Here is a 115,343-nt window from a genome sequence, read left to right on the forward strand (position 1 = left end):
CCGCAGTTGCAAAAGCGCCTGTCCGAGCTGGGCCGTGATTCCGCCGACAGCAGCACCTTCCTGTCGGAGACCGATCCCAATGCCGCCGCGGCGAGTCTGATGCAGCGCGTCGTCGACGATGCCGCCGCGCATGCGCAGGAAGGCAGCTGCGAAGTCAGCCAGAAGATGCCGGTGGCCAATCCCGCCGTGACGCCGGGCGATCCGTACAAGAAAGTCGTGGTGAGCATCAGCCTGCACTGCGACATGCAACCGCTGATCGGATTGTTGTACACGCTCGAAAAAGGCAAGCCGTATCTCTTCGTGCAGGACTTCAGCGTGTACCGCAATCCGCTGGTGGCCGCGCAGAAGAGCGGCGCCGCACCGCTCGAAGTGCAGTTCACGCTTGGCGGTTATGTGCATGCGCCGGCCGGTACCGGTTCCTCGGCGGACGACAATCGGGCGTCGTCGGGAGGCGATCAACTATGAACGCTGCCGCGCAACGCCGACTTACGCCTTCACTGGCCGCCATCGTGGCGATCTTCGGCATGTTGCTGTTGTCGCTTCTGTTTGGCATGGGCCGCGGCGTGACTTGGAATCCACCGCGCGTCACGCCGCCCTTGCCGGCGGTGCATAACGTCGCCTTGCCGGCGCCACCGGCGCTGGATAGCTACGCGCAGGTCTGGCTACACCCGCTGTTCAGCAGCGACCGCAAGCCGATCGTCACCACCGGCGGCAGCGAAGGCGTCAGCCTGGGTGATCTGCAGCTGACGGGCGTCATCATTACGCCGAAGCTGCACATCGCCCTGCTGGGCCCTGCGCACGACAACAAGGGCGACGACAGCGGCGAGGTGCGCGTGCGCGAGGGCGCCATGCTGCCCGACGGCACCTGGAAGCTGATCAAGGTGCTGCCGCGCTCGGCGATTTTTGCTTCCCCGAGCGGGCGCACGGAACTGAAGCTGCCCGCGGGCGCTCCCATCGATCAAGCCGCCTCAAGCGCAACGGCAGGCGCCATTCCGATGAACGGCCCGCCGGGTCCGGGCGGAGCGATGCCGGCTCGCCCGATGCCACCGCCGCCGCCTGGCGCGGGGCCACCGCCGAACGATGCACAGTCACAACGATTGCAAAGACTCAGGGCCGCCATTCAAAAGCAGCGTTCCGGGTTGACCCCAAACGCTCAGGGAGACCACTAATCCATGTCACACACGCGCATGCAACGTTGCCGACGAAACGGCCTGCAGGTCGGCGCCATCGCGCTGGCCATCTTCCTGAGCGGTTGCGCCTCCAACAAGCCGTTGGTGAAGCCCGATCTCACGCTGGAGCGCGAAGCCGTTGCCGGTACGGAGAAACCGGCGCCGCAGCCGCAGTCGCTCAATAACAAGCTCAGCAACGGTACGCCGGCGCCGGCGGTGGCCAGCATCAGCACCGGCAGCGGCCAGTTCGTACACCCGACGGAGCTGTCGACGCCACGCCCGGGTGCTGCGGGCAGCGGCGCGGTCACCTTCAACTTCGAAAACCAGCCGGTACAGGCGGTGGTGAAGGCGATCCTGGGCGATCTGCTGCAGCAGAACTACACCATCGTGCCGGGCGTGCAGGGCAATATTTCCTTTTCCACCTCCGAGCCGGTGGACAGCAGCCAGGCCATCCCGATCCTGGAGACGCTGCTGTCCTGGACGCATAACGCGCTGATCAAGACCAATGGCCGCTATGTGGTGATGCCGGACAAGGATGCCGTGCAAGGCAATGTCGCGCCGAGCCTGGGTGCTGTCGCGCCGACGGGTGGTCTGCAGGCGCGCCTGTTCCCGCTGCACTACATCGCCGCCGACCAGATGCAGAAGCTGTTGAAACCTTTCGCACGGCCGGATTCGATCCTGCTGGTCGACAATTCGCGCAACGTCATCGTGGTGGCCGGCACGCCTGACGAACTGGCCAACTACGACCGCACCGTGCGCACCTTCGATGTGGACTGGCTGCGCGGCATGTCGGTCGGCGTGTTCAATCTGCAGCACGCCACCGTCGATGACCTGATGCCACAGCTCGATGGCATGTTTGGCACCAAGGGCGATACGCCGCTGGCCGGCATGCTGCGCTTTATCCCGATCAAGCGCACCAACGCCCTGGTGGTGATCAGTACGCAGCCGAACTATCTCACCGAAGTCGGCAACTGGATCGCCAAGATCGACCTGGGCGGCGGTAACGAACCGCAGTTGTACGTTTACGACGTGCGCAACATCAGTGCTTCGGATCTGGCGCATTACCTCGCGCAGATCTACACCGACAATGCTGGCGGCGGCAGCAACGACCGCGGCGGCGGCGTGGCGCCGGGAGCAGGCGGCGCCACCACGCTTGGCATCGGCAACAATGCCGGTGGCTCGGCGAGCGGCATGGGCAGCACGGCCGGGAGTTTCGGCAGCTCCACCACGGGTGGCCTTTCCAGTGGAATCGGCGGTACGTCCGGATCCAGCTCCTATCCGTCGAGCTCGACCACGGGCGGTGGATTCGGTAGCACGTCGACAGGTGGCATTGGCGGCAGCACGGGCGTCAGCGGTGTGGGCACGAACGGCGGGCTGGCGAACAATAGCAGTCAGGAGCAAGGTTACAGCTCGAAGGACGGCAGCATCCGCATCAGCTCCGTGGACGCCAACAATCAGCTATTGGTGCGCGCGCGCGCGGCGCAATGGCAGGAGATCCTTGGCGCCATCAAGCAACTCGACGTAACGCCGATGCAAGTGCAGATCGAGACCCGTGTGTTCGAGGTGGATCTGGTAGGTGATCTCCAGTACGGCGTGCAATGGTATCTGCAAGGATTGGCTGGCGGCTCGGAGAATTCCAACGGCGGTTTCACGCCGGGCAACCCGTACTCGCACCGCATGATTGGCCTGGGTGGCGGCATCGGTGGCCAGTCAACCTCAACCAACTCGTACGGCGGGCAGCCATTCTTCTACTCCTTCCTGAGTTCGAACGGAAAATTCCAGGTGGCCATCAACGCCCTGGAAAGCAGCCAGAACACCAAGACGCTGTCGGCACCGTCGCTGGTCGTGCTCAACAACCAGGTGGCGCATATCGAGGTAGGCAATCAGATTCCGATCAACCAGACCTATTACACCGGACTGGGTACCACCTCCACGGCGACCACGGTGGGTCAGGTGCAATACCTTCCCACCGGCATCATTCTGGATGTGCAGCCGCGCGTGAATCCGGGTGGGCTGGTCTATCTCAATATCGATCAGCAAGTCAGCGCCACCACGGGTGCGGCCAACAGCCAGGGCAACTACACGATTCAGCAGCGCCAGATCGCAACCCAGCTTGGCGTGCAGAATGGTCAGACCGTGCTGCTCGGCGGCTTGATCCAGCAGCAGAACTCGGACAATGGTCAGGGTGTTCCGTGGTTGAGCGATATTCCCATACTGGGCAAGCTGTTCGGCTCAACGGGCAAGACCAAGAGTCGCACCGAGCTGATCGTGCTGATCACGCCGCGCGTGATTACCGACAGTGACGACGCCAAGCAAATTACGGACGACTACCAGAACGGCTTCGAATCACTGGCGCCGTTGCGTGGACAACCCGCGCCCGCCGCTGCACACGCCCCGGCATCGACAACGCCGCTTCGGCAGTAAGCGTTGCGTTCATGCATGCCTCCTTGCGAGGCATGCATGACGCAAGTGCGGTAACAACCTCGGCGCCATTATCATCGCGCGCATGAATGCGCCGATGTTTCCGATCACCCCCATACTGCAGGACATCCGCACCTCGCTGGCTTCACGGCCTCGCCTGGTGCTGGAAGCGCCGCCCGGTGCCGGCAAGACCACCCAGGTGCCGCTGGCGTTGCTCGACGAGCCGTGGCTGGGAGGCAAAAAGATCGTGATGCTGGAGCCGCGTCGTATCGCGGCGCGCGCGGCGGCACAGTTCATGGCGCAGCAACGGGGCGAGCCGCTTGGGCAGACGGTCGGCTATCGCATTCGCTTCGAGTCGAAAATCAGCGCGGCCACGCGCATCGAGGTCGTCACCGAGGGCATTCTCACCCGCTTGATCCAGGACGATCCAGAGCTCACCGGCATCGGCGCCATCCTGTTCGACGAATTCCACGAGCGACATCTTGCCGGCGATCTCGGTGCGGCGCTTGCGTTGGATATCCAAAGCACCTTGCGTCCCGATCTGCGCATCGTGGTGATGTCCGCCACGCTGGACGGCGAACGCATTGCGCAATGGCTGGACGCGCCGCGCATCAGCAGTCCGGGGCGCAGTTTTCCGGTGCGTATCGATTATCCGCCGGCACGCACGCAGGAAAGCGTGGAACACCATTTGGCGCGCATCGCGCGTCAGGCTCTCGATGAAAATTCCGGCGACGTATTGGCATTTCTGCCGGGACGCAGGGAGATCGCTCGCGTACAAGCGGTGTTGTCGCAGAGCCTGCAGCATGACGACGTGGAAATCGTGCCTCTGCATGGCGAACTGTCGTTGGCCGAGCAACAACTCGCCTTGTCGCCAGCGGAGAAAGGCATGCGACGCATCGTGCTCGCCACGAACGTCGCCGAATCCAGCGTTACGCTGCCGGGCATCCGCGCGGTGATCGACACGGGCCTGGCGCGCGAGCCGCGCTTCGATCCCAATTCCGGTTTCACGCGCCTGGAAACGGTGACGATTTCCCAGGCGTCGGCCGATCAACGTGCCGGTCGTGCAGGTCGCGTCGCCGAAGGTGCGGCGTACCGGCTGTGGGCGCAGAGCCGCCGCCTGGATCCGTCGCGTACGGCGGAGATCGCACAAGCGGAATTGTCGGGCCTTGCCTTGGAACTCGCCGCTTGGGGCAGCGCAGAACTGCCATGGCTCGATCCGCCGCCCACCGGCGCCCTGGCGCAGGCGCGTGACTTGCTGGCGCGCCTGGGTGCGCTCGATGCGCAGCAGCGCATCACGCCGCTCTCACGCCGCATGCTCGAGCTGGGCGCCACGCCGCGCCTCGGTGCTGCCGCGTTGCGCGCGCCGGAGAACTTGCTCGCCCTGGTTGCCGATCTGCTGGCCTTGATGGAAGCGCGCTCGCCGATGCGCGGCGAACTCTCGCGCAGCGATGATTTCCGTATTCGCGTTGCCGCCTTGCACGCCTGGCGCGATCGCCGCAGCGCGACCGGGCACGGTGGCGGCGCGGATGCAGGGGCACTCGCGGCGATCGAACAGGCGAGCAAAGGATGGCGTCGTCGTCTGGACGTGCGCACTGCGGCGAGCGGCGTGCCGCACAGTCACGCCGTCGGCGATCTCCTGCTGCACGCGTTTCCCGATCGCCTGGCGCGCCAGGACGAAAACAATCCGCTGCGCTACACCCTGGCCAACGGACGCGGCACGCGTCTGCACGAACAGACCGCGCTGATGGGCGAACCATGGCTGGTTGTGCTGGATCTGCGCCACGAAGCGCGCGACAGCCTGATTCTTTCCGCCGCACCCTTCGATCCGCGCGTGTTGGAAAGCGACTATCCGGATCAATTCCAGCGTGTGCGTAGCGTGCGCTGGAACGACGATCGGGCGGCGGTGGAAGCCTTCGAGGAGCGCCGCTTCGCGGCCATCGTGCTGGAGCGCCGCAGCGTTCCCGTGCAGGAAGAAGACGCCGTGCCCGCACTGCTCGCGGCTATCCGCCATCGCGGACTGGATGCACTGCCGTGGAGCGAATCGGCGCGACGCTTGCGCCTGCGCATGCAGTCTCTCGGTACGTGGATGCCCGAGCTTGGCTTGCCCGACGTTTCCGATGCACGTTTGCTCGACACACTCGAAGACTGGCTGGCGCCGTATCTGCAGGGCAAGCGCAAACTCGATGCGCTCTCCGCAGACGATCTCTCGCAGGCGCTCGCCACGCAATTCGACTATGAGCAACGCAAGCAACTGGATGCGCAGGTTCCCGACAGCCTGACGGTGCCCAGCGGACAGGCGCGGCGGCTTGAATACAGCCCAGGCGAGCCGCCGGTGTTGGCAGTAAAGCTGCAGGAATTGTTCGGCCTCGCCGATACGCCGCGCGTTGCCGGCGGCAAGGTGCCCGTCACCTTGCACCTGCTATCGCCGGCGGGACGTCCCATCCAGGTGACGCAGGATTTGAAAGGCTTCTGGGAGCGCACCTATCCCGAAGTCAAAAAGGAACTGAAGGGGCGCTATCCCAAGCACCCCTGGCCGGACGATCCTTGGACAGCGACGCCCACGCACCGCGCCAAGCCGCGCGGTACGTGATGCACGACTCACACGGCGGCTGTCGCGGACCGGCTCGCTGACGGGAGACAACCGATGCCTTTGAGCGTGGTGTGCACGGCTTCATCGATCGGCGTGTACGGTTTGCCGCCGAGGAACGCGACGAGCTTGCTGTCGTCCAACTGCACCGGGCCTTTCCACAGGTAGCGCATCTTGCGCAACTCGCGCAGCGTTTCCATGAACGGTGCGAGCAACGCCGTCAGCCACCACGGGAAATGACGCAAAGCCATGCGCGGATTGTCGGCGGCGCGGCGCACGACCTCGGCCATGGCGTGACCATCCAGCCAATAGCCGCCGAAGTGGAACACGTCGAAGTCCGCCAGTTCGTGTTCCCGATCGAGCAGCTTCGCGATGGTTTCGCCCACGTCCGGCAGATACGCCCATGCGTGGCCGATGCTGTACTGGCCGGGATAGCGCATGACATTCACCGGCTTGTTCGGCTGCAGCAGTCCCTGCGCAAACCAGGTGCTGCCCGCGTGCGGGCCGATGAAATCGCCGCAACGCAGGACAAGCGTGCGCACGCCGATGCGCGCCGCCGCGGCGAGTCTGCGTTCCATCTCCACACGGATTTCGCCCTTGCGCGTGGTGGGATGTTGCGGCGATTCCTCGCGCAGCAGCGGAAAGGCATCCGGTCCGTAGTTGTAAACCGTACCGGGCAACACGATGCGCGCGCCCGCGGCTTTGGCGGCTTCGATGGTGTTGTCCAGCATGGGCAACACCACCTTGTCCCAGCCGCGATAACCGGGCGGATTCACCGCGTGCACGATCAAGCTCGCGCCCTTGGCCGCTTCGAGTACATCGGCGGCATGCATCGCGTCGCCCTTGATCCAGCTGATGCCCATGGCATTGCGGTCCGCCGGCGGTGTGCGCACCAGGGCGCGCACCTGCCAGCCATGCCGCTTCAGGGCCAGGCAGGATTCGCGGCCGATGCCGCCGTTGGCGCCGATCACCAGTGCCGTCTTCGAGGTGTTCATGTCGTCGCTCTCCGTTTGGGATGGACAAAGTCTGGGCCGGGAGAGGGCCAAAGAAAATTGCCTAATGATGTAGATCTGCTATACAAATATGCATGGCAAAGACCGAACCCGGCTGGGAGCTCTATCGATCCTTTCTCGCCGTCATGCGCGAGGGGAGCCTTTCCGGCGCGGCGCGTTCGCTGGGCATGACGCAACCCAGCCTCGGACGCCACATGCGGGAGCTGGAGGAGGCGCTGGGCGTGCCGCTGTTCGCACGCTCGCCGCAAGGATTGGCGCCCACCGATCTCGCGCACGAACTGGTGCCGCATGCGCAAGCCATGGCCTCATCATCGGCGGCGCTGCGTCGTGCCGCATCCACACGGCAGGATGCGATCTCCGGCGTGGTGCGCATTACCGCCAGCGAAGTGATCGGTGCCGAAGTGCTGCCGCCCATCCTCGCCGCATTCCGGCAGCAGCATCCGGGCATCGTGATCGAGTTGTCGCTTTCCAACCAGGCGGAAGATCTGCTACGCCGCGATGCCGACATCGCCATCCGCATGGTCCGGCCTACGCAAGCTGCGCTGGTGGCGCGACAGGTGGGCAAGATCGCGTTGGGCATCTTTGCGCACAAGCGCTACCTCGAGGCGAACGGAAAGCCGCGCACTATCGCGGATCTCGCTGCGCATGCCCTGATCGGCTTCGATCGCGAAACCGCATATATCCGCAGCATGCGCCCGGCGGGCATGCCTTACGCGCGGGAAAACTTTGCGCTGCGCACCGACAACGACCTGGCCGCGCTGGCTGCGATTCGCGCAGGCTACGGCATCGGCGTTTGCCAGACCGGCCTGGCGCGCCGCGATCCCATGCTCGTGCATCTATTCGCCGACAGTTTCGCGCTGCACATGGATACGTGGGTTGTCATGCATGAAGATCTGCGTCGCAGTGCGCGCACGCGAGCCTTGTTCGATCATCTTGCCGCAGCGTTGAGCGACTACACGCAACAGCCCGCACGACGAGCTGCCGCGCGAAAGCGCTGAGTGCGAGATCGGCTTGCGCCAGGCAACGTTTCGTCGTGCGACGAAGCGTTCCCGGCGCTCGACGGTTAGACTGCACGCATGACCGAAGCCAGTCCGCTCAGCCGCTACCAACTTGCCGAGCTCGGTGCGCTGCTTGCCGAGCCCGCGCGGGCGGCGATCCTGCTTGCACTGATGGATGGCACGATGCGTCCCGCCGGCGAGCTGGCGAAGATCGCCGGCGTCAGCGCCGCAACCGCGAGTGCGCATCTGAAGCGATTGCTCGACGGAGGTCTGCTGAGTTTGCACGAGCAGGGCAGGCATCGCTATTTCCGGCTGGCCAACGATGATGTCGCTGCGTGGCTCGAAGCGATGGCATTGCCGCATGCCTCGCGCGCCGTACCCGTCGCCGCGATCCGCGACACGGCGTTGTGTCGTGCTCGTACGTGCTATCGACATCTCGCCGGACAACTGGGCGTAGCACTCTGCGAGGCGTGGCTGGAGCGAGGTTGGCTGCTAACGCAAAGTGAAGGCATATGCCTGCTTCCGCACGCGGCCGATGCCCTGGTGCAAGCGGGTTTGCAGGCAACCCCGGCGCTACAGCTCCTGCATTTGCGGGGACGCGGCTGTCTGGATTGGACCGAGCGTCGCTTGCATCTGGGCGGACCGCTGGGTGTCGCGATTACTGGCGCCATGATCGATGCGGGATGGTTGCGGCGCGCCCATCGCAATCGCGCCTTGCTGCCGACACCGGATGGTTTGCGTCGTCTTGCCGAGCTCGGTGTGCACATCCAAACCTGATGGGTCGAGCGGCACGTCAGCATCCGTTCATGCTTTTTGACGCGATGCGCGGGGTTGTGCGAGCGAACGTATGAAAGTTTGGATCGTGCGAATGCGAAGTCATCGTGCAGTCTTGATGACCTTTCGTGCGATGGTTGCTTGCGCAAACCTTGCTATGCGGACTCCTGATCGCTTGCGTCAACGACTTGACGGTCATCGTGCGAAAAATGCCGTGTGATTCACCTCTTCACATTCACATCGCCTCGATATGGAAGTTGCAGATAAATAAGCGTTTCACAATGTCGTGACGAAACACAAAAAGCTGCGCATCGCATTGCTATCGATATCACTTAGCAAGTTTATGAGAACCTGTCGCGCGTTTATTTTTGTGAAGAAAAAGCGCTTGTTTTTGGCTATTTTGTGATGGCGCGTTTTTGCCAATAGGTTCTTGTTTTTCAACTTGACGAAGGTTTGTTCGACAGATAGTTTCGATTGCATTCGTCGTGGGAGCATGCGGCGAATGATTCCGTAACGACGTCACCTTTCCTGGTATATCGCGCGTCGTTTGAGTGTTGCGTCGGCACTGCCTGCAATGGGAACGCAGGGGGAGCAGCAGCAGCCGGGACTCGGGAGTCGCTGGGCAATCTGGTGAAACAAACGGCGTCGCGCGCGAGCGCGACTTTACTGTTATGGGGTACGCGCGACCTCATGAGGGTCGTTCGTCCCCAAATTCCTGGGGAATGGAAATGCCAAGCAATTTACGCATGAAAACGCTGATTGCCGCGTTTGGTCTAGTCGCGATGAACTCCGTGTACGTCGTGGCGAAACCAGTGGCGGACAATACAGCTGCTGTATCCGCACCTAGCTCTGCGATGGTGAGCCTGCATCCCGCGGTCGCCTTGCGAAACGGCGATCAGGTGGTGGGGCCGTTGGCTTTCTCGCAGCCTATGCATGTAGTCGTCACGCTGAAGTTGCGTAACGAGCAACAACTCGACAGTTACCTGGCCAAGCCCGGCTTCAAGCCACTGACTTCGGACCAGTTCAACGCGCAATACGCACCGACGGCGGAGCAGGCACAGGCCGTGGCCGATTATCTGACCAAGGCCGGCTTCACCAACGTACAGATCGCGCCCGATCACGAGCTGGTGCAAGCCGATGGCCACGCCGATACGGCGCAGGCCGCGTTCAATACGAGCTTCGTGCACGTGAAGACGCACGACGGCCGCGACGCCTATGCCAACAACAGTGCGATACAAATTCCTGCCAGCCTGCAGGGATCGGTCAACGCGGTGCTCGGCATGCAGAACGTGCATACCGCGCATGTTTTCGCCAAGCGGCTGAATCCCCATGTGGCGCATGCCAACACGCCGCATCCCTTTGCGAGTGGCTCGGCAGTGGGACATCAACCGTCCGATTTCGTGTCGATCTATGGTGCGAGCGGATTGCCGAACGTCACCTCGGTGCCGGTGGGGTCGGTCTCCGAAGGCGATATGAGCAATGTGCAAAGCGACGTCGCGTCGGTCGATCCGGGCGTCACGCTTACGCTCAAGGGCAGCACGGGCGGCAGTGACACCAGCGGCGACGCCGAATGGGATCTGGACAGCCAGGACATCATCGCGTTCACCGGCGTGAGCCAGTATTACTTCTACGTCGCCGCCTCGCTGACGGATGCCGACTTGCAGACCGATTACGCGCAAGTGGTGTCGGACAACATCATCAAGGCGATCGACGTCTCGCTTGGCGAATGCGAAACCGATGCGCAATCGAGCGGCGCGGCCGCATCGAACGACACCACCTTCAAGCAGGCTATTGCGCAGGGCCAGACCTTCTTCGTTTCCGCCGGCGACTCGGGTGCGGACGAATGCGGTAACGGCACGCTCACGCCGAGCTGGCCGGCCAGTTCGCAATACGTGACGTCCGTGGGCGGCACCGAGGTGTACACCAGCGGTACCACGACCTGGTCGAGCGAAACGGTGTGGAACAACAACAGCGAAGGCGAAGGTGCGACCGGCGGCAGCCCCAGCACGTTCGAGCCGATTCCCAGTTGGCAGAAGGGCGTGGTGGGCGTCACCAACCAGACCTATCGCGGCGTGCCGGATATCGCGTATGACGCGAGCCCGGACAGCGGCGCACTGGTCACGGTGGACGGCCAGGCCGATCAGCAGATCGGCGGAACCAGCCTTGCCGCTCCGCTCGCTGTGGGCATGTGGGCGCACGTGCTGCAGGCCAACGGCACCAGCCTCGGTTTTGCGGCGCCGGTGATCTACAAGGTGGCGCAATCGTCGGTCGCCAATTACGCGGCGTCGTTCCACGACATCACGTCCGGCAATAACGATAGTTCCGGCGAAAGCACCGGCGAGAACGCAGCCACGGGTTGGGATTACACCACCGGTTGGGGTACCGCCATCGTGAGCCAGCTGTCGAGCCTTGCTGGCAGTGGCAGTTCGCCCGGCAATCCAGTGGCCAACTTTACCGATACCGTCAGCGGACTGACGGTGAGCTTCACCAACACCTCCACGGATAGCGGCGGCACCATCACCTCGTATGCGTGGAATTTCGGTGACGGCAGCACCTCCACTGCGGCGAGTCCGAGCCACACGTACACCGCCGCCGGCACGTACACGGTGTCGCTGGAAGTGACCGACAACACCGGTGCCACCAACACCAAGACAGGTTCCGTGACGGTATCTTCCGGTTCGGGCGGCCACCCGGTTGCAAGCTTCACCGACAGCGTGAGCGGGCTGACCGTGGCGTTCACCAACACCTCGACGGATACCGGCGGCACGATTACGTCGTACTCGTGGAACTTCGGCGATGGCGGCACTTCCACCTCGGCCAGTCCCTCGCATACCTACACGGCGGCCGGTACCTACACCGTCTCGCTGTCGGTGACCGATAACACCGGTGCCACCAACAGCTCAAGCCAGTCGGTGACGGTGAGCGGCAGCACGCCGGTGCAGGTCATCAAGAACCCGACCTTCACCAACGGCACATCGTGGACGGAGACCTCGGGCGTGCTCTGCAGCAACCAGAGCAGCAGCGCGTATTACTGCCAGGGCGAGAACCCGTACACGGGCAACTGGTTCATGTGGCTGGATGGCTACACCGTGTCGCATACCGATACGGTGTCGCAGTCGGTGACGATTCCGTCGGGTCACGCCACGGCGACGCTGCAGTACGAGCTGCATATCGATACGACCGAGACATCGTCCAGCGCCATCGACACGCTGACCGTGCAGGCCATCAACAGCAGCGGCGTGGCGACCACGCTGGCAACCTATTCCAACCTCAATGCCTCATCGGGCTATGTGGCCGAATCGGTGAATGTGAGCTCGTTGATCGGCCAGACCTTCACCCTGAAGTTCACGGGCAAGGAGCGTCCGCGCAATGGTGCGGAAACCTCGTTCGTGCTGGGTCAGGTTCAATTGAACGCGCAATGAGCATTTGACGTTGTCACTTGCAAAAGCCCCGGCCGATATCGGTCGGGGCTTTTTTGCGAACGATAGCGAGGCGCGATCGAATTACTTGCAGGGTGTAATGCCGTGCGAGATCAAGGCGACTGCATGGCGGGCGATATCCGCGGCGCTCAATGTCATGCCGGGAACATCCTTGCCCCACGACTTGGTAGCAACGAGCGGCACAACCGTCAGGCCGAAAATCGACATGAACAACAGCGAAGGTTCGATATCGGGATTGATGCGACCCTCGGCCTGCCATTGTGTGAGGCAATCGATAGTGGCTTGGTGATGCAGCCTGCCGTAGCGCTTCACCATGCGCTGGCGCAGCAAACCGTTGTCGCTGAATACCTCGCGCATCCATAGTCCGGGAAACCATGGGTGTTCGGTGGCGGTCTGCATCAACCGCTCCGCGAGTCGTGTGATCACCGTGACCGGATCGCCCGCGTGCACGTCGAACGTCTTGCCGATCTCTGCGCGACGCGGCTGGATGCGCTCGTCGATCAGCACGTCCAGCAGCTGATCGCGCGTCTTGAAGTAGTAGTGCAGCATCGCCGGCGTGACGCCGGCTTCGCGCGCGATCGCCGACAGCGGCGTGTCGGCGATGCCATATCGTGCGAACAAGTTCAGTGCCGTATCGAGCAGGCGATTGCGTTGTTCCGGGCCAGCGGCGGAGCCGGAAGGCCGGCCAGGACGGCGCGGCCCGGACGAACGCCGCGACGCAGCTTTCGGCTTGGGTGCGGGAAGTTTCTTGGCAGTGGGTGCCGCCATGGTCATCCGGTCCATTGACTGAACTGTACGGTGCACTATATATTAATCAAGCAATTAATTAATTTCAACGGGCCCCGATCATGAGCGCCGATACGCCAATGCACGCGGAACATTCCCGGACGGCTGTGGAGCAGCCGCGTGCGCACGCGCACGAGCATCCGCCGATCAGGCTGCTGTTCTCGGCATTGTTGCTGGTCATGCTGCTGGCGGCGCTGGATCAGACCATCGTGTCGACCGCGCTGCCGACCATCGTGGGCGAGCTGGGCGGCCTGGAGAATCTCTCGTGGGTCGTCACCGCGTATCTGCTCACCTCGACGATCGTGGTGCCGCTCTACGGCAAATTCGGCGATCTGTTCGGCCGGAAGATTGTTCTACAGGCCGCCATCCTGCTGTTTCTGGGCGGCTCGATACTGTGCGGCCTCGCGCAGGACATGACGCAGCTGATCCTCATGCGCGCGCTGCAAGGCCTGGGCGGCGGCGGTCTGCTGGTTGTGACGATGGCGGCGATCGGCGACGTGATTCCGCCGGCCGAGCGTGGCCGCTATCAAGGCATGTTCGGCGGCGTTTTCGGTCTGGCGACAGTCATCGGTCCGCTGATCGGCGGTTTCCTGGTGGAACATCTTTCCTGGCGCTGGATTTTCTACATCAACCTTCCGCTCGGCATCGTGGCGCTGTTGGTGATCGGTGCCGTCTTCAAGCCGCACACCGCGCACGTGAAGCACGAGATCGACTACATGGGCGCCGGCTTTCTGGCCACGGCGCTGACCTGCATCATCCTTTTCACATCGCAGGGCGGTGTCGTGCTGCCGTGGGATTCGGCGCAGTTGTGGTTCACCCTGATATTCGGCCTCATCGCGCTGGGCGGGTTCATCTATGAAGAGAGCAACGCGTCCGAACCGATCATTCCGTTGCACTTGTTCAAGGAGCGCACGTTTTTGTTGTGCTGCCTGATCGGCTTCATCATCGGCACGTCGCTGTTCGGTTCGATGACCTTTCTTCCGTTGTATCTGCAGGTAGTGAAGAACTCCACACCATCCGAAGCGGGCATGCAGTTGCTGCCGATGATGTGCGGCCTGATGCTGACATCGATCGTGAGCGGGCGGCTCATCAGCAAGATCGGCAAATACCGGATATTTCCGATCACAGGCACACTGATCGCATGCCTGGCCATGGGGCTGCTCGCGACGCTCGACAACGACACATCGGTCACCTTGCTCTATCTGTATATTTGCCTGCTCGGCATGGGGCTGGGCATGGTGATGCAGGTGTTGATATTGGCCGTGCAGAACACCGTGGAATTCAAGCATATGGGCGTAGCGACGTCGGGGGCGACGCTGTTCCGTTCCATCGGCGGCTCGATCGGCGTGGCGGCCTTCGGCGCCTTGTTTACCAACCGCTTGCACACCCAGTTGGCCGACACCATTCCGCGCAATGCTGTGCTACCGCATTCGATGGGACCGCAAGGCGTGCATCACTTGCCGGACGCAGTACGCCACATTTATCTCGATGCTTTCGGCGGCGCGTTGCACATGGTGTATCTGGTTGCCGCGTGCGTAATCATGCTGGCGTTCGCGTGTGCGTGGCTGCTCGAGGACGTGCCGCTGCGCAAGCGGCATTGATCTCACCACTGTGTGCGGTGCGGTAGCAGACCTTTCAGCTCGGCATCGGTGAGGTTGCGCCACTGGCCCGGTTTCAGATGGCCGAGTTTGACGTTGATGATGCGCACGCGGCGCAATTGCGTCACGCGATAACCGAACTCCGCGGCCATCAGGCGGATCTGCCGGTTCAATCCCTGCGTCAGCACGATGCCGAAGCCGAACTTGGCGATCTTGCGCGTGCGGCAGGGCTTGGTCATCTGTCCACGGATGCGAACGCCGCGCGCCATGCCGGCGAGGAATTCATCGGTAACGGGCTTGTTGACCGCGACCAGGTATTCCTTCTCGTGATGATTCTCGGCGCGCAGGATCTCGTTGACGATATCGCCATTGCTGGTGAGCAGGATCAGCCCTTCGGAATCCTTGTCCAGCCGCCCGATCGGGAAGATGCGTTCCTGATGGTCGACGAAGTCGATGACGTTGCCGTCAACGCTCTGATCGGTGGTGCAGGTAATGCCCACCGGCTTGTTCAGCGCGATGTAGACGGCACGCTTGGCCGAAGGCGTGCTGGCGAGGATGCGCGCACGCACGATTTCACCGTCGACGCGAACCTCGTCGCCTTCGAGCGCCTTGGCGCCCGTGCTTACGACTTCGCCGTTGATGGTGACGCGCCCGGCAAGCAACAGCTCGTCCGCCTCGCGGCGGGAGCAGATGCCTGCCTCGCTGATGTATTTATTGACGCGCATGGTTCAGAACCTTGGCAGGCCGCTACCGCCGCGGGCCGTCGGCATGTCGGAGAAGGTCACGAACGCAGACCGACGCCGCGCTTGAGCAGATTCAGCGCGACGATCGACAGCCCGATCACGAACCCCAGCATCACCACGAACGCGATGCCCACCTGTACGTCGCTGATCCCGAGCACGCCGTAGCGGAATGCATTGACCATGTACAGGATCGGATTGATGCGCGAGATGGCCTGCCACGGTTCGCCCAGCATGCTGATCGAGTAGAACACGCCACCCAGATAGGTCAGCGGAGTAAGCACGAAGGTCGGCACCAGTGCGATGTCGTCGAACTTCTTCGCGTAAATCGCATTCACGAAGCCGGCCAGCGAAAAGATCGTGGCGCCGAACAGCACCGACAGGAAGGTGATCAGCGGATGCGCCACCTGCAACTTGGTGAAGAACAGGGCGATCAGCAGAACCAGGGCGCCGACGACAAGGCCGCGCGCCACGGCGCCGGTCACGTAGCCGAGCAGGATCACCCAGTTCGGCATCGGCGACACCAACATCTCCTCCACGGAGCGCTGGAATTTCGCGCCGAAGAACGAGCTGGAGATATTGCCGTAGCTGTTGGTGATGATGCTCATCATCACCAGCCCCGGCACGATGTATTGCATGTAGCTGAAGCCGCCCTGGATGGTGCCGATGCGGCTGCCGATCAGCTTGCCGAAGATCACGAAATACAACGTCATCGTAATCGCCGGAGGAATCAGCGTCTGCGTCCAGATGCGCATGATGCGCACGATTTCGCGACGTACGATCGTATGCAGGGCGACAAGGTTGCCGGACATATTGCTCACGCTACTTTCTCCTTGCTCAGCTCTTGCCGGCCGTTTTCGACGAGTCGCACGAACAGCTCTTCCAGGCGATTGGTCTTGTTGCGCATCGACGTGACGGTGATGCCATGCGTGCCGAAGGCATCGAACAAGGTGTTCATGGGCTGCGTGCGCGGCATCTCAGCTTCCAGCGTGTGCTCGTCGACACAGCGAAAGCTGATGCCGGGCAGGGAAGGCAGTGTGTTCGGCAGGTCGGTGACATCGAACACGAAGGTTTCCACGTCCAGCTTGGACAACAGGTTCTTCATCGTGGTGTTCTCCACGATGCTACCGTGATCGATGATCGCGATGTTGCGGCAAAGCTGCTCGGCTTCTTCCAGATAATGCGTGGTGAGGATCACCGTGGTGCCGGCGGCATTGATGCCGCTGATGAATTGCCACATCGAACGGCGTATCTCGATATCCACGCCCGCGGTGGGCTCGTCGAGAATCAGCAGGCGCGGCTCGTTCATCATCGCGCGCGCGATCATCAGTCGGCGCTTCATGCCGCCGGAGAGCATGCGTGCCTGATCCTGCGCCTTGTCCCACAAGCGCAGCTCTTTCAGGTATTTCTCGGCGCGCTCGGCGGCGATCTTGCGCGGAATGCCGTAGAAGCCGGCTTCGTTCACGCAGATGTCGAACGGTTTCTCGAACTGGTTGAAGTTGATCTCCTGCGGTACCAGGCCGATCAGCTTCATCGCTTCATTGCGCTGCTTGTTGACGGACACGCCGAAGATCCGCGCATCGCCTTCGGTGGAGTTCACCAGCGAGGAGAGGATGCCGATCAGCGTGGATTTGCCGGCGCCGTTGGGGCCCAGCAGCGCAAAGAAATCGCCAGGCTGCACCGTCAGGCTGATGCCTTTGAGTGCCTGGACGCCGTTGCCGTAGGTTTTGCGCAGATTTTCGACGACAAGCGCGGGGGAGGGGGACATGAGCTGCACCGTGGGGGCTAGCCCTTTATTATAGCGGGCCTTGTCCAGCCGACCGGTTCATCCCGGCGCACTCACTGTTTCTCCGGGAAATCCGCATGGCCGAACACTTCACCCTACGCCTCGTCGACAGCCGCATGCTGGCCTCCACCGTGCGGCACCTGGTGTTCGAGCGCGTCGACGGGCAGCCCCTGGCCTTCATTCCCGGGCAGTTCCTGCAGATCCACTTTCATTACGACGACGGCACCGCCACCAAGCGCAGCTACTCGGTCGCCAGCGTGGGCGATGGAGGCTCGCCGGTTCAGCGCATCGAGATCGCGGTGAGTTATGTGGACGGCGGCGCGGCCACCAAGCTGCTGAGCGGCCTGGAGATCGGCGGCACGATCGAGGCGAGTGGCCCCTACGGGCGCTTCTGCCTGCAGGACTCCGATACGCACCCGCGTTATTTGCTGCTGGCGACCGGCACCGGCGTCACGCCCTATCGCGCGATGCTTCCTCAGTTCGAGAAGCTGCTGGCGCACGGCCAGCGCGAGGTCGTGCTTCTGTATGGCGCACGCAATGAAACGGAACTGCTTTACGGCGAGGAATTCGAAGCGTTTGCGCAGGCAAACCCAGGCTTCACGTTTCATGGTTGCCTGAGTCGGCAGCCGCGTGCCGTGCCGCGTCCCCATGATCGTCAGGGGCACGTGCAGAGCGTGCTGGCTGAATTGGCGCCTGCCGCTCAGCGTGACATCGCTTATCTGTGCGGCAATCCCAACATGGTCGATGCCGCTTTCAATGCGCTGAAGGAATTCGGTCTGCCGATTCCGCAGATTCGCCGCGAGAAGTACATCTCGTCCCGCTGAGCATGGGCGTGAAAGTTCTTCATCGGGCCTAAAGCGCGTCGAAATTTTGCCGATAAGGGAAGTGCGGGACATGACAGTCCTGCGCAAACGTCATCGTCATGACGCGTTGGAGCTAAAAACGTTGTCTCGCGACGGTTCAACTGCCCTTGAGCCGTGGTGAAGTGCGGTCGGATGTCGATGTTTACCGCGACGGTTTGCCAACGCATCTTTCAGTGGCAAGAAGTTGCCGATAACCAATTGTTTCACAAGGAATTCACGCCACCAACACAATTGCCGGCATTGCCCTCGCGCGCAAATCTTCTGACGGCCAAATCACACGAAGAGTGTGATGCATTTCTCAATTTCATCACTGGAGTCGGCGGAGCCTCTTAAGGCCGGTGCGCCGCGGCCGATGGTGCCTATACAGGTACCCGCGATACGCGTGGGCGCCGGTGGAGGGCAGCATTATGCGTGGGCCGCACTGGTTTGTTTTGGCAAGTTGTTCAGTCGCGATGATGTTCGCGTCATCTGCCGCGAAGGCAAGCGGTGGCGGAACGATCGAAGGCGGAACAATCACCTTCGTCGGCGCTGTGGTAGAGCCGACGTGCAGTGTTGCGGGCATGCATGACGACGTGAGTCTGGTCGTCAGCGCTGCGCAGACGCATCCGTCGCTTCAGCGAAGCTGTTCTGAACCAACGACTACGGGTGCAGTAGCGAATGCGTCCCGGCCCTACGACGTCGACGTCGTGCATCTGTCCGGTTCGGAATCCGACCGGGTGCTCAAGTACTTCGCCAATTATGTTCGCGCCGCCCAGCCCAGCTCGGCGGATCCGGTGTTGCTAACGCAGACCTATGAGTGATGCTTGGGATTTATCGGTACGCGGTGAGGAAAACTTGAGCCTTAGTTGTGCGCTCAGCATGCCGCCGATCATTCCGCATGCCGACTATTACTGATAAGACATAGTAAACGTGGCAGTGCCACAGACTTGACCTGCGCTGATTGGCGAGCCGGTTGCGTAGTATTGCGCGTAGTAGGGGAGCGTAAGCTCGCCATTGGGCGAGTTGCCGACCGATTGCGCAGTATTGAATTGCACGGCCTGCTGATTGCTTTGCAGCAGTTGAATGCCGACATTCGTCGCTGGTGTGCCCGCCGAGCAGGAAGCAGATGGCAGGATCACGCCGGTTGCCGTTCCAGGATTGGCCGTACTCATTGTCATGTAGAGCGACCAGCCTGACGGGCAGGTGTACTGGATGTTGAAAGACGTCTTGCCCGCCACGGAGCCGGTTGTCGGCAATGCGTTGCTGACTATCGTTGGCAATGCGACGCTGAGATTGCTTGAGCCTGCGACGACACTGCAGGTGCTCATGGATACGGTGATAGCGTTCAACGTCACCGTGGCGAAGGAAACGGAGGCGCTGCTGTACGTCGTTGTCGGGCCATCTTTCGGGGGGTTGGCGGGGACACTATCGGAATCGAAAAGCTGCAGCAGCTGGATGCTGCTTATGGTGCCTGGACTCACCGGGCCGGTTTTGACCAGCTGAGCGGTAAATTTGGCTGCAACAGGGTTCGGGCTGCAACTTCCGGGATTGTTGTTGGTTCCACCTGCTGAAGTGCAATTGCTGGTTTGTACGGCCCATCCGGTGGTGCCATTGGGTCCATTGCTGCCGCTGCTCGCCTGGGCAGGCGTCGCGGTGAGCAACACATCGATGCCCGGCACGCTGGTCTGGAACATGATGCCGCTTCCACTGGGAGAGGCATTTGTCGAGTCGATGGTTGCCAGTTGGCCGGCCAGTACCGTGAAGTCATCGTAATAGTTCGGCGTCAACAAAAAGGCCGTATAGCAATCGACGTCTACCGTTACGGACGCCGCACTGCCAATCAGTCCGTTGGCCGTGCCCGGCGCAATGCTGATGGTAGACGGCAAGGTAATGGCAGCACTGGTCGGTGTTGCGCTGCACGCGGGGGCTTGGCCGCCCGCGACCTGGGCGGCCAAGACGTGAGCATGTCCGGTTTTGCCGCCCGATGAGGTATTGATGACAAACGCAGAGCAGATCGTGGGCGACAACAGGCCAACGGCTAGCACTAGTGCGGTGACTCGTCTTGCGAGAGGCGAGGCAAATGTGGCGTATTTCATGTGCCGTCCCTCAAAACAAGTGCGTCGGCGCCAGGGTTCGTGCATGTGACGCTCATCTGTTCGTAGCCCACCGTCGTTTGTTTGTGCTTGGCTTTGGGCGCGAGCCGATAATCGAACGAACACGACTGTGCCGCTCCATTATCGTCCTGCCAGCGCGCGGTCAGTCGGCCAGCCTGATCGACACCGCGCAGCAGAATCTGTCCAGCCTGGCCCACGACACCCAGCGAGAAACCCTTCTCGTTGAACACTTCGGCACCGAATGGCAACGCCTCGCCGTCCTTGAGGCGCGCACGCACAATGAGCGTGCGACCGTTTTCGGTCTTGAATTTCAGCATCACCACTGCGCCAGCATAGGGTACGACCTGCGCGCTGCTGGCATCGAGTTGCACGTCCAGCGGCAATCCTTTGGGATCGATCTGGATGGTATTTAGCTGGTAAGGCGTCAGGTACGGCACCACCGCATAGCCGAAGCGATCCACGCGTGCGCCGGGGGCATTGGCCAGGCGTGCGCCGGCGGCGTCTGGCAAATACACGATACCCACGGTGTCGCCGAGCGGCTGGCCGAACGTGACACCGCCGGGGTGCGCAATCACCGAACCACTCGCGTTTACCGATGCCTGCGAGTAGCCGCTGCCATCGCCATAGCTGGCATTGAACACCGCATACGGACTGCGGTAGCCCACGTTCACCGAGCCGGCATTGCCGCCGCCATCGCTGCTGTGCGTCGCCGCGGCGCTGTAGTTGAACTGGCTATCGCTGCCGAGCGTGCCGTTGAGCATCGCCTGATCCTGCGAGCCACCTTGTTGATCATGACTGACGTTGAGCGTAAAGGTCGGGGAGTGCGTGTTGCGACCCAGCGGCAACGAGACGCTCACGAAGTACTCGTTGTCGTAGTGGCCCAGCGGGTCCACCGAGCGTGTCGCGGACAGGCTGTAGGTGAGCTGGTGGAAGTGGTTGTTGTAGCCGACCTGAAATTGCGTGTCGTTGCCGCGGCGATTCCAGTAGTCGCTGGCGGACACGTTGGCGTAGAACGAGCCGCCGTTGTGCCCCAAGGACTGGTTGAGCGAGAGCGTGAAATTGCTGCGCTGCCGTTCCACTCCGGTGGCGGAGAGGATCGGGTTGGTGGTGAACGCGCTTCCCGTGAGGGCGGCCTGCTGGGCGGGCGTCAATACGCTCTGCGCCGGCACGCCATCGATCGTCGGCACGATCTGCTGTGGCACGACATCGAAGGCATTGATGCCCTGGCGCGCGTAATCGCGAGCTTGTTCGGCCTGGGTCAGGCTGAGAAAGCCGCCGGTGGAATAGCGATAGGTGGCAACCGACAGGGTCGTTCCTGTCGACGGGATGATCTTGCTGTAGGTCAAACGCACACTCTGGCCCGACTGCGTCGAGTAACCCGGGATATGGGCGTCGGCCTGGGTGATGTCCATTGCCAATGCGCCATAGCGCGTATTGATCGCGGCGCCCGCCAGCAGCGCGCCATAGCCTTGTGAGCCTGCGATGCCGGCATATCCCGTCAGCAGGTTGTTGAAACCGTGCTGCACGGTGGCCTGCACCACGGCCGGCTTGTCCTGGATCGTCGCATCACGCAGCTGGCCGACGGCGATGTCGAAGCGGGTGATGCCGGGGCGCAACAGTTGCGCCACCGAGGCGTAAGGTACGGCGAAGGTGCTCACACGACCGTCTGCCTCCGTCACCGTAACCTGCAGGCTACCGCCGTAACCGGTGGGATAAAGGTCGCTGAGCGTGAACGGACCGGGTGACACGGTGGTCTCGTAGATCACCACGCCGTTCTGCCGCACGGTGATCTTGGCATTGGTCTGGGCCACGCCATGCACTACTGGAGCGTAGCCCTGCAGCGACTGCGGCAGCATGCGATCGTCGGTACCGAGTTGTATGCCGCGGATACCGTAACTGTCGAAGACGGCGCCATCCGTAAAGCTGTCGCCGATCGTCAGCTGCGCGCGCAGTGAAGACAGGTCACGCTGTACGTAGGTGTTGATGTTTTGCCACTGACTGCGCGCCGGCGCACCGGCGGCCCCCGATTCCCAGTTGGCGGTGGCGTCTTCGCGGAAATGCCAGGGGCCGAGATTCAGGCCGCTGTTTAGCCCCAGATACGACGTGGTCTGCGTCTGGCCCTGGCTGCGGCTGCGGTAGCTGTTGAAGTTGTAGTTCAGCAGGGCTGCCGGCACGCCGGCGTCCCAGTATTCCGGATTGACGTAGCCACGCGCCACCTGGCCCAGGTAAGCCTGCGGCACGCTGACATCGACACGCAGCTGCGTCATGTCGAATGCCATGGTCGCCCCCTGGATCAGGCTGCCCATGCTCACGCAGGTCTTCGGGTCGCTCAGGCTGGCAACGGTCTCGGCAGACAGCTTCGCCGGGTGCAGACCCAATTGGTCGAGCAACCGCCGGTCGATGCACGGCATGGCGCTGGCATTCGCGGACGTGGCGGCGAAACGTACGTCGCTGCGGCCAACCCAGACGTTATTGAGATAGACGTCCGCGTTGTAGCTGCCTGGAAGCACGGGGTTGCCGTGCTCGAAGCGGGAAAGGTCCGTGGTGTTCTGTCCGGCACCAGCGAGCAGGCTGCGATCGAAATCGGCAAAGCCGCTGCTGGCGCTGGCATCCGCACCGTTGGCGGCTGCAGCCGCGGATGCGTCGGGTGATGCGGCAGCGGGAGCAGCAAAAGCGCTCGTCCAGCTGCTTAGTGCGGCAGCAATGCCCACGCAAAGCAAAATCTGGCGACACACACCATGTTTAGGCGCTGGACCCGCCCCATGAAATGTGTGCCGGCGATGCGTCACGGCGAAACGGTGCCCTTGAACGAGGCGGTCGCGCCGTAGTCATTGACGATGTCATAGGCGACGGAAGTACCCGCTGCCGGCGCCGCCGTCAGTCCCTTTACTTTCAGGTGCAGCATGCCGAGCGGATCGACCATGCCAGTGTCGGCGCTGTACGACTTGCCGCCGACATCCAGCGACAATTTGACGATAGTGACGTGGTATGGCGTGGGGTTGCGCACTTCCAGTGCGTAGCCTTGGCCATCGGCAACGGCCTTCCAGGTCACCTGTTCGGGTGCTTTCTGCGCGTCGCCGGGCAGATGCGCAGGACGGTAGAAAAGTTTGAGGCGCGAGCGGATCGCGAACTGCAACAGGTTTTTGCCGGCTGCTTCTTCTCCGCTGGGCTTGGGAGGTATTTCAAGCACGTTGAGCCAGAACAGCGACTCGCGGTCACTGGGCAGCTGTGCGGGCGTGGAAATGATGCGCAGGCTCTGATCCTTGTGCGCCTCCATACGAAACAAGGGAGGCGTGATCAGAAACGGCACATTGACCTTGTCCGGCGTGGACTTGGGATCGCCATTGTCGATCCATGCCTCCACCAGTGCCGGATGAGCGTTGTCATTGGTCAGCCGCACGGTGACTTCGCCATCCTGGGCCGGAAACACGACACGCGTCCCTGCGATCAGCACGCTGGCATTCGCAGCGCCGGCGACGAGGCACATGGACATCAGGCCCGCGCGGACAGCGCGGATGAGGGTATTCATGGAAGGACTCTCGAAGGTCAACGAATGACGGAGCGTGTCCGAACTACGCTGCGGCAGAAATTGCCCTGCCGCAGCGCGCTCGTTCCGCGACTTACTGATACTGGGTCGTGTACGTCACGGTCGTGTTCACCAGGCCCGCGGTAGCGGCGGCAGTGGCGTAGTACTGAGCCTGATAGCTCAACGTGACGCCGCCACTCGAGAGCGTTCCCACTGGCGAGTTGGCATTGGTGTTGAGATTGATGACCGCGCTGGTGCCGCTGAGCAACTGCACTTCGACATTGCTAGCGACGGTCTGCGGAGAAGTAGCGGTAGCGATGTTCTTGAGGTTGCCGTCGGCAGCATTGATGTTGGAACCGCCGAACTGTTCCTGCACGCTGGTGAGGTTCGGATCGCAACCGCTCACCTTGATGGTGAAGGGCGTGTTACCGGCAACGTTGCCGGCTGCATTCAGGGCCGTCGTGAACACCACCGGCAACTGAACCGTGTTGGAGGCGCTGCCGCCAGCCACGCTGAACGTGCAGGTATTGGCGACAACCTTGCCGGTGATCGTGATGGTGCCGTCGGGAGCGGGAGCGGCAGCCCCGGCGATGCGCGGAGCCATTGCGATAACGCCAAAGCTGGCGACCAGCGCTGCGGCGAGTAGGGTTTTCTTCATTGCGGAGTTTCCTTGTTTATCGTCTAGGTAAGGTTGCAGCGTTCGGTAAAGCGCGTGCGGTGGGCCGGGCGTTTCCCCGCCCCCTCACGGGCAGGCCCACGCCTTGCACCGGACTTGAGCAACAATCGGGCCAAAGCGTGATTTGGATCACATTCCCCCCTGAAGGCCCGCCAATTTCCAGCGTAGGCCTTACATTTTTTTCAGGGAACGTTGACATTTAATCAGAAAATTCTGTGATGCGTGTCACGAAAGTTCCCGGGTGGGCCGTCAAAAAGTGACGCGATTGGTCCAGGGATACCCCTCGTTACGGCCGATAACTCCCACTTTGTAAAGCATGCTTGACATGCCTGGGCATCAGGCCTAGTCTTCGTGTCAAGTACGCTTTACATGACCTGGGAGGGGATTCATGACGCGCTTTTCACAAAAGCAATACGAATGGCGGGTGCTGGCTGCGATGGCGGTCTACTCCGCCTTCCTGCTGTACGTCTGGCCGATGGTCCGGACCACGGACAGTTATCCATTCAAGGTGCTGCTGGGCGTGGCGCCGGCGCTGCCGGTTATCTATGTGCTCGCTCAGCTGGCGCGGCGCATTCGCGCCAGCGACGAACTGGAACAGCGCACGCACCTGATTGCGCTGGGCGTTGCGATGGGTGTCGTGGGGGCACTGAGCCTGGTGGGCGGGTTTCTCAGCATCGCGGGCGTCCTCAGGATCGACGGCTCGATTCTGATCTGGGTGTTCCCCGTGATGATGCTCACCTATGGCGCTACGCGCTGGTGGGTGCTGCGGGGCTATGGCGGGGTCATGTCGTGTGACGATGGCACGAATGTCTGGCTGTGGTTGCGCTTTGTGCTGATTGGTGCCGTCGTGCTCGTGATGGCGTTGATGCACCCGCCGGGGCTGGACGGTTTCGGCCTGGGTTTCATTTATGGCACCGGGATAGGCCTGCTCGCGCTGGGGCTGGTGGTTGCCCTGAGGCAATGGTTCAAACGCCGGCTGCGCCACCACTGAACATGCGCCCCACTGCCCAAAGCATCGAACGACATGAATAACCTTGTGCGTGAATTGCGCGCTGAGCGCGGCTGGTCGCAAGCCGACCTCGCGCAAAAGCTGGATGTATCGCGGCAAACCGTCAATGCCATCGAGACCGGGAAATACGATCCGAGTCTGCCGCTGGCGTTCAAGATCGCACGCCTGTTCGGCATGACGATCGAAATGATCTTCGTACCCGGAGAGGAGTAAGGACTACATGGCCATGCGGGGAAGAACTGTTTTTCGCATCGTCGCCGCCGTTGCGGCGATCGGCGTGCTGGCATATCAGCATTGGCATCATGGCGAGCCGTCGTCGGAGAAGGACGGTGCTGAGTCGAATGCCGTTTCGGCAACCACGCAGAGCGCGCCAGCGCCGGTGCGCACATGGCAGCGAGGTTCGCTGACATTCAAGTCGTGCGAATTGGGTCGTCCGGGCAGTGGTGCCACCGCGGAAGCTTGGTGCACGACATTCGAGGTGCCGGAGAATCGCGACGATCCGCACAGTCGTCGCATTGGCCTGAAGCTCGCCATCGCGCGCAGCGACGCGCAGGTGCCGGAACCGGACATGGCCGTGCTGCTGGCGGGCGGTCCCGGCGAGGCCGCCACGGAATCATGGGTGGTGGAAGCGACGGCTTTTGCGGAAGTGCGCAAGCATCACGATGTGTTGTTGCTGGATCAGCGAGGCACCGGCGGTTCCAATCCGCTGAGCTGCAAGAATGCCGAAGACAAGTCCAACGACAACGCCCTGACCGTCGATCTGAACAAGATGCGCAAGGACGTGGCCGCCTGCCTCGATGAGGTCAGGCAGAAGGCCGATCCGCGCTACTACACCACCACCGTTGCCGCGCAGGATCTGGAGGACGTGCGCAAGGCGTTGGGATCGCCCCAGTTGGACCTGGTTGGCGTGTCCTACGGCACGCGGATGGCTCAGCAATATCTCAAGCACTATCCCGATGGCGTGCGCAGCGTCGTGCTCGACTCGGCGGTGCCGAACCAGGTCATCCTCGGCGAGGATTTCGCCGCCAACCTGGATGATGCCCTCAAGAGAGATTTCGCCGGTTGCATGGCCGTTCCCGCCTGCAAGCAGCGCTTCGGCGATTCCATGCAGACGCTGTATCAATTGCGCGACGCTCTGCGCGCCAATCCACACACAGTGAGCTTCCGCGATCCGCAGACCTATGAAACGGTGGAGCGGCCCCTGAGCGAATTTTCGCTGGCGAGCGTCGTGCGCATGTTTGCCTATCAACCCGAAACGGCGGCGCTGCTGCCGCTTTCGATCAATGCCGCCGCGCACGGCGACGTGGGGCCGTTGCTCGGTCAGGCCAAGCTGCTCAATGGCGATCTGAGCGGCGACATGAACAGCGGCATGTCGATGAGCGTGATCTGCAGCGAAGACGCGGATCTGCTGCAGCCAAACCCGCAGGACCAGAACACCATCCTTGGCAATCACCTGGTCGATGGGCTCAAGGCGCAGTGCGACGTATGGTCGCACGGTACGCGTCCCGCGGATTTTCATGCGCCGCTGAAAAGCGACAAGCCGATCCTGATCCTGTCCGGCGAATTCGATCCGGTGACGCCTCCCCGCTACGGCGAGGAAATCCTGCCGGGGCTGACGGATGGGCGACAGCTGGTTTTCAAGGGCCAGGGCCACTCGCTGCTCGGTCGCGGCTGCATGCCGCAACTGCTGAGCAAGTTCATCGACAAGCCCGATCCGAAACACCTCGACGCTAGCTGCCTGGACAAGCTCGGCGACACGCCGGCGTTCATCGACTTCAACGGAGCGTTGCCATGATCGAAGTAAGGGATCTCTACAAACACTTCGGCGACGTCAAAGCCGTGGATGGCGTGAGCTTTGTCGCGCGCGACGGTGAAATCACCGGACTGCTCGGCCCCAACGGCGCAGGCAAGACCACGACGCTGCGCATGCTCTATACCTTGATGAATCCCGACCGGGGCCAGGTTCTGGTCGACGGCATCGACGCGGCGCGCGATGCGCAGGCCGTGCGTCGCCAACTTGGCGTGCTGCCCGACGCACGCGGGCTGTACAAACGCCTGACCGCACGCGAAAACATCGAGTATTTCGCGCGATTGCAAGGCATGGAGCATGCACTGATCCAGGCGCGACGCGAACAGCTTATCAAGGCGTTGGAGATGGAAGATATCGCCGATCGTCGCACGGAAGGCTTCTCCCAAGGCCAGCGCGTGAAGACCGCCATCGCGCGTGCGCTCGTGCACGATCCGAAGAACGTGATTCTGGATGAGCCGACCAACGGTCTTGACGTGATGGCCACGCGCAGCCTGCGCCAGTTCATGCGTCGATTGAAAGGTGAAGGGCGATGCGTACTGTTTTCCAGCCACATCATGCAGGAGGTCGCTGCGTTGTGCGATCGCATCGTGGTCATTGCGCACGGTCGCGTGGTGGCGGACGAAACGCCCGATGCGCTACGCGCGCAGACCGGGCAGCTCAATCTGGAGGATGCCTTCGTGAAGATCATCGGTAGCGACGAGGGGCTGGCCGCATGAACACGATGCTGATTGTCTTCCTCAAGGAGGTGCGCGAAAACCTCCGCGACCGGCGCACGCTCGGCAGTGCGTTGCTGTTCGGTCCGCTGATCGGACCTTTCATCTTCGCGTTGATGATGAACACGGTGATCACGCGCGAATTGAACAAGGCCGACCAGCCGCTGAGGATTCCGGTCATCGGTGCGCAGTACGCGCCGAATCTGATCGACGCGCTGAAGCAGGAAGGCTTGATTCCGCGACCGCCCGTAGCGAATCCCGAAGCCGCCGTTCGCGATCAAGATGCCGATGTGGTGCTGCGCATACCGAGCGATTTCGATAAGTCCTGGCGCAAGGGCGAGGCATCCCAGGTGGAAATGATCTACGACTCGTCCCAGCGTGAAACTGGCGGTTCGATCGATCGCCTTCGCCACATGCTCGAAACCTACAGTCGCCGCCAGGGAGCGATGCGGCTGGTGGCGCGCGGTCTTTCGCCCACGATGATGGCGCCGGTGTCGGTGGACGATCGCGACCAATCCACACCGCAATCGCGGGCGGGCCAGCTGTTTTCGATCCTGCCGTACTTTTTCGTGCTCGCCGTTTTCATGGGCGGCATGTACCTGGCCATCGACCTGACGGCCGGCGAACGGGAGCGTCAATCGCTGGAACCGTTATTTGCCAATCCGGTGCCGCGCTGGAAAGTGCTGCTCGGCAAACTGGGCGCGATCTGCGTGTTTTCGCTGGCGAGCCTGACCATCAGCGTGGTGGGCTTCGGTGTGTGCGGCAGGATCATCCCGGCGGAAAAGCTGGGCATGACCTTGAATCTGGGGCCGGCTTTCGCCTTGCAGGTCGTGCTGATCATGCTGCCGCTGGTGATCTTGCTGGCGTCGCTGCAGACGCTCGTGGCGGCGTTCGCCAAGAGCTATCGCGAAGCGCAGACGTATTTGTCCCTGCTCATGATGGTGCCGGCCCTGCCGTCGGTTTTGCTGAGCGTGTTGCCAATCAAAGTGGCGCCGTGGATGTTCACGGTGCCGCTGCTGGGGCAGCAGGTCGGCATTACCCAGTTGCTTCGCGGCGGAGAGCTCACGTCGATGCAGATTTCCACCTGCGTGACGTGCGGCTTGGTCGTGGCGGTGCTTGCGACCCTGGTGACGGCCGCTGTCTATCGCTCGGAGAGGTTGGCGATTTCGGCGTAGGCCATCGATGGCTGCGCGGCGTTCACGACCATGCGCCGTGCAGCCAGTCCGCGACCGGCTGCGGATGTTCGAGGTGCAAATGGTGACAGCCGTCCATGTGCGCGACATGAATGCTCTGCACGTGCGCTGCGCGCGCCTGCATCAGCGCGGAAGGCAGATAAGGCGTCATCGGGTGGGACAGCAGTAGCGATGTCGGCGCTTCGATGCCGGCGAGCAGCGCGTCGACCTGGCTTTCCGCCATGCGCATCGCGCTGGGGCGGGTGAGGCGCGGATCGCTGCGCCAGCGCCAGCCGTCTTCGGTTTCCAGAAGGCCGCGTTCGACGATCGGTCGCGCAAGGTCCGCGCGCAGTCCGCTGGCCAGCGTGCGCGCGCTGATCGCCTGATCGATATCGCGGAACATGCGCAGCGATTTGCCGCTGCCCGTGGTCGCGGCGAACGCATCGCGAAAGCGTTGCAAGGTATGCGAGCCGTCGTCGCCGAGCGGGCCAAGGCCCTCGATCAGGCATAAGCGCTCGATGTACTGAGGCGCCGCCGCGGCAACCAGCGACGCGATGCCCGCACCAAGCGAGTGACCCAGCAAGGTGAAACGTTCAAGTTGCAGAACGCCGATCGCGGCGAGTACCGCGCCCACGTAATCCAGATAGTGATAGCTCGCGCCGGGCGGCAGGTGTCCGGAATGGCCATGACCGGGCAATTCCAGCGCGATCACGCGCCAGCGTTGCGCCAGGATCGGCGCCAGATACGCGTAGCTGCCCGCGTTGTCCAAACAGCCGTGCAACGCGAGCAACGGCGGTGCATCCGCCTCGCCCCACACCAGGGCGGTCAACGACAGATGCGGAGAGAGTTCGACACACTGCTCGATCGGTGCGGTCACGCGGACGTCCTGTGCATGTTCGTCATGGTCGCGTGGTGTCTGCGGCAAATTCCGGCCAACCCTGCGTATGGCGCAGCACCAGCGCCGCAAGGCTGGCGATCTGTTCCGGGTTGTCGTTGAGCGCCGGGATGTAGTGCAGCATGTGGCCACCCGCGGACGTGAAGAAGTCCCGGTTCTGCATGGCGACTTCCTCGAGCGTTTCCAGGCAGTCGACGGCAAAGCCAGGGCATGCGACATCCAGCCGTTTGACACCTTCGGCGGCCAGGCGTTTCACGGTGATGTCGGTGTACGGCTGCAACCACGGTTCGCGACCGACGCGCGACTGAAAACCTACGACGAGCTGCGATTCGTCCAGGCCAAGCCGCGCACGCAGCCGCTGCGCCGTCGCATGGCACTGGTGGAAGTAAGGATCGCCGGCGTCGACGTAACGCTGCGGAATGCCATGGAACGACAGCAGCAGCTTCTCGCCGCGCCTGTGTTCGGCCCACCAGCGTTCGATGGACAGCGCCAGCGCCTCGATGTGACCGTGATCGTCGTGATAGTCGTTCACGATGCGCAGCTCCGGCGGCCAGCGCATCTGTTTGATCGCATCGGCCACGGCGTCGATGACCGAGCCGGTGGATGTCGCGGAATATTGCGGGTAGAGCGGCAGTATCAATAATCGACGCACGCCTTCGCGCTGCATCTGTTCCATTTGCTCACGCACGGAGGGCTTGCCGTAACGCATGGCCAGCGCGACGCGAATCGGTCCTGATCGCGCGTGCTCCAGTTGGTTCTGCAAAGCGACGGCGAGCTTTTCGGAGCCGACACGCAAGGGCGATCCTTCGGGCGTCCAGATGCGCGCATAGGCATGCGCGGAACGTGCGGGCCGGATGCGCAGGATCACCCCGTGCAGGATCAGCCACCACAGCCAGCGCGGGTATTCGATGACGCGCGGGTCGCCCAGGAATTCAGATAGATACGGCCGCAAGGCGCTGGCCGTGGGAGCTTCCGGTGTGCCAAGGTTCACGAGCAATACGCCAGCCTGTGCAGGCTGGTCGTACGATTGGCCGGTATAGTTGCTGCGTGGCATCGTGGCGGGGATGGCTGGGTAGCGGACAGAGTCTGCCACAAGCGCTCCGCACTGCGCGGCACCGTGTCGCCGCCGACCGCGATCGAAACCCATTTACTACCGGAGCTGCCCATGTTCAAAGCATCGCTGCGTCGCATTTCGTTCCTGGCCCTGGCGCTGTTGTTGCCCACCGCTGCCGTGCATGCCGACGACGATTCCCCGCAGGCGCGCGCGCAGAATGCCGTGCGCGTGCTCAACGAAATCGAGCAGGCGCCGGACAAATCCATCCCGGGCGACCTGCTCAAGGACGCCAAGGCGATCGCGGTGATTCCGGATGTGCTGAAAGTGGGCTTCGTTTTCGGCGGTCGCCGCGGCGAGGGCCTCATTTCCGTGAAAAACCCGGACGGCACCTGGTCCAATCCCAGCTTCATTTCCTTCGGCGGCGGTAGCGTCGGCTTCCAGATCGGCGTGTCCAAGACGGACGTGATCCTGGTGTTCCGCACGGAGCGTGGCGTGGATTCCATCGTCAACGGCAAATTCACCATCGGCGCGGACGCTTCGGCCGCAGCGGGCCCGGTGGGTCGTACGGCGTCGGCCGCCACGGACCAGCAGCTGAAGGCCGAGATTTACTCCTATTCGCGCGCACGCGGCCTGTTTGCGGGCGTGGCACTGGATGGCTCGGTGTTGAAGATCGATTATGACGCCAATGCTGCGGTTTATGGGCAGGGCATCACCCCGCGGCGCATTTTCGAGGGTGGCGTGAGCAATGTTCCGGGCTCGGTCGTGCAGTTCCGCGACGCCCTGGAGGAGTACACTGCACGCTGATACGGAACGCCGGAGCTGCCCCCGCAGTTCCCTGACGGCGCAGACTCCGCAACGAGGTACTCATGGGTTTGGACAGCATTTGGCATTGGGCGATCCTGCTCGTCATCATTTTGCTGGTGTTCGGCACGGGCAAGCTGACCCGCGTCGGTTCTGATCTGGGCAACGCCGTGCGTGGCTTCAAGAAAGCCATGCAGGGCGACGAGGAAGAAGAAAAGCGCAAGGCGCAGGAAAAACTGCAGGCCGATCCGGCGCAGGGCGCCGGCAGCACGCAGGCCAACCAGAATCAGCGCGATTCCAACGAATCGAAGTAAGCCACCCAAGGAACAGCTACCGTGATCGAGATCAGCCTCGGCAAGCTGGTGTTGCTGGCGTTGGTCGCCCTGATCGTGCTCGGCCCGGAAAAACTTCCCCAGGCGGCGCGCACCGCCGGTGCGCTGATGCGTCGCCTCCGTTCCGGCTGGGACAGCGTGCGTGCCGAAGTCGAGCGCGAGCTGGAGATCGAAGAACTCAAGCGCACCGCGCGCGAAGCGGCGGCACGCGCGGAAGCTGCGCAGAGCGAGATGAATAACGTCATGCGCAGCACGCGCGAACAGGTGGCGACCACCTCCGCCGAGGTTCGCGACGAGATCGCGCAAGTCCATAAGGACATCACCGAGACCGATGCCGCGTCGAAGGAATCCACGCATGGCAACGCCTGAGCCCGAACTGGACGTGCAGCAGGGGTTGTTCTCGCATCTGCTTGAACTGCGTACGCGTTTGATCAAGGCGATCCTCGCCTTGGTGGTGGTGCTGGTTGCGCTGGTGCCGTTCGCCAACCGTCTCTATTCATGGCTCGCCGCGCCGCTGGTGTCGCGCCTGCCGCAAGGCGCGCACCTGATCGCGACCGAAGTTGCCAGTCCCTTCGTCACACCCTTGAAGCTGGCGTTCTACACCGCGTTGTTCATCAGCATGCCGGTCATCCTGTATCAGCTGTGGGCATTCGTAAGTCCGGGCTTGTACAAGCATGAAAAGCGTCTCGCGCGTCCGTTGCTGGTCGCGGCGCTGATCCTGTTCTACATCGGCTGCGCGTTTGCGTATTTCCTGGTGTTGCCGGCGGCGTTCCGCTTCCTGACCGCCGTGACGCCGCAAGGTGTGGAGATGATGACCGACATCACCCATTACCTCGACTTCGTCATGCTGATGTTCTTCGCTTTCGGCCTGTGCTTCGAAGTGCCGGTGGCGGTGGTGATTCTGGCCGCGGTCGGCATCGTCGACCTGGACAAGCTGCGCAAGGGTCGTCGTTACGCGATGGTCGGCGCATTTGCCATCGCCGCGGTGGTGACGCCGCCGGACATCACCTCGATGATCATGCTGGCCATTCCGATGTGCCTGCTTTACGAAATCGGCGTGCTCGCGGTGCGCTGGCTGCTCAAGCCGTCCGCCGCGCAAGCCACAACCTGACCCATGAATCCATCCAAGACTTCCCGCCTGCCCGAGCCTGCCGCGGACGAGCTGGCCCATTCCGACCGCTTGCTGCAACACCTGCGCGAACAAATCGCCGCTCGTGGTCCGATGCCGTTTTCGCAATACATGGAACGGTGCCTGTACGCGCCGGGGTTGGGTTACTACAGCGCGGGCAAAACCAAGTTCGGCGAGGCGGGCGACTTTGTCACCGCGCCGGAGCTTGGCGATCTCTTTGCAGGTTGTGTGGTGCGTGTCGTGCAACCGGTGCTTGCCTTGCTGGGCGAGCAGGCCGATTTCCTCGAACTTGGCGGTGGCAGCGGCGCATTCGCCGAAGCGGCCTTGCTGGCCTTTGCACGCCAGGGTGCAATGCCGCGCCGTTATTTGATCCTCGAACCCAGTGCCGATCTGCGCGATCGCCAGCGCGAACGGCTCTCCGTGGCGTTGCCGCCCGATGCGTTCGCGCGTGTCGCGTGGATCGATCGTCCGCCGGAAGACGCATGGCGAGGCGTGTTGTTCGCCAATGAAGTGATCGATGCGTTGCCCACCACACGCTTCCTCGTTCGTCATGGCGACATCTACGAAGAACATGTCGCACTGGATGGTGAAGGACGCTTGCTGCGCGTGGACCGTCCTGCGGATGTGCTTGTCGCGGGAGCGGTGAGGCACGTGGAGCGCGATCTGGGCCGCGATTTCGACGATGGCTATCGCTCGGAAATCCTGCCGCAGTTGCCGTACTGGATTCAGGCCATTGCCGGAACGCTCGAGGCCGGCGTGATGCTCTTCATCGACTACGGCTACGTGCGTCGCGAGTACTATCTGCCGGAGCGGCAGGACGGCACGCTGATGGCGCACTATCGTCATCGCGCGCACAACGATCCGCTCTACCTGCCCGGGCTCAACGATCTCACCGCATCCGTCGACTTCACTGCGTTGGCGGAAGCAGGAAACAGCGCCGGATTTGCCGTTGCCACATACATGCCGCAAGCGCAGTTCCTGATCGCGGCAGGCTTGCAGGAAGTGTTCGAGCAGGCCTACGAAAACGCGACCGATGAAGCCGCGCGTTACCGGCTTGCCCAGCAGGTCAAGAAGCTCACGCTGCCCGATCAGATGGGCGAGCGCTTTCAGGCGATGCTTCTTGCACGCGGACTTCCCGTGTTGCCGGTGCCCGAAGAGCTATTGGCGTCCGATCACGGTGATCGTCTGTAATCGTCTCATCAGCGGTTGGTCGCGCTGCACTTGCTGAAGTCGACTTCGCCGAGAGCGCTAGGTACTACGAAGCTTCACATCGGCGATCGCCCGGATTCTGGCCTTTTCCATGGCCGCACCCACCGCCGGACCTTGCAGGCCATCGGCCACAAACGGACCCGATGTGATCGATGCTGCCGCATCCCGCGCGGCCCGCAGCCATGCGGCTTGCGGATAGTCGTCGTGCTCGTGACCCAGCCGGCCGCGTTTGTCGGCCATGCATGCGGTCAGGAAGGTGGTTAGCCGTTCGGGTCTGCGCAGCGCATCCAGCGACACCAGCAGCTTGAGTACCGTGGATGGCTTCAAATCCAGTGCTCGGTGCGCGTTGAGATGTTCGCGGCAGACCAGCTCCGCCAAGGTCGCGTATTCCGTCGGCACGCGCAGGCGCGCGGCCAACTCGCGCAGCGGCTTCACGCCGCGCTGTTCGTGGCCGACGTGGCGAGGCAGTTCGTCGGCAGGCGTGAGCGCCTTGCCGAGATCGTGCGCCAGCGCGCAGAAGCCGACCAGGTCGTCGCCGGGCGCCAGTCGCGCGGCGGCATCCAGCACCATTTCCAGATGCACGCCGGTGTCGATTTCCGGATGAAACTCGGCGCGTTGCGGCACGCCGTACAGCGCATCGATTTCCGGAAACAGCACCGCCAGTGCGCCGGCCTCGCGCAGCACGCGCAGGAAGGCCGACGGCTGCGCTTCGCCCAGCGCCTTGCGCGTTTCCGCCCATACGCGTTCGGGCACCAGATGATCGATTTCGCCATCGCGCACCATCTGTTGCAGCAGCGACATCGTTTCGTCGGAGACCGTAAAACCGAGCGGCGCGAAGCGTGCGGCAAAACGTGCCACACGCAGCAGTCGCACAGGATCTTCCACGAAAGCTGGCGATACGTGTCGCAACAGGCGTCGCTCAATGTCCCGTGCGCCGCCGTAAGGATCGACCAGCGCACCGTGTTCGTCTTGCGCGATGGCGTTGATGGTGAGATCCCGCCGCGCGAGATCCTGTTCCAGTGTCACGTTCGGATCGGCGTGGAAGGCAAAGCCGTGATAGCCGCGACCGGTCTTGCGCTCGGTGCGCGCCAAGGCGTATTCCTCGCCGGACTTCGGGTGCAGAAACACCGGAAAATCCTTGCCGACCGGCTTGTAGCCCAGCGCCAGCATGTCATCCGGTTGCGCACCGACCACCACGTAGTCGCGATCGACCACGGGACGTCCCAGCAAGCTGTCGCGGACGGCGCCGCCAACCAAATAAGTGCGCATGCACGCATTCTGCCATGCCGGGCGCACCAAGCTTCGTCATGTCGCGCTCAGCGGTGGCGGAACGCCTGCCTCGATGCATCCAATCGGTGCTGGCGTGGCGAGCCCTGCACCAGTCGAGGCAGCCAGGGTGTGAAAGGCTGGGGCACGATGCCCAGAGCCGCGTAACCGTCCACCTCGCCAACGGAATCCGTATGCAGCGAGAGGAAGTTGTCGACGGAGAATGGTTTGCCGGGCATCCATCCGGCCACCTGGGCCTGCAGGCGACCAAGACCATCGTTCAGCGGAACGATGCGGGTGTGCAGGCCGGCTGCATCGCGGATAGCGCGAACGATCTCGCCCAGGCTCAGCACCTGCGGACCGTAGAGCTCGAAACGGCGGCGTCGCGACAGCTTGTCGTCGGCAACGCAGCGCGCGATGGCTTCGGCCACGTCGCCCGCGTAAGTGGGCGCCATCAGAGATCCGGCGCGTGCCAGCGGAAGCACGGGCATTTTGCGCAGCAATGCGACGAAGCGTGTGACCAGACCATCGCCGTCGCCGAAGATCACGCTGGGCTCGTAGATCGTCCAATCCAGTGGCGATGCCTTCACCAGCGTTTCCGCTTCGCCACGTGTCTTGAGGTATTGCGAAAGACCCTGGCCCGCCTTGAGCGAACTCATCTGATGCAGGCGCTTGACGCCCACGGCGAGGCAGGTTTCGATCAGCCGCCGCGCCAAGTCCACGTAGACGCGTTGGAAGGTATGGCGGCCTTGCGGGTTGAGGATGCCGATCAGGTTGATCACGGCATCCGCTCCCTCCAGGTGCTGGCGCAGGACCGCATCGTCGTAGACATCCGCGCTGCGGATGTCTACGTTCGGCAGCACCGCCATCGAACGACGCAGTTCGCGATTGCGCGAAAGCAGCGTGATGTGGTGACCGTCGGCGGCAAGCCTGGGTACGAGATAACTGCCAACGAAACCGGTTCCGCCAAGTAGAACGAGGCGCTGGGTTGTCATGGCTGGAGTCCTCGAGTCAGTGCACTTTGTCCTTGGTGGGTACGCCGGGCGTCGATGGAACAGTGGTCGGAGGCGTCGGGGCCGGGCTTGCGGGTGCCGCTTCCGGCGGCGCCGTGCAGCTTATGTCCTTGCGCGGATCCTGCGCGTTCGGACGGCTATACGGCTTTCCGATCAGCGGCATGCGACTCGATATCGGGCTGACCGTGCCGTGCAGACGCCAATCATAGATCACGCTGTAGTACATGACACGCGCCACGTATTCGCGCGTTTCCTTGAACGGCATGGTGGCGACGAACACGTCGGGCGGAAGGCTGCCGCGCGCATCCAGCCATTGGTTCACGCGGGCGGCGCCGGCGTTGTAGGCGGCGCTCGCCAGCCACGGCGAATCGTCGAAACGGGCCGCCATGGCGGCGAGATAACGCGTGCCGAGCGCGATGTTCACCGCAGGGTCGAACAGGCTGTTGCCCCCATTCCACGGAAGGCCGTTTTTACGCGCCACGTCGGCTCCGGTGCTGGGCAGCAGCTGCATTAAGCCGCGCGCATCGGCACCCGACTGGGCATCGCTCATCCAGGCGCTTTCCTGGCGCAGGATGCCGTAGGCCCAGGACGGATCGATGCCGGCCTCCTGTGCCTGCTGCACGACGCCGTCCTGGCTGGCAAGCGGGAAACGCAGGGTGTAGTAACCCAGCGCTTCTCCTTTGTTGAAGGTGAACACGGCGCGGTCGTACCAGCCGCGCTGGTCGGCGAGGTTGACCGCCTGCCTGAGGGTTTCCGTATCGGCATCGGCCAGCGTCGCCGTCCACTCGCGCCGTGCCGCCCTGAGCATCCCGACGGCGAACAGCTCGAAAGCGCGCTGCATGCCGGGCATGGCCAGCACGGCCTGTTCGCCTTCCGGGCTGACCGCAGGTTTCAGAACGCAGAGCGCATACGAGGCGTTCTGGTGATCGGCGGCGAGGTAGCCGAAGTAGCTCGACTGCACGGCAGCCGTCGCGTATGCGCGTTGAGCGTCCCCGGTGCGTCCCAGTTGGCTGAGCGCGCGGGCGCGGAAATACAGCCATTCGTCGTTCTGCTGCTGGGCCGGTGTCAGCGCGTCGATCGCCGCGAGGACGGCATTCCAGTCCTGCATCGCCAGCGCCGCGCGCACGCGCCATTCGCGGCTGGTGTCGGTCTGCGCCGCGGCCGGCAGACTCACCAGGCGCGCCAGCGCATCAGGGTCGTAATCGGTGGCGTGGAACACGGCCAGCGCGTTGAGCACGTTGTTGCGCTGGCTGGGCGTCAGCTGGAACCGGCTTTGCAGGTCCTGCCATGCGGTATCCGCCGTCGTGGATTGGCGCCGCGCCAGGCGCACCAGCGCCAGCGTGACGGCCTGTCGCGAGTGGCTTGTATCCGGCCAGTCCTTGGCGGCGGCCACGGCGGCGGCCGGGTCGGTCAGTGCAAGGACAATCCGCTGCGCCGCCTTGGCATCGTCGTCGGGCAGCCACTGGGTCATGTCCGAAATGCTGTCGCTTTTGCCGGCATCCATGGCCGTGTCGATGCGCGTCCACAGCCGTTCCTTGGTGAGCAGGCCCTGATCGTGCGCCGCCTGCAACACGGGATCGCACGCGGACGGCAGCGACGGTTCGGCCCATAGCTCCGCGAGATCCTTGTTGAAATCGAGTGTCGTGCCGCCTTCCAGTCGCGCCTGCAAGGCATCGCATGTCAGCGCGTCGCCGAGGCCGGGTTGGTACATCGCCTGAAAATTGCTCCAATCCTGGCGACGCGCCAGTTCCATCAGAAAATTGCGGCGCAGATCGCCGGTGGGGATCAGATCCGGATATTGCTTCAGGTAGGCCTCGACGGTGGGTCGATCGATGAGCTGGATGTCATGCTCCAGCGACGCGGCCTGCAGATAGGGGTAGAGCGGGTAATGCTGGAGATTGTTCGCCATTGCGCGCCAGCTGTCGCCGCCCTGGCTGGCGGCCGCGTAGACTTGCTTGAAACTGGCGCGCTGCGCCTCGATCGTGGCGGTATCCGTTTGCGCGGCTGCAGCGCCGACCAGCATCCAGCTGGCGAGCACGATCAACAGACGGCCAAGGCGCGGCGGTGTGGCTTGCGGGGCCATGGGAACTCCAATTCCTGCGGGCAATCGGGACGAAGTGTAATGGATGGTTTCTGAGCGCCCTGAACGAGTCGTAAGCTTTGCGATCACGATGTCGACGCCCGGTGATCGTTCGTCCGATCCCGGCTTGATGCAGGCTGCTAAGCTTGCGCGCTTGAGCGTGCCGCACCTACAGGACCCGCATGTCGTCACCTTCCAACAGCGTCGTTTCCTACGCATTCGCCTGGTTTTTGCTGGTGCTGACCGCGCTGACCGGCGGCTTCTGGTGGTGGAACGTGGGACGGCCGGTGGATCTGCCCGATGCGCCGTCGGCGCGCATCGCCTGTGTGTCGTACGCGCCGTTCCGCAAGCCCGGCGAAACGCCGTACAACGCGAAGTTCGTCATCACGCCGGAACGTATCGATGAAGATTTGCGCTCGTTGTCGCAACGCTTCGATTGCGTGCGCACGTATTCGCAGGGCAACGGCCTCAGCGCCGTGCCGGCGATTGCCGCGCGCTATCACATGCAGGTGTTGATGGGCATCTGGATCGGTGGCATCAGCAAGGAAAACGACAAGGAAGTGGCGATGGGTATCGCCACCGCCAATGCCAATCCGAAAACCATTCGCGGCATCGTGGTCGGCAATGAAGTGCTGCTGCGCGGCGAAGTGTCGCCCAAGCGCCTGGCCGAATACATCCGCACCGTGCGTGCCGCGACGCCGGCATCGATACCGATTACCTATGCCGACGTGTGGGAGCGCTGGTTGCGTTATCCGCAGTTGGCGAGCTCGGTGGATTTCATCACCATCCACATCCTGCCGTATTGGGAAGACAATCCGGTCAACACCATCGATGCCATACATCATGTCGAGGATGTGTACGCGCGCGTGCAGCACACGTTTCCCGGCAAGCAGCTGATGATCGGCGAAACCGGCTGGCCCAGCGCAGGACGTCTGCGTCGCACGGCGGAGCCCAGCGTGGTGAACGAGGCGCGTTACCTGCGCGAGTTCCTTCGTTACGCGGCACAGATGCACATGCCGTACAACGTGATCGAAGCGTTCGATCAACCGTGGAAGCGCGCGCAGGAAGGCACGGTCGGGGGCTACTGGGGCATCTTCGATTCCGATGCGCGTCCGAAGTTCTCGATGCTTGGCCCCGTCACGGAAGAGCCGTTCTGGTGGTGGGGCTGGATTGCCGGTGCGATCGGCGTTGCCGTGTTCACCGTCGTGGGTTTCTGGCCGCATCGATGGCACGGCGTGCGCGGCTGGCTTGCGCTGATACTTTCGGGTTTTGCCGCCGGTACCGCTGTGGCGTGGCAGGTTCGAAAGATGATGTACGCCTGCGGTCCGTTATGGGAATGGGTATTGTCGTCCGTGACGCTGGCGCTGGCGATCGTCGTGGCGGCTGCATTGGCCCGACGCATCGCGGCACATTTCGCCGATCGCTTCGACGACACGGAGCCTGCGCCGTGGTGGCGTTTCGGCTCGCTGTTCGCCATGGTGCTTTACGACATCCTGATGGCGTTCGACGGGCGCTATCTCGATTTCCCGATGGGCCTGTTCGCGTTGCCGTGCATCGGCTATGCCGTGTTCGGATTGCTGACACGCGAACACGTCATGCCGTCGGTCGAGCAGCGTTTTCTTGCCTGCGCCGGTCCCGTGCTTGCGGTCGTGCCGGTGGTCCAGGAGGTGGGCATGAACAAGGTGGCCTGGTTATGGCTTGGCCTGAACCTGGTGATTGCCTTGCCCATCTACATCAACTGGCATCGCCATGCCGTTGGCCTGCAGACGCACAAGGCGTAGACAGCCGACCAGCAATGCGACCGCGCCGGCGTAATAGCAATACATGATCAAGGCGAACAGGCCGAGCGCTGCCCCCAGCCACGCGATGGCCGGTTTCTTCGAGAACAGTGCCACCAGCATCGCGATGAGCGCGGCGATGCCGAAGCCGTAAGTGTTGAATCCCATGACGACGGCGGCGCGAAAGCTGCACGATGCAGGCACGTTGGCATTGCCCTCGTCGCAAAGATGCGCGAGTGCGGGCGGCTCGATGAAGTCGAAGCGCAGCCATGCCGCGGACAGGCCCACCACGGCGAGCAGAAGCCACGGCAGGAGAACGGGGATCAATCGTCGGGTTGTCATCGGGATAATTTGATGGAGTGCGAGGGCAACTGGATTTCCGCAGCCAGCGCGAGGTGATCGGAAAAGGCTTGCGGCAACGTCCATACTTTTTCGATTTTGATATCCGGCGAGACCAGGATGTGATCGAGCGCGCGGCGCGGCTTCCAGCTTGGAAAGGTCGGCACGGGGTGCACCGGTGGCTGCAGGTTGCAACGTGTGAATAGATGCCGCATTTCGCTGCTGTGCGCATCGGTGTTGAGGTCGCCCATCAACACCGCATGCGGATAATCCTGCAGAACTTCCGCGATGAAGCCGAGCTGTTTCCCGCGTGCCTGCGCGCTTAAGGAAAGGTGCGCGATCATCACGGCCAATCCATTGGCGTCATCGCCGAAACGCGCCAGCAACGCACCACGGCCTGGAATGCGACTGGGGAGCGGGTAGTCGATCACCACTTGCGGTTCGAGCCGGCAGATCAGGCCGTTGGCCGTATGGGAAATCTGCGCGACCGGACGGTTGGGTTGGTGACTCCAGAACGGCATGCCGGAAGTTTCGGCAAGGTAACGCGTCTGGTTGAGAAACCCCGAGCGCAGACTGCCCGCGTCGGCTTCCTGCAGGCCGATCACGTCGAACTGCGGAAGCAATGCCGCGAGTTGATCGAGGTTATCCAGCTTGCTGCGTCCGGGCAGCATCGCATTGATGCTGCGCGTGACGTATTGCCGGTAATGCTGCACGCTGGCGCCGGCCAGAATGTTACAGCTCAACAGGCGCAGCCGATGCTTGGTGGAGGATCCGGCGCGGGTCATTGGGACTAAGTTACATGCTGGCGGTGCGGCAGATGTGAAAAAGCCGCACCGCCCGATATTAATGGCCCTTGGCGTTCAGTTCCTGCTGGACCAGCCACTTGGTGAGGGCGACCAACTGCGGGAAGTCCTTGATGTTGTAGCTGCGGTATTTGCCATCGACAACGATGGTCGGCGTACCGTCCACGCCCCAGGTCTGGATCAGCTGAAGATCTTTCTTGATCTGCGCGTCCACTTCAGGCGAATTGGCAATGGTCAGGAACTGGCCCTTGTTCGCACCGTGGATGGCGTAGAAGTTGGCGATCTCTTCCATCGAATTGATGGGGTATTGTTGCTTGAACTTGGCGTCGAAGAGCGCGTCGTGCGTCTGATCGACGATGCCGAGTTTCTTGGCCGCGTAGTAAGCGCGTGCGAACGGCACCCAGCTGTCGTTGAATGGCGCCGGCACCAGCTTGAACTCCACACCCTTGGGCAGCGATTTGCGCAGTTCGTCGACGTACGGCGAGAACTCGGCGCAGTGAATGCATGCGTACGAGAACACTTCCACCACTTCGATCTTGCCGCTGTCGCTCGCGCGGTGGTAAGGCGCGGGCAGCGAGACGTACTCGACGCCATCTGTAAAGGATGCCGGAGCCGCGGCATCGGAGGGAGATGCGCTGCATGCACTCGTCACGGCGAGGCCGCAGAGCAGGGCGAGCAAACGGAAGCGGGCGGTCTTGAACATGGTTTTTCCTGCGCGATGACGACACCTGTGTCGCCGTCAATACGTCAAATAAAAAGCGCCCGGCGAACCGGGCGCTGGGTCATCGGTATTACTTGCCGGCGGCTTCTTTGGCGACGAGCCATTTGGCCAGCTCGATCGACTGTCCATAGCCGCCCGCGTCGCCGGGCGTGAAGCGGTATTTGCCGTTGACGATGATCGTGGGCGTGGCGTCCACGCCGTACGCCTTCACCATGTCATCGGCGCGCTTCATCTGCGTGTTGATGCTGAAGGAGTTGGCGACAGCGACGAATTCCTTGGGATCGACGCCGTGCTTGGCATAGAACTTCGCGACATCATCGATGGTGGGCCATGCGGACTGCGGCTTCGGTCGGCCGGTATTGAGGTCGTCCGACGCCAGCTCGCCGCTCTTCCAAATCGCATCGAACATCGCGTCATACGTCTTGTCGGCCACGCCCAGCGCTTTCGCGGCGAAATACGCGCGCTGGAACAGCGGGAAGTTTTCGTCGGGGCGGAACGAAACCGGCAGATAGGTCATCACCGCATTCGAAGGCAGGTTCTGCGCCAGCTGATCGGCCGTGGTGTGGAACGCATTGCAGGCCGGGCAGGCGTAGGAGAACGCCTCGGTCACCACGATCCTGTCCGGAATGCCGGTGGGCTGCGCGGGTTCGATGGTGAAGTAGTTCTTGCCCTCGACCCACTTGCCGTTGTCGACGAACGGCTCAGCCGGCGTAGAGGTGGTGGCTTTCTGAGCGGTCGTGCTGGCTGCTGGCGGCGTCGCAGTGCTGCTGGCGGCTGCGGCGGCGGTCGAGGCTGCAGCGGGTGCGGGCGTGGTGGCAGCCGGTGCCGGCTTCGCTGCCGATGCCGGCGCAGCCGGCGCCGAGGATTGCGCAGGGGCCGGCTGAGGCGAAGCAGTGTTGTCAGAACCGTTGTGACTGCAGGCGGCGAGCGCGATCAGCGCGACGCCAAGGAAAGACAAACGCTTCAACATGATCAGCCTCGGGGTGGGGAATACGGAAAAACCTTGGACAACATCGACGGCCTGAAGTTACGGCGAGGCCGTCGCGGGGGCACTGCCGTCGGTTGCATGCAGGCCTTCGATGTAGCTGGCGACGGCGGCGATGTCCTGCGGGTCGAGTTTCTTGGCGATGGTCGGCATGATCTGCGCATGCGGCTCGTTGCCCCAGATGACGCCGTCGTGGAAGTCTTTCAGCTTGGCTTCGATGTACTGCGCGTGCTGGCTGGTGAGCTGCGGATACATCGCGCCCGGATTGCCTCGGCCATCGATGCTGTGGCAGGCCATGCAGGCAGGAATGCCGCGCGCGGTGTCGCCTTCGCGATAGAGTTTTTCGCCCTGCGCCACCACCGTCTGGTCGGCCACGCCGGGCAACGAGCGCTTGCTGGCGAAGTACGCGCCGATATCGTGCATGTCCTGATTGGACAACGGCGTGGCCATGCCCATCATGATCGCGTTCTGGCGCGAGCCGGACTTGAAGTTGTGCAGCTGGTGCGCGATGTACATCTCGTGCTGGCCGGCGAGCTTGGGATACTGCGGATCGGTGGAGTTGCCGTCCACGCCGTGGCACGCGCCGCAGGCTGCGGCCTTGCCCTGGCCGACGGTGGCATCGCCCGGCTTGGCGGCAGCCATGCTGTCGGCGTCGCTTGCAGGCGCGGCGGCGGCAGGTGCGCTGCTGGCGGCGGGTTTTGCAGCGGTGGAGGCGGCGGCCGGAGCCGGGGGAGTTTTCTGGGCCGCCTGGCCCTTGGCATTCTGCGCAAAGACGACGCCGGCAGACAAAGCGAAGACCAGGGCTACTGCATTCACGACAGCGGGCCGAAAACCGGCGAGCCGAAAACTCATACACTTGCCTCCAGGAAATGCTGCTATGGACGTATGGGGCGAACCCTCTGCGTACCGCGACTGGCAGAACCTCGAAATTATCCCCACGCCATCTTAGCCGGTCAAATCGCCTATATGTCTGCCAATCCGCTGCAGGGTGCACAATTCGTGCTCGCCGCCCATCGCATTCATCAACTACCTGCCGACGAAGGCGCGGAGGTTGCGTTCGCCGGACGTTCCAATGCCGGAAAGTCCAGCGCATTGAATGCATTGACGGGACAAAAAGCGCTTGCGCGCACCTCCAAGACGCCCGGTCGCACCCAGCAGATGGTGGCCTTTTCCTTGCCGGTGACCGTGCATGACGAAATGTCGCAGGCAGCCCCGGTACGCCTGATCGACCTTCCCGGCTACGGCTACGCCAAGGTTCCCGAGGCCCTGCGCGAACACTGGCGGCATGAGATCGATGCCTATCTGCACCAGCGCCGCAGCCTGCGCGGCGTGGTGCTGATAGCGGATATCCGCCATCCCATGAAAGAGTTCGACAGGATGATGCTGGAATTCTGCTTCGGGACCCTTCTGCCCTGTCACGTGTTGCTGACCAAGGCGGACAAGCTTTCTCGCAACCAGGCCCAGCAGGCGCTGGCTGCGGTGCGCAAGCAATTGGATGCGAGCACGCCGGTGACGGCGCAGATCTTTTCCTCGTCCGAGGGGACAGGTGTGGAAGAAGCGCGCGATGCGGTGATGCGCATGCTGCACGGCGAAGGCCGCGGCGACGCGTGAGCGCTGCGCTTCACCGGTCGCACATGAAATGGAACGTCAGCGCGAAGCGGCCACTGCTTCCATGAACACCTTGCACAGCGCTTCCATGCCGGCGCGATCGTCGTCGTCGAAGCGGGCGATCGAGGGGCTGTCCACGTCCCACACGCCGAGCAGGCTGCCATCGGCGTTGACCAGCGGCACCACGATTTCCGATTGCGAGGCGGCATCGCAGGCGATGTGACCGTCGAAGCTGTTCACATCGCGCACCACCTGCGTCTGGCGCGTCTGCGCCGCGGTGCCGCATACGCCTCGCCCGAGCGCGATGCGGATGCATGCCGGCTTGCCCTGAAACGGTCCCACCACCAGTTCCGTGCCGTCATAGAGGTAGAACCCGGCCCAGTTAAGATCGGGCAGGCTGTTAAAGACCAGCGCCGAAAAATTGGCCGCATTGGCGACCAGGCTGGGTTCCCCGGCCAGCATGCCCCGGGCCTGTTCGGCCAGGTCGGCGTAGTGCCCGGATTTGTTTGCCGCGTGGCCGTTCTTGATCTCAAACATGACGGGATGGCTCGATTGCTTCAGACTGATATAGCAAGATGGGACGTCTTGTGTCTCGGCACAAGGGGAGCACGCACAATGAACGACCAGCAGCACGATTCGCATGTCGGGCGCGTGGAGGCACATCGGCTGGACGGCTTCATCGATGCCGCCTTCGCCTTTGCGGTAAGCGTGCTGGCCATCGCCGGCGCCGAGGTGCCGCATAGCCTCCATGATCTGATGTCGGCACTGGACCGGATTCCGGCCTTCGCGTGCAGTTTCGCCACGCTGATGATCTTCTGGCACCGGCACGTACGCTGGCGTGACCGCTTCCGCCTGCACGATACGACCAGCATGATGCTCAGCCTGATGCTGGTGTTCTTTGCGTTGATCTTCGTCTATCCGCTCAACATGTTGTTCCAGGCGATGTTCAGCAGCCTCTACGAAGCTCTCGCGCATCAGGAGCTGTCGGGTTCGCCGACAATCACCAGCGTGCACGACGTGAAGGCGCTCTATCTTTGCTATGCCTTGGCGTATGCGTGCATGGCCGGATGTCTGGTTTGTCTTTATCGCCACAGTCTGCGCAAAGTGCATCTGCAACATCCGGAGCGGATCGAGGCGCGTGAGGTGATGTATACGCAGTCGGGCTCCCTGTGCGTGGCATTGCTTTCGTTGTGCGCGACGTTGCTGATTCCCGAAACACCTGCGTGGGCACCGCTGCCCGGATTCATCTACATGCTGATCTCGCCGATGTACTGGATCGCGGGGAGATGGGCACGGCGCGCCAAGGAAAGCGTTGCATGAGTCGTTCGCTATTCGTCGCCGGCACCGACACCGGCATCGGCAAAACGCACACAGCCTGCACGCTGCTGCATGCCTTGCGCGCAACGGGGCGAAGCGTGTGCGGCATGAAGCCGGTGGCGAGCGGTTGTGTGGAAACGCCGCAAGGTCTGCGCAACGAGGATGCATTGGCGTTGCTGGCGGCCGGCAGCGCACCTGCGCCTTCCTACGAGGAGATCAATCCCGTCGCCCTGCACGAACCGTTGTCGCCCCATCTTGCGGCCAAGCATGAAGGCGTGACCATCGCGTTGCCGGTAGTGCATGCGGCGTTTCATCATCTGGCCGATCGTTACGACACGGTGGTGGTCGAAGGAGTGGGCGGCTGGCGCGTACCCTTGGCACCGAACCTGTTCGCGTCGGATATCGCCAGGTCATTGTCGCTGCCGGTGGTGCTGGTGGTCGGACTGCGACTGGGTTGCCTCAGCCACGCGCTGCTCACCGCCGAAGCGATCGTGGCGGACGGATGTCGCCTGGTCGGCTGGATCGGCAACCGCATCGATACCCACATGGATGCCGTCGAGGAAAATATCGATACGCTTCGCGCACTGTTGCCGGCGCCCTGTCTGGGTATCCTTCCTCACGGACTGGCGCCGGAGCGTGCTTCCAGTTTGCTGGAGCCGGGCGCGATCGATTTTTGAAAGGAAGGATGCGCCGGCATATCGGCGCCTCGCACATACGGTCAGCTAACAAAGGGAGGGGATATGGCCAGCCGCTGTCACTACTACATTCAGATCGCCGATCTTGCGCATGCCCGCGGTGCGCAATCCGAATTGAGCTATGCCGGCGCCGGTCCCAACGACTTCGCGGCGGCTCTGCACGAAGCCTTGTACAGCCCGATGCTGTTTCAGCGCTGGCGCGCGATGCAGCCCGACCCGGATGAGGTGGATGAGCGTCTGGGCATCACCGATCAGCTCGCCAAGGTCACCGCGAAAGCGGTGGATCTTCACACCGAAGTGGATGTGATTACCGATCTGCCCATGAGCATTCTGCGCCGACGCCTCAACTGGCTGATCGGCGCGCACTGGCAGTTGCACGATGTGCGTCCGGCCTGAGCGATCTCAGGTTCTAAGAGGCTCAGTGATTGCGCTGTTGAATGAAATCGGCGAGCCACGCCAGCGGTTCGGCATCGCTTGAAATGCTGCGTGCCGCGTCGCGTGCTTCGTCAAACAAAGCGTTCGCGCGATGCTGCGCCTGTTCAAGGCCGAGCAGCGAGGGGAAGGTGGATTTGTGCTGCGCCAGATCCTTGCCCGCGGTCTTGCCGAGCGTGGCGGTGTCGGCGATCTGATCCAGTACGTCGTCCTGAATCTGGAACGCGAGGCCGATGCACTTGCCGTAACGATCCAGCGTGTGGCGAACCGCATCCGATGCATGCGCGGCAATGCCGGCGAGCTGGCAGGTGACGAGAATCAATGCGCCCGTCTTGCGCGCGTGCAGCGATTCCAGTTGTGCCAGCGTCAGAGTGAGATTTTCCGACGCCATGTCCACGGCCTGGCCGCCGACCATGCCCAGCGAACCGGATGCATGAGCGAGCGCCGTGATCATCTGCACTTTCTGTTCGGCGTCGAGCGCGTTGTTTTTGGCCAGCGCCTCGAAGGCGAGCGTCTGCAAGGCGTCGCCGACCAAAATCGCAGTAGCGACGTCGTAAGCCTTGTGCACCGTCGGGCGACCGCGACGCAGATCGTCGTTGTCCATGCCGGGCATGTCGTCGTGCACCAGCGAATAGGCGTGGATGAGTTCCACCGCGCAAGCGGCTGCGTCGAGTTTTTCGGCAGCCATACCCAGCGTTTCGCCGCAGGCATACACCATCAGCGCGCGCAGGTGCTTGCCACCTTCGCAGGCGTAGCGCATCGCTTCGTGCAGACGGGCGGGATCGGTGCCGGCGGACGGCAGCAGGGCGTCCATCGCGCGCTCCAGCCGCTGCAGGTAGGCGGGCACGCGGGCGTCGAAAGAGGAAACCGTGGGGGAAGTCAGGCTCATGCGGAGTCCGGGCAGGGAGCGGGGCAATGACGATCTTGGTTCGCCCGCGACCGGAAAAGCTCGCGGCGTGATCCCCCAACTTTAACATTCCGACCCTGCTTTGGCCGAGCGATTCGCCGCAAAAGCAGGTATTCCGCGCGAAATCCTCCCCTGCTCGCAGGGGAGGAAACCGTTTTCACGCTTCGCGATACCAGAGCAGGATCACGCCGACCAGCATGAAACAGATCGGCCAGGCCCAGCCGGCGATCCGTCCGCCGCGTCCGGGCAGGCGCAGTTCCAGCCAGCGCGCCCAACCCGCGGACACTCCAGCCAACGCCAGCGGCGTGTGCGTGAGCTCGATCAGCAGCTGATCCTTTACGTTGGAAATCTGATGGCTGTGCGTGAGCAACATCGCGCCGCCCACCGACACCAGCAGCGGAAACACCAGCGCTGCCTTGGGGCTGCGCAGGCGTCCCGTGCGCACGGCCCATTCGAAGACGCCGAACAGGACGATGAGCAGCACGAAGAAGCGATGCTGCGCGACCTCCACGTCGCGCCAGGCGATCCAGAAGCCCTCGCTGCCCATTGGCCACACTTCCGGGTCCGAACGCACCAGCAGGAAGCCCGCCATCAGCAGGAACAACAGCGGCCAGTGCTTGAGCCATCCCACGCCTGCACGATTGAGCAACGCCAGCAAACCGATCAGCAGGACGAAGATGCCGGCCCAGTGATGGTTGTATTCCGACCACGCGATGTCGTCGGCGTTGCGCGGCGGCAGCACGCCCGAACCCGGCACGTTGGCCTGCGCGGCGGCTTGGCCGCGCTGCGCTGCTTCCTGATTGAGCTGCGACTGCATTTCCGAAATCGCCAGCTGATCGTGATCGGGCGACGTGAAGCGCGGCCATACCGGTGCATTGCGCACGGCGATTTCGTGCAGCGTGACGCGATCGGTGGTGAGGTCGACGGCAGGCGGCACCGAGGTCAACGAGGCGGCCGCGAAGAAGATGGTGAAGCCGATGCCGATCTCCACTTCGGCGAAGCGACGCAGGCGAACCACCGAGGTCTCTTCATTCCTGCGCAACCGTTCGGTCACCAGCAGATTGCCCAGGCCGAACAGCAACAGCGCGAGGAACATCGCGATCTTGGCACCCACCATCACGCCATACGCCGTGCCATAGAAGCCGGGCACGCTGCCGATGTAGAACACCGACATGATGGCGCCCGAAATCACGATGCTCGCCACGCCGATCATCGACATGCGAGAAAAGCCCGGGCCGATCAGGCGCCAGCTCTGTGCGTCGTGCAATTTGCTCAGTGCGAGGACGAAGCACGGAATCGCGCCGATCCAGATCGCCGCACCGAATTGATGCAGGCCTTCCACGAACAGCAGCAGCACATTGTTGTCCAGCCGTGCATAGGCATGCGTGGTGAACGTGGCTGCGGTCAGTTCGATCGCGCCGATCAGCAACGGCAACACCGCGGCGAGCGGACCGCTGGACATGCGCCTGCCCAGACACGGAATCAGCGCCAGCGCGCAGATCACCTTGATGGTGCCGCAGAGGGCGAACGGCGCCTGCATCACGTCGAAGAAAGACAGGTCGACGGTAGACATCAGCACGGCCACTTGCAGCCCGGTGCCGGCGGTTTCCGTGATAGCGAGGCCGATCGCGCTGAAAATGGTGAGCCGTGCGATGCGCCGCTCCAGGTCGGCACCCTGCGGAAGCACCTTCATCAATGGGCGCAGCAGGAAAACCAGGAACAGCACACCGCCCAGCGTCATCGACTGCGCGACGATGACGAGGCCGTGCAGGATGATGCTGAGGTAGCCGAAGATGTCGACGAGTAGTTCCACGAGGAATCGCTCAGGCAGTTGCGGTTATGAATGCGTCATTCCAGCGCAGGCCGGAATGACGCGTGTAGGACTGGATCATTGAAGTGTTCCAGGTCCTGCAGGGCACTTATGGCTTGGCCGTCACGGTAAACGGCAGATCGCCGCGCGTGAGGTGGCCGTCCAGCGCCAGCGCCTGCCAGCGCAGCGTATACGAGCCCGGCGCGAGATCGGTGCTCGTATCCAGTTCGTTGCTCTTGCCGTGCGTGTCGATGGTCAGCACGCTCTGGCTCTGGTCGGGCTTGACCAGCGTAAGCAGCGAACGGTGCTGGTCGATCTTGCTGTTGTACTTGAGCACAAACTGCACATGGCCGGCCGGCACGGTGCCGTTCGCCTTGGGCGTGCTGTCGACCAGGATCGCGTGCGCGGATGCGGCCACGCTCACGAGGGCACAGGTCGCAGCGACCAGGAACGTTCCAATACGACGACGCAGGGACATCAGCAGGTTCTCCTATGGGGCATCGCCGCGGTGGCGATATAAAAAATCATGACGAAGACCAGCCCAGCGCCGGCCCCGTCGCCTTGGCGGCGGCGCGCAGCGCGAGCGTGGCGCGTTGCATGCGTGAGTATAGTCGGGGCAGCTCGGCCAGCAGCGCCGGATGACGGCATAGCGCCGCGATCAGCCCCAAGGCGCGTGGGCGGCCCCAGGCATCGACGCTATGGTTCAACGCCGTGGGGATCGTGTCGCCCACTTCGTCGACGATCGCGCGCAGGACGACGAACGGAAGGTTGCGTTCGTTGGCGACAGCCGCCACAGCCGCGCTCTCCATATCCACCGCCAGTGCTTCATGCTGCCGATGGGCGGCCGTTTTTGCCGAGGTCGTCAGCAAGGGCTCGTGCACGGTAAGCAATGATCCGCTCATGTACAGAGGCCGTGGCATTGTCGCCAGCCGCTGCTGCAGGCTGGTGCGCCAGGATGGACTTGCGGCGTAGTCGTGACCGCGACCATCGAGAACATGGTCAGGGCAAAACAGGCTGCCGTTGCGCAAACGCGCATCCAGTGCGCCTGCGACACCGAACACCGCCAACGCCTTGGCGCCGGCATCGGCGAGACGATGCGCTGCACGCTGCGCGGCGTCGGGACCCATGCCGCTGAGATACAACGCGGCGCCAGCAGAAAGCGGTGTAAGACGTTCGGGGCGAACGGTATGTGTCGTCAGCGCACGTGCTTCGGACGCAAGCGCCACGACGATGCCGGTGGCGCCCGGTGCCATCGTATCGCTCAAGCGGCGGCCGACTGCGAAAGCTGTCGGTAGCGGGCCATGGCCCACAGCGGGAAATACGCGGTGTACCCGTGGTACTTGAGGTAATACACGCGCGGGAAGCCCGGTGCGTTATGCGAAGGGTGATACCAGAGGCCAGTCGCCTGCTGATTCGCCATCAGATAGGCGATGCCGCGCCGTACCGAATCCGAGTGCGTTTCGCCCATCGCCAGCTGCGCCAGCAAGGCCCACGCCGTGGTCTGTGGCGTACTCACGCCGTGATTGCTGCCGCGCAGTGCCGGATCGATGTAGCTGTCGTTGGTTTCGCCCCAGCCGCCGTCGGCGTGCTGGCGTGAGCGCAGCCACTCGATCGACTTGCGGATGTACGGCTGGCGCGAGTCCTCGCCGGCCAGGGCGAGGCCTGCGAGCACGCTCCACGTACCGTAGATGTAGTTGCTGCCCCAGCGCCCCCACCAGCTGCCGTCGCCGAGCTGGGTGGAGCGCAGGTAATCGATGCAACGACGCAGGCTTTCGGCATCCTGCGGACGCGCAAGCACGCCCAGGCATGCGGCCACGCGGCCGGAAACGTCTTCGGTCGGCGGATCGAGCAGCGCACCGTGGTCGGCGAACGGAATCGCGTTGAGGTAGTAGTACGTGTTGTCCGCGTCGAAAGCGGCGAAGCCGCCGTTCTTCGACTGCAGGCCGATCATCCAGTCGGCAGCGCGATCCGTGTTGATGCGATGACGGCCCGACTCGCCGCGGCGACGATCCTGGATATGCAACAGCGCCGCCGCCACGGCGGTGTCGTCGATATCGGGGTAATACGCATTGTTGTACTGGAATGCCCAGCCGCCCGGAACGGCATCCGGTTTGCGCGCAGCCCAGTCGCCCTTCAATTCCATTTCCTGCTTCGACCGCAACCAGTCGACCGACTTTACGACGGCCGACTGCGTGGCATCGTCGTCGCTGGTGTTCATCAGGGTCAGCGCGCTCCACACGGTGTCCCACACCGGCGACACGCACGGCTGGCAATACGCCGAGCCATCGTCGCGATGCACGACCAGTTTCTGGATCGAACGCAGGCAGGTCTGGCGCGCGGGGTGATCTTTCGGATAACCGAGCAGTTCCATCGCTTCGTAGCTGTTGACCATCGGCGGGAAAATCGCGCCGATGCCGTCTTCGCCGTTCATGCGCGGCAGGAACCATGCCTCTGCCTTGCGCACCGCGCGTTGACGCACTGCCTTGGGCATGAAGCGGTCGGCGAAGCGGCCGATCTTGTCCAGCACCAGGAAGGTGCGGTTCAACAGGCCGCCGCGAACGAAGTAGTGATGCTCCTGTTCCGGCGGCGTGACAAACAATTCGCGAATATTGATCTTGCGCGGATTCTTCGCCTTCGCCTTGAGCGAACAAAGAACCGTCAGCGGCACCAGCGTGGTGCGCGCCCAGTACGAGATCTTGTCGATGTGAAACGGAAACCAGCGCGGCAGCAGCATGATTTCCACCGGCACGTAAGGCGTTGCGCGCCATGGCACCTGTTCAAACAACGCAAGCAGGATACGCGTGAACACGTTGGCTTTCGCCGCGCCGCCCCGTGCGAGGATGGCGTCGCGCGCAATGCGCATATGTTCGGCGGCGGGATCGTCGCCCGCAGCCTTGAGCGCGTAATAGCCTTTGATGGTGCACGACAGATCGATCGCGCCACCGTAATACTGCGGCCAGCCGCCGTGCCCGTCCTTCACCTGCGTGGCGCGCAGGTAGCGTGCCATCTTTTCCTGCAGCACGTCGTCGATTTCATCCATGTAATGCATCATCAGGATGTATTCGGCGGTGATGGTGCAGTCCGACTCCAGCTCGAAGCACCAATGGCCGTCCTTATGCTGGTGCGCAAGCAACGCTGCGCGACCGCGCTCGATGGCCTCGTCGAGGCTCGTCGTGGCGGAGGGCTGCAGCCGTTCTTCCGCGACAGCGGACTCGGCAATCGGCGTAAACGAATTCATTGCGGGTGTACTTCGTGCGCGTCGACCGGCTCGCGCCAGTTGACGTCGGCGATATGCGGGATGGAGCGCTTGGGCCACGTGCGCCCAGGCATCGAGGGCTCGCTCCATTCGGCGGTCAGCGGGGTCAGCGGCAAGCCGCGCGCGGTGGAGGCAAACAGCCAGCGCAGCGCGGCGTTGGACTTGCCGAACAGGCGCGTGAACAGAATCGTGCGTGCCACCGCCTTGCGCGAGATCTTGATCTGCGTGCCGGCCGAAAAATCGAGATTGTTCTGCAGATTGCGCAGCGTGAGCACGGCCATGCCGATCGCCCACAGGCAGAAGCGACGCACGCCGGCGTGCTTGGCGGGGAACATCAGCGTGTAGTCGAGCGCATTGCGCAGATGCGCGTGCGCGATGCCGACCAGCTCGGACATGGTGGCGGCGTAATCGGCGCTCTGCTGGCCGGGCTTGAGATCGATCAGCTTCACGCCGTGGCGCGCGAACATGTCCTGCGGCAACCAGCAGGCGCCGCGCGCGCGGTCTTCCCACTGGTCCTTGAGGATGTTCGTCATCTGCAGACCCTGTCCGAACGAGACGGCAAGGCGAAGCATGGTGTTGCGATGGGGAACCAGCGCTGGCTCGAAATCGACGAACATCTCCGTCAGCATTTCGCCGACGACGCCGGCGACGCAGTAGCAGTAGCGATCCAGATCGTGCAGGGTCTTGAGACCGTGCAATCCGGCGTTGCGCTGAAATTCGTGCATGCCGTGCGACATGATCTTCAGGCACTTCACGATGGAAGCCTGTTGCGTGCGCGAAAGGCTGCGCGTCACTTCCAGCACCGTCGGAAGACGGCGCATCAGATCGCGTTCGGCATCAAGCGTGGCGTTCGACAGCAGCGGCGCGACTTCGTCGGCGACATGCCGCGGATCGGCTTCGCCGGTCACCGCCGCGACAAACGCATTTTCGAACCGGCGCTTCTGTTCGGCCGACAGCGCGGGCTCGTCCTCGATGGTGTCCGCGGCACGGCAAAGCAGGTAAGCGTTGGCCACCGCACAGCGCAGCTCCGGCGGGAGCTGGGGGATGGTCAGCGCAAAGGTCCTGGACACCTTCGGCAGGATCTCGTCCTGGTAGGTGATGGCCTCGTCGCTCACGAAAGGGACGGTGGCATTGTGTAATTGGGTCATTGGCATGCCTCGGCCGCTCTAATTATGCCACACCGCCCAGTGCAGGAATTTGGAATGCTGGCACTGCGGGAAGTTCCCACGTCGCAAAGCCGCCACTGTGATACGGGATGTACACCGCAGAATGACTGGACGCAAAACGGGAGGGGTGGGGCAGGTATCGCTATTATGCTGAAGTAGCGCGCGATTTTCGTCCATAATCTCGCGATGACAGTCCCAACTTTCTTCAATGGGCGGCCCATCGCTGCATGCGCGCCGCTGGTTTCGGCCTGGACGGCATCGCCGTGAGGGCGCTGGTAACCGGGGCCACCGGCTTCGTCGGCTCGGCGGTGGCGCGTCGTTTGCTGCGCGATGGACATCGTGTCCGCGTGCTGGCCCGTGCAGGGTCCGACCGCCGCAATCTGCAAGGGCTCGACGTGGAAGTGGTCGAGGGCGACCTCACCAAGCCTGCTTCCTTGCTCCCAGCTTGCGACGGCTGCGATGCGCTCTTCCACGTTGCGGCCGATTACCGTCTGTGGGCCCCCGATCCGAGCGATTTGTACCGTGCCAACGTCGATGGCACGCGGGCGATCCTGCAGGCCGCCAAAGAGGTCGGCGTGCCGCGCATCGTCTACACGAGCAGCGTCGCCGTGCTGGGTATCCCCAAGGACGGCACGCCCGGCAACGAGACGACGCCGGTGACGGTGGACGACATGATCGGACACTACAAGCGCTCCAAGTTTCTTGCCGAAGAAGTCGCGCACGAATTCGCCGCGGGCGGCTTGCCGGTGGTGATCGTCAACCCCTCCACGCCGATCGGGCCGCACGACATCAAGCCCACGCCGACGGGACGCGTGGTGCGCGACGCGATGCTGGGCCGCGTGCCCGCCTACGTGGACACCGGACTCAACATCGTGCATGTGGATGATGTTGCCGAAGGGCATTGGCTGGCCTTTGAGCGCGGCGTCGCAGGTGAGCGCTACGTGCTTGGCGGATACAACATGAGTCTGCGCGATGTCTTGACGGAAATTGCCGACATCGTTGGACGATCCCCGCCGAAGGTCCGCCTGCCTCATGGAGTGGTGATGCCGATTGCGTATGCGTCCGAAGCGTGGGCGCGACTCACCGGCATGAATCCGATCGCCACCGTGGAAGAAGTGCGCATGTCCAAGAAACGGATGTTCTTCACCAGCGCGAAGGCGGAGCGCGAGCTTGGCTACGCGGCGCGTCCCGCGCGCAAGGCGCTGGAAGATGCCGTGCGGTGGTTTCAATCGTTGCAACATCGGACTTCGTAACGCGGCAGACTCATTCCCTCCCATGCGTGCAGGGGAGGGAGGAGGGTGTGATGCCATTTTCAATGCTCGCTACTTGGCGAGCTTATTTGCGCTTGCGGCGCTCAAAAAACCTCAACACCGGCAGCGCACACTTCACCAGGAAAGGCATGGTGGTAGGGCGCAGCAGGCGCTTGTCGTAGCCGGCGAATCGGCGATCGTTTTCGCGCAGGCACGTTGCCATCAATTCCACCACGCTCAAATCCTTCTCCGTCACGGACTGCGCGCCGTTAACGGTGAAATTGTTGTCCTGCGTATGTTCGTTGCCGTCGGCGTCCAGGCTCTTGGCCAGGTCCATGCGCTCCAAGCCGAGGAACCACCAAACGCGGAACACCTTGAGCTCGAATGCAATGCGTTTGAACAAGTTGAGATTGGCGCGATGCCATGCAACCCAATTGGCGAACAGCAGGATGTGCCGGCATTCCTCCTGCATCACTGGTTCGAACGTGTCGATCAGTTCGGGCGGGAACAGTCCCGAATCATGCGCCACCTTGAACAGGCCAAACGCAAAGAAGCTGTCGATGCATTCGCTGTAGCCCGTCACCAGATAGGCCCACTCCGGATCCTGCGGATATTCGTAAGGCGGCTCCGGCACCAGCGGAATGCCGTAGTGCTGGACCATCTTCGAGAGCACTTCCTTGTGGCGGTTTTCTTCCCACGCGTTCTGCGCAAGGGTGTTGCGCATGTCCGGATCGGCGACCGTGCGCGCGTAAGCCGCCATGCGCAGGCGTGCCTTGCCTTCGGTCTGCACGGCAATGTCCCAGATCGGCAGCGAGGTGATGCGATGCAGCGCCGCATCATCCAGCGCCGGCCACTTGAGCACCGATGGACGATACGGATTGAAGGTCTCGGCGAACATCTTGCACATCATCTGCTTGTGCGCGTCCGAGCCGTACTTGATGCGCTCCTGCCCGTTGCTCGACCACTGCCGCGTGCGTGTCTCGGAAGCAGCGATGGTGGCCGCGTCCGGTTCACCGGTCGGCAGGACCGGTTCGTGATAGCCGGGTACCAGGGTTTGGGTATCGAAGGCGTCGTGTTGCAACGTCATGACTCGGATTCTCTTGAAACAGAAGGCTGGCCGGCGTTCGCATAGAGTCGACGCGCTTCGGCCCATTGCCAGGAAATCAGCGCAGGTACGCCAAAGCCCACTTCGCGCATGCGCTTGACGATGGACAGCGCGACGCTGGCTTCGGGCGGCAGGCCGATCATGTTGCCGAACAGCACCAGGCCGCCTTCCTGCACGCCCAGGCCCGCTGGCACGACGAAGATGATGTGGCGCAGCGCCTGCGTCACCGCTTCGATGGCGATCGCGTCCCAGATGCTGATCGGATAACCGAGCAACCGCAGCGCCAGCCAGGTTTCGAAGCTGCCGACGACGTAGCCGAGGAACTGCCAGCCCAACGCCACGATCAGGCGCAGCGGGCGCGAATACTGCGAGCGGATTTCCAGATCAAGGCCCGCGCCATCGATCAGCTCCGTCAGCTTCGAGCGGCCGCCCAGCATCTTTTCCGCGAACCCTTCCAGGCGCGAAAACACCTTGCCATGGCGCAGCACGATGATCAGGAAAATCGGCAACGGCAGGCTGGCCGCGAGTGCGGAAATCACCGTGCTGAACGCGCCGATGCTCTGCGTCAGCTCGATCAGCAGGATGATGCCCAGCGCGGTGAACAGATATTGGTTCACCAGCGTGAGCAGCACTTCCATGATGATGCTCGCGGCTGCTGCGGCGCCGCCGATGCCACGCCACTTCACCAGGCGAATGCCGATGATTTCGCCGCCGATGTTCGCCACGGGCAGCAATCGGTTGCTGGCTTCACGGATCGAGGCGATCCAGAACAGGTAGGGAATCGTGGCCTTGCGATGCGGGTCGCGCGGTGCGATCAGTACGCGCCAGCCGATCACATCCAGCAGCAATGGCAGCACGTGGAATGGGAGCAGCCAAAGCAGCGGCCAACCGGCGCGATCGATCGCGTGGATGATCTCGCCCCAGCCCTGATGCGCTACCAGCGCGATGGCGACGGCCAGGCCCAGCAAGCCGGCGATGTAACTGAGACGCTTCATGTTCATGCCGCAGTCGCCGCCGGGTCGGAAAAGCCATCGCACAGCAAGTAACGCGCAGCGATGGCATCGCGCACGCGCGGCGACAGCAGCGCGGCCAGTTCGTCGGCATGCCGGTAGTCGACCATGCTTTCGGTGATATGGCCGTGCGAGGCGGGATGCAGATAGACCTCCGAAAGACCTTCAGGCAACTTCTGCAGAATGTCGAGCATCACGGCTTCGTCCATCGCGCCGCTGTGGCGTAAACCGAAGACGTGATCGTTGTAAGCAATGCCTGCGTTCTTCATGCGCCAGCGCATCAGTGCAAGCCAGGGGCGAAGCCACGGGCCCATGCCCGGCTCGGAGGGCAGGCGGATCGCGTGCAAACCGTGTTCGCGTCCGATCGTCAGCATCAACGAAAGAATCGTGGGGTGCAGGTGGAAGTGCTTGTGCGCATTGACGTGATCGAGACGCAAGCCCGTCGCCGCGAAGGCTTCGAACTGCGCACGGATTTCATCGGCCAACTGGCGACGCACATGCGGCAGGAAGAAAAAGCGGAAGCCGTTGCGCACCATGTCCGAATTGAACATGCCCTGCGCATCGACCAGATCGGGAATGCGCGATGGCGGCAGCATGGCGCGGCCGTCGGCAAGCACCAGATGCAAACCGACTGCCAGTCCTGGCGTGCGTTTTGCGCGAGCGACGGCATCGGCCGCAGCGGGCGCGGCGACCATCAGGCTGGCCGCGCGCAACACGCCCTCGCGAAAGCCGCGTTCGACAGCGTCGTTGACGGCCTCATGCAAACCGAAATCGTCAGCGGTGACGATGAGGCGTGGTCGCGTAGTTGGCGTGACGGAGGTTGGCACGGTTCTAAAAAGTTTCCCGCTTAAAACGTTAATCCGGCGCAGGCCGGAATCCAGTATCGAGAATGCGCAAACGTCGCGTTCCGTGACTGGATTCCGGTCTGCGCCGGATTGACGGGTGGATCAGGCTTCGTGCGCGCGCAGGAAGCGGAAGAACTCCACGCCTTCGCGCAGACGGCGCTTCATCATGTCCCAGCTGGTCAGCATTTCCTTGACGATTTCCCAGATCTTCGACGGACGGAAGTAGAAGGCCCGGTAGAACTTTTCGACGCCGTGGAAGATATCCTGCTTGGACAGGTGCGGATATTCGATCAACGCGAGCTGCACGCCCTTGTCGTTGACGAGATTGACCGCGTCGTTTTCCTTCAACCAGCCGCTATCGATCGCCTGCTTGTACAGCGCGGTGCCCGGATACGGTGCAGCCAGCGACACCTGGATGGTGTGCGGATTGATTTCCTTGGCGAACTGGATCGTCTTTTCGATCGTTTCCTTCGTCTCGCCGGGCAGGCCGAGAATGAAGGTGCCGTGGATCGTGATGCCCAGCTTGCGGCAGTCTTCGGTAAAGCGGCGCGCGATGTCGGTGCGCAGGCCCTTCTTGATGTTGTGCAGGATCTGGTCGTCGCCCGACTCGTAACCGACGAGCAGCAGGCGCAGGCCGTTTTCCTTCATGATCTTCAGCGATTCGAACGGCACGTTCGCCTTCGCATTGCACGACCACGTCCAGCCCATCGCGCCAAGGCCGCGCGCGATCTCATGCACGCGCTCCATGTTGGAGCTGTCGGTAAAGGTGTCGTCGTCGAACATCAGCTCCTTCACTTCGGGCATGTTCTCCTTGATCCACTTCGCTTCGGCCAACACGTTGGCGGCCGAGCGCGTGCGATAGCGGTGACCGCCGACGGTCTGCGGCCACAGGCAGAAGGTGCACTTGGAACGGCAGCCGCGGCCCGTGTAGATCGACACGTACGGATAGTTGAGATAGCCGATGAAATAGTTGCTGATCGTCAGGTCGCGCTTGTAGATCGGCGCGACGAACGGCAGATCGTCCATGTTCTCGATCATCGCGCGCGGCGGATTGTGCTGCACGGTGCCGTCGGCCAGCTTGTAGCTGATGCCGGTGATGCTTTCGAACGGACGACCTTCGGCCACTTCCTTGCAGGTGTAGTCGAATTCTTCGCGCGCGACGAAATCGATGGCGGGCGATGCGGTGAGCGAACCGCTCGGATCGACCGCGACCTTCGCGCCGACCAAGCCGACGATCACCTTCGGATTGCGCTCCTTCAGCAACTCCGCGAACTTGGCATCGGTCGGGAACGACGGCGTGCTGGTGTGAATGATCACCAGCTCGTATTCCGCGGCGATCTTCAGACTGTCTTCGACCGAGATCTCGTCGGCCGGTGCGTCGAGCACGCGCGAATCGGGAATCATCGCGGCCGGCTGGGCCAGCCACGTCGGATACCAGAAGCTCTTGATCTCACGCTTGGCCTGGTAGCGCGAACCGGCGCCGCCATCGAAGCCGTCAAACGAGGGAGCTTGCAGAAAAAGCGTTTTCATTACGAGTAACTCCTGCGGGGGCAGTCGATCTGCCCAGGGACAGCAGACAGTTCAGGAATAAAGCCGAACAAAAATAAATCTAAGGCGCTGAACCGTCGCCTCGAGCATGCAATACCTGACCGCGCCATCTTACCTGCCAACCGGCTAGGGCAATTGCCCATTCCATCAGCAATAAGGCATCGCGGAGGGGAATCAACAGGACTTCATGCCAGGCGAAGGCTTCATCACTGGTGCGCCGCTGTAAAAAGTGTAGCAAAACCCGCGCGCCGCTACCGAGCAGGGCGAGGGCCAGCGTGATCGCACCGGGCGCGAGACACAGGCCCAGCAACAGCAAAGGAGCGGTGAAACACACGAAAGTCATCGCAAAACCCCATGGCGCGAGGGAGCGGATGGTTCGCAGCCAACGCACTTCATGGTCCCACAAAGCTTTCAATTGGCTTTCAGAGACGTCCGTGCCGACGACGACATCGGACAGCACCGTGCGCAGCCCGGCGCGACGTGTCAGCTCGCCCAGCCAGAAATCGTCGGCCAGCGTGTTGCTCAGGGCCTCGAAGCCGCCGATGGTTTGCAGGGCATCGCGGCGCAGGCAGATGGTCGAGCCGAAGGCGAAGCGTGTCGAGCCGAAGGCGTGCGACAGACGTACCGAAGGCGCAAACCAGTCGTCGATGAATAGACGGCCAAGCCGCGACCAGAACGAAGGACCGGATACGCCGCGATAGAGGCAGGTGACGATGCCGACGCCCGCGTCGGCCAGTGGCGCCGTGACGCGTATCAAGTAATCGGGGGCAACGCTGATATCGGCATCCGCGAGCACCAGCCAGTCGTGCTTGGCGTGCGGAAACATGTTCAACAGATTGCTGACTTTCAGGTTTGCGCCATGCACGCGCGGATCGACCGCCAAGGCGATATCGCGTCCTGGAAATTCCGCGCGAAGTTTTTCCACCACGGCGATGGCCTGATCGTCCGGATCTCGCACGCCGAATACCAGCTGATAGGTCGCATGGTTCTGAAGGCAGAAGCTGCGCAGGTTTTCATGCAGTCGAGGCTCGGCGCCATGCAGTGGCTTGAGTACGGTCACCGGGCGCAGCGTGTTGCTATCGATGCCATTCAGTGCCGACGTGCGCGGCACGCGCAATACGGCCCACAGTGCGACACACGCGTAGCCTGCGGCAGCGAAGGCGAGTGCGATGCCGAGTCCATGGATAACGGCGATGAAGATCCAGGTTGATGACATGGACGGTTATGCTACAGGCTGCCATTTGGGGAATCGGCGGACATGGGGTCCAACCGTCCATCATGCAAGGAGGGCGCGATGATTTTCGCGGGTCTCGGACGCCCATCGCGTCTCGTTTCGCTGCTCGTGCTTGTCTTTGTCCTGTTCGCGGGACTGGTCGGGCCATGTGCGGCCGACGACAGTGTGGCCGATTTGCCCGCGGCGGCCGGCATCGTGGGCGACTGGCTGGTGGAGAGCAAGGACGCCGTCATCCGGATCGAGCGCGTCGGCGACGAATACCAGGGCTACATCCTCTGGCAGCTGCACGACACCTACGGTCCGGAGGATGGGCCAGAGCTCAACGGCAAGATCGTCACCGACCGGAACGACCCCGATCCGACGCTCCGCAGCCGGCCACTGACGGGCCTTCGTTTGCTGAAGGGGTTGCGCTACGACATGGCCGATAACAAGTGGATCGGCGGGCGCGTTTATAATTCGGAGAACGGAAAGACCTACAATTGCGTGGTGCGGCTGCCCAATCCGAGCCGGCTGGTGTTGCGCGGCTATATCGGCATCCCGCTGTTAGGCGGAAACACGACCTGGACCCGGGTCACGATGAAAAGCCCAGGTCAGGGCGGCTTACCCTATGTAATTGATAAATAAAAATATTTCCTGTTTTTTTGCTGCCCCTCCCCAGCGGAACAATATGAATCGTGAACTTCGCGCCGATGCATCCGGCGAATTCCATGCTGCCTCGCAGGCCCAGCCCAACATCGCATTGGTCAAATACTGGGGCAAGCGCGATGCCGCGCTGAATCTGCCGGCGGTGGGGTCTATTTCGATCACGCTGGACAGCCTCTGGACGCGTACCGACGTGCGCTTCGTGCCGGGGCAGAAGGGTGACCGGGTCAGTCTCAATGGCCGCAGCGATGAAGCCGAGTCCAGGCGCATCACGGCTTGCCTGGACCTGCTGCGCCAGCGCGCCGCGGTCGACTGGGGCGCGGACGTGGCCAGCCGCAACAACTTTCCCACCGCCGCGGGCCTGGCTTCGTCGGCCTCCGGTTTTGCCGCGCTGGTGCATGCGGGCGCGAGGGCGCTGGGCTTGCAGCTGAGCGATGCGGAGCAATCGGTACTGGCGCGACGCTGCTCCGGTTCGGCGGCGCGTTCCATTTTCGGCGGCTATGTCGAATGGGCGCACGGTCGATTGGCCGATGGCACCGACTCGGTCGCACAACCGCTGCTTGCGGCGGAGTCGTGGCCGTTGCGTGTCGCGGTGGCGATTACCTCCAAAGCCGCCAAGCAAGTCGGTTCCAGCGAAGGCATGCGCCGCACGGCGCAGACGTCGCCGTATCAGTCTGCGTGGGTCGACACGCAAGAAGCGGATCTGACGACCGCACGCAACGCGATCCTCGCGCGCGATTTCGAAGCGCTCGCGCTGATATCCGAATACAGCTGCCTGAAGATGCATGCGCTCGCCATGGCTGCGCAGCCGGGATTGCTCTATTGGAACGGCGCCACGATGGAATGCATGCATCGCGTGCGCGCGCTGCGCCAGCAGGGACTGCCCGTGTTCTTCACCGTGGACGCTGGCCCGCAGTTGAAAGCCGTGTGCGAGCCCTCCGCGATCGAGGAAGTGAAAGCTGCCCTGCGCGACGTTCCCGGCGTGCTCGACGTGCTCGATACCGGTCTTGGCGCAGGTGCCCGGGCCATTTCGCCCGACGCCGTGGAGGCATGATGGAAATCATCGCGAGCGCACCCGGCAAGCAGGTGTTGCTGGGCGATTACGCCGTACTGGAAGGCGCGCCCGCGCTGGTGCTGGCGGTGAATCGCCGCGCTCAGGCGCGTGTCGTCCTGCGCGATGATGGTGAGTGCAATGTGGTTGCGCCCGATCTCGATATCAGCGATGCGGCATGGACGATCGATCGCGATGGCGCGCTTCGATGGCAGTGCGATGAGGCTGCGGCCGCCAAGCTCGCGCTGGTCGACCACGTGTGGGATGGTTTGCTGCGCGAGGGTCTGGCGCCGCGCGTTGAACAAGGCTTGAGCATCCATCTGGATACATCGGGCTTCTTTCATGGCGAAGGTGCCGCGCGCGTCAAGCTTGGTCTGGGTTCCAGTGCTGCGTTGACGGTTGCGCTCGCGTCCGCACTGGCGACCTGTGCAGGTCACGAAGATGCGCTGGCCGATCGCGTGCAATGGGTGCGCCGCCTGTTCCATATGCATGGCGGCTGGCAAGGCGGCCGCGGCAGCGGTGTCGATGTTGCTGCGGGCGTGGCGGGCGGATTGATCAGCTATCAGCTGATGGGCGAGGAGCGCACGCCGCACTTCATGCACGAGGCATGGCCCGTGCAAGGGCTGCATTGGCTATTCGTGTGGTCGGGCCAGTCCGTATCCACGGCCAATTCGCTCAAGCACCTGGCTCAATGGCGCGCAACGCACGGCGCCGACTATGCGGCGCACATGGGCAGGCTCGGGGCCATTTCCACATCGGCCGTGCAGGCACTGCGTCAGCGCGAGACGCAATCTTTCATTGGCCTGACAAAAGACTATGCGACGGCGCTGCAGAATTTCGGCGACGCATGTGGCCTGGAAATCTATTCTCCCGCACAAAAACAGCTAGCCAGTATGGCGGCCGAGGCCAATGTCAGCTATAAGCCCTGCGGCGCTGGCGGCGACTTCGGCGTGGTTTTTGCCGAGGATTCAGAAAGGTTGGCGACATTTGAACGCGCCATTGTGCGCGCGGATATGCATGTGATCCCCCTCCCACTTGATTCCGATGGGGTCAGCTGCCATATGCGTCAGGTTGCAAGCTCGCCGCTTATGGATCTCTGACGTGATCGCCAGTGCTTTTAAACGTCATGGTCGGCGTACGACATCCAACGTCCGCGTGACGAAGTGCATCCATCTTGAACTATCCGGAGTAGCCAAGGCATGAGTGCCGAATCATCGAGTGCCGAACGTTCCCGATTCCCGGCGTTCTACAAACTCTCTGTTTCCGATCGCGTGCGCATCATCCACGAGCGTGGCTGGGTGTCGGCAGAGGATTACCAAGCGCTGGTGTCCGGCGAGCACACGCTGAAGATCCACAAAGCCGACAAGATGATCGAGAACGTCGTCGGCGTGATGGGTCTGCCGGTGGGCCTGGGATTGAACTTCCTGGTCAACGGCCGCGACTACATCGTGCCGCTGGTGGTGGAAGAGCCTTCGATCGTGGCGGCGCTTTCGTCGGCCGCGAAAGTCGTGCGCGGCACGGGCGGCTTCACCGTGGAGAGTACCGAACCGGTGCTGATCGGCCAGGTGCAGGTGGTCGATGTGCCGCATCTTTCGCACGCCAAGGCCACGCTGCTCCAGCGCAAGGATGAAATCCTCAACCTCGCCAACAGCCTGCATCCGCAGATGGTGGCGCGCGGCGGCGGCGCGCAGGATCTCGAAGTGCACGTGCATGCGCGCGCCGAAGGCGGCGACATGCTGGTCGTGCACCTGCTGGTCGACACGCGCGACGCGATGGGCGCCAACCTCGTCAACACCATGTGCGAAGGCGTCGCCTCGCTGGTGGAAACGATGACGGGCGGCCGCGTCTTCCTGCGCATTCTTTCCAACCTCACCGATCGTTCGATGGTGCGCGCGCGCTGCGTGATTCCGATCGAACATCTCACCGGCAAAGGCTTCACGGGCGAAGAAGTGCGCGATGGCATCGTGCTCGCGAACGAGTTCGCCAGCATCGATCCGTACCGCGCCGCTACGCATAACAAAGGCATCATGAACGGTGTCGATGCCGTTGCGCTTGCGACGGGCAACGATTGGCGCGCCATCGAAGCGGCTGCGCACGCCTACGCTGCGCGCGGCGGTCGCTATACCTCGCTCACGCGCTGGTACAAAGGCGAGAAGGGCGAGCTGATCGGCGAGCTCGATATTCCGATGAAGGTCGGTATCGTCGGCGGCCCGCTGCAGTCCAACGCCACGGTTGCGCTTGATCTGCGCCTGCTCGGCGTGAAGACGGCGCGCGAGCTGGCCGAAGTGATGGGTGCGGTCGGTCTCGCGCAGAACTTCTCGGCACTGCGCGCCCTGGTGACCGAGGGCATCCAGCAAGGACACATGACGCTGCATGCACGCAGCGTTGCCGTCGCCGCAGGCGCCACGGCGGAAATCTTTGACACCGTCGTGGAGCGCCTTGTGGAAAGTGGCGAGATCAAGATCTGGAAGGCGCAGGAGATCGTCGATCAGGTCCGCAAGGAGTCGCGTGGCGCGATCGAAGCGACCGAACAGCCGGCGATCGATCATCGCGCGTGCGGCCACGGCAAGATCATCATGCTGGGCGAGCACGCGGTCGTTTACGGCAGCCATGCGATCGCCGCGCCGGTGCCGCTGGCTGTGCGCGCCGTTGCGCAGGACACCAAGTCCGGTGGCGTGGACATGTTCATCCCGCGCTGGGGCGTGGAATATCGCCTGCACCGCGATCCGGCGCACCGCGATTCGTTCCAGCGTTCGCTCGGCATCATCTTCGATGAGTTGCAGCTCACCGAGCGTTCGATGCGCATCGAGGTTTTCCCGAACGTGCCGCGTGCGATGGGCCTCGGCGGTTCGGCGGCGATGGCGGTGGCAGTGATCCGCGCGCTCGACCAGCACTACAAGCTGGGCCTGAGCGACGAAGAGATCAATGCACTCGCTTTCCGTTGCGAAGAAGTCGCGCACGGTTCCGCGTCGGGCATCGACAACACCGTGGCGACCTACGGCAAGCCGCTGCTCTACAAGCGTGCGGCCAAGCAGGGCGATGCGCCGATGGTGCGCGAGCTGCATCTGCCCAAGCGCATTCCGCTCGTGATCGGCATCAGCGGCAAGGAAAGCCTTACCGCCGTGACGGTCGGCAAGGTGCGCAGCGCATGGCAGCGCAACCCGGCGCTGTACGACGGCATCTTCCAGCAGATCGACGGTCTCACGCTGCAGGGCGTCGAAGCCATGCAGCAGTACGACCTGGAACGCCTGGGCGACTTGATGAACATCTGCCACGGCTTGCTCAACGCGCTGCGCGTGTCGAGCTGGGAAGTGGAAGAGCTGGTGCAGATCGCGCGCGAACACGGCGCGCTCGGCGCCAAGCTCACCGGCGGTGGCGGCGGCGGTTCGATCGTCGCGCTGTGCCCGCAGAACCGTGAAAAAGTGGCGGCTGCGATGCGCGATGCGGGCTATCAGGCGATGGAGGTCGACATTGGATAATCAGGAACTGGAACGTCAGGAATGGCGCGACTCGAGGGAAGTGGTTTCCTTCGACGACGAGCCCCTGATCCTGGTCGACTCGGACGACCGTGAGGTCGGCTTCCTCGACAAAGCCGCTGCGCATGTGGGCAAGGGCACCTTGCATCGTGCGTTCTCGCTGTTCGTGTTCAACACGAAGGGCGAGCTGCTGTTGCAACAGCGTGCACCGGGCAAGCGCCTCTGGCCGGGTTTCTGGTCCAACACCTGCTGCAGTCATCCGCGTCGCGGCGAGACCATCGATTCGGCCATCCATCGCCGCCTGCGCGAGGAACTGGGGCTGGCATGCCCGCTCGAGTTCCTGTTCAAGTTCGAGTATCAGGCGCAATTCGACGCCGAAGGTGCCGAACACGAGCTTTGCTGGGTGTATGCCGGTCGCAGCAATGATGCGCCGACGGTGAACGTGAACGAGATTTCAGGTTTGCGTTACATCGCGCCCGATGCGCTGGACGCGGAAATGGCCGCCAATCCTGGTGCTTTCACGCCCTGGTTCAAGATCGAATGGGCCCGGATCCGCCGTGACCACGCGCACGTGTTTGTGCCGCAGTCCACAGGTTAGTCTGGGCAGACATAACGGTAACCGCGCAGGTGGCTTATACTGGTCCACCTGAAAAACTTGTAAGCGATTGATGCACAAGCTTCCCCAACCCTTGGTTTGCTGGCATCCCTCGCATTGACGTACTGGAGAATCCTTTGGGTATTCCACTTATTCAACAGACCACGATCGCACGCTACATCCTCGCTAAAAAGCTGAGTGGCCAAAAGCGTTATCCCTTGGCGATGATGTTGGAGCCCCTGTTCCAGTGCAATCTGGCGTGCGCGGGCTGCGGCAAGATCGATCAGCCCAAGGAAATCCTGCAGAAGCGCATGAGCGTCGAGCAGGCCTTGGCGGCCGTGGACGAATGCGATGCACCGGTGGTTTCGATTCCCGGTGGCGAGCCGCTGATCCACAAGGATCTGCCGAAGATCGTCGAAGGCCTCATTGCGCGCAAGAAGTTCGTATATCTGTGCACGAACGCGATCCTGATGCCCAAGCATATCGACGAATACAAGCCGTCGCCGTACTTCACCTGGTCCGTGCACCTCGATGGCCTGGAGAAGCAGCACGATAAATCCGTGTGCATGGACGGCGTGTTCGAGAAGGCAGTGACCGCGATCAAGCTGGCGCTGTCGAAGGGTTTTCGTGTCACGGTGAACTGCACGTTGTTCAACAGCGAGCCGCCGGAAGAAGTTGCCGATTTCTTCGATTACGCCATGGAACTGGGTGTCGAAGGCATCACGGTGTCGCCCGGCTACAGCTACCAGCACGCGCCGCGCCAGGACGTATTCCTTGGCCGCACCGAGAGCAAGCAGCTGTTCCGTGACATCTTCAAGATCGGCAAGGAACGCAAGCGCAAGTGGGCGTTCAACCAGTCGGCGATGTTCATGGACTTCATCGCGGGCAACCAGAGCTACCAGTGCACGCCGTGGTCCAATCCCACCTACAACATCTTCGGCTGGCAGAAGCCGTGCTACTTGCTGGTCGACGAAGGCTACGCCAAGACCTACAAGGAATTGATGGAAGACACCGAGTGGGAGAAGTACGGCGTTGGCATCAATCCGAAGTGCGACAACTGCATGGCGCACTGCGGCTTTGAAGGCACCGCGGTGGACGATATGTTCGCTCACCCGCTGAAGGCCATGAAGGTGTCGATGTTTGGTCCGCGCACCGATGGTCCGATGGCGCCGGATCTGCCGGTGAAGTACGGCAATCGTGCCGACGCCACCGCCATCAAGATTCCGATCAGCTCGATCCAGCGCCGCAGCGCGGAAACGGGTACCGAAGCCAATCACTAACGGTAACGCGGCCGCCGATGGGCACACTGGAATGGGTTGCCGCGTCGATACCGGCAGTGATGTGGGTGGGGTTGCTGCTGGCACCGTGGCGCCCCTGGAGTACCCGCGAACGTATTGAACCCGACCCGCATGCCGGGTCGGCGGATCTCAGCGAGATCACGGTGCTGATTCCCGCGCGCAACGAGGCCGATGTCATCGGCCTCACGCTTTCCGGTCTGCAATCGCAGGGCAGCGGCTTGCAGGTGATCGTCGTCGACGATCAATCCAGCGACGCCACCGCGCAGATTGCCTCGACCTTTGCGAACACTCGCGTGGTCAGCGGGCAGCCTTTGCCGGAAGGCTGGGCAGGCAAGCTGTGGGCGCTTGAACAGGGCAAGGCTCACGTGCGCACGCCGATGACCTTGCTGCTGGATGCCGATATCCAACTGCAGCCCGGCTTGCTTGCGGCACTGCTTGCGCACAAGCGCCGCGACAACCGCCAGTTCGTCTCGCTGATGGCGGATCTGCGCCGTACCAGTTTCTGGGACCGCCTGCTGCTTCCGGCGTTCGTCTACTACTTCAAGCTGCTGTATCCCTTCTCGATTTCCAATTCCGACTCGCGCCTGATCGCGGCGGCGGCGGGTGGTTGCATTCTGGTCGACACCGAAGCCCTGCAGCGCGCGGGTGCATTTGCCAGTCTGCGTAATGCATTGATCGACGATTGCACGCTCGCGCGGCAAGTCAAAAATGCCGGCTATCGCACCTGGCTGGGCCTGAGTCGTGGCGTGGTGAGTTTGCGTCCCTACGGCACCGTGGGCTCCATTCACGACATGGTGGCGCGCTCTGCGTTCACGCAGCTTGGCTATTCCACGGCCATATTGCTGGTGGTAACGGTGCTGTTCGCATTGGCCTACGGCCTTCCGTTCGTCGTGCTGGGCTGGCCCGAAGCATGGCGCCTCGGTGTGATCGCGCTGGTCGCAATGATGGCGAGCTATCTGCCCATGCTGCGCTATTACGGCATGACCTTCGCGTGGGCACTTCTATTGCCGGTTGGTGCGGTGTTGTACCTGGGCATGACCTGGAGCTCGGCCATCCGGTACTGGCGTGGCGTCCGCTCCCGCTGGAAGGATCGCACCTACAGCACTTGACGGCGGCGTCAGCCCCGCCCCTGCCGATGGGCAGGCTTGGAAGATGGGAACGCTCTGGCTAGAGTCGGAGAACAACTGTCCATGCCCCGCCAGCCGGGCCCGTCACTCTCGGGAGCTTCCATGCCTCGTCTTCGTCTCTTGGTGATCGCCACGTCGATCGGTCTTGCCGCCTGCTCGCAGGCGCCCAACAACACGGCCAGCGCACCGGCGCCATCCGCCAGCGCGCCCGCATCGGCGTCGACCACGGCTGCCTCGGCGCAGGAGAGCAACCCGTTCTTCACCGCCAGCACGCTGCCGTACCAGGCGCCGCCGTTCGACAAGATCAAGGACGGCGACTACCAGCCCGCACTCGACGAAGGCATGAAGGAGCAGCTCGCGGAGGTCGACAAGATCGCCAACAATCCCGAGCCGCCGACGTTCGAGAACACGTATGTGGCGCTGGAAAAATCCGGTGTGCTGCTGGATCGCGTGATGCGCGTGTTCAATGCCATCACGGCCGCCAACACCGACGATGCGCTGCAGAAAGTGCAGGAAGAAGAAGCGCCGAAGCTTGCCGAGCATCAGGATGCGATCACGCTGAACGACAAGCTATTCCAGCGCATCCAGGCCGTCTACGACCAGAAGGATTCGCTCAAGCTCGATCCCGAATCGCAGCGCCTGATCGAGGTGGTTCATCGCAACTTCGTCATGGGCGGCGCCAAGCTGTCCGCCGACGACAAGGCCAAGCTGAAGGACCTCAACAAGGAAGAATCCACGCTCGAGGCGCAGTACAACAACAAGCTGCTCGCCGCTGCGAAGGACGGTGCGCTCGTTATCGACGACAAGAGCAAGCTTGCCGGCCTCTCCGACGAAGATATCGCCGCCGCCGCGCAGGCCGCCAAGGACCGCAAACTCGACGGCAAATGGGTGCTCACGCTGCAGAACACCACCCAGCAGCCCTTGCTGCAGGATCTGACGGATCGCGACACGCGCAAGGCACTGTTCGAAGCATCGTGGACGCGCGCCGAAAAGGGCGACGCCAACGATACGCGCGACATCATCGAGCGCCTCGCGCAGTTGCGCGCGCAAAAGGCCAAGCTGCTCGGCCTCCCGAACTACGCCGCGTGGACGCTGCAGGATCAGATGGCACAGACGCCCGAGACGGTGATGAGCTTCATGGGCAAGCTCGCCCCTGCCGCCGTCGCGCGCGCGAAGGTCGAAGCCGCCGACATCCAGAAGCAGATCGACAAGGATCAGGCCGCGCTGCACCAGCCCACCTTCAAGCTCGAACCGTGGGATTGGGAGCATTACGCCGAGGAAGTGCGCAAGGCCAGGTACGATCTCGACGACTCGCAGATCAAGCCGTACTTCGAACTCGACGACGTGCTGCAGAACGGCGTGTTCTACGCCGCCAATCAGCTTTACGGTCTGACGTTCAAGGAACGCAAGGACATTCCGGTCTATCAGCCGGACGTACGCGTATTCGAAGTGTTCGACAAGGACGGCAAGTCGATTGCGCTGTTCTACTGCGATTACTTCAAGCGCGACAACAAGAATGGCGGCGCCTGGGAGGACGTCTTCGTCGGACAGTCCAAGCTGCTGGGCACCAAGCCGGTGATTTACAACGTTACCAACTTCACCAAGCCGCAAGCCGGCCAGCCGGCGCTGTTGTCGCTCGATGACGTGATCACCATGTTCCACGAGTTCGGTCACGGCCTGCACAGCCTGTTTGCCGACGAGCAGTATCCGACGCTCTCGGGCACGAATACCGCGCGCGATTTCGTCGAATTCCCCTCGCAGTTCAACGAACACTGGGCGACCGATCCGAAGGTGTTCGCCAACTACGCGAAGAACTACAAGACCGGCGAGCCGATGCCGCAAGCGCTGGTCGACAAGATGAAGAAGGCCGGCCTCTTCAACAAGGGCTATGACATGACCGAGCTGGTCGCCGCGGCGATGCTCGACATGAACTGGCACATGCTCGGCGCCGATGCGCCCAAGCAGGACGCCGATGCGTTTGAAGCGGCGTCGCTCAAGAAGGATGGCGTGGATCTTTCCTACGTACCGCCGCGCTATCGCTCCAGCTACTTCCTGCATATCTGGAGTAATGGCTACTCCGCCGGTTACTACGCTTACCTGTGGACGCAGATGCTCGCCGACGATGCCTTCGAAGGCTTCAAGCAGCACGGTGGGCTGACCCGCGAAAACGGCGACCGCTTCCGCGACATGATCCTCTCGCGCGGCAACACGGTGGAACTGTCCAAGCTCTACAAGGACTGGCGTGGTCAGGACCCGAGCATCGAGCCGATGTTGATCGATCGTGGCTTGAAGCAGAGCCCGTCGAAATAAGCACTTCGTGCACGGAGTGATTCCAGGCAGGCCGGCATTATGCCGGCCTGCTTTTTAAAGACTATTGATCGAAGTCTTTCGCATCCTGCACGCGATCGTGCCATGCCTGACTCAGTTCAACGCATGGCTTGCGCTCGCCGACCTGATTCGACCCGGGCAGATGCCGCTTACGCGCTTGAATAGCCGCCTGAAAGCTGCCTCGCTGCTATAGCCAAGTTCTTCGGCGATCGACGCCACCGACAGTTGGCGGTCACGCAGCATCCGTTCCGCGACGCTTACGCGCCATTGGGTGACGTACTGCATCGGCGGCACTTTCATCAACTGCGCAAAGCGTTCCGCGAACGCGGAGCGCGACATGCATGCCAACGAAGCCAGCGTCTGCATCGTCCACGGCTGACCGGGATTTTCGTGTATGGCCTGTAACACCTTGCAGATGCGCGTATCGCCAAGCGCCGCGAACAATCCGCGATGATTGGTGTTGCGGCTGGCGTAGTCGCAAACAGCGAGCGTGAACAGCGTGTCGGCGAGTTTGTTGAGCAGCACGCGACGGCCAGCCGACCCGGAATTCACCACATCGACCATCATGCTTGTAAGGTGCCTGAACACCTGATCCGCATGCGCTGCGCGCACCACGAAGCAGGTGGGCAGTGCGTGGCTGAGCGGATGCGGTGTATGGCTGGAAAAGTGCAATTCGCCGCAGATCAGGCTGGTCGCCGCCGTGTCGTCGTCATGCAATGAGCGCAGAGAGTGAGCATCGCCATGCGGAAGCAGCACCAGGTCGCCGGTATGCAGGCGCAAAGGCTCGCTTAACGAGGGGCTTTCGACCATGCATTCGCCAGCCCCCACAAGGTGGAACAACCCGCAGTGATCGCGCGGCTCGTCCATGAACCACGAGCCGCAGTATTGCAGCTCGGCCACGATATCGACCCGCAGCGTCGATTGGCTGAGCAGGGACTCCAGGGCCGGTTCGACCATCGGCGGACATCGGGTATCGGCAAGGGTGCTGCTGTGTTCGAGGTACATGGGCACGGCTTCCGTGGCTTGGCTCTATGCCAGTACTTCGCCTGAAACGGGTGCCGGTTACACCCACCGAAACCTGCAGCGGGGCGCCATTCCTGGGCCGCGCACCGGGTGGGTCAGGCCAAGTCCCATCCTCGAATCAAGCCGGCCTCGAGCCAGCGTTTCAGTACCGTGACCATGCGTGGCATGGCGGCCGATTCGCCGTGGCACGCTGCCAGCCTCGCGCATAAGGAGGCAAACGTCTCGCCCTGGATCGACGCGCCAAGCACCAGCCATTCGTCGTCGTCGAGCCGGCGGTAGTGCACGGTCGTAGCCCTGCGCCACACCAGGACCTGACGCGGCTGCGCGAAGCGGCGAAGGTGAGGGCGCTTGCTACCGTTGTCTGTGGCGCGGCGAAACGCATCGGTGTTGTAAGCGCACTCAAGCACCTGCAGATTGTTCTGCAATGTCAGGCGCAACCCTGCCCACGATTCGGGCGGTACGGCCGAAAGATCCGCGACGCCCATGCTCGATTCGTCCGCGGCGTCGAACGCCGTGGAAATGGCCCAGTCCATTTTTGCCATGTTGGCCAATTGCGGTTTTTCGCGCCACGGATGTGCGTATTCGAGAAACCCCGCGAGACCGGAGCCATACCAGCGAATGTTGTAATGCTCGGAGGGATGTGCCTCGACGTATTTATCGAGCATGCCTTCGAAGCGCGAGCCTGCCATGCATTGCAGTCCGGCGAATTCGACTTTCAACGCATCGCGCAGACGGATGCGGTAACCATGCCGGTAGACATCGAGCCTGCTGGATGCATCGGCAATATCGTCGCCAAGAACGATGTGTGGCGGTAACGTTCTTTCTGCAAGCACTGCCTGCAGCATTTGCTGCTGGATGGTTTGCAGCGTGCTCATGCAGCGTCCTGCAACAACGGCTCGGCCAGTGCGCGTGCGTGTTCCAGCTCGGCCATCAGCTCAGCCAGTGGCGGGAAATTGTCATCGCGTTCGATCATGGTCGAGATGCGGCCGAAGCGGCGCACCGCTTCCATGTAGAGATCCCATACCGCGTTGGAAACGGGTGCGTTATGGGTGTCGATGATCAATCGTTCGCCCTGTTCGTAACCGGCGAGGTGGAATTGCTGAACGCGTGATACCGGAATGCCGCGCAGATAATCCAGTGACGAGAAACCGTGGTTCTTTGCACTGACGTGCACGTTGTTGATGTCGAGCAGGATGAGGCAATCCGCACGTTCCGCCACGGCGGCGAGAAATTCCCATTCAGTCAGCTGCGAATCGGCAAAGGTCACGTAGCTGGAAACGTTTTCCAGCAGGATGCGCCGTTTGAGCACGTCCTGCACGCGCTTGACGCGATTGACGACGTGTTCCAGTGCTTCTTCCGTGTATGGCAGCGGCATCAGGTCATGCAGATTGACGCCCTGCACACCTGTCCAGCAAAGATGATCGGAAACCCAGGCCGGTTCGACGCGTTTTGCCAGGGCGGCCAGTCGCGCGAGATAGTCTTCGTCCAGTGGATCGGCGCTGCCGATCGACAGCGATACGCCGTGCATCACCAGCGGAAACCGTTCGCGAAAGCGATCGAGCCAGACCAGCGGCAGGCCGCCGCTCACCATGTAGTTTTCAGACACGACTTCCAGCCATTCCACCTTGCCGGGGTTGGCGAGCAGCGCTTCGTAGTGCTCCACGCGCAAGCCCAGGCCGTAGCCGAGATAAGGAAGCGAGCCGGGGCGGGTTGCGGAAGAGGGAGTCATGGCGACACTCACTTCATCGGGAAAAGGCGGATGCGCCGCGCGGCGCATCCGCCGATGGCATCACTTCTTTACAGCGGCCTGCGCGGCTTCGCAGTCGGCCTGGGTCTTCTGCATGGTGAAGCCCTGACCCTTGCACGCGTTCTGGCCCTTGCAGGAGTTGGTGGCCTGCTTGCATGCACCCTGGCCCTTGCAGGACGAGGAGTTCACGCACTTGACCATGGCCTGATCGCCAGCAGGCGCGCTGCCTACCGGGGTGGCGGACACGGCGGCGGCGGCGAACAGACCGGCCACCATCACGGCCATGGCGCTGGCATTGACTGTCTTGATGTTCATGATTCTGGCTCCGTAAAAAGTTTGTGTTCGCCGCGTCGCGGCGTTGGGGATGTCTCGTCCGCTTCCACAGGTGTAGCCTGCATGGCTGGGCTCGACAGGGGCATTGTGTTGCTCCGGCTCGTCCATGGCTGCGCCCGCGCATCCTGCTTTTATGCCCGATCGTCTGGTTTGCGTTCGAGGTCCTCATCTCCGGATCCAGGGGTAGAAAGGCTGGACGTTCGAACATGGTGGGCATGGCAGGGCGCACGCATGATGCGCTCAAATCACCGAAGGGAACATGTGCAATGCGTCATTACATCGCGACAAAAGCCTCCCAGGCGCTGCAGGTGCTACATGCCGGGCGTTGGCTGGGACCGCTGGTGGTGCGGCTGGTGTTCGGCTATTTCTGGCTGGAAACCGGCATCGCCAAAGTACATAACCTGGAAGGTTTTACCCAGCGCTTCGTGGGCTGGGGCATTCCACACCCGGCCTTCAGCGCGGCCTTGTCGGCATGGACGGAACTCATCGGCGGCCTCTTGCTGATGCTGGGCCTGTTCACGCGTCTGGTGAGCATTCCCATGATCATCAACATGATAGTGGCCGTGACGCTGGTGGTGTCGAGCAACCTGATGGGATTGGACGATTACGTGGAGGCCGACGAAGTGGTCTACACGCTGATCTTCTTCTGGTTCCTGATGGCCGGCCCGGGCAAGGTCAGCCTGGATACGCTGGTCGCGCGCTGGCTTGGCATTCGTACGCAGGATTGATCAGCGCACAAGGAAGGACAGCAGCAGCTTGATGGCGATCGTCCACATTACCACGGCGATCAGCACATCCAGCACACGCCACGCCATCGGTTTGCGAAAGACCGGTGCCAGCAGACGTGCTCCGAATGCCAGCGAAAAGAACCAGATGAACGATGACGTGGCCGCGCCGACCGCAAACAATGTGCGCGGCCCAAGCGCTGGCCATGCCGATGCGAGACTGCCGATCAACAGGACCGTGTCGAGATAGACATGCGGGTTGAGCCAGGTGAATCCGGCGCATGTGGCGATGACGCGCCACATGCTGCCGGCATCGCTGTGCGTGTCGGCGGTCAATGCATGTGGATGCAAGGCGCGGCGAAATGCCTGCACGCCATACCACACCAACACGAGCGCACCGACACAGGCGATGAGTGCCAGCAGATGCGGATGCTGTCCCACGGCGATGCCCAGTCCGCCTACGCCTGCTGCAATCAGTAGGGCATCGGAAAGTGCGCAGAACAGCGCCACCGGAAATCGGTGCACCTGCAACAGACCTTGACGCAGGACGAACGCGTTCTGTGCGCCGATGGCGACAATGAGCGAAGCGCCGAGCAACAACCCGGAGAGGAAGGGTGCGTGTGCCGACGCGGCCGCGATCAATATGCGAATTCCTTGAACACCGGGTCGACGCTGCCGTGCCACGCGCCGTGGAACAGTTCGAGCTTGCGTTCGGCCGGCGTCTGGTTGGCTTCGACGATCTCGATCAGCGGTTCCAGGAACATGCTTTCATCCGCGCCATGGCGGTTGAGGCGATGGCGTCGCTTCAGGCCGTGCGTGGCGATGCGCAGCGTTTCCCGTGCCAGCTCGCGCACGGTGCCCTGGCGGAAGGGCAACTTCAATCCGTACTTGGGCACGCCGTCACGCAGCGCGTGACGCTCCTCGCGGGTGAAATCCTTGACCAGATCCCACGCCGACTGCAGCGCGTCGTCGTCGTAAAGCAGGCCTACCCACAAGGCGGGCAGGGCGCACAGGCGATTCCAGGGGCCGCCATCGGCGCCGCGCATTTCCAGGTACTGCTTGAGGCGCACTTCGGGAAAGGCGGTGGTGAGGTGATCGGCCCAGTCTTTCATCGTGGCGCGCGTGCCGGGCAGCGCGTCGAGCGTGCCTGTCATGAAGCGCTTGAAGTCCTGGCCGGCGAGATCGATGTAGCGACCGTCCTGATAGCTGAAGTACATCGGCACATCGAGGATGTAATCCACGTAGCGCTCGTAGCCGAAGCCGTCCTCGAAGACGAAATCGAGCATGCCGGTGCGGTCCGCGTCGGTATCGGTCCATACATGCGAACGATACGAGAGGTAACCGTTGGGCTTGCCTTCGGTGAACGGCGAATCGGCAAACAGTGCGGTCGCGATCGGCTGCAGCGCGAGGCTGGTGCGGAACTTGCGCACCATGTCGCTTTCGCTGCCGAAATCCAGGTTCACCTGCACGGTGCAGGTGCGCGTCATCATGTCCAGGCCGAGCGAACCGACCTTGGGCATGTACTCGCGCATGATCTTGTAGCGGCCCTTGGGCATCCACGGCATATCGCCGCGCGCCCACTTGGGCTGAAAACCCATGCCCAGAAAGCCGAGGCCGAGGCCATCGGCCACGGAACGCACTTCTTCCAGATGTGTGTTCACTTCGCCACACGTCTGGTGGATGTTCTCCAGCGGTGCGCCGGAAAGCTCCAGCTGACCGGCCGGCTCCAGCGTGATGTTGGCCTTGTCGCGGATCAGCGCCACCGGGGTCTCGCCTTCACGGGCGATTTCCCAGCCATAACGCGAGGCGATGCCTTCGAGCAGAGCACGAATGCCGCGGTCGCCTTCGAAGGTGGGTGGGCGCAGATCGTCCGTGCGAAAGCCGAATTTCTCGTGTTCGGTGCCGATGCGCCAGGCATCGCGCGGCTTCTCGCCCGCAGCCACGTAGTCGATCAGCTGCTGACGACCGTGAATGGGGGTGCTCTTGACGGCACTGGGTATGGACACGGGGTGAGCCTCACGGGGTTGGCCTCCGACTATGGAGGCGCTATCCCGCCACGAAAAGGGGGGAAGTGAAAAAAATTGTACGTGACAGTACAGCTACAACGATGTCCGTGTAGCTGGACGTCAAAACGAGCCCTCGGCCTCTTCAAGCGGCCAGGAACTGCGCCCTAACCGTTGCACAATGGTACGGATTCAACGTGATGTGAAGATGACCTCAGGCACGGGACGGGAACGTTATCCGCATGCGCGCGCCGCTTCCCTCATGCGCATCCAGGATGTCGAAACCGGCGCGATGGCTGCGCGCGATTTCCTCGACGATGGCCAGGCCCAGGCCGCTACTTTGTCCATCGCTGCCCGCGGCGCGATAGAAGCGCTCCCGTACGCGCTCGCGCTCGGCGTGCGGGATACCGGGTCCGCTGTCTTCCACTTCCAGATAGGGCGAGCCGCTGTTCACCCCGCAGCGCACGGTGATATTGCCGCCATCCGGCGTGTGGCGGATGGCGTTGTCGAGCAGGTTGATCAGCAGTTCGTGCAGCAGCCAGTACACGCCGTGCACCTGCACCGGTTTGCATTCGGCGCCCAGGTCGATATCGTGCGCGAGGGCACGATCCAGCATGGCGCCGACCACGGCACCAATCAGCACATCGAGTTGGATGGCCACAAAATCGCCGGGGCTGTGCGCCGACGGTTCGGCACGTGCCAACGCAAGCAGCTGATTGGCTGTATGGGCGAGGCGGTCGACGCTGCCTTGCAGGCGATTGATGCGCTCGTGTTGCGTTTTGTCCTGTGTTTCGCTTGCCAGCACTTCCAACTGCGCTTTCAGTCCCGTAAGCGGCGTGCGCAATTGATGTGCGGCATTGGTGAGGAAGTGCTGTTGCGCCAGCGTCGAGTCACGCACAGTCACCAGCAAGGTATTGAGCGATTCCACCAACGGTCGCACTTCGCTGGGCACCGGTTCCAGTGGCAGCGGCTGCAGCGACTGCGGCTGGCGCCGCATGATCTGATCGCGCAACCGATGTATCGGCCGCAGTGCCACGGTAATGCCGAACAAGCAGACGCCCAGCACCAGCAAGAGCTGGATGCCATCGCTGAGGCCGATGACGGTGTCCAATCGGCGCACGACCACGTCGCGCCGGTGCACGGTTTCGCCCACGGTGACGACCACCGGGGTATCGCCAACGGTCGTGTGATAGCTGGCGACGCGCAAGGTGACGTGCTTGTAGAGCGCGTCGCTGTAGGCCATGTTGTCGACCGGGGTGCCTGCAGCGGCGGGCAGACCTTCGTCGCCAGCCAGCGTTTGGCCGTCTGGAAGGCTTACGCGAAACAGGAAATTGTCTCGTCCACCCGGATACAGATGCATCCACGGCACCGCCCTGTCTTCCAGATCGAAGCGCATCGAGGACGGGTGGTGTGGAGCGATGCCCGGATCCGCAGGCTGCCGCACGGGCCGCGGGCCGGGAGGTTGCATCGGGCTTAGGCCTGACTCGGGCCTTTCCACATAAAGCTGCCCGTCGGGCGCCTGCTGAACGTGCGCGGCGATAGCTATCGCCGCGCGCGAGAGCGCGCGATCGAAAGCCTCGTACATCGGCGTCACGTAGGTGCGGTGATCCGCCCAGATGCTGATGACCAGCAATAAAACCAGCGGCAGCAGCAAGTAGCCGAGCAATCGGCCTCGGACGCTGAGGGCGCGATGCAGATTGGCTCGGGTAGACATGCGCTACTTACGCGACTCAGGCGTCGTCTAGGCGATAGCCCAGTCCGCGAATGCCGCGCACGGTGGCGGCATCGCCCAGCTTCGCGCGCAGGCGCGAAACGTGGACTTCGATCGCATTGCCCGAAATCTCTTCGTCCCAGCTCACGATGGCCTGGATCAGGCGCTCCTTGCTCACCACGCGACCGCTATGGTGGGCCAGGCATTCCAGGATCGACCATTCGCGACGGGTAAGTTCGAGCACGCGGCCGGTGTCGTCGATGGCACGGCGTCCGGCAAGATCGATGCGTAGACGTCCCACCACCATTTCGTTGGCGGTAGCGGCGGTGGCGCGGCGAATCAGGGCGCGGCACCGCGCGGCCAGTTCGGGTAGCGCGAAGGGTTTCACCAGGTAATCGTCAGCGCCAAGGTCGAGCGCGTTGACGCGATCGTCCAGTCCATCGCGGGCGGTCACGATCAGCAATGGGAGCGAGCTGCCGTCGCGGCGCAAACGGCGCACCAGCGTAAAACCGTCTTCGCCGGGAAGGCCCAGATCGACAATGGCCAGATCGTAGTGAGTCGTGTCCAGGCGCCCTTGAACGGATTCGGCGTCGCCGACGGCGTCGACTACATAACCGGCCGTAGCAAGGCCACGAACGATGGCGTCGGATACCAGGGGATCGTCTTCGACTAACAGGATTCGCATACGACTTGATGACTGGGAAGTCGCAAGATCGTAGCAGCTAATACAGCGTTAGATGCCCGATTTTCTAGCGGGGATGGCTGAAATCGGTATGCGAAATCCTGCCGCAAGGCTGGGCGGCGCCTGAACGCGGCATGGCGGCCATCGCCGACGCACCCAACGAAAAGGCCGCCCTGGGGCGGCCTTTTCAAACATCGCTGGCGTGTCGATCAGCGCTTCATCGAGTTGAAGAACTCGTCGTTGGACTTGGTGTTCTTCATCTTGTCGAGCATGAATTCCATCGCAGCCAGTTCATCCATCGGATGCAGCAGCTTGCGCAGAATCCAGATCTTGGCGAGCAGGTCCGGTTCGATCAGCAAGTCTTCGCGGCGCGTGCCGGAGCGGTTGATGTCGATGGCCGGATACACGCGCTTCTCGGAGATGCGGCGAGACAGGTGCACTTCCATGTTGCCGGTGCCCTTGAACTCTTCGTAGATCACCTCGTCCATCTTGCTGCCGGTGTCGATCAGTGCGGTAGCGATGATGGTGAGCGAGCCGCCCTCTTCCACGTTGCGCGCGGCGCCGAAGAAGCGCTTCGGACGCTGCAGTGCGTTCGCATCCACACCGCCCGTGAGTACCTTGCCGGAGCTCGGCACCACGGTGTTGTAGGCGCGGGCGAGGCGCGTGATCGAATCGAGCAGGATCACCACATCCTTCTTGTGCTCGACCAGGCGCTTGGCGCGTTCGATCACCATTTCGGCGACCTGCACGTGACGCACGGCCGGTTCGTCGAAGGTGGAGCTGATCACTTCGGCGCGCACGGTACGCGCGATTTCAGTCACTTCTTCCGGACGTTCGTCGATCAACAGCATGATCAGGTGAACGTCGGGATGGTTGTACGAAATCGCCTGCGCGACGTTCTGCAGCATCATCGTCTTACCGGATTTCGGCTGCGACACGATGAGGCCGCGCTGGCCGCGACCGACCGGTGCGACGAGGTCGAGGATGCGCCCGGTGATGTCTTCCGTCGAACCGTTGCCGCGCTCGAGCTTGAACGCCTTGCGCGGGAACAGAGGCGTAAGGTTCTCGAACAGCATCTTGTTCTTCGATGCTTCCGGCGGATCGCCGTTGATGTCGTCGACCTTCAGCATCGCGAAGTAGCGTTCGCCTTCCTTCGGATGACGCACGCGTCCGGTGATGTAGTCGCCGGTGCGCAAGTTGAAGCGACGGATCTGGCTGGGCGAGACGTAGATGTCGTCGGGACCGGCGAGGTAGGACTCATCGGCCGAACGCAGGAAGCCGAAACCGTCCTGCAGGATTTCCAGCACGCCTTCGGCCCAGATGCCGCCGCCGGAGCGCGCATGCGCCTTGAGGATGTTGAAGATCACATCCTGGCGACGCTGGCGCGCGACGCCTTCCTGGATGCCGAGCGACTCGGCGAACTCGAGCAGCTGGACCGGATTCTTGCGCTTCAGTTCGGTGAGATTGATGACGCGATCGTTGCTGCCGATATCGGCGTTCTCGTCATCCGCCGGCAAACCATGCGGATTGCGCGGCTGGCCGCCACCTGGCTGCTGCGGCCGATTGCCGCGCTCGTGGCGACGGCGGCGATTGCGGTCGTTGCGATCCATACGGCGGTCGTTGCCGCCCGGGCCCTGGTTGGGCTGACCTTGATTCTGCGGAGACTGGCCGTTGTTCGGCTGGCCGCCCTGATTGCTTTCACGGGCTTCCTGGCCTTCCTGGCCGTTGCCGTAACGCAACGTTTCCTGGGCCGGCGCGGAGGCGGGCGGCTCGCTGCGGGAGTCGGCCGAAGCGGCCGGACGCTCATAGGCAGGGGCCGGAGCGGGTGCGGTGGGCCGCTCGCTCTGAACGCTGGCGTTGGCCTCGGCGGCTGCGGCGGATCGTCGCGGCGAACGGGTACGGGTTTCACTCACGGGCTTGGTATCGGCGCTGATGGCGTCGGACGAATCTTTGCTTTCTATATCGGACACGGGCAAACCTCACGGGGCGCCGTTAGTGACAGGAGGGAAGACGAGCGTCGCGCGGAACGCGCGAGGGGGCAGGGCCGCCCCAACTAAGGAAGGAATCTAGCACTCGCTGCGCGGCCTCGTAAAGGGCGTGCGCAGCGAGGTCAGGCGGCGATGTTCAGATCGCCTTGTCGATCATCTGGACCAATTGGCCCTTGCTGACGGCGCCGATCTGGGTGGCTTCCACCTTGCCGTTCTTGAACACCATCAGGGTCGGAATGCCGCGCACGCCGTAGGCGCGGGGGGTCTTCTGGTTGTGGTCGATGTTCAGCTTGACCACGCGCAGCTTGCCTTCGTACTGCTTGGCGAGATCTTCCAGGGCGGGGGCGATGGCCTTGCACGGGCCGCACCATTCGGCCCAGAAGTCCAGCAGGACGGGGGTATCGGACTTCAGCACTTCCTGGTCGAAGGCGTCGTCGCTCACATGACTGATAAGTTCGCTCACCGTGGGTCTCCGAGGTAGGCGGGGTAAGGGGTTAAGGACCGGGTGCCGATCATCAGCTACACTATTAGGAGTGCCTATGAGGCGCGGGTCGATCCGGGATGAAGCAGTGCCGTTGCGGCAGGGCTCCATTCCAGCGTAAGTCGGGACGCGATTCAAGCGATTCAAGGGCACCAGCGACCTGCCTGGCTGGCATAGGCGAGACGGCTTCACGAGCCGTTTTGCCTATGCCAGCGGGGCGCAAGTCGGCTGTTCTCAACGATTTCGGCGCCGCCGTCGAGCGCGCCGCCGCCCTCCACCTGTCCCAAAGTTGCCAGACTGACTGCGGGACCGGTCCGATGCCCCAGCGTTGGTCCGTACCAGACTCCCCTTCATGTCCCAAACTGTCCTAACTGAAACCTTTTTCACCCAATTCGATTTACATCCGCTGCTGCAGAAAGGCCTCGACGAGGCCGGCTTCACGCGCTGCACGCCCATTCAGGCACTGACCCTGCCGGTCGCCCTGACCGGCCGCGACGTCGCCGGGCAGGCGCAGACCGGTACCGGCAAGACCTGCGCCTTCCTGGTCGCCCTGATGAATCGCCTGCTCACTCAGCCGGCGGTGGCGGAACGCAAGGATTCTGATCCGCGCGCGCTGGTGATCGCACCGACCCGCGAGCTGGCGATCCAGATCGAAAAGGATGCCAAGAACATCGGCCGCTACAGCGGCCTGCGCACCGCGCTGATCTACGGCGGCGTCGACTACGACAAGCAGCGCCAGCAGCTGAAGGATGGCTGCGACATCATCATCGCCACGCCGGGCCGGCTGCTCGATTACTACAAGCAGAATGTTTTCGGCTTCAACGGCGTCGAAGTGATGGTGGTCGACGAAGCCGATCGCATGTTCGACCTCGGCTTCATCAAGGACGTGCGCTTCATCTTCCGCCGCCTGCCGGCGCGCGAGCAGCGCCAGGTGCTGCTGTTCTCCGCCACGCTCTCGCATCGCGTGCTCGAACTCGCGTACGAGCACATGCACAACGCCGAGAAGCTGGTGGTGGAAACCGACAACGTCACCGCCGATCGCGTGCGCCAGCTCGTCTACTTCCCCGCCAAGGAAGAAAAGATGCCGCTGCTGCTCAATCTGCTGGATCAGACCAAGGCCGAGCGCAGCATCATTTTCGTCAATACCAAGGCGGCGGCCGAGAAAATCACCGATCGCGTGAAGCGCCAGGGTTATCGCGTGGGCGCGCTGTCCGGCGACGTGCCGCAGCTCAAGCGCCAGAAGCTGCTGCAGCGTTTCCAGGACGGTCAGCTCGAGGTCCTTGTGTGCACGGACGTCGCCGCGCGCGGTCTGCATATCCCGGCGGTCAGCCACGTGTTCAACTACGACCTGCCGCAGGACGCCGAAGACTACGTACACCGCATCGGCCGTACCGCGCGCCTCGGTGCCGAAGGCGATGCGATCAGCTTTGCCTGCGATCTGTACGCGATGTCCTTGCCGGATATCGAGGAATACATCAGCCAGAAGATCCCGGTGGCGACCATCGCCCCGGAGATGCTGGTGATGCCGCAGCCCAAGCAGGTCGATGCGCAGTACGCGGCCGATGCCGCAGCCGACAGCGCGGCGTTCGGCGACAAGGTGACGCCGCGCGACGATGCGAAGAAATCCACGCGTGGTCCGCGTCGCAGCGGCGGGCGTGGCGGCGAACGTTCGGGTGCTTCCTCGGAACGTCGCCGCGAAGATCGTCCGCGCAAACCGCGCGATCAGGAGGCGAGTGTCGTCAAGAGCGAAGCGCAGTCATCGCCTGCACCGTCCGCGGCGCCGCAGGGCGATGTTGCCGGCGAAGGCAAGCGTCGTCGGCGTCGCGGTGGCCGTGGTCGCAGTCGTTCGGGTGCCGCTCCAGGTGCCGAGGCTGCTGCCAACCATGCTGCGGCGGCGACCAATGGCAATCGTCCATCGCGACAGGTGGTCGCGCAGACGCCGTCCACGGGCGAGCACGTCGCATCGAAAAAGCAGGGTTTCTTCCGTCGCCTGGCGCGACTGTTCACCGGCCGCTGAACCGCCGTCGCGTCGCCACGGGAATTTGTGGCGACGCGCTGAGCAAATACGCGCATATCGCCCATGCTTCCCTTATCCTTGCCGCCATCGACAAGGGTTAAGGACGGGGAACGCGGTGATCCGCTTCGACCAGGTCAGCAAGCGCTACGAAGGCGGCCATGAGGCGCTTTCACAACTCACGTTCGAAGTCGCCAAGGGCGAGATGGCGTTCGTCACCGGCCATTCCGGCGCCGGCAAGAGCACGCTGCTCAAATTGCTGGCGCTGATCGAGCGTCCTTCGCACGGACACATCAGCCTCGATGGGCACAGCCTGGCGAAGATCGGACGGAGCGGCATTCCCAAGTTGCGCCGCAGCCTGGGCATGGTGTTCCAGGATCATCGCCTGCTGATGGATCGCACGGTGTTCGCGAACGTCGAACTGCCGCTCGTGATCGGTGGCATTGCGCCGCTCGAACGCGGCCGGCGCGTGCGCGCCGCGCTGGAAAAAGTGGGGTTGCTCGACTACGAACGCCAGCTTCCCGTATCGCTTTCCACCGGCGAGCAACAGCGCGTGGGCATTGCGCGCGCCATCGTCGCCAAGCCCAACGTGCTGATCGCCGATGAGCCCACCGGCAATCTCGATCCGCAGCTGGCGGTCGAAATCATGGGCCTGTTCGCCGAATTCCAGCAGGTCGGCACCACCGTGCTGATCGCCAGCCACGATCTGCCCTTGATCAAGCGCATGAAGAAACGCGTGGTCGTGCTCGACCATGGGCGCCTGGTAGCCGATGTGGCGGCGGAGGAAGTGCTATGAGCGCACCGACCGACGTCCAGGCTCCGGTGCGCAGCGAGCGCAGCCATCGCCGTCCCTTTTCAAGCTGGCGCGAGCATCACGGCTGGAGCGCCGGAGCCAGTCTGCGCCGCCTTGCATCCAGGCCGGTGGGAAGCTTGCTCACGATCGCGGTGATGGGGCTCGCGTTGGCGCTGCCGCTGACCTTCTACCTGCTGCTCTCCAACGTGCAATCGCTGGGCGACGCGCTGGGCCGCAACCAGGTCATCAATGTCTTCCTGAAAACGGATCAGGTCGCCGGCAACGCGCAGATGCTGGCCAAGCAGGTGCAGCAGCACGACGGTGTTGCCAACGTCACGCTGAAAACACCCGGGCAAGGCATGGACGAGCTGAGCAAGATGCAGGGCTTCTCCGATTCGCTGCATGCGCTCGACAACAACCCGCTGCCGTACGTGCTCGAAGTGCAGCCGCAGGACGGAATCTCCGCCGACGCGGCGTCGCATCTGGTCGACGACCTGCGCAACATGCAGGGCGTCGACGTGGTGCAGGACAGCGGCACATGGCGACAGCGATTGGATGCCCTGCTCGGCGTGGGCGATCGCGCCGTGATGATTCTCGCGGGGTTATTCGCGCTCGCGGTTCTGCTGGTGGTGGGCAATACGGTGCGCGTGGACATCACCAGCCGCGCCGAGGAAATCGGTGTCCTCAAGCTGATCGGGGCCAGCCGCGCTTTCGTGCGCAGGCCTTATCTCTACGCGGGCATCTGGTACGGCCTGTTCAGCGGCATCCTCGCGGTTGGCTTGGCGCTGCTGATCGAATTCGCCCTGGTCGAGCCGGTGGAGCACCTCAGTCAGGTTTACGAAGGGAAGATCCGCGTGGGCGGCCTGCCGCCGTGGCTGCTGCTGGCCGTGCCGGTCGCCTCGGCCTTGCTGGGGTGGCTGGGGGCACGGTTGGTCAGCGCCTGGCAATTGCGCCGCGCCGCGTAAGGGGACTTGGCGGGTGGTGAAGTCGTTCGCAACCATTCGTCATCCATCTGGGGCAAGATGGTTGGAACGGGCGCAGGGGGCACCCGTCGACTCATGAGCACGGAAGCCATGTTTGACCGGGATGGTGGGATTTTTGATGACTGCAAGCATCAGCAGCCGCGACCTCAGCACTTCACCGCGAGTACTGGTGGTGGATGGCTCAAAGGTTGTCCGACAGCTGATCACGCGCGTCCTGCAGGCCGAGCTGCCGCAGGCTGAAGTGGTCGGATGCAGTACGGGCGCCGAAGCGCAGCAGCTGCTTCAGGCTGGCGTGTTCGATTTCATTACGATCGCCTTGCGCCTGCCCGACATGGACGGCCTGGAATTGGCGCGTTACGTGCGCGAATCCGCGCCGCAGATCTATGTGCCTATCGTGGTGGTGTCGGGTGACGTGGACGATCGCCTGCATCGCCGCGCCCTGGGCGAACACGTCACGGATTACTTCGACAAATCGCTGGGCTTCCAGGCGCTGGCGGAATTCATCCGCGGCTATGTGCGGCCGGAAAGCATGGCCGACGGCGTGGTGCTGTATGTCGAAGACAGCCGCGTAGTCGCGCTGGCGACGCGCCGCATGCTGGAAAAAATCGGCCTTACCGTGCGCCACGTCGTGAGTGTGGAAGATGCACTCGCGTTGCTTGAAACCGAGCGCATGCAGGGCGCCGTGGGCGTGGATCTCGTGCTTACCGACGTAAGCCTCAAAGGCGAGCTTACCGGTGGCGATCTGCTCAAATTCATCCGTACCGACTTCGGCTACGGCAAGGGCAAGCTGCCGGTGCTGGTGATGACGGGCGATGAAAATCCCGACAATCAGGCGGCGTTGATCCGCGCCGGCGCCAACGACCTGGTCGAGAAACCCGTCGAAGAACGTTTGCTCGTGACCAAATTGCTGTTTCAATTGCGTGTGGCGCAACACCTGCGCGCACGCGAAAACATCACATGACCGACGAAGAGCGCATCAAGCTCGAACCTTCCTGGAAAGAACGCATCGGTAGTTATCTGCAACGTCCCGAGATGCGTACGCTGTCGGAGTTTCTTCGTGCGGAGAAACACGCCGGCAAGGTGGTCTACCCGCCGGGGCCGGAGATCTTCAATGCCTTTGCGCACACGCCGTTCGAGTCGGTGCGCGTGGTGATCCTCGGGCAGGACCCCTATCACGGTCCTGGACAGGCGCACGGCCTGTGCTTTTCTGTACGACCGGGTGTGCAGCCGCCGCCATCGCTCATCAACATCTTCAAGGAAATCGAGCGCGACCTCGGCATCGCCCCGCCGGACCATGGCTGCTTGACGCCGTGGGCGGACCGTGGGGTGCTTCTGCTCAACGCGGTACTCACCGTGGAACGCAGCCTGGCCGCCTCCCATCAGTGCAAGGGCTGGGAAGGATTCACCGACGCCGCCATCGATGCTCTCAACCGGGAGCGGGAGGGGCTGGTGTTCATGCTGTGGGGGTCGTATGCCCAGCGCAAAGGCCAGCTGATCGACACCCGCCGCCATGCGGTCCTTAAGGCGGTTCATCCCTCGCCGCTCTCGGCGCATCGGGGATTTATCGGCTGTGGCCATTTTTCGGCGGCCAACCGCTACCTCCAGGCGAATGGTCAGGAGCCGCTGGATTGGTCGCTTCCGCCCCGGGCCCAGCTCGACGGTGCGGCGATTTGAGGCCGTTCATCTCCCTAAAGTCATGCTTGAAACCCGGTTCCCTGGCTACCACCCGGAGTGGACAAGGCCGACCCATTCGTGTACTATTCGGTACATAAAAGGCGCCGGAACTTGCCGGTGCCTTTAGCACTCCAAGTACCCGAGTGCTAAGCTGATCCCCTATTTTGTGGAGGTTCCAATGTCCCAAGCCTTGGCGACGGTCAATCTGCCGGTTCCCAGCGTTGTCGGCAGCCTGGATGCCTATATCTCGGCGGTCCACCGGATCCCCGTGCTCAGTCAGGAAGAAGAGCAGAACCTGTCGCGTCGTTATCAGGAGGGCGAAGATCTCGACTCCGCCCGCAAGCTGGTGATGTCGCATCTGCGTTTCGTGGTCCACGTGGCCCGCGGCTACAACGGCTACGGCCTGCAGCTGGCCGACCTCATCCAGGAAGGCAACATCGGCCTGATGAAGGCCGTGAAGCGTTTCGATCCCGACCAGGGCGTGCGCCTGGTGAGTTTCGCCGTGCACTGGATTCGCGCGGAAATGCACGAGTTCATCCTGCGCAACTGGCGCATCGTGAAGGTGGCCACCACCAAGGCGCAGCGCAAGCTGTTCTTCAACCTGCGCAAGAGCAAGAAGCGCCTGGGCTGGATGAACGCCGAAGAAGTGCGCGTGGTCGCCAAGGACCTTGGCGTGCCGGAAGCCACCGTGCGCGAGATGGAATCGCGCCTGTCCGGGCGAGATATCGGCTTCGAAGCCCCGGCCGATGCGGATGAAGATGCCAAGCCGGCACCGGAAGCCTTCCTGATCGACGAAGGCGCCGATCCGTACGACAACGTGTCCGATGCCGACCAGTCCGACAACCAGCTGGAAACGCTGTCGGCGGCACTGCAGAAGCTCGACCAGCGTTCCCGCGACATCATCCAGCGGCGCTGGCTCGACGAAGACAAGGCCACGCTGCAGGATCTGGCCGATGAGTACGGCGTTTCGGCCGAGCGCATCCGTCAGGTCGAAGCCAACGCCATGAAGAAGATGCGCGGCCTGTTCGCAGCCTGAAGTCGCGCTGACACGCCATGTAGGACGGCCTCCCTCGCGGAGGCCGTTTTGTGTTTAAGTCCCGCGTGGATTCCCGCCCGGACGGCGCATGCCCCACATCCTGGTCATCGAAGACGACGAAATCACCGCGCGCGAAATCGTGCTGGAGCTGGCTGCGCACGGCATCAGCGCGGACCGCGTGCACGATGGCCTGCAGGGTTTGCAGCGCGCCCAGGAGCCGCATTACGACGCGATCACGCTGGACCTCATGTTGCCCGGCATGGACGGACTGGCCTTGGTCAAGCAACTGCGCGAGCACGGCATCACCACGCCGGTGTTGATGATCAGCGCCCTCGGCGACGTGGATGAACGCGTACGCGGCCTGCGCGCGGGCGGCGACGACTACCTCACCAAACCGTTCGCGCCCGATGAAATGGCCGCACGCATCGAAGTGCTGCTGCGCCGCCATCGACAGGAACAACCCGCGCAGACCAAGCTGCGCGTGGCCGATCTCGAACTGGACATGATCACGCGCACGGCACGCCGCGGCGGTCGCGAACTGACTTTGCTGCCAACCGAATATCGTCTGCTGGAATTTCTGATGCGCTATCCGGGTCAGGTGCTGACGCGCGCGATGATTTTTGAAAGCGTGTGGGGGCTGCGTTTCGATCCGGGCACCAACCTCATCGATGTGCACATCGCACGATTGCGCCGCAAGGTCGACAACGACAGCGAGCCCTCGCTGATTCGCACGATGCGCGGCTCGGGGTATCGCCTTGGCTAGCACGGGAAACAAGAGCCTTTCGATCCACTGGCGCGCGACAACGTCGCGCCTGCTGCTTGCCTACGGCGTGTTCTTCGTCATCTGGGGCACGGTGCTGCTGGGTTTCATCTACTGGGAGACCTTGCATTACCTGGAGAACCGCACGGATCTGCAGCTCAAGCAGCAGATCGGTTATCTGCAGAGCTTGAACGAGGATCACATGCTGGTGGCCTTGAACGATTACGTCGTTCTCGAAGAAACCAACTACAACGCGTGGGGTTTGTTCGACCCGCAAGGCAAATGGCTCTATGGCGACATCCTGCAGATGCCCGAAGGCGTCAAGGCCGATCTGGTGACCGTGCGGTTGCCGACCGAAAAAGTGGTGAGCGGGCCATTCGCGCCACAGACGCCTACGCTTTCGGTCATTGCGACGCGCCTGAAGAACGGTCAGGTGCTGGTGCTGGCACATACCACGCGCATCGCGGCGCACGTGGGCAGCATCATTCTGCACGCGCTGTGGTGGGGCTTCTCGTTTACGCTTGTGCCGGGTCTTCTCGGCGGCCTGATTCTCAACCTTGCGCCACGTCGGCGCATCCGGCAGATCGAATCGGCGACACGTCCGATCATGCAGGGCGATCTGCACCGGCGTTTGCCGGTGAGTCGCCGCGACGACGAAGTGGATCGCCTGGCCGCCATCGTCAACGACATGCTCGATCAGATCGAGCGCCTGATGGGCGAAGTGAAAGGCGTTTGCGACAACATCGCGCACGACATGCGCACGCCGCTCACCCGGCTGCGTTCGCAGTTGTATCGCGTCCAGCAGCAGATGCGGGAAGACGATCCACATGCGTCGCTGATCGAACAGTGCGTGAGCGATATCGACGAAGTGCTCGGACGATTCCGCGCGCTGCTGCGCATCTCCGAACTGGAAGACCGGCGCCGGCGCGAGGGATTCGTTGCTGTCGACCTAGGCGAGACGCTGCAACATGTCTACGAGCTCTACGCGCCGCTGGCCGAAGATCAGCAACTGCAATTCGAGCTCGCGGCTGAGCCCGATTTGATCGTCCAGGCGGACCCGGATCTGCTGTTCGAAGCGGTAGGCAACCTGGTCAGCAACGCCATCAAGTTCACCCCGTCGGGTGGCCGCGTCTCGCTCAGCGCGATACGTGCCGATCCGGAGTTGGCGCATATCGAAGTGACCGACAGCGGTCCGGGCATTCCGGAGGAGCAGCGCCATGCGGTCTGGCAGCGCTTCTATCGCGGCGATGCCAGCCGCGAAGCCCTTGCCACGGCGGGGCATGGCCTGGGATTGAGCATCGTCGCGGCCATCGCGAAGCTGCACGACTTCGAAGTGCAGATCGAAGGCGATCGCACGGGCACCCGCATGGTGGTGGTATGCCGCCTCAGCCCTCGCATTTCCGGGGAAGACGTACCGCGTGCCTCGGTTCCCGGGGCGGTTTAGCAGGGTTTCATTAAACAATCTTCATGCCGACGAAAGGTGTTGCGGCGCGGCAATCCAGATAATAGGCGCCATTGTAGACGTCCGCTGGAAGCAACCATATGTTGGGTCTGGTACGCATCGCACTCGCGCGCCCCTACACGTTCGTAGTCCTTGCGCTGTTCATCCTGATCGTTGGTCCGCTGGCCGCGCTGCGCACGCCCACCGACATCTTCCCGAACATCGGCATTCCGGTGATCAGCGTGGTGTGGACGTACAACGGCCTGTCGCCGGATGCGATGTCCGGCCGCGTGATCTACTACTACGAGCGCTCGCTCACCTCGACGGTGAGCGATATCGAGCACATCGAATCGCAATCGTTGCCGGGCATCGGCGTGGTGAAGATCTTCTTCCAGCCGGGCGTGGATATCCGCACGGCGACGGCGCAGGTGACGTCGATCTCGCAGACGGTGCTCAAGCAGATGCCGCCGGGCATCACGCCGCCGCAGATCATCAACTACAACGCTTCGACCGTGCCGATCCTGCAGATGGCACTGTCCAGCAGCAAGCTCTCAGAGCAGAAGATTCTGGACGTCGCGCAGAACTTCATACGTCCGATGCTGGTATCGGTGGCGGGTGTGTCGATTCCCTCGCCGTATGGCGGCAAGAATCGCGAAGTGATGCTCGATCTCGATCCGCAGGCGCTCGCGGCGAAAGGCTTGTCCGCGCAGGACGTAAGCAATGCCTTGGCAGCGCAGAACCAGATCGTGCCGGTGGGTACGATCAAGATCGGCCACGACGAGTACACCGTCAACCTCAATGACAGCCCCGAGGCCATCGAGCAGCTGAACAATCTGCCGATCAAGACCGTCAACGGCGCCACCATCACCATCGGTCAGGTGGCGCACGTGCGCGACGGTTCGCCGCCGCAGCAGAACGTGGTGCGTGTGGACGGCCATCGCGCGGTATTGATGTCGTTCCTGAAAGGCGGCGACGTATCGACACTGGCTGTCGTGGCGGGCATCAAAAAGCTGCTGCCGCTCGCGGAAGAAACATTGCCGTCATCGTTGAAGCTGAAACTGATGGGCGATCAATCCGTGTTCGTGCGCGCCGCGATCGCTTCGGTGGCGCGCGAAGGCATCATTGCTGCGTTGCTGACTTCCGTGATGATCCTTGTATTCCTTGGCAGCTGGCGCTCCACCGTCATCATCGCCGTATCGATTCCCCTGGCCGTGCTTTCTGCCATCGCCTTGCTTGCTGCATTCGGCCAGACACTCAACGTGATGACGCTGGGTGGCCTGGCGCTGGCGGTGGGTATCCTGGTGGACGACGCCACCGTGACGATCGAAAACGTCAACTGGCATCTCGAGCAAGGCAAGGATGTCCATACGGCCATCATGGATGGCGCCAAGCAGATCGTGACGCCGGCATTCGTCTCGCTGTTGTGCATCTGTATCGTGTTCGTGCCGATGTTCCTGCTGCAAGGCATCGCGGGCTTCCTGTTCCGGCCGATGGCGCTCGCGGTGATCTTTGCCATGGTGTCGTCGTTCGTGCTGTCGCGCACGCTGGTGCCGACCATGGCGATGTATCTGCTCAAGCCGCACGTGATGGAGGAGGGGCCGGGCGATCACCCGGAAGATCCGTACATCAATCACCATGAAGGCGACCAGCACCCGAGCATGAAACGCAGCGTCGTGCGCCAGGCCCTGGTGTCGTTCCAGCGCGGTTTCGAGCACCGCTTCTCCAGAATTCGCGATACCTACTACGGCATGCTTTCGCTGGCCCTGGATAACCGTCGCCCGTTCATACTCGGCTTTCTCGGTGTCGTGATCGTGTCGTTCGTGCTGGTGCCGTTCCTGGGACGCGACTTCTTCCCGACCGTCGATGCAGGTGCGATTGCCATCCATGTGCGTGCGCCGATCGGTACGCGTATCGAAGATACCGCCGCGGAGTTCGATCACGTCGAAGCGGCGATCCGCAACGTCATTCCGCCGGACCAGCTGGACAACATCATCGACAACATCGGCCTGCCGTTGAGCGGTACGAACATGGTGTACAGCAACACCGGCACCATCGGTGCGCAGGACGGCGACATCCAGGTGCTGCTCAAGCCCGATCACGCGCCTGCCGACGAATTCGTGAGGAAGCTGCGCGAAGTATTGCCGCGTCAGTTTCCAGGCACCACGTTCGCCTTCCTGCCGGCGGACATGGCGAGCCAGATTCTCAACTTCGGTGCGCCGGCGCCGCTGGACGTGAAGGTGTCCGGGCGCAATTTCGCCGAGAACGAAGCCTATGCCATCGCGCTGATGCGCAAGATGCGCGGCATTCCCGGCATAGCCGATGTCCGCCTGCAGCAGTCGACCAGTGCGCCGCAGTTGAACGTCGACGTGGATCGCGTGCGTGCGGACGAACTCGGCGTCACCGAGCGCGACGTCACCAACAGCATGGTCAGCACGCTGGCCGGCAGCTCGCAGGTGGCGCCGACGTTCTGGCTCAATCCGGCCAACGGCGTATCGTATGCCATCGTCGCGCAAACGCCGCAGTATCGCGTGGATTCGATGGCTGAACTGGACAGCATGCCGATCACCGCCTCGGGTACCGGCGCGCAGCAGATTCTCAGTGCGCTAGCCAAGGTAAAGCGCACCTCCACGCCGGCGGTGGTAACCCACTACAACATCGCGCCGTCGTTCGATATCTATGCGGCTACGCAAGGGCGCGATCTCGGTTCGGTGGCGAGCGACATCCAGCATGTGCTCGATCAGGCCGCGAAAGATCGCCCGAAGGGTTCCACAGTCGGCCTTTTCGGCCAGGTGACGGCGATGAATACGGCGTTCTCGGGACTCCTGTTCGGTCTGCTGGGCGCGATCGTGCTGATCTACATGCTGATTGTCGTGAACTTCCAGTCGTGGCTGGACCCGTTCGTGATCATCACCGCGTTGCCGGCTGCGTTGGCGGGCATCGTGTGGATGTTGTTCGTCACACATACCACCTTGTCGGTACCCGCACTCACCGGCGCGATCATGTGCATGGGCGTGGCGACGGCCAACTCGATTCTGGTGGTGAGTTTTGCGCGCGAGCGTCTTTCCGAGCATGGTGACGCCATGAAGGCTGCGCTGGAAGCCGGCTTCACGCGCTTTCGTCCGGTGTGCATGACGGCGCTGGCGATGATCATCGGCATGCTGCCGATGGCGATAACGCATGAGCAGAACGCGCCGCTGGGCCGCGCGGTGATCGGTGGCCTGCTGTTTGCCACCTGCGCCACGCTTTTGTTCGTGCCAGTGGTGTTCAGCCTTGTGCACGGCCGTGAACAGCACGCTACCGAATTGAATTCGATTCCGGGACTTCCCCATGTCGCATAATCCTGCTCCCGTACAAGTCGCGCAAAAACCGCCGCATCTCAAAGCCGTCGGCATCGGCGGCGCGGTGATTGCGGCGCTCGCCGTGGTTCTTGGTCTGGGCATCCGTTTTCACGAACATCACGAGCTGGTGCAGTGGACGGACGCGCAGTTGATTCCCAGTGTGCGGCTCGCGCCTTCCGTGGATCCTGCCAAAGACCATGCCATCACCTTGCCCGGCCACCTCGATGCCTGGTACAGCGCGCCGATTCATGCCCGCGTGAGCGGTTATGTGAAAGCCTGGTACAAGGACATCGGCGACAAGGTGAAGGCTGGCGATGTGCTGGCCATCATCGACACGCCCGAGCTGGATCAGCAGTTGGAGCAGGCGAAAGCCGTGCTCGCCAAGGCGCAAGCCGACGCGAACCTCGCCAACATCACGTCAAAGCGCTGGCAGCATCTGCTCACCTCCGATTCCGTGTCCAAGCAGGAAGCCGACGAGAAAAGCGGTGAGGCCGCCGCGGCGCAAGCGTCGGTGCTTGCCGCGAAAGCCGACGTCGATCGCCTGGATGCGCTGGAAACGTTCAAGAAAATCGTGGCGCCGTTCGACGGCGTGGTGACGGCGCGTCGCACCGACGTGGGAGATCTGATCACCGCCAACAACGAAAGCGGCCCGGAACTTTTCACCGTTGCCGATACCAACCGCATGCGTCTGTATGTACCGGTGCCGGAGGTGAATGCGGACAGCATCAAGCCCGGCATGAAGGTGACACTGAGTGTGCCGGAGCTTCCCGGTCGCACCTTCGATGCCACGCTGCTCGGCAGCTCGGATGCGATCAACCAGAACTCCGGCAGCCTGCTTGCACAGTTCGTCGCCGACAACAGCAAAAGCGAGCTCAAGCCAGGCGATTATGCCGACGTGCAACTCGTCCTGCCGCTGGACCAGCATATGGTCAGCGTACCGGCGAGCGCATTGATTTTCCGCGCGCATGGACCGCAGGTGGCCGTGCTAGGCCCGGATGGACGCGCTCATCTGCACGACGTGCATGTCGCCATCGATCTGGGCGCGACATTGCAGATCAACCAGGGACTCAGCTCCGCCGATCGGGTGATCGAGAACCCGCCCGATTCGCTGATGGACGGTGACAAGGTGCGCGTGGAGACGGACACAGACCAGAATCTGGCCGCGCAAGATACGGAGAGAAGCAGTGATTAACCGTCTGGTCGCCGCGCTGGGTGTGACGCTGGTACTCGGCGGATGCTCGCTCGCGCCGACGTATCACACGCCGACGCTGCCGCCGATGCCGGCGAGCTTCAAGGAAGGCGACACCGCTTGGAAGGTTGCTGCGCCGCTGGATCAGGCGTCGCGCGGAAACTGGTGGTCGGTCTATAGCGACAGCACCTTGAGCCAGTTGGAAACAAAGCTCGACGCCGACAATCCCAGTCTTGCCGCCGCGTTGGCAAGGTATGACGAGGCGCGCGCCTACGAGAGTCAGCTCAGCAGCGGGCTGTTTCCGCAACTCGGTGCCGTGGCCGATCCGACGCGGGCGCGCCAGTCGAATAATCGTCCGCTGCGCGGCAGCAACGAGCCGAACGAATACAACGCCGATACGGTTGGCGTCCAGGCCAGTTACGACATCGACCTGTGGGGTCGCATTCGCAACGAAGTCGGTCAGGGTCATGCGCTGTCGCAGGCGTCACAGGCCGATCTCGCGTCTGCAAAGCTGAGTCTGGAAGCGCGGCTTGCCGAAGACTATGTGCGTTTGCGTGGTTACGACATCCAGGTGCAAATCCTGCAGGGCGCTTTGAAGGCCTACCAGTATGCGCTGCAGCTGACGGAGAACCGCCACAATGGCGGCGTGGCGTCGGGTCTGGATGTATCGCGCGCGCAGACTCAGCTTGACGACGCGCAGGCGCAGGTCACCGATGTCACCGCGCAACGCGCGCTTACGGAGCATGCCATTGCGAGCCTGGTGGGCGTGCCGGCATCGAGCTTCGCGATCGCGCCCGAGCAGGATCTGTTGCAAGTACCGGTCACACCGGTTGGCGTACCTTCCACGCTGCTTGAGCGTCGCCCGGATATCGCTGCGGCGGAACGTCGCGTGTACGCGGCCAACGCGGGTATCGGCGTGGCACGTGCGGCCTTTTTTCCCGACTTGAGCCTGTCGGGCGCCTTTGGTTTCCAGAGCACAGGCATGGGCAGCCTGCTCTCCATCGGCAACCGCTTCTGGGCGCTGGGACCGTTGGCCACGCTGGATATTTTCGATGGCGGCCTGCGCCGCGCCAAATTGCGCGAGGCGCATGCGGAATTCGCCGAGGCGTCCGCCGACTACCGTCAGGTCGTGCTCGACGCATTTCGCCAGGTCGAAGACGATCTGGCCCTGCTGCAACAACTCGGCATCGAGGCGAAGCAGGAAGACCAGGCCTTCGCAGCCGCGCAGCAAACCCTGGCGATCGCCACCAATCGCTATCGCGAAGGCATCGTCAATTACCTCGACGTGGTGACGGCGCAGACCGCTGCGCTGTCGTCCCAACGCAATGCCGAAACCATTCGCACACGCCGGCTGCAGGCCAGCGTGGATCTGATTCGTGCACTCGGCGGGGGCTGGACGCGTGACGCGGCGGGCATCGACATCACCGCCACTGCCAAGGTCAACGAACCGCAAAAGGCCGACGCGCGCTAGACAATGCGGCGGCCAGCCCTGATTCCCTTCCACGCGAAGGGTGACGGGTGTTGCTCGTGCGTCACTGTCGTCTGCTTTGGGTTGTTTCCGCGCTGCACGTTCGGCATGTTGATCCATCGTGCTACCCATGACCGAGTGAAAGCGTACCCGTAGCGCCCGATTGCGCGATACTCGTCGCAACCGGGTTACTGGAGCCATCGTCATGTTGGGTCTGGTCCGCATTGCCCTGGCACGTCCGTACACGTTCGTCGTGCTGGCGTTGTTCATCCTGATCGTCGGTCCGCTGGCCGCGTTGCGCACGCCTACCGACATCTTCCCGAACATCGGCATTCCGGTGATCAGCGTGGTGTGGACGTACAACGGCCTGTCGCCGGATGCGATGTCCGGCCGCGTGATCTACTACTACGAGCGCTCGCTCACCTCGACGGTGAGCGATATCGAGCACATCGAATCGCAATCGTTGCCGGGTATCGGCGTGGTGAAGATCTTCTTCCAGCCGGGCGTGGATATCCGTACGGCGACGGCGCAGGTGACGTCGATCTCGCAGACGGTGCTGAAGCAGATGCCGCCGGGCATCACGCCGCCACAGATCATCAACTACAACGCTTCGACCGTGCCGATCCTGCAGATGGCGCTGTCCAGCACGCAGCTCTCCGAACAAAAGATTCGCGATGTGGCACAGAACTTCCTGCGCCCGATGCTGGTGTCGGTGGCAGGCGTGGCGATTCCCACGCCTTATGGCGGCAAGCAGCGGCAGATCATGCTCGATCTCGATCCGCAGGCGCTCGCGGCGAAAGGCCTGTCGGCGCAGGATGTGAGCGAGGCGCTCGCGGCGCAGAACCAGATCGTGCCGGTGGGTACGATCAAGATCGGCCACGACGAATACACCGTGGAGCTCAACGACAGTCCACTCGCCATCGAGGAACTCAACAAGCTGCCGATCAAGACGGTCGACGGCGCCACCATCACGATGGGCGAAGTCGCGCATGTGCGCGACGGATCGCCGCCGCAGGAGAACGTGGTTCGCGTCGATGGCCATCGCGCGGTTCTGATGCCATTCCTGAAAGGGGGCGACGTATCGACACTGGCCATTGTCGCAGGCATCAAGAGTCTGCTGCCGCTGGCGAAGGAAACACTTCCGCGCAGCATGCAGGTGAAGCTGATGGGCGATCAATCGATCTTCGTGCGCAGCGCGATTGCATCGGTGGCGCGCGAAGGCATCATTGCCGCGATGCTGACATCGTTGATGATTCTTATCTTCCTCGGCAGCTGGCGTTCCACGGTGATCATCGCCATATCGATCCCGCTGGCAGTGCTGTCGGCCATTGCGCTGCTGGCAGCATTCAAGCAGACGCTCAACGTGATGACGCTGGGTGGCCTCGCACTGGCGGTCGGCATTCTGGTGGACGATGCCACGGTGACGATCGAGAACATCAACTGGCACCTGGAAAAGGGCAAGGATGTCGAGACGGCCATCATGGATGGCGCGCGGCAGATCGTGATGCCGGCGTTCGTGTCGCTGTTGTGCATCTGCATCGTGTTCGTGCCGATGTTCCTGCTCAACGGCATTCCGGGCTTTCTGTTCAGGCCGATGGCGATGGCGGTGATTTTCGCCATGGCGTCGTCGTTCGTGCTCTCGCGAACACTGGTGCCGACCATGGCGATGTATCTGCTGAAGCCGCACATAGCCGAACGAGGCAAGGGCGATCATCCCGAGGATGACTACATCAATCACCACGAAGGCGATCAGCATCCGGCAATGCGCCGTGGTTGGCTACGCGGGGTGCTGGTGTCGTTCCAGCAGCGTTTCGAGCATCGCTTTGCCAAGTTCCGCGATACTTATTACGGCACGTTGGCGCTGGCGCTGGGTACGCGTCGCAAATTTGTGCTCGGTTTTCTTGCAGCGGTGATCGGTTCGTTTGTCCTGGTGCCGTTTCTGGGGCGCGATTTCTTTCCTTCCACGGATGCGGGCGCGATTGCCATCCATGTCCGCGCGCCAATCGGTACACGCATCGAGGATACGGCGGCGGAGTTCGATCACATCGAAACGGCGATACGCCGCGTCGTGCCACCGGATCAGCTCGACGGCATCATCGACAACATCGGCCTGCCGCTGAGCGGCACCAACATGGTTTACAACAATAGCGGCACGATCGGTCCGCAGGACGGCGACATCCAGATTCTGCTGCAACCGGGCCACGACCCCAGCGCCGCGTTCGTGAAAACCCTGCGCGCCAGGTTGCCTCGTGAGTTTCCAGGGACAAGCTTCGCCTTTCTGCCGGCGGACATGGTGAGCCAGATTCTCAACTTCGGTGCGCCGGCTCCGCTGGACGTGAAGATTTCAGGCGAAAACAAGGCAGCCAATCAGGCCTATGCCATACGCATGCTGCGTGCGATGCGCGAGATTCCCGGCATTGCCGATGTCCGCCTGCAGCAGTCGGCCGGTACGCCGCAGTTGAATGTGGATGTGGATCGGGTGCGTGCGGATGAGCTTGGTATTACCGAGCACGACGTCACTAACAGCATGGTGGCTTCGCTGGCGGGAAGTCTGCAGGTGGCGCCAACGTTCTGGCTCAATCACGCCAACGGTGTGTCGTACGCGGTGGTCGCACAGACGCCGCAATATCGCATGGATACCTTGGCGGCACTGCAAAGTCTGCCGATCACGTCGTCGACCACTGGCGCGAAACAGGTGCTTGGCGCGCTGGCGACCATTCGGCGCACCTCCACGCCCGCGGTGGTGTCGCATTACAACATTGCGCCTTCCTTCGACGTGTATGCGTCGGTGCAAGGTCGCGATCTGGGTGCTGTGTCCGACGATATTCAGCAGGTGCTCGATGAAGCCGCGAAAGATCGCCCGAAAGGTTCGGTGGTGAGCTTGCTCGGGCAGGTGACCGCAATGAACAGCGCTTTCTCGGGGCTATTGTTCGGCTTGCTGGGTGCGATCGTGTTGATCTATATGCTGATCGTGGTGAACTTCCAGTCGTGGCTCGATCCCTTCGTGATCATCACTGCATTGCCTGCCGCGCTGGCGGGCATCGTGTGGATGTTGTTCGTGACGCACACCACCTTGTCGGTGCCGGCGTTGACCGGCGCGATCATGTGCATGGGCGTTGCGACGGCCAACTCGATCCTGGTGGTGAGTTTTGCGCGAGAACGTCTGGCCGAGCACGGCGATGCGGTGAAGGCCGCGTTGGAAGCGGGCTTCACACGCTTTCGTCCGGTGTGCATGACAGCGCTGGCGATGATCATCGGCATGATGCCGATGGCGGTGACACAGGAGCAGAATTCGCCGCTCGGTCGCGCGGTCATCGGCGGCTTGTTGTTTGCCACCTGTGCCACGTTGCTGTTCGTGCCGGTGGTCTTCAGCATCGTGCATGGGCGCGAGCAACACGTTGCGGATCTGGATTCGGCGGCCGGTGTTCCCCGTACGGCTTGATCAGTGCCTCAATAGAGATCGATCGGATCGACGTCCAGCGACCAACGTACCTTGCGTGCGCTGGGCAGTTGCGGCAATTGCAGCGACCATGGGCGTACGGCCGCATGAAGCTGACGGCGCGTGGTGGATTCGATCAGCAGTTGCCCTCGTTGCCGGCCCGCGCGTAGTGGCATGGGCGCGGGCATGGGGCCGGCGACTTGTAGCGTGGCGAGATCCGGCAAGGCATGAAGTGCCTCGGAAAGAAATGCATCCACGGCGGCGCGCTGATGCGCTTCGGCGCGCAGCAGTATTTGATGGCCATAAGGCGGCAGGCCGGTCTGTCGACGTTCCGCCAGAAGTTCTTTCGCGGCGGCGCCGTAACCTCGCGCAAGCAGGCTGTGCAACAGCGGATGATCGGGGTGATGCGTCTGCAACAGCACGCGGCCCGGCTTGCGCGCACGTCCCGCGCGTCCGGCGACTTGCACCACCAGCTGCGCAAGCCGTTCGCTCGCGCGGAAATCCACGCTCAGCAAGCCCTCGTCGACGCCGACGAGGGCCACCAGGGTGAGATTGGGCAGATCGTGTCCCTTGGCCAGCATCTGCGTGCCTACCAGGATCGCTGGCGCATCCGCTTGAAGATTGCCGAGCAATTGCTCGAAGGCATCGCGACGGCGAGTGGTCTCACGGTCGATGCGCAAGACAGGGGTGTTCGGAAAATGCGCCGTGAGTGCTTCTTCCAGCCGTTCGGTGCCTTGGCCTTGCGGTTTCAGTTCGTTGCTTCCGCAAACGGGGCAGCTGGTGGGCACGGCTGATTGATGATCACAGTGATGGCACACCAGCTTTCGCCACGCCGCATGCAGCGTGAGCGGATGTTCGCAACGCGGGCAGTCCGCGTGCCAGCCGCAGCCGTGGCACAGCAGAACGGGCGCATAGCCGCGGCGATTGCGAAACACCAGCACCTGTTCGCCACGTGCCACCGTCTCGCCGATGGTATGCAGCATCGCGGGCGACAATCCGTGCTCGAGGCGCTGCGCGCGCATATCCACGATCTGCACCTGCGGCGGATGCGCCGCACTAGGACGCGAGCGCAGATGGAGCGGCTGGTAACGTCCTGCCTCGACATTGGCCAGACTTTCCAGCGATGGCGTGGCGGAGCCCAGCAGCACGGGCACATGCAAGGCGCGTCCGCGGAGCATCGCGATGTCGCGCGCGTGGTAGCGGAAACCTTCCTGCTGCTTATAGGCGCTGTCGTGTTCTTCGTCGACGATGATCAATCCCGCGTGCGGAAGCGGCGTGAACACGGCCGAGCGCGTGCCCAGCATCACCTTCGCCTCGCCGTTGCGCATGCGCAGCCAGGCGCGGGCGCGTTCGCCCTCGGCGAGGTTGGAGTGCAGTACTTCGACCGGAACACCGAGCCGCTCGCGCAGACGGCGAACGGTCTGTGGCGCCAGGCCAATCTCCGGCACCAGCAGCAGCACCTGTTTGTCCTGAGCCAGCGCGCGCTCGATCAGCGAGAGGTAAACCTCGGTCTTGCCGCTGCCGGTGATGCCGTCGAGCAGGAACGGCTGAAAGCGACCGAACGCCTGCGCGACGGCATCGACCGCGGCTTCCTGTTCGGCCTGCAGCACAGGAGGAACGACGGTCGGACCTGGCGTCGAGGAAAGTGACTGTTCGCCGCGCTCGATCAGCCCGGCCTCGGTCAGCCGGCGTGCAGCCGCGCGCCAGTCGGGCAGTGACGTATCCAGCTCGGCAGCCGACATGGGGCCTTCGGACAGCGCTTCGAGCAAGGCACGACTTCCACCGCGCCGACTGCCTGCATCCAAGGCGCTTTGGCCGGCGATGGTCAGCCACCACACGGGCTCGCGGGTTTCCGGTAGCGGCTTGTCTTCGCGCAGCAGGAGCGGAAGGGCGTTGGCGTAAGCCTCGCCCGGTGCGCCGAGCCAGTAGTCGGCAGCCCAGGCCAGCGTGTGCATCAATGCCTCGTCGAGCAATGGCGCGTCATCCAGCACGCGCAACACGCGCTTGAGCCGGGCGTTGCCGACGTTCGCCGGGACATCGGTTTCAACCACCACGCCAACGGCTTTCCCGCGCCCGAAAGGCACAAGCACGCGACTCCCTGCCTTGACCTCGCCCGTGGTGGGCGGCAGGTAGTCGAACAAAGTGGGAAGAGGTACCGGCAAGGCGACGCGAAGAACGGATGGCATGGCAGTCAGTGGGGCCGGCATCGACGCGAGTGTATCCGGGCCCACGCCGATCTGGATGGAAACCCGCGAAGGATGTTGCGGTGGATGCTTGCCGACGATTGCTGCTCTGTCATCTAGGAACGATGGCTAAGTGACTCATCGCAACGTGGTTTTTCCCTTATCCACAAGAGTTGTGGATAAGTCTGTGGATGCGCCGGGGAGAGCGTGCCTTATTGCCCGTCAAAACAGCGCTGGGGACTCGCTGTTCAAGTTTTGACCAGTAAAAAAATATCATGCACATCAATGTCTTGGAAGATTGCTTCGATTCTGTGGCAGCCATCCTTCCATACTTGACACCCGCGTATGTCAATCCCTTGACGCTGTGCAAAACCGGCCTTTTCCGCCTGGAAAAATGACAATCAGTGCGCCAGGCCGAGGATGGCGGCGGTCCCGAGGGCCAGTCCGAACAGCCAGGAGTAAAGCCACCCGACAAAGCCGAATTTTACGACGGTCATCACCCAGCCCTGGCGGTAGATGCGCTTCTGCATGAGCAACAGGTAGATCGGGATCCACAGGAAGAAGACGGTCTGCACCAGCCCCATCGCGACGCCGACCCAGGCCGCATGCGGCTTGAGCCAGGTCGAGAGCATGCCGGCCAGCGTGATCAGCAAGAGGCTGGCGAAGATGAAGGCATGGCTGTGCAGGGCGACGATCAGGTGCTCCATGTAAAGCCTGCGCTTGAAGATGTAGATCAGCGTCAGCAGCAGGGCGAAGGCGGGAATCAAGACGAGCATGGTTTCCGGCAGCGCGCTGAAGACGTTGGTGATCAGGCGGTCCCGCGCTTCCTGGCGCTGACCGGCATTGCCATGGAACAGCGCCTGGATGTTCTCCTGCATGTGCTGCGCCGTCGCGGTGAGCCGGCGATTGGCGAAATCCGGCAGCCAGCTGATCTGGATCGGTTTGATGGGTTTCTCGTGCTCGTCGTCCGACTGCTCCGTGTGAGCACCGGTTGCAACGCTGCTCGCGACCGCTGCCGCCGAGGAGGAAGACGCGGCGACTTCCGCCAGGCGGTGCTTCGCATCGTCGCGGTATTTCTGCTCCATGCGATCGACCTCCGCCACGATGGCTGGATTGCCGCCCGCACCCGCGTTCTCGGTGCGGGTTGCGTCCAGCATCGCCAGGTTCTTGCTGAGGTCTTTCTGTACGTCGGCGGGGGTCTCGTCGTCCGAGAAATCGCTGGCCTGGCCCGTCAGCACCGCTTGCTGGTGCTTGTGATCGATGCGGTAAGTCATCAGATCGGCCGCCAGGTGCATCACGAAGAACGACAGCAGGCAGGTGATGAACATCAGCCTGAACGGCGCGATATAGCGCACGCGCCGCCCGCTGAAATATTCCAGCGTGAGGAAGCCGGGCTTGAGCATCAGCGGCGGAAGCGTGTGGAAGATGCGTCCGTCGATGTGCAGGACTGTTTCGAAAAACTCCTCGAACAGCCCATGCACCGGCTTGAGCACGCTGTGTATCGACTGCCCGCAATGGTGGCAATACTCGCCCTGCATCGGCGTAGTGCAGTTGGCGCAATGCACGCCTTCGAATGTGGTCAGTTCCTTCATGCCCAATCCCCTGCGCAGCAGCGTGCGATCTTGGCATAGCTGACCAGATTAAGCCTACAGGTCGGGTACTATTATGAGCCGCGGAGTGCCTTTCCCCATGAAATTGTTCCATCCCGACCGCGCCCGGGTGTCGAGGGAGATCCTCGCTACGGTGCGCCTGGCCCTGCCTCTCATGCTGGCCCAGCTTGCCGCCATCGGCAGCAACGTGATCGACGCCGTGCTGGCGGGTCACGTGAGTGCGCATGTGCTGGGCGCGGTGGCGGTGGGTGCGAGCATTTGGTCGCTGGCGATCGTCAGCGGCATCGGCATGATGATGTCGGTGCCGCCCTTTATTTCGCAGCTCGACGGGGCGGGGCGCCGGCATGAGGTGGGCGAGGTTTTCCACCAGGCGATCTGGCTGGCGCTGGGGATGGGCGTGTTGCTGTGGTTCGCGGTGCGCCATGCCGAACCGCTGATCAAGATGATCGGCGTGTCGCCCAGCCTGTATATCGATGTGGGCGAGTTCCTGCGGGCGATCAGCTGGGGCGCGCCGGCGCTGACCTGCTATTTCGCGCTACGCGGACTCTCGGAGGGTCTGTCGATGACCCGGCCCTCGATGTATTTCAGCTTCGGCGGCCTGTTCGTGCTGGTTCCGCTGGGTTACATCTTCATGTTCGGCAAGCTGGGCCTGCCGCCGCAGGGTGCGCGCGGCTGCGGCATCGCCACGGCCACGGTGCTGTGGCTGGAGATGCTGGCGTTCGGCGTCTATGTGATGTGCCATCGCAACTACCACGGCCTGGGTCTGTTCACGCGCTTTGAGCGGCCGAATCGGCAGCGCATCGGCGCACTGGTGCATATCGGATTGCCGATGGCGATCACCTTGCTGGCCGAGGCCGGGTTGTTCGTCGCGGCGGCGCTGCTGATCGGCACGATGGGCGAGGACATGGTCGCCAGCCATCAAGTGGCGTTGAACGTGGCATCGCTGTTTTTCATGATCCCCCTGGGGCTGGCCATGGCGATCACGGTGCGCGTGGGCAACGCGGTCGGGCGGGGCGATGCGGCGGGTGTGCGCTACGCGGGTTTCTGCGGGATCGGCCTGACGCTGCTGACGCAGTTTGTCTCTGCCGGCTTCATGCTGGGCATGCCGCATGTCATCGCCTCGCTTTACACCCATGACAAAACGGTTGTCGCCCTGGCGGCGCAGCTGTTGGTGCTGGCGGGCTTTTTTCAATTTTCCGACGGCATCCAGGTGGCCTCGAACGGCGCCTTGCGCGGCCTGAAGGACACGCGCGTGCCAATGGCGATCACGCTGTTTGCCTACTGGCTGGTCGGCATGCCGATCGGCTGGTGGCTGGCCTTCCACGCCAAGCTTGGCGCGCGCGGTATCTGGATGGGCCTGATCGCGGGCCTGAGCATGGCGGCGTTGCTTTTGTTCGTACGCTTCTGGCGCAGTTCCCACCGACGCCCATTCGGGACGTTTGGCCCTGTCGCGCCGGCATCGGCCGATGTCACGATGCCCTCATGACCGGCGCCGCGTGAACGGTTACGCTGGCGGGAGCCACCAGGAACCCTGAGCAACTATGTCGACACCACCGCCCATTCGCCAGCAACGACAGTCCAATGGTTTCTGGGCCTTCCTGCGCGTGTTCGGGCGCGGCATCAACACCGTCCGGCTGGTCATCATCAACGTGCTGTTCTTCTTTTTCCTGGCGGTGTTTCTGTTGTTGATCCTGGGCATCGACGCGGCCAGGCATGTCGACGGCATCCAGGACAACAGCGTGCTGGTGCTGAAACCCGAAGGGCGGCTCGTCGAGCAGTACAGCATCAACCCGATGCAGCGCACGTTGTCCAAGCTTTCCGGGAACGAGCCGAAGGAAGTGCAGCTGCGCGACCTGACGGGCGCGATCGACGCGGCGGCAAAGGATTCGCGCATCACGCGCATCGTGCTCGATCCGGGTCAATTGCAAGCCAGTGGATTCGCAGCGCTGAGCGAAGTAGGTGCGGCGCTGGATCGCTTCCGCGCAGCCGGCAAGCCGGTGGTGGCGTGGGCGCCGAGCCTGGACCAGTACCAGTATTACCTCGCGGCACATGCCGATCGCATTCTGCTCGATCCGCAAGGCGGCGTACTGATCACGGGGCTGTCCGACTATCGCCTGTTCTACAAGAGCCTGCTCGACAAGCTTGGCGTGGACGTCTATCTGTTCCGCGTCGGGCAATTCAAGAGCGCCGCCGAGCCCTTCATCCTCGATCACGCCTCACCCGAATCCAAGGAAGCCGACAGCTACTGGATGGGCGGCCTGTGGGACAAGTACATCGACGATGTGGCGAAACTGCGCAAGCTCGATCCGGCCGTGCTGCGCCAGGATATCGACGATCTGCCCGACCGCATCGCGACCACGCAGGGCGATCTCGCCAAGCTTGCGCTGGGCGAACACCTCATCGACGGCATGGCCACGCGCGAGGAGCTGATCAAGATGCTTCGTACGCAGGGCGTGCCGGCCGGCAAGGACGGCCACGGTTTCCGTGGTGTCGCGCTGGACCGCTACGCGGCCGCGGCATCCAACCTCAACCGGAGCACGGGCTCGGGCGTGACCGTGGTCGTCGCCGAAGGCGAGATCACGGGAGGCGAGCAGCCTGCGGGAACGATTGGCGGCGAATCCACCGCCGCGCTGATTCGCGCCGCGCGTGAAGACAAGCGCACCAAGGCGCTGGTGTTGCGGGTGAACTCGCCGGGTGGCGAAGTGTATGCCGCCGAGCAAATCCGCCGCGAAGTGGCGCAGACGCGGGACGCCGGCATTCCGGTGGTCGTGTCGATGGGCGACGTGGCCGCCAGCGGCGGCTACTGGATCTCGATGAATGCCGACAAGATCTTTGCCGAGCCCAACACCATCACCGGATCGATCGGCATTTTCGGCATGTATTACACGGTGCCCAAGGCACTGAGCAAAATCGGCATCAGCAGCGATGGCGTCGGCACGGGTCCGCTGGCGGGCGCGTTCGATGTCAGTCGTCCGCTGGATCCCAAGGTGGGCTCGGTGATCCAGGCGATCATCAACAAGGGTTATCACGATTTCGTGGGCGGCGTGGCGCAGGCGCGCGGCAAGGATTACTCCGCCGTCGACGCCATTGCGCAGGGTCGCGTGTGGACCGGCGAACAGGCGAAAGAGCGCGGACTCGTCGATCAGCTCGGCGGGCTCGACGCGGCCATCAAGCAAGCGGCGGACTCGGCCGGACTCGGCAAGGACTATGCCGTGCGCTATCAGGAGCAACCGATGAGCGCGTTCGAACGCTTCATCGTCAGCTTCAATCAGAGTGCCATGGTGTCGGCATTCCAAGGCTACGGCGTCAGATTGCCCGGCTGGGTTGCGCAGTTGCCGGCACTCGCGCCGGAATTGCAGATGCTGCGCACCGCGCAGGCGGGTCAGCCGAACGTGTATTCGTACTGCTTCTGCTCACCGCACTGACCGATGTGGCGCGGCGTTCGGCGCCGCGCCCGTCGCATGCGGTTCGACGATTCAATCCACGTCGGCGCTGTAATAGTCGCCGCGTCGTCTGACGTGTACGGGCATGGCGAAGGCGGCAGTTATTGCGCTGTCCGTCAGTACGGTTTCCTTATTGCCTTCCTGCAGGACTTTGCCATCGCGGAGCAAGAGTACGTGGTCGATTTCCGGCAGGATTTCTTCCACGTGATGCGTGACCAGCAGCAGCGTGGTGCCATGACGCGCCAGCTGGCGCAGGCTTTCCAGAAAGCGGCGGCGGCTGGCGGGATCGAGTCCCGCGCAGGGCTCGTCCAGCAGCAGTGCGCGCGGCGCGTGAACCAGTGCGCGAGCGATCAGCACGCGGCGTGCTTCTCCCGTGGAGAGACTGGCCATGTCGCGACCGATCAAATGAGAGGCTTCCATCTGTGCCAATGCGTCCCGTGCGCGCTCGCGCATGGAGGGAGTGACTTCGTGATCGAGCCCAAGCCCTCGCGCCGAGAAAAAGCCCGAAACGACGGCATCGAAAACTTCCAGCGGCGAATCGCTGGTGTAGTCGAGCTGCACCGCAGGCGACACGATGCCGATCAGGCTGCGCAATTCGCTCACGTTCCAGCGGTCGCGGCCGAACACGCGAATGACGGGTGCGCCGTCGCGGCGCGCAAGCGGATAAAGCTGGCGCGCGATCAGACGGATGAGCGTGGATTTTCCCGAGCCATTGGGGCCGAGTATCGCGGTGTGCTGACCGATGGCGAGGCTGAGGCTCAGGCGATCGAGGATCAACGCGTCTCCACGCATCACGCTCGCTTCATGGATATCCAGCAGCGGAACGGACGCGTGGAGACTCTGGTGGATGCAATCGGGACTCATGTCCGAACCTTGCCCGCAACGACGCAGGATGGCAAGCCGTGGACGTACAGACGTCCAAACACTTACAGCCAAGGTTGGCGTTTACTGCGATTGCTGATCGATCTGCTTGGCCTGGTCGGCGGCCTGCTTGTCGACGATCTTCTGCACGTCCTTGGCACGCTGTTCGTCCTTCTTCATCGCATCCCATGGCGTGGAGATCGATTGCGCGCCGGCGGCCTTGGGATCGGATTCGGGTGCGGGCGGCTTGCCGCTGCAGGCGGCGAGGGTAAGCATGCAAAGCAGTACGGAGACGGTTTTCATGGCGATGGCTTCAGGTCGGCGACGTGGGGAAGTGTCCCGCTGCGTGGCGCCGTGCACAAGTCGATCGTGTAAGCTGCGCGCATGAACAGCCGCATCGATGCCTGGCAATTGCAGGGCCACACCGCTTTGATCACCGGCGCCAGCAAGGGCATCGGCTATGCCGCAGCGCGCGAGCTGGCCAGCCTGGGAGCAAACCTGCTGCTGGTGGCACGCGATGACGATTATCTTGAGCAAGTCCGCGTCGAACTGACCGACGACTATCCCGGCATTGATGTCCTGGCGTTCGCCGCCGACGTGAGCGAAGCCGAGGAACGCCTGTCGGTATACGACTGGATCGCGGACTTGGGTACGCCGCTCTCGATCCTGATCAACAATGCTGGCGGTAATCAACCCAAGCCCACGCTTGACTATAGCGAGTCGGAATACCGCACCATCTTCGAGCAGAATTTGTTTTCGGCTTACGAAATGTGCCGCCTCGCGCATCCGCACCTGACGCAGCACGCCAACGCGGCGATCGTGAACGTGGGCTCGGTATCCGGCGTCACGCACGTGCGTACCGGTTCGCCCTACGGTATGACTAAAGCGGCCTTGCATCAGCTCACGCGCAATCTGGCGGCGGAATGGGCGGTCGACGGTATCCGTGTCAATGCGGTGGCGCCCTGGTACATCCGCACTCAACGTTCGGAACCGTCGCTGGCGGATGCCGACTATCTCGACGAGGTGCTTGATCGCACGCCGCTGCGGCGCATCGGCGAGCCGGAAGAAGTGGCTGCGGCCATCGCTTTCCTCTGCCTGCCCGCTGCGAGCTATATCACCGGTCAGGTGCTCGCTGTCGACGGCGGCTTTCTCAATTACGGGTTTTGATCGCGCACAGACTTTTCCACAGCAACTGGGGAAAGGCTGGTGGCAACCCTGTGGAAAACTTTGCGCACGTCTTGCCCGACAAGGTGTTAGATGACATTGCGCAGATTTTGCTCAGCACTGCTGGAGTTGCGCTAGCAGTTCGCTCTCGCGTTGAAGCAGTGGTGGTTGGTCGCTCTTGAAGGTGCGCGACAACTTCTTTTCGTTCTCGTCGTATTCGTCGCGCAAGGTGGTGCAGGTGTCCTGGGGCGTCATGGGCTGACATGTGTCCTGCATCAGGGTGTAGTGGCTGGCGATCATCGCGGCATTGGGTGACACGCGGCCGCCGTAGTTCTGACCGATCGGCGTGGGCACGATGCCCGTCATTGCCAGCGGCGCGTAGTAGGGCTGAGGATTGCCGTTGCTGCTGACGTAGGGCTTGTTGTCGGTGGCACGAATGCAGCGATACATCGGCGCGGGTGGCATCGATGGCGGTTTGGCCGGCGCTGGCGGCGGCGTGGTGGCCATGCGCGGTGTGTCGTCGACCGGCGTGGGCAACGGCGAGGAGACTGGGCCATCGTCCTGGAGCTGCATGGTCTGCTCCCGCTGGCCGTGAGCGCACGGTGTGCCCTGATAGATCACAGAACCGTTGGCCGCGACGCATTTGTAGACCGTGGTCGTATCCGCCACGGCGGGCGCAGGCACGTTCGCCCACGCGAAGAGCAGGACATACACCAGCAACATCAAGGCGCCGAGACGTTTCACGCTGCGATTCTAATCCCCTCGCAGCAGCTCCGGGCCGGGCCACGCAAATAGTGCGAACAGGCCCTAAAACTCGATGTCGTGCTCTTCGGCCGCGAATCCGATGGTGAGGGCACCTTCACCGACATTGACCATGCCGGTAATGCTCATCGGCGCCTGCATCAGCGTGACGCCGCATTCCTGGCATGCCTGGGCCAATTTGTCGTAGCCCGGCAGCTTCGGCAGTTCGGAGAGGTCGCCACCGTAGGCGGTGCACATCACCGGCACCAGCAGGCCTGCCCGCACGCGGTCGGCGGCATAGTTAAAGAGTGTCTCGCAACCATGCTCCCAGCCGCGCACCTTGCCGACCGGGCTGGTGTCGCCACGGTAGCCGCGCAGCAGGGGCTTGATGTCGAGCGTGGAGCCGAGCACGGCACTGAACAGGCCGACGCTGCGGTCTCCCTTTTTCTTGGCGCGCGCGCGAAGGTAGTAGAGATCGCGCGGCAGCATGTAGCCATACGAGTTTTCGGCGATGTAGGCCAGCCTCTCGCGAATCGCCGCGGGCGGCTCGTTGGCCTGCATCAGGCGCGCGGCTTCCACCACGCAAGGGGCGGAACCCGCGAACAGGCTGCGGGTATCCAGCACGCGCATCAGGAAGGGGCCGGTGATGCCGGCCGGCTCGCGCACCTGGCGGTAGTTCTTGAGTACGGCGAAGCTGGCCTTGACCACATGGTCGTAGATGGGGCTGCGGGTTGCCGTGATGGTCAGGCAGAACACGCAGTCGTTTTCCAGCACCAGTTTTTCCAGGAACAGCTTCTGCACGTCTTCCACCGAGCACGGCTCGGTTTCCGCCGAATGGCTGCGGCTGCCCAGCTTCAGATTGAGGAAGCGCTCGATTTCGGCCGGGTTGCGGTCGTCCTTGAAGGTGGCGTTGTCGACCCGCACCGCGATGGGCATGACGGCAATGTTGTGTTGCTGCAGGAAATCCTGGGGCAGATCGCAGGATGCATCGATGGCCAAGCCCATTCGCATGTTGCCGATTCCTCACTTTCGGTCGCGCTTTGAACATAGCACGCAGCTATGTCATGGGATTGTCGCACTGCGCCAAGTTTCAACGCAGTTGGCGGTAGGCTTCAGGATCAAAGTCATCGACTTGTACGACGGCGTCGCGTGCGGCCTGTGCTTCAGCCAGGGCATCGTACTCGGCCTGCGTGATGATGCCGGCGGCCAGGCCGAGTGCGTCGAGCTGGTCCTTCGGCGCACGTTCCAGGCGTCCCTCGCGCATGGCGTCGCGTAGCTTGGTTTCCACCGGGATGGCGCGGACGGCTTTGTCCAGTGCGGCTTCCAGTTCGCCCAGCCCGGGCTCGCCCGGGCCGGGCACGTAGATATCCTGGGTGAGGTTGATGCGCGCCTCGCGGTCTTCCAGGATGGCGCGCGCCGCGCGCTGGCCGAGCGGGTCCGACGGACGCCGCAGGTGCGCGCCGAGCGGAAACACGAGGCATCGTGCAAGGAGCGCCAGCGGTCCGGGCAGGTTGTCCAGTACGCCGCGCAGGGCTTCCTGCGTGCGATAGAGCGCAAGGGTCGCGCTCCAGCGCGCCAGGTCGTAGTTGGAGGCGAACTTGGTTTCGTCGTGATAGCGCTTGAGCGTGGCGGCGGCGAGGTATTGCCAGGCAAGCGCGTCGGCCAGGCGGCCGGAGATTTTCTCGCGCCGCTTGAGCGAACCGCCCAGTGTCGCCATGCACACATCCGAGACAAAGGCGAAAGCCGAAGCGAAACGCGTGAGTTGCTGGTAGTAGCGCTTCAGCTCCGTGTCGATGGGAATGCGTGCCAGCCGGCCCATGGTGAGCCCGAGCAGCAAGGCGCGCACGCCGCGCGTGAAAACGAAGTTGATGTAGCCGAAGGCGGCGACATCGAGCTTGATCAGATCTTTCGCGGCAATCGCATCGATCAGTCGCGGTACCCACGGATGGCAACGAATGGCGCCCTGACCGTAGATGATCATCGAACGTGTAAGGATGTTCGCGCCTTCCACCGTGATGCCGATCGGCACCGCCGTCCACATGCGCGACAGCGCATTGCGCGGACCGCGCTGGATGGCGGCGCCTGCGCGAATATCCATCGCGTCGCTGACGACTTCGCGCATCGCATCGGTGAGATAGGCCTTGGCGACGGAACCAAGTACGGCAGGCCGCTCGCCGGCATCCAGCGCGCCGCAGGTGAGCGTGCGTGTGGCGGTCATTAAATAGGTGAGTCCGGCGATGCGCGCCAGCGGTTCCTCGATGCCTTCGAAACGGCCGATGGGTGTGTCGAATTGCTCGCGCACCGTTGCGTACGCGCCGCAGAGGCGCGTGGACATCTGTGCCGCGCCGATAGCCAGCGCCGGCAGCGAGATCGAGCGGCCGGCCGCCAGCGATTCCATCAACATGCGCCAGCCGTGACCGATCTGTTCGGTGCCGCCGATGATGGCATCCAGCGGGACGAACACATCCTTGCCGACAATCGGACCGTTATTGAACGGCACGCCCATCGGATCATGGTGACGACCGATATCGATGCCTGGCAGATCGCGCGGGATCAATGCGCAGGTAATGCCGCAATCGACGATATCGCTGAGCAGATGGTCGGGATCCTTGAGCTGGAACGCGAGACCGATCAGCGTCGCCACGGGAGCGAGCGTGATGTAGCGCTTGTTCCAGTTCAGGCGAAGGCCCAGCACTTCCTCGCCGTTCCATCTGCCGCGCGTGACGACGCCGGTCGATTGCGTGGCCGCCGCATCCGAACCGGCTTCAGGGCCGGTCAGCGCGAAGCAGGGAATGTCGCGACCGTCCACGAGTCGCGGCAGATAGCGTTGCTTCTGTTCGTCCGTGCCGTAATGCACCAGCAGTTCGCCGGGACCAAGTGAATTAGGCACCATCACCGTGACAGCCGCCGCGATCGATCGACTGGCAACGCGCGTCACCACGCGCGAATGGCCTATCTCTGAGAAACCCAGCCCGCCGAATTGCTCCGGTATCACCATGCCGAAGAAACGTTCGCGCTTGAGGAAATCCCACACTTCGGGCGGCAGGTCGCGGTCCTGTTCAATCTGCCAATCGTCGAGCATCGCGCAAAGACGTTTGACGGGCCCGTCCATGAAGGCCTGTTCTTTTTCGCTAAGCGGCTTGCATTGAAAGTTCGCCAGGTATTTCCAGTCCGGCATGCCGGAAAAAATCTGCGCGTCCCACCACACCGTGCCCGCTTCCAATGCAATGCGCTCCGTGTTGCCGAGCTTCGGCATCACCTTGCCAAGCGCGGGTAACAAGGAGTGTGCGAACAGCACGCGACGCAGCGGTGCGAAACCCATGACGATGGCCAGAAGGATCGAACCGAGCAGCAAAGGCGTGAACAGCATCGGCGTGTCGATGCCGCAGACGTACCAGGTAAGGAACAGCACAGCGAGTGCGCCAGCCCATGCCAGCCATCCGCGACCGGCATACGCAAAACCGAACAACACGATCAAGGCAATGATCCAGCCGCAAGCAAGCATGCTGCTCTCCTTCATCGTTTAGACGATGGTGAAGTGTGCCACTTCAAGGAAACGCGAACACGGAAACGCGTTTTGGCGTCTAAGATAGTCGCACTTGAACGTGGCATCGCGCCGGTATGGCGTCACCGGTCATGCACGGCCGGCTCTAAGGCAGAGTTGCTATGAAAACCAAACACGAGATCGTCACAAACTGGCTGCCGCGCTATACCGGCCTTTCGCTGGAGCAATTCGGTCCGCACATCCTGCTCACCAATTTCGGCCATTACGTCGACCTTTTTGCGGAGTGGCATGGCGTGGAAGTGCAGGGGCGCGATCGCCCCATGCCGAATGCGACCGCCGATGGCATCACCATGATCAACTTCGGCATGGGCAGTCCGAATGCAGCCACGGTCATGGACCTATTGGGTGCCATCCAGCCGAGCGCAACATTGTTTCTCGGCAAATGCGGCGGTGTGAAAAAGAAAAACAAGCTGGGCGATCTGATCTTGCCGATCGCCGCCATCCGCGGAGAAGGCACCAGCAACGATTACCTGCCGCCCGAAGTCCCCGCATTGCCGGCCTTCCAATTGCAGCGCGGTGTTTCCACCATGATTCGCGACCTGGGTCACGACTATTGGACCGGCACGGTCTACACGACCAACCGTCGTGTGTGGGAGCACGACGATACATTCAAGGAATATCTGCGTCGCACGCGTTGCATGGCGGTCGATATGGAAACCGCGACGATCT

99 protein-coding genes (2 of these 99 running past the window's edge) are annotated in these 115,343 nt (G+C 62.7%); 51 read left to right on the forward strand and 48 right to left on the reverse strand.

The window, feature by feature from the left end:
- From gspM to hrpB, 4 genes are all read left to right on the forward strand, one after another.
- Window positions 1-465, forward strand: partial view of a type II secretion system protein GspM gene (gene gspM, locus DWU99_RS11730; RefSeq protein WP_115478250.1) — the 3' portion only. 189 nt of this gene lie to the left of the window's left edge; only the last 465 of its 654 coding nucleotides appear in the window; the start codon falls outside the window, past its left edge; its stop codon occupies window positions 463-465.
- The gene (locus DWU99_RS11735) at window positions 462-1,169 is read left to right on the forward strand and encodes a general secretion pathway protein GspN (protein ID WP_115478251.1); all 708 of its coding nucleotides are present in this window, start codon (window positions 462-464) and stop codon (window positions 1,167-1,169) included. Before gspM ends, DWU99_RS11735 begins: the two co-directional genes overlap by 4 nt.
- Before the next feature lie 3 nt (window positions 1,170-1,172).
- On the forward strand, window positions 1,173-3,593 hold the full coding sequence (gspD, locus tag DWU99_RS11740; protein ID WP_115478252.1) for a type II secretion system secretin GspD: 2,421 nt from the start codon (window positions 1,173-1,175) through the stop codon (window positions 3,591-3,593).
- A 94-nt stretch (window positions 3,594-3,687) separates the two neighbouring features.
- Window positions 3,688-6,180, forward strand: coding sequence for an ATP-dependent helicase HrpB (gene hrpB / locus DWU99_RS11745; RefSeq protein WP_425476814.1), 2,493 nt, complete (start codon window positions 3,688-3,690; stop codon window positions 6,178-6,180).
- Window positions 6,181-6,188: 8 nt separating this feature from the next.
- Here the strand turns inward: hrpB and DWU99_RS11750 are convergent, their stop codons facing one another.
- A complete protein-coding gene (locus tag DWU99_RS11750; RefSeq protein WP_115478254.1) occupies window positions 6,189-7,172 on the reverse strand; it encodes an NAD(P)H-binding protein in 984 nt (327 codons plus the stop codon).
- 92 nt (window positions 7,173-7,264) lie between these two features.
- Here DWU99_RS11750 and DWU99_RS11755 point away from each other — a divergent pair, with 92 nt between their 5' ends.
- The 3 genes from DWU99_RS11755 (at window position 7,265) to DWU99_RS11770 (ending at window position 12,384) form a co-directional block, all read left to right on the forward strand.
- Window positions 7,265-8,188: a LysR family transcriptional regulator gene (locus DWU99_RS11755; protein WP_115478255.1), complete on the forward strand. Its 924-nt coding sequence runs from the start codon at window positions 7,265-7,267 to the stop codon at window positions 8,186-8,188.
- A gap of 78 nt (window positions 8,189-8,266) precedes the next feature.
- Entirely contained in the window at window positions 8,267-8,965 is a 699-nt protein-coding gene (locus DWU99_RS11760) for an ArsR/SmtB family transcription factor (RefSeq protein ID WP_115478256.1), read from the forward strand.
- A gap of 743 nt (window positions 8,966-9,708) precedes the next feature.
- Window positions 9,709-12,384, forward strand: coding sequence for a PKD domain-containing protein (locus DWU99_RS11770; RefSeq protein ID WP_158543277.1), 2,676 nt, complete (start codon window positions 9,709-9,711; stop codon window positions 12,382-12,384).
- Between the two features lie 81 nt (window positions 12,385-12,465).
- Here the strand turns inward: DWU99_RS11770 and DWU99_RS11775 are convergent, their stop codons facing one another.
- Window positions 12,466-13,170 carry a TetR/AcrR family transcriptional regulator gene (locus DWU99_RS11775; RefSeq protein ID WP_199535780.1) on the reverse strand — a complete coding sequence of 235 codons (705 nt, stop codon included), beginning with the start codon at window positions 13,168-13,170 and terminating at the stop codon, window positions 12,466-12,468.
- Window positions 13,171-13,250: 80 nt separating this feature from the next.
- On the opposite strand from DWU99_RS11775, the gene DWU99_RS11780 reads away from it, so the two are divergent.
- Window positions 13,251-14,789, forward strand: a complete 1,539-nt coding sequence (locus tag DWU99_RS11780) for an MDR family MFS transporter (protein ID WP_199535781.1) — start codon at window positions 13,251-13,253, stop codon at window positions 14,787-14,789.
- A 2-nt stretch (window positions 14,790-14,791) separates the two neighbouring features.
- On the opposite strand, the gene DWU99_RS11785 is transcribed toward DWU99_RS11780, so the two are convergent.
- From DWU99_RS11785 to DWU99_RS11795, 3 genes are read right to left on the reverse strand one after another with little or no spacing between them, the layout of a single operon-like run.
- Complete coding sequence (locus DWU99_RS11785; RefSeq protein WP_115478261.1) at window positions 14,792-15,511, reverse strand: pseudouridine synthase; 720 nt, start codon at window positions 15,509-15,511, stop codon at window positions 14,792-14,794.
- A 56-nt stretch (window positions 15,512-15,567) separates the two neighbouring features.
- The gene (locus DWU99_RS11790) at window positions 15,568-16,338 is read right to left on the reverse strand and encodes an ABC transporter permease (RefSeq protein ID WP_115478504.1); all 771 of its coding nucleotides are present in this window, start codon (window positions 16,336-16,338) and stop codon (window positions 15,568-15,570) included.
- 5 nt (window positions 16,339-16,343) lie between these two features.
- Window positions 16,344-17,294, reverse strand: coding sequence for an ABC transporter ATP-binding protein (locus tag DWU99_RS11795; RefSeq protein WP_115478262.1), 951 nt, complete (start codon window positions 17,292-17,294; stop codon window positions 16,344-16,346).
- Between the two features lie 95 nt (window positions 17,295-17,389).
- On the opposite strand from DWU99_RS11795, the gene DWU99_RS11800 reads away from it, so the two are divergent.
- Both DWU99_RS11800 and DWU99_RS11805 read left to right on the forward strand, forming a co-directional pair.
- Window positions 17,390-18,136: a ferredoxin--NADP reductase gene (locus DWU99_RS11800; protein WP_115478263.1), complete on the forward strand. Its 747-nt coding sequence runs from the start codon at window positions 17,390-17,392 to the stop codon at window positions 18,134-18,136.
- A 446-nt stretch (window positions 18,137-18,582) separates the two neighbouring features.
- A complete protein-coding gene (locus DWU99_RS11805; RefSeq protein ID WP_147292919.1) occupies window positions 18,583-18,975 on the forward strand; it encodes a hypothetical protein in 393 nt (130 codons plus the stop codon).
- Window positions 18,976-19,062: 87 nt separating this feature from the next.
- Here the strand turns inward: DWU99_RS11805 and DWU99_RS11810 are convergent, their stop codons facing one another.
- The 4 genes from DWU99_RS11810 to DWU99_RS11825 form a co-directional block, all read right to left on the reverse strand.
- Window positions 19,063-20,250, reverse strand: coding sequence for a fimbrial protein (locus tag DWU99_RS11810; RefSeq protein WP_158543278.1), 1,188 nt, complete (start codon window positions 20,248-20,250; stop codon window positions 19,063-19,065).
- The gene (locus DWU99_RS11815) at window positions 20,247-23,003 is read right to left on the reverse strand and encodes a fimbria/pilus outer membrane usher protein (protein WP_115478266.1); all 2,757 of its coding nucleotides are present in this window, start codon (window positions 23,001-23,003) and stop codon (window positions 20,247-20,249) included. The genes DWU99_RS11810 and DWU99_RS11815 overlap by 4 nt, the downstream gene beginning before the upstream one ends.
- Before the next feature lie 50 nt (window positions 23,004-23,053).
- Entirely contained in the window at window positions 23,054-23,797 is a 744-nt protein-coding gene (locus DWU99_RS11820) for a fimbrial biogenesis chaperone (protein ID WP_115478267.1), read from the reverse strand.
- Window positions 23,798-23,888: 91 nt separating this feature from the next.
- Window positions 23,889-24,452, reverse strand: a complete 564-nt coding sequence (locus DWU99_RS11825; RefSeq protein ID WP_115478268.1) for a fimbrial protein — start codon at window positions 24,450-24,452, stop codon at window positions 23,889-23,891.
- A gap of 406 nt (window positions 24,453-24,858) precedes the next feature.
- Here DWU99_RS11825 and DWU99_RS11830 point away from each other — a divergent pair, with 406 nt between their 5' ends.
- The 5 genes from DWU99_RS11830 to DWU99_RS11850 are packed head-to-tail and all read left to right on the forward strand — an operon-like array spanning window position 24,859 to window position 29,177.
- Window positions 24,859-25,461 (forward strand): hypothetical protein, encoded by a 603-nt coding sequence (locus DWU99_RS11830; RefSeq protein WP_115478269.1) that lies wholly within the window; start codon window positions 24,859-24,861, stop codon window positions 25,459-25,461.
- A 33-nt stretch (window positions 25,462-25,494) separates the two neighbouring features.
- Window positions 25,495-25,692, forward strand: coding sequence for a helix-turn-helix transcriptional regulator (locus tag DWU99_RS11835; RefSeq protein WP_115478270.1), 198 nt, complete (start codon window positions 25,495-25,497; stop codon window positions 25,690-25,692).
- A gap of 7 nt (window positions 25,693-25,699) precedes the next feature.
- Window positions 25,700-27,274, forward strand: a complete 1,575-nt coding sequence (locus tag DWU99_RS11840) for an alpha/beta fold hydrolase (RefSeq protein WP_115478271.1) — start codon at window positions 25,700-25,702, stop codon at window positions 27,272-27,274.
- The gene (locus DWU99_RS11845) at window positions 27,271-28,005 is read left to right on the forward strand and encodes an ABC transporter ATP-binding protein (protein WP_115478272.1); all 735 of its coding nucleotides are present in this window, start codon (window positions 27,271-27,273) and stop codon (window positions 28,003-28,005) included. Before DWU99_RS11840 ends, DWU99_RS11845 begins: the two co-directional genes overlap by 4 nt.
- Window positions 28,002-29,177: an ABC transporter permease gene (locus DWU99_RS11850; RefSeq protein ID WP_115478273.1), complete on the forward strand. Its 1,176-nt coding sequence runs from the start codon at window positions 28,002-28,004 to the stop codon at window positions 29,175-29,177. The genes DWU99_RS11845 and DWU99_RS11850 overlap by 4 nt, the downstream gene beginning before the upstream one ends.
- Window positions 29,178-29,199: 22 nt before the next feature.
- Here the strand turns inward: DWU99_RS11850 and DWU99_RS11855 are convergent, their stop codons facing one another.
- Together DWU99_RS11855 and hemH are read right to left on the reverse strand one after the other, a co-directional pair.
- Entirely contained in the window at window positions 29,200-30,051 is an 852-nt protein-coding gene (locus DWU99_RS11855; RefSeq protein ID WP_115478505.1) for an alpha/beta fold hydrolase, read from the reverse strand.
- A gap of 22 nt (window positions 30,052-30,073) precedes the next feature.
- Window positions 30,074-31,123, reverse strand: coding sequence for a ferrochelatase (gene hemH / locus DWU99_RS11860; protein ID WP_115478274.1), 1,050 nt, complete (start codon window positions 31,121-31,123; stop codon window positions 30,074-30,076).
- Window positions 31,124-31,234: 111 nt separating this feature from the next.
- Here hemH and DWU99_RS11865 point away from each other — a divergent pair, with 111 nt between their 5' ends.
- The 5 genes from DWU99_RS11865 (at window position 31,235) to DWU99_RS11885 (ending at window position 34,576) form a co-directional block, all read left to right on the forward strand.
- Window positions 31,235-31,927 carry a lipid-binding SYLF domain-containing protein gene (locus DWU99_RS11865; RefSeq protein ID WP_115478275.1) on the forward strand — a complete coding sequence of 231 codons (693 nt, stop codon included), beginning with the start codon at window positions 31,235-31,237 and terminating at the stop codon, window positions 31,925-31,927.
- Window positions 31,928-31,989: 62 nt separating this feature from the next.
- Entirely contained in the window at window positions 31,990-32,238 is a 249-nt protein-coding gene (tatA, locus tag DWU99_RS11870) for a Sec-independent protein translocase subunit TatA (protein WP_115478276.1), read from the forward strand.
- Window positions 32,239-32,259: 21 nt separating this feature from the next.
- Window positions 32,260-32,625, forward strand: a complete 366-nt coding sequence (gene tatB, locus DWU99_RS11875; RefSeq protein ID WP_115478277.1) for a Sec-independent protein translocase protein TatB — start codon at window positions 32,260-32,262, stop codon at window positions 32,623-32,625.
- A complete protein-coding gene (gene tatC, locus DWU99_RS11880; RefSeq protein WP_115478278.1) occupies window positions 32,612-33,367 on the forward strand; it encodes a twin-arginine translocase subunit TatC in 756 nt (251 codons plus the stop codon). Before tatB ends, tatC begins: the two co-directional genes overlap by 14 nt.
- Window positions 33,368-33,370: 3 nt before the next feature.
- Window positions 33,371-34,576 (forward strand): class I SAM-dependent methyltransferase, encoded by a 1,206-nt coding sequence (locus DWU99_RS11885; RefSeq protein ID WP_115478279.1) that lies wholly within the window; start codon window positions 33,371-33,373, stop codon window positions 34,574-34,576.
- A gap of 57 nt (window positions 34,577-34,633) precedes the next feature.
- On the opposite strand, the gene DWU99_RS11890 is transcribed toward DWU99_RS11885, so the two are convergent.
- From DWU99_RS11890 to DWU99_RS11900, 3 genes are read right to left on the reverse strand one after another with little or no spacing between them, the layout of a single operon-like run.
- Window positions 34,634-35,863, reverse strand: coding sequence for a multifunctional CCA addition/repair protein (locus DWU99_RS11890; protein WP_115478280.1), 1,230 nt, complete (start codon window positions 35,861-35,863; stop codon window positions 34,634-34,636).
- Window positions 35,864-35,910: 47 nt separating this feature from the next.
- The gene (locus DWU99_RS11895; RefSeq protein WP_115478281.1) at window positions 35,911-36,855 is read right to left on the reverse strand and encodes a complex I NDUFA9 subunit family protein; all 945 of its coding nucleotides are present in this window, start codon (window positions 36,853-36,855) and stop codon (window positions 35,911-35,913) included.
- Window positions 36,856-36,871: 16 nt separating this feature from the next.
- Window positions 36,872-38,956, reverse strand: a complete 2,085-nt coding sequence (locus DWU99_RS11900; RefSeq protein WP_115478282.1) for a transglycosylase SLT domain-containing protein — start codon at window positions 38,954-38,956, stop codon at window positions 36,872-36,874.
- A 179-nt stretch (window positions 38,957-39,135) separates the two neighbouring features.
- On the opposite strand from DWU99_RS11900, the gene DWU99_RS11905 reads away from it, so the two are divergent.
- Window positions 39,136-40,734 (forward strand): glycoside hydrolase family 17 protein, encoded by a 1,599-nt coding sequence (locus tag DWU99_RS11905; protein WP_115478283.1) that lies wholly within the window; start codon window positions 39,136-39,138, stop codon window positions 40,732-40,734.
- On the opposite strand, the gene DWU99_RS20805 is transcribed toward DWU99_RS11905, so the two are convergent.
- The 5 genes from DWU99_RS20805 to DWU99_RS11925 all read right to left on the reverse strand — a co-directional run bounded on the left by DWU99_RS20805 (window position 40,645) and on the right by DWU99_RS11925 (window position 44,431).
- Window positions 40,645-41,073 (reverse strand): hypothetical protein, encoded by a 429-nt coding sequence (locus DWU99_RS20805; RefSeq protein WP_147292920.1) that lies wholly within the window; start codon window positions 41,071-41,073, stop codon window positions 40,645-40,647. The genes DWU99_RS11905 and DWU99_RS20805 overlap by 90 nt on opposite strands.
- Window positions 41,070-41,855 carry an endonuclease/exonuclease/phosphatase family protein gene (locus DWU99_RS11910; RefSeq protein WP_115478284.1) on the reverse strand — a complete coding sequence of 262 codons (786 nt, stop codon included), beginning with the start codon at window positions 41,853-41,855 and terminating at the stop codon, window positions 41,070-41,072. The genes DWU99_RS20805 and DWU99_RS11910 overlap by 4 nt, the downstream gene beginning before the upstream one ends.
- A 58-nt stretch (window positions 41,856-41,913) precedes the next feature.
- A complete protein-coding gene (locus DWU99_RS11915; RefSeq protein ID WP_115478285.1) occupies window positions 41,914-42,576 on the reverse strand; it encodes a thiol:disulfide interchange protein DsbA/DsbL in 663 nt (220 codons plus the stop codon).
- 88 nt (window positions 42,577-42,664) lie between these two features.
- On the reverse strand, window positions 42,665-43,564 hold the full coding sequence (locus tag DWU99_RS11920; RefSeq protein WP_115478286.1) for a thiol:disulfide interchange protein DsbA/DsbL: 900 nt from the start codon (window positions 43,562-43,564) through the stop codon (window positions 42,665-42,667).
- Between the two features lie 57 nt (window positions 43,565-43,621).
- The gene (locus tag DWU99_RS11925) at window positions 43,622-44,431 is read right to left on the reverse strand and encodes a c-type cytochrome (protein WP_115478287.1); all 810 of its coding nucleotides are present in this window, start codon (window positions 44,429-44,431) and stop codon (window positions 43,622-43,624) included.
- A gap of 114 nt (window positions 44,432-44,545) precedes the next feature.
- Between DWU99_RS11925 and yihA the strand changes: the two genes are divergently transcribed.
- Window positions 44,546-45,190, forward strand: a complete 645-nt coding sequence (yihA, locus tag DWU99_RS11930; RefSeq protein WP_115478288.1) for a ribosome biogenesis GTP-binding protein YihA/YsxC — start codon at window positions 44,546-44,548, stop codon at window positions 45,188-45,190.
- Window positions 45,191-45,226: 36 nt separating this feature from the next.
- On the opposite strand, the gene DWU99_RS11935 is transcribed toward yihA, so the two are convergent.
- The gene (locus DWU99_RS11935; protein ID WP_115478289.1) at window positions 45,227-45,724 is read right to left on the reverse strand and encodes a GAF domain-containing protein; all 498 of its coding nucleotides are present in this window, start codon (window positions 45,722-45,724) and stop codon (window positions 45,227-45,229) included.
- Between the two features lie 78 nt (window positions 45,725-45,802).
- Here DWU99_RS11935 and DWU99_RS11940 point away from each other — a divergent pair, with 78 nt between their 5' ends.
- The 3 genes from DWU99_RS11940 to DWU99_RS11950 all read left to right on the forward strand — a co-directional run bounded on the left by DWU99_RS11940 (window position 45,803) and on the right by DWU99_RS11950 (window position 47,595).
- On the forward strand, window positions 45,803-46,507 hold the full coding sequence (locus tag DWU99_RS11940) for a TMEM175 family protein (protein WP_158543279.1): 705 nt from the start codon (window positions 45,803-45,805) through the stop codon (window positions 46,505-46,507).
- Window positions 46,504-47,181 carry a dethiobiotin synthase gene (gene bioD, locus DWU99_RS11945; protein WP_115478291.1) on the forward strand — a complete coding sequence of 226 codons (678 nt, stop codon included), beginning with the start codon at window positions 46,504-46,506 and terminating at the stop codon, window positions 47,179-47,181. The genes DWU99_RS11940 and bioD overlap by 4 nt, the downstream gene beginning before the upstream one ends.
- A gap of 63 nt (window positions 47,182-47,244) precedes the next feature.
- A complete protein-coding gene (locus DWU99_RS11950) occupies window positions 47,245-47,595 on the forward strand; it encodes a hypothetical protein (RefSeq protein ID WP_115478292.1) in 351 nt (116 codons plus the stop codon).
- 22 nt (window positions 47,596-47,617) lie between these two features.
- On the opposite strand, the gene DWU99_RS11955 is transcribed toward DWU99_RS11950, so the two are convergent.
- The 6 genes from DWU99_RS11955 to DWU99_RS11980 all read right to left on the reverse strand — a co-directional run bounded on the left by DWU99_RS11955 (window position 47,618) and on the right by DWU99_RS11980 (window position 54,752).
- Window positions 47,618-48,520 (reverse strand): polyprenyl synthetase family protein, encoded by a 903-nt coding sequence (locus DWU99_RS11955; protein WP_115478293.1) that lies wholly within the window; start codon window positions 48,518-48,520, stop codon window positions 47,618-47,620.
- A gap of 175 nt (window positions 48,521-48,695) precedes the next feature.
- Window positions 48,696-50,351, reverse strand: a complete 1,656-nt coding sequence (locus tag DWU99_RS11960; RefSeq protein WP_115478294.1) for a copper resistance D family protein — start codon at window positions 50,349-50,351, stop codon at window positions 48,696-48,698.
- Between the two features lie 106 nt (window positions 50,352-50,457).
- Window positions 50,458-50,826, reverse strand: a complete 369-nt coding sequence (locus DWU99_RS11965; RefSeq protein WP_115478295.1) for a copper resistance CopC family protein — start codon at window positions 50,824-50,826, stop codon at window positions 50,458-50,460.
- A 46-nt stretch (window positions 50,827-50,872) separates the two neighbouring features.
- Window positions 50,873-51,613, reverse strand: a complete 741-nt coding sequence (locus DWU99_RS11970) for a phosphorylase family protein (protein ID WP_233511072.1) — start codon at window positions 51,611-51,613, stop codon at window positions 50,873-50,875.
- A complete protein-coding gene (shc, locus tag DWU99_RS11975; RefSeq protein ID WP_115478297.1) occupies window positions 51,610-53,586 on the reverse strand; it encodes a squalene--hopene cyclase in 1,977 nt (658 codons plus the stop codon). Before shc ends, DWU99_RS11970 begins: the two co-directional genes overlap by 4 nt.
- On the reverse strand, window positions 53,583-54,752 hold the full coding sequence (locus tag DWU99_RS11980; protein WP_115478298.1) for a phytoene/squalene synthase family protein: 1,170 nt from the start codon (window positions 54,750-54,752) through the stop codon (window positions 53,583-53,585). The genes shc and DWU99_RS11980 overlap by 4 nt, the downstream gene beginning before the upstream one ends.
- A 245-nt stretch (window positions 54,753-54,997) precedes the next feature.
- Between DWU99_RS11980 and hpnA the strand changes: the two genes are divergently transcribed.
- Entirely contained in the window at window positions 54,998-56,023 is a 1,026-nt protein-coding gene (hpnA, locus tag DWU99_RS11985) for a hopanoid-associated sugar epimerase (RefSeq protein ID WP_115478299.1), read from the forward strand.
- 82 nt (window positions 56,024-56,105) lie between these two features.
- On the opposite strand, the gene DWU99_RS11990 is transcribed toward hpnA, so the two are convergent.
- The 5 genes from DWU99_RS11990 to hpnI form a co-directional block, all read right to left on the reverse strand.
- A complete protein-coding gene (locus tag DWU99_RS11990) occupies window positions 56,106-57,107 on the reverse strand; it encodes a ferritin-like domain-containing protein (RefSeq protein WP_199535782.1) in 1,002 nt (333 codons plus the stop codon).
- A complete protein-coding gene (locus DWU99_RS11995; protein ID WP_233511074.1) occupies window positions 57,104-58,126 on the reverse strand; it encodes a flippase-like domain-containing protein in 1,023 nt (340 codons plus the stop codon). The genes DWU99_RS11990 and DWU99_RS11995 overlap by 4 nt, the downstream gene beginning before the upstream one ends.
- Window positions 58,123-58,962, reverse strand: coding sequence for a hopanoid biosynthesis-associated protein HpnK (gene hpnK / locus DWU99_RS12000; RefSeq protein WP_199535783.1), 840 nt, complete (start codon window positions 58,960-58,962; stop codon window positions 58,123-58,125). The genes DWU99_RS11995 and hpnK overlap by 4 nt, the downstream gene beginning before the upstream one ends.
- A gap of 120 nt (window positions 58,963-59,082) precedes the next feature.
- Window positions 59,083-60,510, reverse strand: a complete 1,428-nt coding sequence (hpnJ, locus tag DWU99_RS12005; protein ID WP_115478300.1) for a hopanoid biosynthesis associated radical SAM protein HpnJ — start codon at window positions 60,508-60,510, stop codon at window positions 59,083-59,085.
- A gap of 79 nt (window positions 60,511-60,589) precedes the next feature.
- Window positions 60,590-61,744 carry a bacteriohopanetetrol glucosamine biosynthesis glycosyltransferase HpnI gene (gene hpnI, locus DWU99_RS12010; RefSeq protein ID WP_115478301.1) on the reverse strand — a complete coding sequence of 385 codons (1,155 nt, stop codon included), beginning with the start codon at window positions 61,742-61,744 and terminating at the stop codon, window positions 60,590-60,592.
- A 78-nt stretch (window positions 61,745-61,822) separates the two neighbouring features.
- Between hpnI and DWU99_RS12015 the strand changes: the two genes are divergently transcribed.
- The 8 genes from DWU99_RS12015 to dcp all read left to right on the forward strand — a co-directional run bounded on the left by DWU99_RS12015 (window position 61,823) and on the right by dcp (window position 72,261).
- Entirely contained in the window at window positions 61,823-62,386 is a 564-nt protein-coding gene (locus DWU99_RS12015; RefSeq protein WP_158543280.1) for a DUF2147 domain-containing protein, read from the forward strand.
- A gap of 43 nt (window positions 62,387-62,429) precedes the next feature.
- Window positions 62,430-63,458, forward strand: coding sequence for a diphosphomevalonate decarboxylase (gene mvaD / locus DWU99_RS12020; RefSeq protein WP_115478303.1), 1,029 nt, complete (start codon window positions 62,430-62,432; stop codon window positions 63,456-63,458).
- The gene (locus DWU99_RS12025; protein WP_158543281.1) at window positions 63,458-64,555 is read left to right on the forward strand and encodes a mevalonate kinase family protein; all 1,098 of its coding nucleotides are present in this window, start codon (window positions 63,458-63,460) and stop codon (window positions 64,553-64,555) included. The genes mvaD and DWU99_RS12025 overlap by 1 nt, the downstream gene beginning before the upstream one ends.
- Window positions 64,556-64,654: 99 nt before the next feature.
- A complete protein-coding gene (locus tag DWU99_RS12030; protein WP_115478305.1) occupies window positions 64,655-66,934 on the forward strand; it encodes a hydroxymethylglutaryl-CoA reductase, degradative in 2,280 nt (759 codons plus the stop codon).
- On the forward strand, window positions 66,927-67,529 hold the full coding sequence (idi, locus tag DWU99_RS12035; RefSeq protein ID WP_233511076.1) for an isopentenyl-diphosphate Delta-isomerase: 603 nt from the start codon (window positions 66,927-66,929) through the stop codon (window positions 67,527-67,529). The genes DWU99_RS12030 and idi overlap by 8 nt, the downstream gene beginning before the upstream one ends.
- A 134-nt stretch (window positions 67,530-67,663) precedes the next feature.
- Complete coding sequence (gene hpnH, locus DWU99_RS12040; RefSeq protein ID WP_115478307.1) at window positions 67,664-68,806, forward strand: adenosyl-hopene transferase HpnH; 1,143 nt, start codon at window positions 67,664-67,666, stop codon at window positions 68,804-68,806.
- A gap of 17 nt (window positions 68,807-68,823) precedes the next feature.
- Window positions 68,824-69,933 (forward strand): glycosyltransferase, encoded by a 1,110-nt coding sequence (locus DWU99_RS12045; RefSeq protein ID WP_115478308.1) that lies wholly within the window; start codon window positions 68,824-68,826, stop codon window positions 69,931-69,933.
- A 120-nt stretch (window positions 69,934-70,053) separates the two neighbouring features.
- Entirely contained in the window at window positions 70,054-72,261 is a 2,208-nt protein-coding gene (dcp, locus tag DWU99_RS12050) for a peptidyl-dipeptidase Dcp (RefSeq protein WP_115478309.1), read from the forward strand.
- 111 nt (window positions 72,262-72,372) lie between these two features.
- Here dcp and DWU99_RS12055 read toward each other — a convergent pair whose 3' ends face one another.
- From DWU99_RS12055 to bufA2, 4 genes are all read right to left on the reverse strand, one after another.
- Window positions 72,373-73,284, reverse strand: a complete 912-nt coding sequence (locus tag DWU99_RS12055) for an AraC family transcriptional regulator (protein ID WP_115478310.1) — start codon at window positions 73,282-73,284, stop codon at window positions 72,373-72,375.
- 113 nt (window positions 73,285-73,397) lie between these two features.
- Window positions 73,398-74,177, reverse strand: a complete 780-nt coding sequence (locus DWU99_RS12060; RefSeq protein ID WP_115478311.1) for an HvfC/BufC N-terminal domain-containing protein — start codon at window positions 74,175-74,177, stop codon at window positions 73,398-73,400.
- A complete protein-coding gene (gene bufB / locus DWU99_RS12065) occupies window positions 74,174-75,031 on the reverse strand; it encodes an MNIO family bufferin maturase (protein ID WP_115478509.1) in 858 nt (285 codons plus the stop codon). Before bufB ends, DWU99_RS12060 begins: the two co-directional genes overlap by 4 nt.
- A 60-nt stretch (window positions 75,032-75,091) precedes the next feature.
- Window positions 75,092-75,364 (reverse strand): BufA2 family periplasmic bufferin-type metallophore, encoded by a 273-nt coding sequence (bufA2, locus tag DWU99_RS12070; RefSeq protein ID WP_115478312.1) that lies wholly within the window; start codon window positions 75,362-75,364, stop codon window positions 75,092-75,094.
- 284 nt (window positions 75,365-75,648) lie between these two features.
- Here bufA2 and DWU99_RS12075 point away from each other — a divergent pair, with 284 nt between their 5' ends.
- Window positions 75,649-76,110, forward strand: a complete 462-nt coding sequence (locus DWU99_RS12075) for a DoxX family protein (protein ID WP_233511079.1) — start codon at window positions 75,649-75,651, stop codon at window positions 76,108-76,110.
- Here DWU99_RS12075 and DWU99_RS12080 read toward each other — a convergent pair whose 3' ends face one another.
- The 6 genes from DWU99_RS12080 to trxA form a co-directional block, all read right to left on the reverse strand.
- Window positions 76,111-76,752, reverse strand: coding sequence for a LysE/ArgO family amino acid transporter (locus DWU99_RS12080; protein WP_425476816.1), 642 nt, complete (start codon window positions 76,750-76,752; stop codon window positions 76,111-76,113). It abuts the gene before it with no gap.
- Window positions 76,746-78,113: a glutamate--cysteine ligase gene (locus DWU99_RS12085; RefSeq protein ID WP_115478315.1), complete on the reverse strand. Its 1,368-nt coding sequence runs from the start codon at window positions 78,111-78,113 to the stop codon at window positions 76,746-76,748. Before DWU99_RS12085 ends, DWU99_RS12080 begins: the two co-directional genes overlap by 7 nt.
- A 211-nt stretch (window positions 78,114-78,324) precedes the next feature.
- Window positions 78,325-79,824 carry a sensor histidine kinase gene (locus DWU99_RS12090; protein WP_115478316.1) on the reverse strand — a complete coding sequence of 500 codons (1,500 nt, stop codon included), beginning with the start codon at window positions 79,822-79,824 and terminating at the stop codon, window positions 78,325-78,327.
- Window positions 79,825-79,840: 16 nt separating this feature from the next.
- Window positions 79,841-80,506 carry a response regulator gene (locus tag DWU99_RS12095; RefSeq protein ID WP_115478317.1) on the reverse strand — a complete coding sequence of 222 codons (666 nt, stop codon included), beginning with the start codon at window positions 80,504-80,506 and terminating at the stop codon, window positions 79,841-79,843.
- Window positions 80,507-80,712: 206 nt separating this feature from the next.
- Window positions 80,713-82,473, reverse strand: coding sequence for a transcription termination factor Rho (gene rho, locus DWU99_RS12100; protein ID WP_115478318.1), 1,761 nt, complete (start codon window positions 82,471-82,473; stop codon window positions 80,713-80,715).
- Window positions 82,474-82,627: 154 nt separating this feature from the next.
- A complete protein-coding gene (gene trxA, locus DWU99_RS12105) occupies window positions 82,628-82,954 on the reverse strand; it encodes a thioredoxin TrxA (protein ID WP_115478319.1) in 327 nt (108 codons plus the stop codon).
- Window positions 82,955-83,324: 370 nt separating this feature from the next.
- Here trxA and DWU99_RS12110 point away from each other — a divergent pair, with 370 nt between their 5' ends.
- The 12 genes from DWU99_RS12110 to DWU99_RS12165 all read left to right on the forward strand — a co-directional run bounded on the left by DWU99_RS12110 (window position 83,325) and on the right by DWU99_RS12165 (window position 101,110).
- Window positions 83,325-84,989, forward strand: coding sequence for a DEAD/DEAH box helicase (locus DWU99_RS12110; RefSeq protein WP_115478320.1), 1,665 nt, complete (start codon window positions 83,325-83,327; stop codon window positions 84,987-84,989).
- Between the two features lie 115 nt (window positions 84,990-85,104).
- On the forward strand, window positions 85,105-85,782 hold the full coding sequence (gene ftsE, locus DWU99_RS12115; RefSeq protein ID WP_115478321.1) for a cell division ATP-binding protein FtsE: 678 nt from the start codon (window positions 85,105-85,107) through the stop codon (window positions 85,780-85,782).
- Window positions 85,779-86,744 carry a permease-like cell division protein FtsX gene (ftsX, locus tag DWU99_RS12120; protein WP_115478322.1) on the forward strand — a complete coding sequence of 322 codons (966 nt, stop codon included), beginning with the start codon at window positions 85,779-85,781 and terminating at the stop codon, window positions 86,742-86,744. Before ftsE ends, ftsX begins: the two co-directional genes overlap by 4 nt.
- A gap of 136 nt (window positions 86,745-86,880) precedes the next feature.
- The gene (locus DWU99_RS12125) at window positions 86,881-87,723 is read left to right on the forward strand and encodes a response regulator (RefSeq protein WP_115478510.1); all 843 of its coding nucleotides are present in this window, start codon (window positions 86,881-86,883) and stop codon (window positions 87,721-87,723) included.
- Complete coding sequence (ung, locus tag DWU99_RS12130) at window positions 87,720-88,436, forward strand: uracil-DNA glycosylase (protein WP_115478323.1); 717 nt, start codon at window positions 87,720-87,722, stop codon at window positions 88,434-88,436. Before DWU99_RS12125 ends, ung begins: the two co-directional genes overlap by 4 nt.
- A 178-nt stretch (window positions 88,437-88,614) precedes the next feature.
- Window positions 88,615-89,472 (forward strand): RNA polymerase sigma factor RpoH, encoded by an 858-nt coding sequence (gene rpoH / locus DWU99_RS12135; RefSeq protein WP_115478324.1) that lies wholly within the window; start codon window positions 88,615-88,617, stop codon window positions 89,470-89,472.
- Between the two features lie 88 nt (window positions 89,473-89,560).
- On the forward strand, window positions 89,561-90,235 hold the full coding sequence (locus tag DWU99_RS12140; protein ID WP_115478325.1) for a response regulator transcription factor: 675 nt from the start codon (window positions 89,561-89,563) through the stop codon (window positions 90,233-90,235).
- Entirely contained in the window at window positions 90,228-91,676 is a 1,449-nt protein-coding gene (locus DWU99_RS12145) for a sensor histidine kinase (protein WP_115478326.1), read from the forward strand. The genes DWU99_RS12140 and DWU99_RS12145 overlap by 8 nt, the downstream gene beginning before the upstream one ends.
- Window positions 91,677-91,774: 98 nt before the next feature.
- Complete coding sequence (locus tag DWU99_RS12150) at window positions 91,775-95,011, forward strand: efflux RND transporter permease subunit (protein WP_115478327.1); 3,237 nt, start codon at window positions 91,775-91,777, stop codon at window positions 95,009-95,011.
- Window positions 95,001-96,203, forward strand: coding sequence for an efflux RND transporter periplasmic adaptor subunit (locus DWU99_RS12155; RefSeq protein WP_115478328.1), 1,203 nt, complete (start codon window positions 95,001-95,003; stop codon window positions 96,201-96,203). Before DWU99_RS12150 ends, DWU99_RS12155 begins: the two co-directional genes overlap by 11 nt.
- On the forward strand, window positions 96,196-97,671 hold the full coding sequence (locus DWU99_RS12160; RefSeq protein ID WP_199535784.1) for an efflux transporter outer membrane subunit: 1,476 nt from the start codon (window positions 96,196-96,198) through the stop codon (window positions 97,669-97,671). Before DWU99_RS12155 ends, DWU99_RS12160 begins: the two co-directional genes overlap by 8 nt.
- 202 nt (window positions 97,672-97,873) lie before the next feature.
- Window positions 97,874-101,110, forward strand: coding sequence for an efflux RND transporter permease subunit (locus DWU99_RS12165; RefSeq protein WP_115478329.1), 3,237 nt, complete (start codon window positions 97,874-97,876; stop codon window positions 101,108-101,110).
- A gap of 8 nt (window positions 101,111-101,118) precedes the next feature.
- Here DWU99_RS12165 and DWU99_RS12170 read toward each other — a convergent pair whose 3' ends face one another.
- The gene (locus DWU99_RS12170) at window positions 101,119-103,293 is read right to left on the reverse strand and encodes a primosomal protein N' (protein ID WP_115478330.1); all 2,175 of its coding nucleotides are present in this window, start codon (window positions 103,291-103,293) and stop codon (window positions 101,119-101,121) included.
- Between the two features lie 398 nt (window positions 103,294-103,691).
- Window positions 103,692-104,882, reverse strand: a complete 1,191-nt coding sequence (locus tag DWU99_RS12175; RefSeq protein WP_115478331.1) for a DUF3667 domain-containing protein — start codon at window positions 104,880-104,882, stop codon at window positions 103,692-103,694.
- A 97-nt stretch (window positions 104,883-104,979) separates the two neighbouring features.
- Between DWU99_RS12175 and DWU99_RS12180 the strand changes: the two genes are divergently transcribed.
- Both DWU99_RS12180 and sppA read left to right on the forward strand, forming a co-directional pair.
- Window positions 104,980-106,386 carry an MATE family efflux transporter gene (locus tag DWU99_RS12180; protein ID WP_115478332.1) on the forward strand — a complete coding sequence of 469 codons (1,407 nt, stop codon included), beginning with the start codon at window positions 104,980-104,982 and terminating at the stop codon, window positions 106,384-106,386.
- A 55-nt stretch (window positions 106,387-106,441) separates the two neighbouring features.
- Window positions 106,442-108,325 (forward strand): signal peptide peptidase SppA, encoded by a 1,884-nt coding sequence (sppA, locus tag DWU99_RS12185; protein ID WP_115478333.1) that lies wholly within the window; start codon window positions 106,442-106,444, stop codon window positions 108,323-108,325.
- A gap of 51 nt (window positions 108,326-108,376) precedes the next feature.
- Here sppA and DWU99_RS12190 read toward each other — a convergent pair whose 3' ends face one another.
- A complete protein-coding gene (locus tag DWU99_RS12190; protein ID WP_115478334.1) occupies window positions 108,377-109,207 on the reverse strand; it encodes an ABC transporter ATP-binding protein in 831 nt (276 codons plus the stop codon).
- A gap of 81 nt (window positions 109,208-109,288) precedes the next feature.
- A complete protein-coding gene (locus tag DWU99_RS12195) occupies window positions 109,289-109,507 on the reverse strand; it encodes a hypothetical protein (protein ID WP_115478335.1) in 219 nt (72 codons plus the stop codon).
- Between the two features lie 81 nt (window positions 109,508-109,588).
- Here DWU99_RS12195 and DWU99_RS12200 point away from each other — a divergent pair, with 81 nt between their 5' ends.
- On the forward strand, window positions 109,589-110,371 hold the full coding sequence (locus DWU99_RS12200; protein WP_115478336.1) for an SDR family oxidoreductase: 783 nt from the start codon (window positions 109,589-109,591) through the stop codon (window positions 110,369-110,371).
- A gap of 111 nt (window positions 110,372-110,482) precedes the next feature.
- On the opposite strand, the gene DWU99_RS12205 is transcribed toward DWU99_RS12200, so the two are convergent.
- The 3 genes from DWU99_RS12205 to DWU99_RS12215 form a co-directional block, all read right to left on the reverse strand.
- Window positions 110,483-111,112, reverse strand: coding sequence for a DUF4124 domain-containing protein (locus DWU99_RS12205; RefSeq protein WP_147292921.1), 630 nt, complete (start codon window positions 111,110-111,112; stop codon window positions 110,483-110,485).
- Between the two features lie 63 nt (window positions 111,113-111,175).
- The gene (locus DWU99_RS12210) at window positions 111,176-112,120 is read right to left on the reverse strand and encodes a DegV family protein (RefSeq protein ID WP_199535785.1); all 945 of its coding nucleotides are present in this window, start codon (window positions 112,118-112,120) and stop codon (window positions 111,176-111,178) included.
- 79 nt (window positions 112,121-112,199) lie between these two features.
- Window positions 112,200-114,614 (reverse strand): acyl-CoA dehydrogenase, encoded by a 2,415-nt coding sequence (locus DWU99_RS12215; protein ID WP_115478339.1) that lies wholly within the window; start codon window positions 114,612-114,614, stop codon window positions 112,200-112,202.
- A 161-nt stretch (window positions 114,615-114,775) separates the two neighbouring features.
- Between DWU99_RS12215 and DWU99_RS12220 the strand changes: the two genes are divergently transcribed.
- Window positions 114,776-115,343: the 5' portion of an AMP nucleosidase gene (locus tag DWU99_RS12220; protein WP_115478340.1), read on the forward strand. It continues 221 nt past the right edge of the window; the window shows 568 of its 789 coding nt (coding positions 1-568); its start codon is at window positions 114,776-114,778; its stop codon lies beyond the right edge, outside the window.

Origin of the sequence: Dyella psychrodurans (assembly GCF_003363265.1) — a bacterium.
Taxonomy (GTDB): domain Bacteria; phylum Pseudomonadota; class Gammaproteobacteria; order Xanthomonadales; family Rhodanobacteraceae; genus Dyella_B; species Dyella_B psychrodurans.

What these genes read in the sequence shown, in the direction of transcription:
- DWU99_RS11735 (WP_115478251.1), top strand. Translation starts at nt 462, where the DNA reads ATGAACGCTGCCGCGCAACGCCGACTTACGCCTTCACTGGCCGCCATC.
- gspD (WP_115478252.1), top strand. Translation starts at nt 1,173, where the DNA reads ATGTCACACACGCGCATGCAACGTTGCCGACGAAACGGCCTGCAGGTC.
- hrpB (WP_425476814.1), top strand. Translation starts at nt 3,688, where the DNA reads ATGTTTCCGATCACCCCCATACTGCAGGACATCCGCACCTCGCTGGCT.
- DWU99_RS11750 (WP_115478254.1), bottom strand. Translation starts at nt 7,172, where the DNA reads ATGAACACCTCGAAGACGGCACTGGTGATCGGCGCCAACGGCGGCATC.
- DWU99_RS11755 (WP_115478255.1), top strand. Translation starts at nt 7,265, where the DNA reads ATGGCAAAGACCGAACCCGGCTGGGAGCTCTATCGATCCTTTCTCGCC.
- DWU99_RS11760 (WP_115478256.1), top strand. Translation starts at nt 8,267, where the DNA reads ATGACCGAAGCCAGTCCGCTCAGCCGCTACCAACTTGCCGAGCTCGGT.
- DWU99_RS11770 (WP_158543277.1), top strand. Translation starts at nt 9,709, where the DNA reads ATGAAAACGCTGATTGCCGCGTTTGGTCTAGTCGCGATGAACTCCGTG.
- DWU99_RS11775 (WP_199535780.1), bottom strand. Translation starts at nt 13,170, where the DNA reads ATGGCGGCACCCACTGCCAAGAAACTTCCCGCACCCAAGCCGAAAGCT.
- DWU99_RS11780 (WP_199535781.1), top strand. Translation starts at nt 13,251, where the DNA reads ATGAGCGCCGATACGCCAATGCACGCGGAACATTCCCGGACGGCTGTG.
- DWU99_RS11785 (WP_115478261.1), bottom strand. Translation starts at nt 15,511, where the DNA reads ATGCGCGTCAATAAATACATCAGCGAGGCAGGCATCTGCTCCCGCCGC.
- DWU99_RS11790 (WP_115478504.1), bottom strand. Translation starts at nt 16,338, where the DNA reads ATGTCCGGCAACCTTGTCGCCCTGCATACGATCGTACGTCGCGAAATC.
- DWU99_RS11795 (WP_115478262.1), bottom strand. Translation starts at nt 17,294, where the DNA reads ATGTCCCCCTCCCCCGCGCTTGTCGTCGAAAATCTGCGCAAAACCTAC.
- DWU99_RS11800 (WP_115478263.1), top strand. Translation starts at nt 17,390, where the DNA reads ATGGCCGAACACTTCACCCTACGCCTCGTCGACAGCCGCATGCTGGCC.
- DWU99_RS11805 (WP_147292919.1), top strand. Translation starts at nt 18,583, where the DNA reads ATGCGTGGGCCGCACTGGTTTGTTTTGGCAAGTTGTTCAGTCGCGATG.
- DWU99_RS11810 (WP_158543278.1), bottom strand. Translation starts at nt 20,250, where the DNA reads ATGAAATACGCCACATTTGCCTCGCCTCTCGCAAGACGAGTCACCGCA.
- DWU99_RS11820 (WP_115478267.1), bottom strand. Translation starts at nt 23,797, where the DNA reads ATGAATACCCTCATCCGCGCTGTCCGCGCGGGCCTGATGTCCATGTGC.
- DWU99_RS11825 (WP_115478268.1), bottom strand. Translation starts at nt 24,452, where the DNA reads ATGAAGAAAACCCTACTCGCCGCAGCGCTGGTCGCCAGCTTTGGCGTT.
- DWU99_RS11830 (WP_115478269.1), top strand. Translation starts at nt 24,859, where the DNA reads ATGACGCGCTTTTCACAAAAGCAATACGAATGGCGGGTGCTGGCTGCG.
- DWU99_RS11835 (WP_115478270.1), top strand. Translation starts at nt 25,495, where the DNA reads ATGAATAACCTTGTGCGTGAATTGCGCGCTGAGCGCGGCTGGTCGCAA.
- DWU99_RS11840 (WP_115478271.1), top strand. Translation starts at nt 25,700, where the DNA reads ATGGCCATGCGGGGAAGAACTGTTTTTCGCATCGTCGCCGCCGTTGCG.
- DWU99_RS11845 (WP_115478272.1), top strand. Translation starts at nt 27,271, where the DNA reads ATGATCGAAGTAAGGGATCTCTACAAACACTTCGGCGACGTCAAAGCC.
- DWU99_RS11850 (WP_115478273.1), top strand. Translation starts at nt 28,002, where the DNA reads ATGAACACGATGCTGATTGTCTTCCTCAAGGAGGTGCGCGAAAACCTC.
- hemH (WP_115478274.1), bottom strand. Translation starts at nt 31,123, where the DNA reads ATGCCACGCAGCAACTATACCGGCCAATCGTACGACCAGCCTGCACAG.
- DWU99_RS11865 (WP_115478275.1), top strand. Translation starts at nt 31,235, where the DNA reads ATGTTCAAAGCATCGCTGCGTCGCATTTCGTTCCTGGCCCTGGCGCTG.
- tatA (WP_115478276.1), top strand. Translation starts at nt 31,990, where the DNA reads ATGGGTTTGGACAGCATTTGGCATTGGGCGATCCTGCTCGTCATCATT.
- tatC (WP_115478278.1), top strand. Translation starts at nt 32,612, where the DNA reads ATGGCAACGCCTGAGCCCGAACTGGACGTGCAGCAGGGGTTGTTCTCG.
- DWU99_RS11885 (WP_115478279.1), top strand. Translation starts at nt 33,371, where the DNA reads ATGAATCCATCCAAGACTTCCCGCCTGCCCGAGCCTGCCGCGGACGAG.
- DWU99_RS11890 (WP_115478280.1), bottom strand. Translation starts at nt 35,863, where the DNA reads ATGCGCACTTATTTGGTTGGCGGCGCCGTCCGCGACAGCTTGCTGGGA.
- DWU99_RS11895 (WP_115478281.1), bottom strand. Translation starts at nt 36,855, where the DNA reads ATGACAACCCAGCGCCTCGTTCTACTTGGCGGAACCGGTTTCGTTGGC.
- DWU99_RS11900 (WP_115478282.1), bottom strand. Translation starts at nt 38,956, where the DNA reads ATGGCCCCGCAAGCCACACCGCCGCGCCTTGGCCGTCTGTTGATCGTG.
- DWU99_RS11905 (WP_115478283.1), top strand. Translation starts at nt 39,136, where the DNA reads ATGTCGTCACCTTCCAACAGCGTCGTTTCCTACGCATTCGCCTGGTTT.
- DWU99_RS20805 (WP_147292920.1), bottom strand. Translation starts at nt 41,073, where the DNA reads ATGACAACCCGACGATTGATCCCCGTTCTCCTGCCGTGGCTTCTGCTC.
- DWU99_RS11910 (WP_115478284.1), bottom strand. Translation starts at nt 41,855, where the DNA reads ATGACCCGCGCCGGATCCTCCACCAAGCATCGGCTGCGCCTGTTGAGC.
- DWU99_RS11915 (WP_115478285.1), bottom strand. Translation starts at nt 42,576, where the DNA reads ATGTTCAAGACCGCCCGCTTCCGTTTGCTCGCCCTGCTCTGCGGCCTC.
- DWU99_RS11920 (WP_115478286.1), bottom strand. Translation starts at nt 43,564, where the DNA reads ATGTTGAAGCGTTTGTCTTTCCTTGGCGTCGCGCTGATCGCGCTCGCC.
- DWU99_RS11925 (WP_115478287.1), bottom strand. Translation starts at nt 44,431, where the DNA reads ATGAGTTTTCGGCTCGCCGGTTTTCGGCCCGCTGTCGTGAATGCAGTA.
- yihA (WP_115478288.1), top strand. Translation starts at nt 44,546, where the DNA reads ATGTCTGCCAATCCGCTGCAGGGTGCACAATTCGTGCTCGCCGCCCAT.
- DWU99_RS11935 (WP_115478289.1), bottom strand. Translation starts at nt 45,724, where the DNA reads ATGTTTGAGATCAAGAACGGCCACGCGGCAAACAAATCCGGGCACTAC.
- DWU99_RS11940 (WP_158543279.1), top strand. Translation starts at nt 45,803, where the DNA reads ATGAACGACCAGCAGCACGATTCGCATGTCGGGCGCGTGGAGGCACAT.
- bioD (WP_115478291.1), top strand. Translation starts at nt 46,504, where the DNA reads ATGAGTCGTTCGCTATTCGTCGCCGGCACCGACACCGGCATCGGCAAA.
- DWU99_RS11950 (WP_115478292.1), top strand. Translation starts at nt 47,245, where the DNA reads ATGGCCAGCCGCTGTCACTACTACATTCAGATCGCCGATCTTGCGCAT.
- DWU99_RS11955 (WP_115478293.1), bottom strand. Translation starts at nt 48,520, where the DNA reads ATGAGCCTGACTTCCCCCACGGTTTCCTCTTTCGACGCCCGCGTGCCC.
- DWU99_RS11965 (WP_115478295.1), bottom strand. Translation starts at nt 50,826, where the DNA reads ATGTCCCTGCGTCGTCGTATTGGAACGTTCCTGGTCGCTGCGACCTGT.
- shc (WP_115478297.1), bottom strand. Translation starts at nt 53,586, where the DNA reads ATGAATTCGTTTACGCCGATTGCCGAGTCCGCTGTCGCGGAAGAACGG.
- DWU99_RS11980 (WP_115478298.1), bottom strand. Translation starts at nt 54,752, where the DNA reads ATGACCCAATTACACAATGCCACCGTCCCTTTCGTGAGCGACGAGGCC.
- hpnA (WP_115478299.1), top strand. Translation starts at nt 54,998, where the DNA reads ATGCGCGCCGCTGGTTTCGGCCTGGACGGCATCGCCGTGAGGGCGCTG.
- DWU99_RS11990 (WP_199535782.1), bottom strand. Translation starts at nt 57,107, where the DNA reads ATGACGTTGCAACACGACGCCTTCGATACCCAAACCCTGGTACCCGGC.
- DWU99_RS11995 (WP_233511074.1), bottom strand. Translation starts at nt 58,126, where the DNA reads ATGAACATGAAGCGTCTCAGTTACATCGCCGGCTTGCTGGGCCTGGCC.
- hpnJ (WP_115478300.1), bottom strand. Translation starts at nt 60,510, where the DNA reads ATGAAAACGCTTTTTCTGCAAGCTCCCTCGTTTGACGGCTTCGATGGC.
- hpnI (WP_115478301.1), bottom strand. Translation starts at nt 61,744, where the DNA reads ATGTCATCAACCTGGATCTTCATCGCCGTTATCCATGGACTCGGCATC.
- DWU99_RS12015 (WP_158543280.1), top strand. Translation starts at nt 61,823, where the DNA reads ATGATTTTCGCGGGTCTCGGACGCCCATCGCGTCTCGTTTCGCTGCTC.
- mvaD (WP_115478303.1), top strand. Translation starts at nt 62,430, where the DNA reads ATGAATCGTGAACTTCGCGCCGATGCATCCGGCGAATTCCATGCTGCC.
- DWU99_RS12025 (WP_158543281.1), top strand. Translation starts at nt 63,458, where the DNA reads ATGGAAATCATCGCGAGCGCACCCGGCAAGCAGGTGTTGCTGGGCGAT.
- DWU99_RS12030 (WP_115478305.1), top strand. Translation starts at nt 64,655, where the DNA reads ATGAGTGCCGAATCATCGAGTGCCGAACGTTCCCGATTCCCGGCGTTC.
- DWU99_RS12045 (WP_115478308.1), top strand. Translation starts at nt 68,824, where the DNA reads ATGGGCACACTGGAATGGGTTGCCGCGTCGATACCGGCAGTGATGTGG.
- dcp (WP_115478309.1), top strand. Translation starts at nt 70,054, where the DNA reads ATGCCTCGTCTTCGTCTCTTGGTGATCGCCACGTCGATCGGTCTTGCC.
- DWU99_RS12055 (WP_115478310.1), bottom strand. Translation starts at nt 73,284, where the DNA reads ATGTACCTCGAACACAGCAGCACCCTTGCCGATACCCGATGTCCGCCG.
- DWU99_RS12060 (WP_115478311.1), bottom strand. Translation starts at nt 74,177, where the DNA reads ATGAGCACGCTGCAAACCATCCAGCAGCAAATGCTGCAGGCAGTGCTT.
- bufB (WP_115478509.1), bottom strand. Translation starts at nt 75,031, where the DNA reads ATGACTCCCTCTTCCGCAACCCGCCCCGGCTCGCTTCCTTATCTCGGC.
- bufA2 (WP_115478312.1), bottom strand. Translation starts at nt 75,364, where the DNA reads ATGAACATCAAGACAGTCAATGCCAGCGCCATGGCCGTGATGGTGGCC.
- DWU99_RS12075 (WP_233511079.1), top strand. Translation starts at nt 75,649, where the DNA reads ATGCGTCATTACATCGCGACAAAAGCCTCCCAGGCGCTGCAGGTGCTA.
- DWU99_RS12090 (WP_115478316.1), bottom strand. Translation starts at nt 79,824, where the DNA reads ATGTCTACCCGAGCCAATCTGCATCGCGCCCTCAGCGTCCGAGGCCGA.
- DWU99_RS12095 (WP_115478317.1), bottom strand. Translation starts at nt 80,506, where the DNA reads ATGCGAATCCTGTTAGTCGAAGACGATCCCCTGGTATCCGACGCCATC.
- DWU99_RS12110 (WP_115478320.1), top strand. Translation starts at nt 83,325, where the DNA reads ATGTCCCAAACTGTCCTAACTGAAACCTTTTTCACCCAATTCGATTTA.
- ftsX (WP_115478322.1), top strand. Translation starts at nt 85,779, where the DNA reads ATGAGCGCACCGACCGACGTCCAGGCTCCGGTGCGCAGCGAGCGCAGC.
- DWU99_RS12125 (WP_115478510.1), top strand. Translation starts at nt 86,881, where the DNA reads ATGACTGCAAGCATCAGCAGCCGCGACCTCAGCACTTCACCGCGAGTA.
- ung (WP_115478323.1), top strand. Translation starts at nt 87,720, where the DNA reads ATGACCGACGAAGAGCGCATCAAGCTCGAACCTTCCTGGAAAGAACGC.
- rpoH (WP_115478324.1), top strand. Translation starts at nt 88,615, where the DNA reads ATGTCCCAAGCCTTGGCGACGGTCAATCTGCCGGTTCCCAGCGTTGTC.
- DWU99_RS12140 (WP_115478325.1), top strand. Translation starts at nt 89,561, where the DNA reads ATGCCCCACATCCTGGTCATCGAAGACGACGAAATCACCGCGCGCGAA.
- DWU99_RS12150 (WP_115478327.1), top strand. Translation starts at nt 91,775, where the DNA reads ATGTTGGGTCTGGTACGCATCGCACTCGCGCGCCCCTACACGTTCGTA.
- DWU99_RS12155 (WP_115478328.1), top strand. Translation starts at nt 95,001, where the DNA reads ATGTCGCATAATCCTGCTCCCGTACAAGTCGCGCAAAAACCGCCGCAT.
- DWU99_RS12165 (WP_115478329.1), top strand. Translation starts at nt 97,874, where the DNA reads ATGTTGGGTCTGGTCCGCATTGCCCTGGCACGTCCGTACACGTTCGTC.
- DWU99_RS12170 (WP_115478330.1), bottom strand. Translation starts at nt 103,293, where the DNA reads ATGCCATCCGTTCTTCGCGTCGCCTTGCCGGTACCTCTTCCCACTTTG.
- DWU99_RS12175 (WP_115478331.1), bottom strand. Translation starts at nt 104,882, where the DNA reads ATGAAGGAACTGACCACATTCGAAGGCGTGCATTGCGCCAACTGCACT.
- DWU99_RS12180 (WP_115478332.1), top strand. Translation starts at nt 104,980, where the DNA reads ATGAAATTGTTCCATCCCGACCGCGCCCGGGTGTCGAGGGAGATCCTC.
- sppA (WP_115478333.1), top strand. Translation starts at nt 106,442, where the DNA reads ATGTCGACACCACCGCCCATTCGCCAGCAACGACAGTCCAATGGTTTC.
- DWU99_RS12190 (WP_115478334.1), bottom strand. Translation starts at nt 109,207, where the DNA reads ATGAGTCCCGATTGCATCCACCAGAGTCTCCACGCGTCCGTTCCGCTG.
- DWU99_RS12195 (WP_115478335.1), bottom strand. Translation starts at nt 109,507, where the DNA reads ATGAAAACCGTCTCCGTACTGCTTTGCATGCTTACCCTCGCCGCCTGC.
- DWU99_RS12200 (WP_115478336.1), top strand. Translation starts at nt 109,589, where the DNA reads ATGAACAGCCGCATCGATGCCTGGCAATTGCAGGGCCACACCGCTTTG.
- DWU99_RS12210 (WP_199535785.1), bottom strand. Translation starts at nt 112,120, where the DNA reads ATGCGAATGGGCTTGGCCATCGATGCATCCTGCGATCTGCCCCAGGAT.
- DWU99_RS12215 (WP_115478339.1), bottom strand. Translation starts at nt 114,614, where the DNA reads ATGCTTGCTTGCGGCTGGATCATTGCCTTGATCGTGTTGTTCGGTTTT.